We start from the raw sequence: 115,343 nt of genomic DNA on the forward strand, positions 1-115,343 counted from the left end.
TGAGCCAACAATAACACCTACAATTATACCTCTAACAATATATTTCATACGTGTATCCATTCATTTATTCCTCCTTAATTTAGTTTTTCTAAGATACGGTTGATTTTATATAGCGCATACTCTAAATCGCCCTGATCCTCATCACTCAATTGATCGAGTTTCTCACAAAACAAATGGTAAAGTTCTGTCCATCTAGCAGTAATAGTTTCTTTCCCGGCTTCGGATAACATGATTTTAAAAGATCGTTTGTCGTTCACATCTCGTACTTTAACGATATATCCTTTTTCTTCAAGCTTCTGAACGATAGGCGTCATCTGTTGCTTTGATATATTAATCTTTTTAGCGAGATCTGATATTGATACTCCTTCATTAACGTGAATTAAGCTTTCTAATATATGAGATTGAAGATGCGTTAAATCCGACTGTTTCGAAGGTACTTTATTCACTTCCTCTTGATTTAAACTGCTATATATAAGAGGTAGAAGTTGAACAAAACTTTGAGCTATCTTATCTTTTCTTGTATTCAAAAAATCACTATCCTTTCAGAACAACAATAAATTAGTAAATATTTTTTTACTATAAACAATTAAAAACAATTACAATACACAAATATGATAAACATTATATTTACTATATGTCAACTTTCATCTTTCTTTCAACTAAAAAACGCACAAAAAAGCAGAGAAAATTAATTCCCTGCTTTTCGGTTTGGCTTATTACCTGATTGTAAGAAGAATGATAACACCCAAGCAATACCCGCTAATATTGTTGCAATTAAGAATGCGTCATTAATACCATTAATCGCAGATAGCTTCGAAATTTGTCCGAATAATAGTTGCGAGCTCATCGCATCTCCAGCTTGTGCTGATCCTAGGGCCGCTGCTAAACTTTGCCCCATTCCATGTACTTTATCAACTAAAATTGGATTTGCCTGCGTTAACATATTTCCGTAATCTGCTACGTGTGCTGTTGTTTGCTGCGTCATAATTGTGATTAAGATCGCTGTACCAATCGAACCAGCTACTTGTCTTGACGTATTTTGCGTTGCTGTACCGTGAGAAATTAATCTCATCGGCAACGCGTTCATACCAGCTGTCATAATTGGCATCATAATGAATGACATTCCAAATGAACGTATAATATAATCTGTCATAATTACACTATATGGTGTATCCATTGATAGCTTTGTAAATTCATACGTTGCATACGTTGTAATTGCTAATCCAACTACTGCTAACGGACGAATGCCATACTTATCAAATAACTTCCCTGCAATTGGTCCCATCATCCCCATAATTAATGAGCCTGGAAGAAGCAGAAGACCTGATTCAATTGGCGTAAAGCCGCGAATATTTTGCAGATATACAGGAAGTAATAACATCCCGCCAAATAGTGCCATCGTTACAATCGCGTTAATCAATAATGTAAAAGTAAACGTTGGATATTTAAACACATGTAAATCAAGCATTTTGTTATCCGTTGTCATCTCTCTCCAAATGAATAACGCTAAACCAATTATACCGATGATAAGTGAAATAACAACTTCGGCACTGCTCCAGCTATTATTCCCAGCCTCGCTAAATCCGTACAGTAAGCTTCCAAGCCCAATACTTGAACTAATAACGCCAAACATATCCAGCTTTGTTTTAGAAACAGGCTGAGCTAATGTAAAGAACTTTAAAGCTAATAATGTAATGATTAAACCAATGGCGAACATCGCGTAGAACATTAAGTTCCAGTTATAATTTTCAATGACCCAGCCTGTAACGGTTGGTCCAATAGCTGGTGCTAAAATCATCGCAACTCCGAGTAATCCCATCGCAGCTCCGCGCTTATGCGGCGGGAAAAGAGTCATAAAAATATTCATCCCAACCGGCATTAAAATACCAGCACCAACCGCTTGAATCACGCGTCCTGTCATCATCATTGTGAAGTTCCCAGAGACGGCACAAACAATAGATCCTACAGTGAAAAATAGCATAGCCGCTACAAACAATTTACGATATGTAAAACGGGAAACTAAGAAGGCACTAATCGGCACTAAAATCCCGTTCACAAGCATAAACCCTGTAATTAACCATTGTGCTGTTGAAGTTGATACGTTGAACTCATTCATTAATGGAGGCAATGCAACATTAATGATTGTTTGGTTTAAAATCGAAACGAACATACCGAGAATTAATACCGCTACAACTGCTTTAACATTGACATCAGCTACCGGTAATTGTTTTTTTGGTGTTTCTTTTTCAAGCTTCTGTGTTTCTTGCTTTGATGTTTCTAATTCGACTACATTTGAAGCCTCTTGTTCTGGCTGCTTTACTTCTATCTTACTTACCGCTGGGACTTGTTCTTCTCCCGCGTTCGTTTTTTTCTTTCGTAAAAGACGATTTACAAGGAAGAAGACGATTATACAAAATAGTGCATACCCTGCAATTATAATTGAGGACATTTCATCTTCCCTCCTTACTTATGAATCCGAACTGTCACATTCATTCCAGGAACAATATTTACTGATTTGCTATGATCTAAAGAAACTTTAACAGGTACAACTTGTGTTACTTTCGTATAGTTTGCTGTTGCATTGCTTGATGGTAGCATAGAGAACGTATTTGCTGTTGTTAATCCAACTTGTTCTACTTTTCCTGTTAACGTTGTGTCAGGATATGCATCTACATAAACGTCTACTTCTTGGCCTTTTTGTACAGCATCAATGTCTGTTTCTTCAATGTTTGCCGTTACCCATAAATCGTTCATATCGTACGCATACGCAATCGGGTTACCTGCTCCAACAAACGCATTTGTTGTTGCATTTGATTGAACAACTGTTGCATTTTGCGGGATTGTCACATCCATTGTTTGCTCACCATTTGGACCTGTTACAGAAACAGCACCTAATTTATCATTTTCATTGTAATTCTTCCCTACTTCAGCTTTCCATTCTGTTAATTTCCCTGCTACTGGTGATGCAATCGGGATGACTTTCCCATCGATTTTTGCATTATCTGTTTTTAAATAGTTTTCCGCTTGGTTGTAGTAGTAATAACCGCCGATACCGCCGACAACTAATACAATCAATGTGATAATGTTGATAATCACCATTCTTCGAAACTGATTCATTGCATTCCTCTCCTTATATCGCATATAATTTTTTTCTAAACTATTCTACCCCTTTTGTTTATACTCTTTAATTGTTAATTATATTAACAATTAACTAAAAAAAGCACACCTTTCGCTATGCAAACAACTCTTTTCTTGCATGCTGGCGGTGCTGTTTTCTAAAGGAATATCGTTTATAATTATAAATAATTATTTTGAATCTACAACCGACAATTTCCCTGCATATGTTGGTTATCCAACACGAAGCCCTATGCATGTTGCTTAAATAGAAAAAATTCAGCAAGGAGACAGAAAATGTCTATTAAAAATACAAACGATCCACGTGTAAAACGAACGAGACAGTTAATACAAGATGCTTTTGTCGCTTTAGTAGGCGAAAAAGGCTTTGAAAATGTCACAGTGCAGCACATCGCTGAACGCGCTCCTGTTAATCGCGCTACCTTTTATAGTCATTATCATGATAAGTACGATTTATTGAATAAAAGCATAGAGGAAATGTTAGCAAAGTTAACTGAAGTGATTGCGCCAAAGAGGCCAAAAAAAGAAGATTTCCAACTTACATTTGATGCCCCTCCCCCAACTACTCTAGCCTTGTTTGAACACATCGCTGAGAACGCTACCTTTTATAACGTAATGCTTGGAGACAACGCAGCAGGAAACTTCTCATTTAAAATGATGAAAGCAATTCAAACACATTTAACATTAAGCCTGTCTATTTCACAACCAAACGAAGAAGAACTCATGGTTCCGCGGGATATTCTCATTAGTTATGTAACAGGTGCACATATTGGAATAATTAGGTCCTGGTTAAGAAAAGGTATGATCTATACACCCTACTTTATGGCGATGCAGCTATCACGTTTAATTGTTTTAGGAGCCCATAATGCAGCTGGATTAGAAAGACCTTTTTAAAATAAAAAAAGCAAAGGGGACATCCCTTCGCTTTTTCTATTAATTAAATGTAATGTTATGTACAGTCTCTTTATCAAGACGTTTAATAACTTCTACAATTAGTTTTACTGCATTTTCATAGTCATCACGATGTAACATTGCAGCATGAGAATGAATATAACGCGTTGCAATCGTAATTGCCATCGACGGAATACCGTTTACAGAAACGTGGATTGCCCCTGCGTCTGTTCCACCGCCAGCTACAGAATCATATTGATATGGAATATGCAATTCATCTGCAACATCAACAACGAAGTCACGAAGACCTGTATGGCCAATCACAGATGCATCATATAAAATGATTTGTGGTCCATCGCCCATTTTACTTTGCGCTTCTTTTTCAGTAACTCCTGGTGTATCACCAGCAATGCCAACATCTACTGCAAAAGCGATGTCCGGTTTAATATAGTGAGCAGATGTTTTCGCACCGCGAAGACCTACTTCTTCTTGCACAGTTCCAACGCCATATACAACGTTTGGATGTTTTTCATCCTTCAATTGTTTTAACACATCAATTGCAATCGCACAGCCAATACGGTTATCCCATGCTTTTGCAAGCAACATTTTTTCATTGTTCATCACTTGGAATTCAAAGTATGGTACAACTTGATCCCCTGGTCGTATGCCCCATTCCATTGCTTCTTCTTTGCTAGAAGCACCAATATCAATGAACATATCCTTAATTTCAACTGGTTTTTTACGAGCTTCTGCTGGCAAAATATGCGGTGGTTTTGAACCAATTATACCCGTTACGTCGCCTTTACGTGTCACGATTGTTACGCGCTGCGCGAGCATAACTTGTGACCACCAACCGCCAACCGTTTGAAAACGAAGGAAACCTTTATCATCAATTTGTGTAATCATAAAACCGACTTCATCTAAATGACCAGCTACCATGATTTTCGGACCGTTTTCTTCCCCTACTTTTTTCGCAACTAAGCTTCCTAAGTTATCTGTAGAAAGTTCATCTGCAAACGGTTCAATATACTTTTTCATCACTTCACGAGGTTCGCGTTCGTTACCTGCAATACCTCGTGCATCCGTTAATTCTTTTAGCATCGTCAATGTCGCATCTAATTTTTTCATTTCCAATACCCTCCTTTTTCTTCATTCACTTCATGGTACAAAGTAAACCGGAATGGTCAAAATTATATTAATACCCTTGTGTTTGACGCTCATGATTCACCTGATTTTTATCTAAATATGCTTTTTCAATTTCTTCTTGTTCAAACTCAAGAGCTTGTCCCAAACGAAGATAACTCGTAAATAATTCAATGTAATTTGTAATAGACGGCTGATCAGTAAAACGAATCACTTTCGTATATGTGTCTAAGAAAATTTCAACCTGTGTTTTGTTTGTTTGGGCACATTTATAAAACAAGAAGTTTTTATCAATTCCTAAATCAATTCCAATTGATAGAATAAAATGTAGGCCATCTACATATTCTTCTAGCACAACTGAACGCTCAGCTGCTGGTTTTTTGCTCCAATATTTAAAGCAACGTGTTTCATTTGCAAGTTCTCCAATTTCAACAAGCAGCGCTAACATTTTTTCTTTTAATAATTTCTTCGGTTGTAAGTCATGTTCTTTTATAATACGATCATCTAATTCTTTTTGTAACTTAAATAGTTGTAGTAAATCCATTCTATCTTCCTCCTCCAACATCGTATCAAAAATTATACAATGTTGTTCTACCTCATGGTAATTATAAAAAAACAACAAATTGGGCAATTTCATCTCGTATTAACGAATAATAAAACACCAATTCGTTCTACTAAATCATCAGTGAAGTATGAAAAAAACCGCTGATGAAATTTTTACTTGATTCTTCCATTATAACAGTGTCGTTTACACTAGAAAAGGTTATAGAACGGTAAGAAAAAAGCCAGAGGAACTTCCTCCGACTTTTTCACTGTATATTCTTCTGTATTGTTACATTTTTTATACTTATTTTGTCATATCTAATACAACGCGTCCGTTAATTTTTCCCTCTTCCATCTCTGCAAAGATGTCATTAATTTCGTGAAGATGTCGCGTTTCAATAATTGCTTTTACTTTGCCTTCTTCTGCAAATTGCAACGCTTCCTGTAAATCTTTACGCGTTCCAACGATAGAACCAACAATTTTTACTGCATTTAACACAGTATCAAAGATTGGAACTTCCATCATTTCCGGCGGTAAACCAACCGCTACACATGAGCCGCCGCGGCGAACCGCACGATAAGCTTGGTCAAATGCTGGTTTTGAAACAGCTGTACAAATAGAAGCGTGAACACCATTTACCTTTTCATGAATCCAAAGGGCAGCATCTTCTTTAAGTGGATTCACAACTAAATCTGCACCGAGTTCTTTTGCGAGTTCGAGTTTTTCATCAACTGTATCAACTGCTACTACGTGTAATCCCATTGCTTTTGCATATTGAACAGCTAAATGACCAAGACCACCAATTCCAAAAACAGCCACCCAGTTACCTGGTTTTGCTTCTGACACTTTTAATGCTTTATAAGTTGTCACACCTGCACAAAATAGCGGAGCAGCTTCCACAAAATTTAGGTTTTCTGGCACTTTCACGACATAGTCAGCTGCAGCTATGCAATATTCTGCATAACCACCATCTACAGAGTAACCAGCGTTATGTTGATCTAAACAAAGTGTTTCACGTCCTGATAAACAATATTCACAATGACCACATGCTGAATAGAGCCATGGAATTCCAACACGATCACCCACTTTGAGATGTGTGACGCCCTCACCAACTTCTTGAACAATTCCAACACCTTCATGCCCTGGAATAAGAGGAAGCTTCGGTTTTACCGGCCAATCTCCATGTGCGGCATGTAGATCAGTATGACAAACACCACAAGCTTGAATATGTACGAGTACCTCCCGCAATCCCGCTTTCGGTTTCGGTACATCTTTCACCTCTAATTGCTCTTTGAATTGATTCACAACAGCTGCTTTCAAATGAACTCCTCCTTCACTCACTTTTTTTGAAAAGGTTTTCATTAATATATTAATGCATATATTCTTATAAAAGAGGAGTTGATTTGGTTAATATTTGAATTTTTTGTGAATTTTAGTAATTATTCTTTGTTTAAAAAAATTTCAAATAAAAAAACCTTAGAAGAAAAATCTTCTAAGGTTTTTAAACAATTAGTTTAAGTTGTTTTTTGCAACTGTTGCTAATTCAGCGAAAGCTTTTTCGTCATGAACAGCTAAGTCAGCAAGCATCTTGCGGTTAACTTCGATACCAGCAACTTTTAAACCGTGCATTAAACGGCTGTAAGAAAGACCGTTAATACGAGCAGCTGCGTTGATACGAGTGATCCATAATTTACGGAAGTCACGTTTCTTTTGACGACGGTCACGGAATGCATATAGTAAAGATTTCATAACCTGTTGGTTAGCAACCTTAAATAATGTATTTTTAGAACCGTAGTAACCTTTTGCTAATTTTATAACTTTTTTACGACGTTTACGAGTAACCGTACCACCTTTTACTCTTGGCATAATATTACCTCCTATTTGTTCTATATATCAGCCGAACTTATTTTAAGTTGTCAAGCATTTGACGAATGCGTTTGAAGTCACCAGCGCTTACTACACCAGCTTTACGTAGTTTACGTTTAGCTTTTGTAGATTTGTTAGCGAATAAATGGCTTGTGTAAGCGTGTGAACGCTTAAGTTTACCAGATCCAGTTTTTTTGAAACGCTTTGCAGCGCCGCGATGAGTTTTTTGTTTAGGCATAGGTATTTCCTCCTCTATCTATTACTTATCGTTTTTCGGTGCTAAAACTAAGAACATACTACGTCCTTCCATTTTAGGCTTAGATTCAATTGTACTAACTTCAGCACAAGCTTCTGAGAAGCGATCTAAAACACGTTGACCGATTTCTTTATGAGTAATGGCACGTCCTTTAAAGCGAATTGATGCTTTAACCTTGTCGCCTTTCTCTAAAAACTTGATAGCATTACGAAGTTTTGTGTTAAAGTCATGTTCATCAATTGTTGGACTTAAACGAACTTCTTTCATGCTGATTACTTTTTGATTTTTACGCTGCTCTTTTTCTTTCTTTTGTTGCTCAAAGCGGAATTTACCGTAGTCCATAATGCGGCATACTGGTGGTTTCGCTGTTGGAGCAACCAATACTAAATCAAGATTAAGATTTGCAGCTAAGTCTAAAGCGTCATTACGAGACTTGATGCCAAGCTGATCACCATTTGCACCAACCAAACGTACTTCACGTGCACGAATTTGCTCGTTAATCATCATATCCTTGCTAATAGTAAGCCACCTCCAAGATTTTATCAGAACACGTTTTGCGACCATAGAACCCGAACAAAAAAAGTGCGGGCACACGGCACCCACACTTGTAAGATCTTTAGTAAGAAATACATTTACCTGCTAACTGCATATGCGTCAATCAGGTGAGAAGCGGGTGCTTCTACTTGTTTCACAAAACAATATTCTATTATCCTTGATGAGTTTACCATAGGACATAACGTCTGTCAAGATGACGTGTTTTACTAACAACAAGAAATATTGTAACAAACAACACGAATACATGCAATAGTTTTTTATGATAAGTATAGTTTGGTTATTATTTCTAGTTTCGATAACCATACTTTCTTCTTACAAGAAGAAAGCAAAAGTCGCGGCATGCCGCGACTTTTTATTAGCGTTTTCCTTCTACTTTAATCATATCAACAAAGGCATCTAATGCGATTGTTTCTGATTTTTGTTCACCATATTTACGTACGTTTACGCCGTTTTCAGTAACTTCATTGTCACCTACTACAAGCATATACGGAATTTTTTGCATTTGTGCTTCACGGATTTTGTAACCGATTTTCTCTTCACGAGTATCCACTTCAACACGGATACCAGCACGTTGCAAGTCTTCCTGTACTTTCTTCGCATAGTCTAAATGTACTTGCGGAGAAACTGGAATTACTTGTACTTGAACTGGCGCTAACCATGTTGGGAATGCACCTTTGTACTCTTCGATTAAGAAGGCAACGAAACGTTCCATAGTTGATACAACACCACGGTGAATAACAACTGGACGATGAGGTTTACCATCTTCACCAACATAAGTTAATTCAAAGCGTTCTGGAAGTAAGAAGTCTAATTGTACAGTTGAAAGTGTTTCGTCTTTTCCAAGTGCAGTACGAACTTGAACGTCAAGTTTCGGACCATAGAATGCTGCTTCATCTTCAGCTTCATAGTACGCAAGACCCATTTCATCCATCGCTTCTTTTAACATTGATTGTGCTTTTTCCCACATTTCATCGTCATCATAATACTTTTCAGTATTTTCTGGATCACGATAAGATAAACGGAATGAATAATCTTCTAAACCGAAGTCTTTATATACTTCGAGTGTTAAGTTTACAACACGTTTTAACTCTTCTTTAATTTGGTCTGGACGAACGAAAATATGCGCATCATTTAAAGTCATTCCGCGTACACGTTGTAATCCAGATAGTGCACCAGACATTTCATAACGGTGCATTGTTCCAAGCTCCGCAATACGAATTGGTAATTCACGATAGCTGTGGATATCGTTTTTATAAACCATCATATGGTGCGGGCAGTTCATCGGACGAAGTACTAATTCCTCATTATCCATTTGCATTGATGGGAACATACCATCTCGGTAGTGATTCCAGTGACCAGAAGTTTCATAAAGCGCTCGGCTTCCTAATACTGGAGTATATACGTGGTCATATCCTAAGCTTGCTTCTTTATCAACAATGTAACGCTCGATAATACGACGAATTGTTGCACCTTTTGGTAACCAAAGTGGTAATCCTTGTCCTACTTTTTGGCTATTTGTAAATAATTTTAGCTCTTTTCCTAATTTACGGTGGTCGCGCTCTTTCGCTTCTTCAAGCATACGTAGGTGCTCATCTAATTCTGCTTTTTTCACGAATGCAGTACCGTAAATACGTTGTAACATTTTATTGTCACTATCACCGCGCCAGTAAGCACCTGCAACGCTTAACAATTTAAATGTTTTTAGTTTCCCTGTAGATGGAAGGTGAACACCGCGGCAAAGATCGAAGAATTCGCCTTGTTCGTAAATTGAAATAACTGCATCTTCTGGAAGATCGTTAATCAATTCTAATTTCAGCTCATCACCGATTTCTTCGTAACGACGAAGTGCTTCTGCACGCGGTACTTCATGACGAACGATTTCTAAGTTCTCGTTCACAATTTTTTGCATTTCTTTTTCAATTTTTGGGAAGTCCTCAACTGTAATTGCTTCTTCCATATCGATATCGTAGTAGAAGCCATTTTCGATAACTGGACCAATACCAAGTTTTACATCTTTATATAAACGTTTTAACGCTTGTGCTAAAAGATGGGCTGTTGAGTGGCGTAGAATGTATAAGCCGTCCTCAGAATCTAATGTAATGATAGAAACTGCACCGTCTTCTTCAATTGGTGTACAAAGATCTAGCATCTCATCATTTAATTTACCAGCCACAGCTTTTTTCTTTAAGCCTGGGCTAATAGAAGCTGCGATTTCTTCAGTTGTTGTTCCTTTTGGAAACTCCTTCACAGCTCCATCAGGGAAAGTAATTTTAACTACATCTGCCATCACTGGTCACTCCTTTTTTTTTCAAAATAAAAAACACTCATCCCGTAAAAAGGGACGAGTGTTGAATTCGTGGTTCCACCCTTGTTCCAGCTAACAATCCTGTTAACTGCTCAAGTTCAACATAACGGTGTTGGCCGTTAGCAATTACTAGAAAAAACGTTCACTGCTAAAGTTTAGAGGTGGTAAGTAATAAACCCGTACTAGGAAGCTCACACCCTAAGGCTTCCCTCTCTGAAAATCGTAGTAAATTACTCATGTCCTCATCGTGACATTTCAATATATTTCATTTATGTAGGTAATTATATGCTCAAAAACTTAGAAAATCAAGGGCGTTCCCCTTATTTTTAAATTTTTTCACGTTATGTTCGAATTCATGCAGCGCATATAATTGGACTCGTTCTTGAAATACATTTTGAAGGGTAACAATCATATTATGATCTTGCTCTTTTGTATACAAATAGATCATTCCCGGTGCGATGGACAAAAGCGGCGCAATGACATTTGTATCAATGTGAACATCTTTTTGTATTAATAATTCTTCATCTATATATCGGACCAACTTCTCTTGTTTTAAACGTACCCCTTTTTCATTATAAAAAATAAAACTATCGTCAAAAACGAGATGAAGACAGGATAAACGTGGCTTTCGACTATTCACTTGTTGCCGAAGTACTTCCACGAACATTTGATACTCTTGTTCTAATTTATATTCATCAATTGCAACCTCTGCAAGACGATGCACCACCTCCCTATATTTCTGCAAACGAAAACGAATATAAGATGAAAAAGAAAATGAGAGCGGATCGCCTAACCACCCTTTTAAAGAAGACGTAATCCCAGATTCTACCACGTTACGCGTCAAATCATATGTGACGCCTTTTCGTTTTCCATTTAAAATGCAGTCTGCCATATGTAGAATTTGATTACATTCTTCTTCCTCATCATAAAAAAACTTTTCTTTCAAAATCGCATACAGCCATTCATTTTGTTTTACATTTATAATAAATTGAACAAGTACTGGTATTAACACTTTCTCGATATAGTATGATTCACGTATCGGTATATGAACAATCACCATTTGTTCATATACATAGACGCTCGTTTCTTTATATACTTCTTCCGTTCGCTTAATAAGTTCTTGATATACGTGCACAGCATCATTTTTTTCTTCGAAGCAGATTTCAATCACTTTTGTCCCCCCTTTTATCCCGCTCTAACGGGCAGTAAGACTCCCACCTGAAGATTGTGAGGAAGCAACGGAGATTGGTAGGAGATAATTGCCAATAAGAGCCCGATTCGTTCAACTAAGCACCAGAGGGGATGAATCCTCCCCTCTGATGGAAGTTTCACTTTATATTCCTTGCTAATTTTATATATATTAAGGGAGTGGATAAAAAATGATACAAGCTACTATGAATTTTCAGATTCATAGTAGCTTGTATCATTTTATTGTATAATTTAATCATTAAGTTATATAAATGCAAATTAAAAAACCGACATAAAACCCTTCTTTTTAGGTGGGAGAGAGCATCCGGCCATGCATAGAAGCAGTCAGTTCCTTTTCCTGCCCAGACATAGTGAAAACAAAGAGAGAAAACGAGTGCAGGTCACCTTTTGTTATCCATAGCCGCGGCTTATATGTCGAAAAATCAAAATGGATTGATATATAAGAGGTAAAGATACAATATACGAATATGAGTTCATCCCGCATTAACGGGCAGTAATACCCCCACCTCAAAGTTCTGCAAGGAGCAAAGAAGTTAGGTGGGGGATAAACTGCCCGTAAAAGCCCGATTCGTTCAACTAATGATCAGTGGGGGATGAAAAAAACCCCCACTGATCAAAGTTTCACTTTATCAGAATCAAGTTAAAATCAGGTTTTGTGAATTCTAAGCCCGAAGAGGAATATCAAGAAGTCATCAAAAAGTACGCAAAAGAAGGATGGTGATTCGTACAAATCTTCGCCCCAGTAACACAAGCATACGGAGTAGCTGAATATTTCGAACTAATCTTTGAAAGAAAACAAACGCTATAACAAAAAAAGAGCAAGCTCTCAGCTTGCTCTTTATCCCGCTATTCGCGAGCAGTAAAAGCCCGATTAGCTTTACTTTATGTATGACGACGATTTTTCCCTGTAATTGGAACAGGTTTCGCCATATATCTAATTCGCTCCATAATCCGGGCCGCTTTCATTTCTTCCTCTTCACCGCGCTGTGTATATGTTAAATGATGCTCCAATTGTTTAAAGTCAAAATTAGATGTGAAAAACGTCGGTAAATTTTCAAGCATACGGAATTGTAAAATGGCTCCAAGCACATCATCACGTACAAAGCTTGACATCGCTTCCGCTCCAATATCATCTAACATTAAAACTGGTACATACTTCACCGCATCAATCTTCTCACTAATCGTATTATTTTGCAGAGAACTTTTAATTTCACGCAAAAATTCTGGTAAGTATACAATCATAGAACTTACCTTACGCTGCGCCAATTCGTTCGCGATCGCTCCTAAAATAAACGTTTTCCCAACCCCAAATGGTCCGTGGAAATATAATGCCTGTACTTTTTTACCTGGCTCATATGCACCTAAAAATTCAGTAGCAGCACGAATAGCTTCAAAACGATCTCCATCTGATAAATCAAGCGAAGACATAGAAGCTTGCAGTATATCTTTTGGCATATATACACTTTGAATTAACTTCTCTTGTTTTTTTCTTTCCTCATAAGCTACTTTACGAACACAACGATCGTACTGAATATCAATCATCTTTCCTTGAATAACAAGTTTCGGCTCGTATCCTTGAATCATATTTTTACAGGTCTCTAAGTTCGGACAATCTTTACATCCAACACTTTGTCCAATGTATTCATACAATTTTACAAGGCTGCGTTCTACCATAGAAGTCGTCACTTCACCTTTATGTTCCTCTATAAACTCTTTTACACGAGGGTGTGCCATCACTTCCGCCTTTAACACTTCATATCTGTTCTTAAAATTTTCATTTTGCATCAACTTTGTAAATGTATTTTGCATACGTTCCATTCTTTCACCTCAAAGAGAGTTCATTCTCCTTTATTAATCATGCTTATACTTTTTCAATTCTTCTTCTAATTTTTTTCGCTCTTCCTCTAACTTGCTTGGCTTGTCTTTTGGCGCTTCATTTTCTTGTGCTTGTTCTTGCGCTTGCTCCTTCAGCCAATCTGGTACCATTTCTTTCCGCACTGTTTTCTTCGATGTGCGCCCTTTTTTCTTCGTCTCTGCCCATTCTTGATATTGACGATTTTCTTCTTTCGCTAATGCCATTGCTTCTGCTACAGTACCAACCTTTTTTCTCGCCCAGTGTCCAGCAATTTTCTCAACATATGTTTTGGCTAACTTCATATCAGAACGTAACATCACATAATAAATAAGTACGTTGACAACACCTGGTGTAAGCTTTTGATTGATCATGACTTCTTCAACGATTTGTAAATCCGCTTTTGTTGCTTCTGCACCGCCTGAAATTTCTTTTAACAGTTGTTTCGGCGAAATTTCTTCCAGCTGTTTAATTAACATTTCTTCTTGTGTAGACGGCTCTTTCTCTTTCATCGTGCGTGTAGAAAGAGGCTGTGTCCGTTCACTTAGCACCGGAAGCGCTTGTCCGTTTTCAAATTGATACCAATCACGCGCTCCTTTTCGCAGCCGCTCCATATCAATCGTTTGCCCCTCTGTCATTGCACCAAGTACAATATTTTGCATCGACATAGAATCGACACCATACACATAAGAAAGCGTAATTACACATTCACGAACTTGGTCCGTGATCGCTTTGCGTGGTACAAGAGCCGATAGCCCTTCTGCAAACAGAGAAAAATCAAAGAAATCATTCCAAAGTTTCGGTGCGGTCCCTTCTTCATTTCCAGGCATAGCTGTTGTATTCGGAATACGAAGCTCCTCTTGTGCATGTTCAAATTGTCCTGGATTAAAAGAACCAAATACATCATTAAAGGAATGTGTAACATTTTCATAGGAAGCAAAATCAAATTCTTCTTCTAAAAAATATCGCTTTACTTGATTGTATTTCGTACGACTCAAGCGGTTATATAAAAAGATACTCATAACAATATCATCAAAAAATTGTTTGGGTGATAACGGTGGCTGCAATTCATATATAAACATTCGAATATCTTTTTCTTTTTTAATATACACGTTTAAAAGCCCAATTGCTTCTAACTTTACCCGTTCTTCATACACTTCAGGAAGCTGCATTTGCATCGTCACCATAAGAGAGTGATGCGTATTCTCTTTTCCAAATACACGATCCTGTTCAAGCTCTCCCCAGAGCGTCATGTATAAGCTAAAAGATTTGCTACCTATTAACGGTTGGTATAACATCGTTAATACTTTTCGATCATAACTATGCAGCAATCCTTTTGTACTTACTTTATAACGGTCAATTGGCAATAGCTCCATCCATGACTGTTTTTCCATCCTTACAATTCCTTTCTTTCTTCCATTCTATCCAGTTCCCCATCCGGGTCTACTTTTCATTGTGAAGGATTTGTACATCACATTCAACTTATAAACCATTAGTGAAAAAGAGCTAATAGCTTACGCTTCTAGCTCTTTTACCCCGCTATTCGTGGGCAGTAATCTCCCCACTGATCAAAGTTTCACTTTATTTTCGCTCTTTTTGCAATATATCTTTTAATTCTTCAATAAATACATTTAAATCTTTAAATTGTCGATACACTGAAGCAAAACGTACATAAGCAACATCATCAATAGTACGAAGTGCTTCCATTACCATTTCACCAATCATATCGCTTTGCACTTCTGACATCCCTAAATTTCTCAGTTCACGCTCTACATTTTGTGTTACTTCTTCTAATTGTTTTAGCGATACAGGTCTTTTTTCACACGCCTTAATTAAGCCGCGTAAAATTTTCTCTTTATTAAATTCTTCTCGCGTTCCCTCTTTTTTAACCACAATCAGAGGCGGCTCTTCTACTCTTTCAAATGTTGTAAATCGATTTAAACAACTTTCGCATTCTCTTCTTCTTCGAATGGAGCGTCCTTCATCTACCGGACGTGAATCCAATACTCTTGTACCATTATGAAAACAGGATGGACAACGCAACTCATTCACTCCTTTGCAATTTAATCTCTACTCGCTTCACCTACACATAAATATATATATACTATTATATAGCCTATTTGTATTTGCTTACCACTTTATAGCGAGTGACAAGCCTTCAAAAACAGTCTATCCATTCTACCAGCTCATTTTTTTATAAACTAAAAAGAGGTGCATTATACACCTCTTTACATTTTAAATCAATTATGTTCTTTTTTAAAGAGCTTTTGTCTCTCTATGCTTAATTTCGAAGCTACCTGTGCCTCGAGGAAGCTCGATGCTCTCGCGCGTTTTCGCATTTAAACCTTCTGCAATATACTCTGCAGCGACATTAGGATCAATACGATCCCCGCAAGTATACACATCAATACTCGCATAACCGTGTTCTGGAAAGCTGTGAATTGTTAAGTGAGATTCAGAAATAATAACAACTCCACTTACACCCTGCGGAGCAAACTTATGAAAAGCAACCTCACGCACTTCAGCACCTGCTCTTAGTGCTGCATCCACAAATAATTGTTCAATAAACGGCATATCATTAAGCTTGTCGAAATCGCAATCCCAAAGTTCGGCAATTACGTGACGACCCATAGTGTCCATAGTATCCATTCTACAGTTCCCCCTTGTAAATTTAATCTAACTGTTCGAATTGAAAACTAATTTGCAATTTGGCTTGCTCCACTACCACGGGGGAAAGTTAGTCCGGAGAGGTCCTAACCCTTTAAGTAGTGACTACCTACCTCAGCTCTTAAGTTTACGAGTGTTAGTATACTTTGTTTATTTTCATTTTGCAACAACAGTTTTTTCAATTTTTCATGATGTTTTCTTCTTTACTTTTCTCGGAAAAAAATAAAAGATTCAAAAATGCAGTATCCACAATACTTCTAAGTATGTACGATTCAAAAATTTATACTTATATAACTTTTCCCTTTTCAGAAAAAAATAAAAAAAGACAAGCAATCGCTTGCCTTTTTTCTTATTATCATTAAATGTGTTGTACGTTTTCTTGTTTTGCTAATTCACCAACAACTAACGTCACAAGATCCACAACACGGCGAGAATAACCCCACTCGTTATCATACCAAGCAAGTACTTTCACTTTACGCTCACCCATTACCATTGTAGATAAACCATCAATGATAGCAGAATGAGGATTTGTATTAAAGTCGATAGACACAAGAGGTTCTTCGCTAAATTCCACAATCCCCTTCATTGCACCGTTCGCAACTGTTTTAAACGCTTCATTAATTTCTTCAACTGTTACATCACGTTTCACATCTACTACTAAGTCAACAAGAGACACGTTTGGTGTTGGAACGCGAAGTGCCATACCGTGAAGTTTTCCATCTAAATGCGGAAGAACTTTTGCTAACGCTTTCGCAGCACCCGTTGTTGTTGGAATAATAGACTGTCCGCACGCACGTGCTCTGCGTAAATCTTTATGTGGGTTATCAATATTTTTTTGGTCATTTGTATAAGCATGAACAGTCGTCATTAAACCGTTTTCAATTCCAAACTGCTCATCTAACACCTTAACAACAGGCGCTAAACAGTTTGTTGTACAAGATGCATTTGAAATAACAATGTGCTTTGTAACGTCTAATTGTTTTTCATTTACACCAACTACAACTGTTATGTCTTCATTCTTACCAGGTGCAGTTAAAATAACTTTCTTCGCCCCAGCTTCTACATGAAGAATTGCTTTTTCTTTAGAGTTAAATTTACCTGTTGCTTCAATTACAACCTCTACTCCTAATTCTTTCCAAGGCAATTCTTTTGGATCGCGGTTATTTAGAAGGCGAATCATTTTCCCATCCACTAATAAATGATCCTCAAATGCTTCCACTGTTCCATCAAATTTGCCGTGAACTGTATCATACTTGATTAAATGTGCTAGTGTTTCTGATGGATAGCTCGCATTAATGGCTACAATTTCGAATGCGCTTTCTTTTATTGCCTGACGAAATACCATTCTTCCAATACGTCCAAACCCATTAATTGCCACACGAATCATAATATGTTATCCCCCTTGAATGCGTTATACTATTTATCTCCAATCCCAATAATAGTATAACACAAAAAGAAGATATGTCACTAAACAATTTCATTAATTTCTCAATTTTTTATTTAATAATGTTCCATTCCATTAAAATATTGTGTAATTGGACTTTCGTCTCTGCAATTGTGCCATCATTATGAATGACCTTATTAGCTAATTTTACTTTTTCCGCCAAAGGCATTTGTGAATCTATACGCGCTCTTGCTTCCTCTTCTGAGAATCCGTTACGCTTCATCAAACGCTCCAATTGTGTATTCGGATTAATAGATACAAGCAAAATTTGATCAACAAGAGTAGTTAACTTACTTTCAAACAAAAGCGGAATATCTAACACAACCGCTTGCATTCCTTCCCTTATGTACATATCCTTTTGGGCGTTCATTTCTTTTCGTACAGCGGGATGAACAATTTGATTTAACTGCAATCGTTTTTCTTTATTATAAAATACAATGCTTCCTAACTTTTGACGATCCAGCTCTCCATCCGCTTGCAAAATTTCTTCCCCAAATACCTTTATAATTTCTTTATATGCTTCTTTTCCTTGTTCTACAACTTCTCTTGCAATAATATCCGCATCAATTACAGGTATGTGCAGCTCACGAAACATTTGTGAAACGGTACTTTTCCCGCTTGCAATACCTCCCGTTAATCCAATCACAACTGTCATTAAACTTCCTCCTCACAAATAAAGACGTGAAACTGATGTTCCACGCCTCCACTTACATTTTCCAAATTCCAATAATAATGAGTAAAATTCCAGGCAGGAACGTAAATTTTTGTAACCACCGCATATTTGATAAAACAGTTCCTAGTCTCATTCCGATAAACAAAAACAAAGAGCTCATAATTGCAACTAACACTGCCATCATCGCTGGCGCATATCCGAGTAAGGATGCACCAATCCCAGCTCCAAACGAATCCACCGAAAGAGCAATACCAAGGAGCAGAGCTTCTCCACCAGAAATTGTACCTGATTTATCAAAATCAGCAACAGTCGGTTTCCGTAAAATTTGAATAACCAATCCAAGCGAAGCAATTTCTAGTTTCCAAACTTTCTCTTCTTGCTGCGGATCATCTTTTTTATCACTTCGAAAAAATTGGTATACTACCCATGCACCAATGGCTATGAGAACAAACCCACCAATGCGCGTCGCAATAACTGGAGAAAAAACTTTGGCAATCATATGCCCAATCCCCATGGATATGAGCATCACTGCCGCCGAACAAACCCCAATGATCAATATCGACTTTAATGGAATTCGCACATTCCTTAGTCCATAAGTAAGCCCTACACTACAGCTATCTAAACTTAATGTAAAAGCTAATAAAATAAGTGAGAAATAATGATACATCGGTAAGCTCCTTCCCTATACATAGCTTTGCTGTATGTATATGACAAATGCCTATCCGATGTTATTAGAAAAAATATCTTTCTTAGTCCTCAGGCTGACAATTAGGACAATAATGAGTCCCACGTCCACCAACAACTGTTTTTTCAATTACAGTGCCACAAGTTACACATGGCTCACCTTTTCTTCCATATACATTCAGAAGCTCTTGGAACGAACCAATTTGCCCTTGCGAATTGATATACGTTCGAATTGTACTTCCGCCGCGCTTCACTGCCTCTGTTAAGGTTGCAACTGTTGCCGCATGAACCTTTTCTATTTCAGCTTCCGTTAAAGATGAAGCTTCTCGTTCTGGATGAATTCCAGAACGGAACAATACTTCATCTACATATATATTACCAAGCCCTACTAAAAGACGTTGATCTAGCAATACAACTTTTATTTTACGGTTTGTTTTTTGCAATCTTTCTTGTAAATATCCTGGTGTCAGTTCAGCATCAAATGGCTCTGGCCCTAAATCTGCAAGTGGCATTTGATCAAACTCTTCACCTTTTTTAAAGAGATGCATCGTACCAAACTTTCTTACATCCTTATAATGTAGCTCTGTACCGTCTGTAAACTGAAAACGCACATGCGTATGTTTATCTATTTGCTCATCCTCTTGATGAAGCAAATATTTCCCTTCCATACGCAAGTGTGAAACAATTACATACTTTGTTACATAAAGAAGTAAAAATTTCCCTCTTCTTTCAATCCGTTCAATCTTTTCGCCTCGTAACATTTCTTTAAAAATTTCTACATCATCCGGCCTTTTCACTAATTTCGGATACGTTACAATTACATCTTGTATCGTCTTTCCGGATACAAGGTTTTCGAGTGTTCTTCTTACATTTTCAACCTCTGGTAGTTCAGGCATTTCATCACTTCCTTATTTTGCGTCATACCAAGTGGGACCGGAAGAATAATCAACTTTCAACGGAACAGAAAGTTCAACTGCATGTTCCATCACTTCAGGTACAAGCTTCTCTAGTTTCTCTATTTCTTCTTTTGGCACTTCAAAAATCAATTCATCGTGTACCTGCAGAAGAAGACGTGCTTGTAATCCTTCTTCTCGCAGTCGATCATCCATAATAATCATCGCTTTTTTAATAATGTCTGCTGCGCTTCCTTGAATTGGTGTATTCATTGCAGTACGTTCTGCAAAGCCACGTAGGTTAAAATTACGGCTCGTAATTTCCGGAATATAGCGGCGGCGTTTTAATAAAGTAGAAACATATCCTTGCTGTTTCGCTTCTTGGACAATGTCATCCATATATTCCTTTACCCCAGGGAAGCTTTCCAAATACTTCTCAATAAACTCCCCTGCCGCTTTTCGTGTAATACCTAAGTTTTGGGACAGTCCATAATCACTAATGCCATATACAATTCCGAAGTTAACCGCTTTTGCTTGGCGTCTCATGTTTGCTGTTACTTCTTCTTTTGTTACACCAAAAACATCCATTGCTGTTTTCGTATGAATATCCATATCGCGTTGGAACGCTTCAATTAACCCTGAATCTTTTGCGATATGTGCTAATACACGCAGCTCAATTTGCGAGTAGTCCGCTGCATACATTACCCAATCTTTTTTGGACGGAATGAACGCTTGACGAATTTTTCTTCCTTCCTCTAAACGAATCGGGATATTTTGCAAATTAGGTTCTGTAGAACTCAATCGACCTGTTTGCGTTAATACTTGATTAAAGCGTGTATGAATCTTAGACGAATCTTCATGAACAACTTTTAATAACCCTTCAATATACGTAGAATTCAATTTGCCAAGTTGACGATAATGTAAAATCTTAGGGATAATTTCATGATGCTCCATTAGCTTATCAAGCACATCAGCGGATGTAGAATAACCTGTTTTTGTCTTTTTAATAACTGGTAAATTTAAGTTCTCAAATAGAACAACACCGAGCTGTTTTGGTGAATTAATATTAAATTCTGTTCCAGCAAGCTCATAAATTTCTTGTTCCATTCCCTTCAATCGTCCGACTAGTTCATCTCCCATACTGCGCAAACGATCCGTATCAACAGTCACACCTTTTACTTCCATTTCTGCTAGTACACGGCAAAGTGGCATTTCTAGCTCTGTAAGCAATTCATACTGTTCATTTTTTTGCAGTTCTTCGACAAACGTTTGCTGTACATCATATAATACATGCACCTTTCGCGCCACATGCTCCGCTACCACATCAAGTTCAGGAACAGCACGTTTCGCTCCTTTTCCGTACACTTCCTCATCTGACTTAACAGCATGTGTCTCTTTCATTTTCGCAACAGCACGAAAATCTTTATCTGTATCCGCAGGATCAAGTAAATAGGCAGCAATTAATAAATCAAAATCAATTCCTTGAACTTCATAACCTTTCCACTTTAATGCAACGATGGCACGCTTTGCATCAAACGTGTACTTTTTCATCTCTTCATTTGCTAGCCAGTTCGTAAAGGCTTCAGATTGCAGTGCAACATCGGCCTGAATAAAGTAGCAGCCATTTTCATTTTGAATACCAAACCCTTGAATATCCGCTCTATGATAATTATCTTCTTGCACTTCTACAAGTAATGCACTATCTTGCTGAAGAATTTCTTCAGTTACTTCTTCCACAATTTCAAATGAAATATCATTTAATTCAGCTGAAGGGGTTTCTTCAGCAGTCACACCAAGCTTATTTAAAAGAGACGTAAATCCTAAGTTCTCAAACATCGGGATAACGTCGTTCGCCTCATATCCTTTATATTCGATATCATCTAAGTGCACCGTAATCGGCGCATCTGTAATAATTGTCGCTAACTCTTTACTCATTAACGCTTGCTCTTTATTCGCTTCTAATTTTTCTTTTAATTTCTTCCCACTCACTTGATTTAAATTTTCATACACAGCTTCTACCGTTTCAAATTGTGTTAACAATTTGATCGCCGTCTTCTCACCGACACCTGGAACACCAGGAATATTATCTGATTGATCTCCCATAAGCCCTTTCATATCGATAATTTGCTTTGGAGATAAACTATATTTCTCAAACAGGGCCTCTTTCGTATATTCATCTACTTCAGTAATCCCTTTACGCGGAATACACACAAGTGTATTGTCAGAAACAAGCTGTAGCAAATCTTTATCTCCGGAAATGACTTTTACATGAACACCTTGTTCACTTGCTTCTGTCGCTAATGTTCCCATAATATCATCCGCTTCATAGTTCTCTAACTCATAACGCGGAACGTGAAATGCATCTAGCAATTCACGAATAAACGGGAATTGTTCAGAAAGCTCAGGTGGCGTTTTTTGACGTCCTCCTTTATAATCACTAAAAGTTTTATGACGAAATGTTGTTTTACCCGCATCAAATGCAACAAGCATATGAGTTGGTTTTTCTTCTTCTAATATTCTCATCAGCATCATCGTAAAACCATAAATTGCGTTCGTATGTATACCTTTGTCGTTATTTAAAAGCGGCAGTGCAAAAAAAGCACGATACGCGATATTATTTCCATCGACTAAAACGACCTTTTTTTTCAAATTAGAAACCTCCCCAGGCAAAATTAAAACGATTTTTTACATATAGTATGTGTTCAAAAAGGAGGATACGGAGTGTAGATTGTACTACACGAGTACCAGAGTGGCCACGTAACGAAGAAATACGACAGCTATCTTTACCGGACTTTTTGAACATCTTCATATAGAAAAAGACCATTTTTTCCTTCTCTCTATATTAACATGACTAAGAGAGAGAAGAAAAATAACGGTCTTTTCTAGCGTATATATTTAAACGCATAAAGGGAGACGCTTTCATAATAGTGCATGCATTTGAAATATCCTCATACTATTTTTGACATAAGTTACATGGAGATACTTCAAAAGCAAAGATACTACTTGTTACAAAAAGGGAAGTGACGAGAATAGAGCATCTATTCTCGTCCAAAATTACTCCTTGGATGAAGGGGTTTTCACTTATTATATTAACAGAACTTTATTAATATTAAGTGAAGCTATTGTTAATATAATGTAAATATATAAATACAAATTAAAAAACCGACATAAAACCCTTCTTTTTAGACGGGAGAGAGCATCCGGCCATGCATAGAAGCGGTCAGGTCCTTTTCCTGCCCCATGCCAAGTGAAAACAAAGGGAGAAAGCGACTTTTTGTTATCCATAGCCGCGGCTTATATGTCGAAATATCAAAATGGATTTATATACCGATGAATCCCTCTCTAACAAACCATCCAACCTATGAGCGATTTACTGAATCCGATTTCGGTAAAACAACTGTAAATGTTGTGCCCTCCCCTACTTCACTATCAACAGTAATAGTTCCTTGATGCGCCTCCACTAAATGTTTCACAATCGATAACCCAAGGCCTGTTCCGCCAGTATTCCTACTTCTTGCCTTATCTACGCGATAAAAACGTTCAAAGATACGTGGGATTTCCTCTTTACTAATTCCAATGCCTGTATCAGATACTTTTATATATGCACTATTTTCATCTTGTAACATTTGCACAGACACAGTACCTCCTGCTGGCGTATACAAAATCGCATTATTAATTAAATTGATAAAAATTTGCTTCAAACGACTTGGATCTCCTATAACTGAAACATTTCTTGGTACATCAACATGTAAATAAATTTCTTTATCTTGCGATTTATTTTCCATTACCATTTGAATTTCTTCCAGTAATCCTTTTACCTCAACAGTACCCATGATTAATTTAAAACCTTGTTGTTCAATCTTAGACAAATCTAATAAATCCTCAATTAGGCCTTGCATACGCTCACTTTCTTTTAAAATAATGTGTAAGAAATGCTCGCAAAACTGCTGATTTTCCATCGCCCCATCAAGTAACGTTTCAGAAAAACCTTTAATAGAAGTAATCGGTGTTTTTAGTTCATGTGAAACATTCGCTAAAAAGTCTTTACGCATTTGTTCCAGTTTCTTTAGCTCTGTTATATCATGAAATACGAGAACAATCCCTTTCCATTCATGGTTTGTCCCGATAATCGGCGCACCGTACACTTCAAAATGCTTCCGTTCTATTCCAAGCGGTAAGAGCATTTGTTTACGCACTTTCACCTCAGTCATGAAAATTTCTTCTACAAGTTCAATAATTTCCGCATGTAGAAAAGCTTCATAATAAAGGCGATCCATATATTCTTCATCCGTTACATGGAATATTTCTTTATACGAACGATTTACAAGACTTATATAGCCGCGGCTATCAATTAAAATCATACCGCTCCCCATATTTTCAATCAGTGTATGCAAACGATCTTGCTGCATCTCTTGTTCTAGCGTCATCTCTTGTAAATTACGTGCTAAAATATTAATCGCCTTGCTTAACATCCCTGTCTCATCTGAATGGTTTTCATACGCACGAGCCTTATAATTCCCCTTCGCTAATTCAATCGCTACTTTCGTAACGGACTCAATCGGCCGAATATACTGCCCCGTAATTTTCACACCAAGAAACACAACAACAAGACAAGCAATAACAAAACCGATAATTAATAGGCCCCACGTTTTTTGATGAATATCCTTCAAAGGAGCAATTGTACTTTTTATAATGATGTATCCTTGCTTTCCATGTTCATCTTGAACAAACGTCGCATGGTAAAATACATTTTTTTCATTTGTTTCCTTCGTAATGACTCTATTCTTTTGTTTTGCTATTTCAGAAGAAAGATCTTCAATCACCGCTTTATCTAATTTAGATTGCTTACTTCTATTATATTGAACTTTCTTTGCTTCATCGGCAAACGTAATTGAAACAGAAATTTGTTCTTCTAATTTTTCAAAAATATTCGGTTTTTTTAGAACGTTATCAATTCCTTCTGCTTCTACTAATTCAGCAACATATCTTGTCTCTTTGACCATTCTCTCTTGCGTACGGTCAATATAATAGTTCTCAAACACCGTTTCCAGCAATACTCCTAGTCCGACTAAAATAAGAATAATAAGAGAAACAAATGTAAAGAGAAGCCTCGAGCGAAACTTATTCATCCCCCTTTGGCTCCTCTAATTTATAACCTAATCCACGAATTGTTTTAATATACGTTGGTTTTTTCGTATTCTTTTCAATTTTATCTCGTAAGTGACTAATATGAACATCGACAATTCTTGTATCTCCTGCAAAATCATAATTCCATACCGCACTTAATAACTGATCACGCGTTAATACACGTCCTTTATGCTTTGCAAGATATGCAAGCAATTCAAACTCTTTTGGCGTTAATTCTAATTTTTCTCCTTTGAAATACGCCTCATAAAATTCAGGTAAAATTTTCAGGTCGACAATAGTAATACTATTTTCATCCTGCACTTCTGAAACTTGCTCATCTTGCAATTTTGTACGACGTAAAATTGCCTTCACACGTGCAACAACTTCCCTCGGGCTAAACGGCTTCGTCATGTAATCATCAGCCCCAAGTTCAAGACCTAACACTTTATCAAACTCGTCATCTTTTGCTGTTAACATTAAAATTGGCGTCATAATGCGCTGCAATCGCAATTCTTTACATACTTCCATACCATCCATTTTCGGAAGCATTAAATCTAATATAATCAGATCTGGACGCTCAGTTATCGCTTTATGGAGTGCCACTTCTCCGTCCATCGCTGTTATGACTTCGAATCCTGCTTGCTGTAAATTAAATTCAATTAAAGTTAAAATAAACTCCTCGTCATCAACGACTAAAATTCGATTGTTCATTCTCTTCCTCCAAGTTATAGACTTGAAACCTTCTTCATCCTAGTATTTTCCCCACTATTCCCATCATACTAGAAAACAATTGCCCTCTCAATAGAATTGTCCATCACCCTCATACGATTGTGCTATAGTTATACAAGAAGATAAAGTAAAACTTTAATCAATGGGGGTTTCTTCATCCCTCGCTGATTATTAGCCCTGATCAATTACAGGCAGTAATACATAAAGTGAAACTTTGATCAGTGGGGGTTTTCTTCATCCCCCACTGATCATTAGTTGAACGAATCGGGCTTTTACGGACAGTTTATCCCCCACCTAACTCCTTTGCTCCTTGCAGAACTTTGAGGTGGGGGTATTACTGCCCGTTAATGCGGGATAAAGTTAAATCCATTCGCCTCTTTCAGACGACAACGATAGAGAAAGGAAGTTTTTATGTTTAAAGCAGGTATTATTTTTATTGTCGCAGGATTAGCTGAAATTGGTGGCGGCTATCTCATATGGAAATGGCTGCGAGAAGGCAGTTCCATCGGAGTTGGTCTCATCGGTGGCATTATTTTATGCTTATATGGTGTTATTGCTACCTTTCAAGTATTCTCTAGCTTCGGCCGCGTATACGCAGCTTATGGCGGTGTATTTATTATCATGAGTTTACTTTGGGGATGGATGGTAGATAAAAAAGCACCCGATGTATTTGACTGGGCCGGTGCAGCCGTTTGTCTGATTGGTGTGTTTATCATACTCTGGCCTCGTGGATGAAGTGAAAATTTTCCAAGTGTAGACATTACTATTTATTAGTCCGTGATAAGAAAAACAGGTGATTTCTCACCTGTTTTTTTAAAAATTATCTAATGTTCTTTCCAAAATCGACGTTAAATGATGTGGCGGTGTTACCGTCAATACACCTTTCACAACCACTTCTTCTTTTTCATCATAAGCGAATACACGCATATCAATCGTGTGCTCCTCTTGAGAAACTGCCATAACTTCAAAATGAATTTGCAATGTTTCATAATGGTGTACAGGTTTCACAAAAGTAAGATCTTTCTTGACAACATGACTACCTGGACCTGGTAAATATTTCGTGACTGCTGTTGTAATCATACCCGTTAACATAATGCTTGGTACAATCGGTTTTTCATACGGAGTTTGGGATGCGTAATCATGCTGAATATATAATGGATTTGAATCATTTGTTAATCCTAAGTACAATAACAAATCCTTATCCTCAATTTTCTCAGTGATGGATAACTTCTCTCCTACTGTAATTTCATCCATTCGACGACCAATTTGTACTTTTTTCTTTAACATGTTACAACCCCCTCCGAATTTTACTTTATCTCCCTATTTGCGGATATACCCCAACCTTACTATTCCAAGAGATTCAAAGAAAATAGCAAGGGAATAGGATCCCCATACTGAGAAAAGTTTTATTTTATTATCCTACCAAAGGCGATATATTATTCGAGTCACTACTATAATGAAGCAAAGTATATTGCAAATATAGGTTCTTATCATAGGATATAAAAAATGATAGCGTTTTCATATTATTTTAAAAAAACAATCCGCCAAATAGAGGAAAAAGATTCGGGGCCCCGAATCTTTTTCCTTACTTATATTCTATTAAACAAGAACCTTCATGACATTACGCACAGATTCTACAGAACGATCTAATCCTGCTTTTTCTTCAGGAAGAAGATCTAATTCAATAATTTTTTCAATTCCGTTACCACCTAAAATAACTGGTACACCTAAATACAAATCGCTATAACCATATTCACCTTCAAGGTATGCGATAGCTGGCAATACACGACGTTGATCTTTTAAGATCGCCTCAGTCATCTCAACTAAAGAAGCAGCTGGTGCGTAATATGCACTACCGTTTCCTAGTAAGCTTACAATTTCGCCGCCACCTTTACGTGTACGTTCTACAATTGCTTCTAAGCGTTCTTTCGAAATTAATGTTTCTAATGGAATACCACCCGCATAAGAATAACGAACAAGTGGTACCATGTCATCACCATGTCCACCAAGAACAAATCCTGTAATATCTTTTACAGAAAAGTTTAATTCTTGTGCGATGAATGTACGGAAACGAGCTGTATCTAATACTCCCGATTGACCAATAACGCGTTCTTTCGGGAAGCCTGCTTCTTTAAATACAGAATATGTCATTGCATCAACTGGATTTGTTAATACAACAATAATTGCGTTTGGTGAATGTTTTGCAATATCACGCGTAATACTTTTCATAATTTTTGAGTTTGTCGCTACTAAATCATCGCGGCTCATACCTGGTTTACGTGCGATACCTGCTGTAATAACAACAACGTCAGAATCAGCAGTATCTGCGTAATCAGATGTGCCGATAATGTTAGCATCAAAACCTTGTACAGGGCTTGCCTCTAACATATCTAACGCTTTCCCTTTTGTTGGATTTTCCAGCTGTGGAATGTCCACTAATACAACATCTGCAAGCTCTTTTTGAGCTAATAAAAATGCTGTTGTTGCTCCTGTAAATCCTGCACCGATGACTGAAACTTTTTTGCGTTTGATTGTCATAACTTCTCCCCCACCTTGAATTATGCGTTTTTGATTGCCGCTACATCCATATTGTTGATAAGTGCATCAGCAAACTCGGAACATTTCACTTCTGTTGCACCATCCATTAGACGTGCAAAGTCATATGTTACCACTTTTGAAGCAATTGTTTTTTCTACTGAAGCAGTTACTAATTTCGCCGCTTCATTCCAACCTAGATGTTCTAATAATAATACTCCTGAAAGAAGAACAGAAGATGGATTTACTTTATCTAAACCTGCATATTTTGGAGCTGTACCATGTGTCGCTTCAAAAATAGCATGTCCAGTAACATAGTTAATATTTGCACCAGGTGCAATACCAATGCCACCTACTTGTGCTGCAAGTGCATCAGAAATATAATCGCCATTTAAGTTCATTGTTGCAACAACATCAAACTCACGTGGACGTGTTAAAATTTGTTGTAAGAAGATATCTGCAATAGAATCTTTTACGATGATTTTACCAGCTTCTTCAGCTACTGCCATCGCTGTATTCGCTGCATCTTTACCATCTTTTTCAACAATACGGTCATATTCAGCCCAAGTAAATACTTTATCGCCAAATTCTTGTTCCGCTACTTCATAACCCCAGTTTTTGAAAGCACCTTCTGTAAATTTCATAATGTTACCTTTATGAACAATAGTAACAGAAGAACGATTTTCGTTAATTGCATATTGAATTGCGGCACGAACAAGACGCTTTGTCCCTTCTTCTGAAATTGGTTTAATACCAATTCCTGATGTTTCTGGGAAGCGAATTTTGTTTACACCCATTGTTTCTTTTAAGAACTCAAGCACTTTCTGTGCTTCTGGAGACCCTTGCGCATATTCAATACCAGCATAAATGTCTTCTGTATTTTCACGGAAAATAACCATATCAGTATCTTCCGGACGTTTTACAGGTGAAGGAACACCTTCAAAGTAACGAACTGGACGTAGGCATACGTATAAATCTAATTCTTGACGAAGCGCTACGTTTAAAGAACGAATACCACCACCAACAGGAGTTGTAAGCGGGCCTTTAATTGCAATTAAATATTCGCGAATTTCATTTAAAGTCTCTTCTGGTAACCACTCGCCTGTTTTATTAAATGCTTTTTCTCCAGCAAGCACTTCTTTCCAAACGATTTTCTTCTCACCATCATAAGCTTTTTCAACAGCCGCTTCTAGTACACGAGATGCAGCCGTCCAAATATCTGGTCCAATGCCATCCCCTTCAATAAAAGGAATAATCGGATTGTTTGGTACATTCATAACACCATTCGTTACAGTAATTTTTTCTCCTGTCGTCACTGTGATAACCCCCATGTGTGAAATTTCATATGTATGAAACTGAGGGATTAAACCCTCAGTTCAAACCGTTAGTCAAATTAAAATATTCCAATCATTATATCTTTGCGAAAAAATCAGACTTTTGAAAGCGTATTTACACTATCCAAATAGTGTTTTTACTTATCGTTGTGCTAATGGAACGTATCGTTGATGCGTTGGTCCATTATAATCAGCACGTGGACGGATTAAGCGGTTATTTTCATATTGTTCTAGAATATGAGCTAACCAGCCTGACATACGACTAATTGCAAAGATTGGTGTAAATAAATCATGATCAATTCCTAAACAATGGTAAACGGAAGCAGAATAGAAATCGACATTTGGTGGAAGACCTTTTTCTTTTGTTACAATGTCTTCGATTTTGATAGACATATTATACCATTTTTCTTCCCCTAATAGCACGCATAATCTCTTAGACATTTCTCGTAAATGTTTCGCGCGTGGATCACCATGCTCATATACGCGGTGACCAAATCCCATAATCTTAACTTTATTTTGAAGCGCATTATGAATATAGGATTCTACATTTTCTTCTTCGTCAATTTCTTTCAACATCTTCATTACATTTTCATTTGCCCCGCCGTGAAGAGGACCTTTCAGTGCACCAATTGCTGCAGTAATACCAGAGTATACATCTGAAAGTGTAGCAACACAAACACGCGCTGTAAATGTAGAAGCATTTAATTCATGATCCGCATGAAGCACAAGCGCTTTATCGAAAGCCTCAATTTCTACTTCATTTGGTTCGCGGTTATTTAACATGTAAACAAAGTTTGCAGCTAGCGATAAATCTTTTCGTGGCTCAACTACTTCTAAACCTTTGCGAATTCTTGCATAAGCTGCAACAAGAGTTCCTACTTGAGCCTGCAATTTAACCGCTTTCAAATAGTTGGACTTCTCATCCATTAATTCAGCGCTCTCATCGTATAATGATAACATGGAAATCGCTGTTCGTAAAACAGTCATTGGATGCGCAACCTTTAAATCTACTTGTTTTAAATATGTTAAAATCTCACTCGGAACTTTAGAATTTTCAGATAACATCTTTTTTAACTCCGTTAGCTCCTCTTCGTTTGGAAGCTTGCGGTGCCATAATAAATATATTACTTCTTCAAACGTAGCATTTTCCGCTAAATCATCAATATTATACCCAACATAAGTTAATGTATCATCAATAATAGAACTCACGGATGATGTTGTTGCTACTACCCCTTCTAAACCTCGAATAACAGTCATAACACTCTCTCCTTTTCCTAAAAATTCTCCCAACCCTGCTCCTTTGTATCTGTTTGCTCTCCTTATAAATTATGAACGCCCGTTCACTCTTTAGGCAAGCAAAATGCACGATCATGCAAATTTGTTGTGATGTTCCCATCATGTAGTTCCATTGCTTTTCGCAAAGCATGAGCGTGAGTTTCTCCCCGAATCCTCACGCTTAGAACAACAGATGGTGAGGAAAACTAGTTTCGAAGAGTCTATGATAAAAACAACATAAAACAATATCAATAAAAAATTGTTTTATGTTGTTTTTATTTTATCTGGTGTAAATCTTTGCTGCTATGTAGCCTTTAAAAAGTTTTCTAACTCTATTATAAACAATTATCTGACTTTTGTGAATGGAAAGAATTCAAAAAATTTATATTACAATAAAATTTTTTATTTAAACATCTGTATAATGTTCATCACTGCATAGGCAATTCCCGCTCCGATTAACGGTCCTACAGCGACTCCATTAAATAATGCCACCGCTATAATTGTCCCAAATACAAGCGCTGTCGTAATGTGAGGATCGCTTGTTAACAGTTGTACGCCACCCTTTGCAAGAAGAGCAACTGCTATCCCTGAGGCCAGCGCGATCCACGCATAATACGATTTAGTTGCTTCAACCAATTGCTTAAATCCAATTTCACCAGTAGCGATCGGGACAAGAACAGCAATAGTAATAACTGTTACTCCAAGATTAATCCCCTTCGTTTGCATATACGGAAGAAGCTTATCTCCTAAAAACGTCCATTTTAATAAGAATAAAACCCCTACAGCTACAGTTAGTGATTGATTTTTCGCAACAAGTCCAATAATAAGTAATATGAATAAAAATAACGTTGATTGACTAATCATGATTGCACTTCCTTTCTGAAAATAATGAAAGCATTCACAAATGAAATTACTGTTAAACACATCGTTATACATAATTTACACTGATTTTGTCGTTAATGGGTGCTGATGATAAAGTGAAACCTTTATCAGTGGGGTTTTCTTCATCCCCCACTGATCATTAACCCTCACCAATCGGGATTTTACGGGCAGTTTACCCTTCACCTAACTTCTTTGCTTTTTGCTGAATTTTGAGGCGGGGGTATTACCGCCCGCGAATAGTGGGATAAACGAAACCCACCGATGAGCTATGATCAGATATTTTTATACCAATAAAACCTTTTCTCCTAGCGGAAAAGGGACGTTGCTCTCCTTTCTTTTCTTAGAAAAAACAGGTAAAATAAAGGTAGATACAACGAAACTTTTATCAGTGGAAGTCTCCATTCCCACTAATAATTAGCCCTCACCAATCGGGCTTTTAGGGGCAGTTATCTTCTGCATTTCTTCGCATCTTGAGGTAGGGTTGTTACGGCCTGCGAATAGCGGGATAAATCCATCATTCCAATATAACACAATACAATTCGGAATGGGAGGTAAGCACTTTTGAATCGAAATTTACTGTATATTATATTACGACTTTTATTTGTCATTGCAGTAGCAATAATTGGGTTTTATGTACTATTGTATGTTTCCGGTCTTATATACCCATTTATCATTGCCTTAGCCTTTGCTTATTTGATAAATCCAGTCGTGAATTTTCTCAATCAAAAACTTCAATTCCCCCGTGCCTTAGCAGTACTCGTCGGCTTAATTCTTGTTTTCGGTGCCATTGTGGGTCTCGTTACGTACATTGTGACAGAAGTTATTTCCGCTACAACCTACTTACTACAAGTTGTCACAGATAAACTTCCAGCCATTATACAATATGCACAACAATTTGCGCTCAACAATATTATGCCTTTATATGATGATTTAATTTCTAAATTTAATCATCTTGGCGAATCGCAGCAGTATACGATTACACAAAATATTCAAAATCTAGGAACAGAAGCAACAAAGCAAATGAAAGATCTGTTAACCGCTATTATAAGTGGATTAACATACTTTATTAGCGCACTTCCAACAACGTTAACAGTCCTTGTCTTCGTTTTATTAGCAACTTTCTTTATTAGTTTCGATTGGCACACACTTGCCCATAGAGTTAAAAAATCGCTTCCAAATCGTATACATGGATATGGAAAGACCATTTTTTTCGATTTACGAAAAGCTTTATTTGGATTTGTAAAAGCACAACTTACACTTGTCTCCATGACGACAATTATCGTATTAATCGGGCTATTAATTTTACGCGTACCATACGCAATTACAATTGCTCTCATTACAGGTATTGTGGATTTACTTCCTTATTTAGGAACTGGAGCTATTTTTGTTCCTTGGATTATTTATATATTTTTCACAGGAGATACAGCGTTCGCAATCGGTTTACTCATTTTATATATCGTCGTTATTGTCCAAAGACAATTAATGGAGCCAAAAGTATTATCCTCTAATATCGGACTCGATCCATTGCCAACACTTATCGCATTATTTGTTGGATTTAAATTATATGGATTTTTAGGTTTAATTATCGGTCCAGTCACTTTAGTGCTATTAAATACATTACACAAAGCTCGTGTGTTTCATGATTTGTGGAAGTTTATTAAAGGATAGCAAAGATGAAATTAGTGAGACCGTCGAGAAACATCTGCTTTAAATGATCAAATAGCATCCCTCTTTTCATACAGACAAAAAAAGAAGGTGATCGTCCATATATAGTGGATAATCACCTTCTTTTTTATTGAAATAGACTGTTTTTATACCTCCGAAACCGATTTTTGGTTTTTTATTCTTCATAACGTATAAAGATTCTTCCCTTTTCTTCCTTTTTATTCAAGTGAATAAATATACATTTTAGTTTTGAAAAAAAATAACACTTGAAGTAACTTCCACTTCAAGTGTTATTTTTGAACGATAATTGTTGTATTTCTACTTAATTTCCACTGTAGCCACTTTATCATCATTAGTTTAAACGGCTTTCGCGTTACAGGGAATATAAGAATAATCCCTATTACATCCGTCACATATCCAGGTACCAATAGGAGGATCCCGCCTATAAAAACAAAAATACCATCTAATACAGCATCTCCTGGCAATTCACCTCTATTTAATCGGTATTGAATCTCTCTTAATACCGCAAAACCTTGTCGCTTTGCCAAATAAACACCTATAACACCGGTGAACACAATCATAGCAAATGTTGGCCACATTCCTATAAAATGACTCGATCCGATTAATACAGTTACTTCAATAGCCGGAATTAAAATCAAGAGAAAAAGAAACCATTTCATTTACTCACCCCTTTATCTCATTTTAACAGTCAATAAAGTAAAACTTTTATCAGTGTTTTTTTCTTCTTCTCCCACTGATTATCAGCCCTCACCAATTGGGCTTTTACGGGTAGTTTATCCCCCACCTAAGTTCTTTGCTTCCTGTCGAACTTTGAGGTGGGGGATTACCGTCCGCGAATAACGGGGTAAAACCTTCAATTTAAAACTATATAAATACAAATTAAAAACCCGACATAAACCCCTTCTTTTTAGGTGAGAGAGAGCATCCGGCCATGCATAGAAGCGGTCAGATACTTTTTCTGCCCAGACACAGTGAAAACAAAGAGAGGAGTACAGGTCACCTTTTGTTATCCATAGCCGTGGCTTATATGTCGAAAAATCAAAATGGATTTATATAACAACCTAGTATACAAGCTTTCCATCAATAAGGAAAGGAGGAACAACCCTCATACCATTCTCTCTCACTCTAGCAGGCCGTAAAAGCCCCATCGATGATAGTTTCACTTTATCAGAATATTTTTGTTTTCAAATTGTAAAAAAAAGAGAAGGATTCCCATCCTTCTCTCCATATTACTTCTTATAGCACTTCCGCATGTCCATTATAAACAATTCCACGCGCTGCATCAACTGTTACTTCTTGGCCAGAGATTAAAGTTGTTGTTACACCTTCAACACCAACGATAACTGGAATACCGATTGATACACCTACAACTGCTGCATGGCTTGTTAAGCCACCTTCTTCTACCACTAGAGCTGCAGCTTTTTCGATTGCAGGAATCATATCTTTATCAGTACTTGTTGTAACAAGGATAGAACCTTCTGTTACGTTCGCTACAGCTTCTTCAGCTGTTTTCGCTACAACTACTTTACCTTTTGCTGATTTACGGCCAATTCCTTGTCCTTTAGCAATTTGCTCACCAACAACATGGATTTTCATTAAGTTTGTTGTGCCAGTTTCCGCAACTGGTACACCAGCAGTGATTACAACCGTATCACCAACACCGATTAGATTTGCATCCATACCTGTTTGAATCGCAGTATCTAACATTTCATCAGTAGATGCTGCACGTTTTCCAGCCATAAACGCTTGTACACCCCAAACAAGTGCAAGACGACGACATACTTGCTCGTCAGATGTTACAGCTAAGATTGGAGATTTCGGACGGTATTTAGAGATCATTTTCGCAGTATGGCCACTTTCTGTTGGCGCAACGATTGCAGCTACTTCAAGAGCGATCGCTGTGTGTGCAACAGATTGACTAATTGCATCTGTAATTGTTGCAGTTTGTTCTTTAATGCGTTTTTTGAACATATCTTCATATTGTAAAGATTTTTCAACACGTGTTGCAATATTTGCCATCATTGTTACCGCTTCTACTGGGTATAGACCCGCTGCAGTTTCACCAGAAAGCATGATTGCATCTGTACCATCAAAGATAGCATTCGCTACGTCACTCGCCTCCGCACGCGTTGGACGAGGGTTACGTTGCATAGAATCTAACATTTGTGTTGCAGTAATAACTGGCTTGCCTAATACGTTACATTTTTTGATTAGACGTTTTTGTACTAATGGTACTTCTTCAGGCGGAATTTCTACACCCATATCACCACGAGCTACCATTAAACCGTCAGAAACTTCTAAGATAGAATCGATGTTATCGATACCTTCTTGGTTTTCAATTTTTGGTACGATTTGAATGTACTGCGCATTATGACCTTCTAGTAATTCACGAATTTCTAATACGTCAGACGCTTTACGAACGAAAGAAGCTGCGATGAAGTCAACTTTTTGCTCAATACCGAAGATGATGTCTTTTACGTCTTTTTCAGTGATACCAGGAAGCTTAATGCTTACGTTTGGTACGTTTACACCTTTTTTATTTTTTACAGTGCCGCTGTTTAATACTTTTGTACGGATATCACCGTCTTCTTTTTCTAGTACCTCTAACTCGATAAGGCCGTCATCGATTAGAATGCGAGATCCTGGGTGTACATCATCATAAAGACCTGCATAAGATACAGAGAACTTTTCAGCTGTTCCTAATACTTGTTCTGTAGAAATAACAACTTCTGCACCTGTTACTAATTCAGCTTGTCCGTCTACGAAATCGTGCGTACGAATTTCTGGGCCTTTTGTATCAAGTAAGATCCCTACTGTTTTACCAGTTTTCTTTGATGCTTTACGAATATTCTCGATACGTGCTCCGTGCTCTTCATGGCTACCATGAGAGAAGTTTAAACGAGCAACGTTCATCCCCGCTTCAATTAATTGCTCTAATTTTTCAATATTTTCACTAGCAGGACCTATAGTACATACAATTTTTGTTTTACGCATATTGCACCTCCGAAAATTATGAAACCGTTCCCAAATATCCGACATTAATTCGATTAGATGGATAATTCTTTTGACAATTGATACATATCTTGATCAATTGTATGTTTTTGCGCTAACGCTTCGATAATATCATGATCAACAAGTTGATTATTTTGAATACCTACACAACGTCCACCTTGTCCTGCAAGTAACAGTTCAACTGCTCTTGCACCAAGACGACTTGCCAATACACGGTCTTGTGCACTTGGTGATCCACCACGTTGTACGTGACCTAACACAGTAACACGAGTATCAAATTGTGTTGCCTCTTCAATTTGTTTACCAATTTCAATCGCACTACCAACACCTTCAGCTACCACAATAATACTATGTTTTTTCCCACGCTCACTACCGCGTTTTAGACGAGCAATAACATCTTCCATATCATACTCTTCTTCTGGGATTAAGATTGTTTCCGCACCATCAGCTAAACCAGCCCATAATGCGATATCGCCAGCGTGACGACCCATTACTTCAATAACATATGTACGTTCATGAGATGTAGCTGTATCACGAATTTTATCAATCGCATCAATTACAGTATTTAACGCTGTATCAAAACCGATTGTGAAATCTGTGCCAGGAATGTCATTATCAATTGTACCTGGTACACCGACACAAGGGAAGCCATGCTCTGTTAATTTTTTAGCACCTTGGTAAGAACCATCGCCACCAATAACAACAAGTCCTTCAATACCAAGTTTCTTTAATTGCTCAATACCTTGTAGTTGTACTTCTGGTTGTTTAAACTCTGGACATCTTGCTGTATATAATTTTGTTCCACCACGGTGGATAATATCGCCAACAGAACCAAGTTCTAATTTTTCAATATGACCAGAAATTAATCCTGCGTATCCATGATAGATACCATATACTTCCAGGTCATGGAACATTGCTTTACGAACAACCGCACGAATGGCAGCATTCATACCAGGTGAATCTCCACCACTTGTTAATACACCAATACGTTTCATTTGTACTCACCTCATAAAGATTATTTACCTTATAATAAAATAACACGAAAAAATATAAAAACACAATGGAGAAGATGTGTCTTTTCACAAGAAAAACGTGCATTCGCGAAGTGGAACGCACGCTTTTCTTATTTTACCCAAATGGAAGCGTTTGAAAACGAAACTTGCCCAATTTTCATATATTTTTCATAACGATTTTCGATCAGTTCATCTTTTGAAACACCTTTTAATTGTTGGAATGTTTTTTTCAGCATAAGGTCAATATTTTCTGCCTGCCTCAAAATATTGCGATGCGCACCGCCTCGCGCTTCCGGAATAATTTCATCAATTACACCCAATTCTTTCAAATTAGCTGCTGTAATTTTCATCGCTTCAGCAGCTTCTTTCGCTTTTCCTGCATCTTTCCAAAGGATTGCCGCTGCTCCTTCTGGGGTAATTACAGAATAAGTGGAATTTTCTAGCATATGAATGTAATCTCCTACTCCAAGACCTAACGCACCGCCACTTCCACCTTCACCAATTACAATACAAATAACAGGCACTGTCAGTCCTGCCATTTCAAATAAATTACGCGCAATCGCTTCACTTTGTCCACGTTCTTCAGCAGCTTTACCAGGATAAGCACCTTTCGTATCAATAAAGCAAATGATTGGACGATTAAATTTCTCAGCCTGTTTCATTAAACGCAGTGCTTTTCGATATCCTTCTGGATGAGGCATCCCAAAATTACGACGAATATTTTCTTTCGTATCTTTCCCGCGCTGGTGCCCAATGACTGTTACAGGCATTCCATGATATTTCGCAATGCCGCCGACGATCGCCGCATCATCGCCAAATAGACGATCTCCATGACATTCAAAAAAATCAGTAAATAAGTGCTCAATATAATCGAGCGTCGTCGGTCGTTCAGCATGACGAGCAATTTGAACGCGGTCCCATACTTTCATATTGCCGTATATTTCTTCCTCTAAATTTTCTAGCTTGTCTTCCAAAATACGAATCTCCTCACTGAAGTCCATCTGGGTGTTTTTCGTATATTCTTTCAGCTCATAGATTTTATTTCTTAGCTCAACAACTGGTTTTTCAAATTCTAGTTCTGCCATACAGCCGCTTCCCCTCCCTGATGAACTTCTAAAACCTTACGGAGCGTATCTTTCATATCATCACGATGCACAACCGCATCCAATTGACCGTGCGCTAGTAAAAACTCTGCCGTTTGGAAATCCTCCGGCAATTTCTCACGCACCGTTTGTTCAATCACACGTCTACCAGCAAAACCGATAAGTGCACCTGGTTCTGCTAAATTATAATCACCAAGTGAAGCGAAACTTGCTGAAACACCACCCGTTGTCGGATGCGTCATAACAGAAATAAATAATCCTCCGGCATTGCTATGCTTTTTCAAAGCTACGCTCGTTTTTGCCATTTGCATTAGGCTTAAAATGCCTTCTTGCATGCGTGCACCGCCCGATGCAGTAAAGATAATGAACGGCACTTGTAGCTCGTATGCTTTTTCAACTGCACGTGCAATTTTTTCACCTACGACAGAGCCCATGCTGCCCATTCGAAATCTAGAATCCATCACTGCAATAACAACAAGCATCTCATCAATTGTTCCTTCGCCTGTCACAACTGCCTCGTTTAATTCTGTTTTCTTACGATCACTCTCTAATTTCTCCTCATAGTTTGGAAATTGGAGTGGATTTAACGAAACCATCTCTTTGTCATACTCACGAAATGAACCTTCGTCCAATACACTGTCAAGACGTTCCCATGCATTCATCGGATGATGATAGCCACAGTTCACGCATACTTTTAAGTTTTTAAGAAGCTCTTTTGTATACATGATTTTCTTACATTTCGGGCATTTTGTCATAACGCCATCCGGTACATCTCTTCGTACTTGTTCTGAAGGAATTGCAGCATATTTTTTCTTTTTTACGAATAAATCTCTTAGCACAATTTGACCCCCTTTGTTGAGAGCTAAGGTTAGGGTAGGAAGAAAACGGGGCTAACACCGAAGTTTGATGTTAGCCTTGTCTTCTCAATCTGTCTACTAGAGGATATTCAAAAAGTCCGGTAAAGATAGCTGTCGCATTTCTTTATTCTCCTTTTTGAACACGCACTAATAACCTTTCTCTTTACGTTTAACTTTAACCGCTATGCGCTAAATTGTTTGTCATAACGTGTCATGGTCATTTCGACAAATTTTATACACTACGAGTGAAACTGTATGTTTTCTACTAATTCATCATAGATTTTCAACGCTTCTTCTTCATTTTTCGCTTCTAATACTTCATACAGCTTTCTATAGATTTCTATAGATTCTAGCGAAATATGACAAGAAAGAGTTGCAACATAATCATTTACAATCATCCAAATACGATACAATAAATAATTGTCCACTTGTTCAATAAGTGTTTTAAAAAACGTTTGATGAAACACATCAATAGAGCTTTCGTTGTCCTTAAGCACTTGGTGTAACATCCTAAGCACCACAGAAAACGTTTCCTTCGGTAAATCACATACGATGCGAAGAACATCTTTTTCAAGCAATCGTTTCGTCTGTAACAAATCACGAATTGTTTTCTCATCCTGTAGTAAAAACGGTGCAATTAATTGTACAAGGCCATTATCATAAAAGTTTCGAATAAACGTCCCTTCTCCTCGCCTTGTTTCAATTAACCCTACGAGCTCTAATGCTCGCAATGCTTCTCGTACAGAAGAACGTCCCACATTTAAACGTGAGCTTAACTCTCGTTCAGACGGCAAGCGATCTCCTGCCACTAATCCATCCTCTTCCATAATCGAACGGATTTTTTTTACAATTTCAAGATAGACTTTTGTATTTGATGATGTCAATTGAATTTCCTCGCTTATTCTTTACCAATCATCGCTAATTTTTTTGTTTTCTCAGCTACTTCATTTGGATCTACTTGACGACGTGCTACACCAGTCTCCATCGCAGCTTTCGCAACGTAAGCCGCCACTTGCGGCGCTACACGCGCATCAAACGGAGCTGGAATGATATAGTCTGCGTTTAGTTCATCAGCTGTTATAAGCTCTGATATAGCTTGTACAGCCGCTACTTTCATTTCTTCATTAATTTGTGTTGCATGTACATCAAGTGCACCGCGGAAAATACCAGGGAACGCTAGTACATTGTTTACTTGGTTTGGAAAATCAGAGCGTCCAGTTCCAACAACAGCTGCTCCTGCGGCTTTTGCAATTTCCGGCATAATTTCTGGAACCGGATTTGCCATTGCAAAAATAATTGCATCTTCGTTCATTGTACGAACCATTTCCTCAGTCAACGCACCCGCTGCAGATACACCGATAAATACGTCTGCCCCTTGAATAACTTCCGCTAAAGAACCTTCTTCACGATTTTTGTTTGTATATTTCGCAACCTCGTCTTTTACAGGGTTCATGCCGACAGGACGACCTTCGTAAATCGCGCCTTTTCTGTCACACATAATAATGTCGCGTACACCATAACGATATAAAAGTTTAATAATCGCAATCCCCGCTGCTCCTGCACCGCTTGCTACAACTTTAATATTAGACATTTTCTTTCCAACTAACTTAAGTGCGTTTACAAGACCCGCTACTGTTACGATAGCTGTTCCATGTTGATCATCATGGAATACAGGAATGTTTGTTTCTTTTTTCAAGCGCTCTTCAATGATAAAGCAGTTTGGTGCTGCAATATCCTCTAAGTTTACGCCACCAAAAGTTGGCTCCATTAATTTTACAGTTTCAACAATTTTATCTACATCGTTTGTATTTAGGGCAATTGGGAATGCATCTACGCCAGCAAAGCTCTTGAATAATACTGCCTTACCTTCCATTACTGGAAGAGATGCTTCTGGTCCGATGTTTCCAAGACCAAGCACAGCTGTTCCGTCAGTTACAACTGCTACCATGTTACCCTTCATCGTATATTCATATACCTTACTTTTATCGTCATAGATATCTTTACAAGGTTCTGCAACCCCTGGAGAATACGCAAGACTTAAATCTTTTGCATTTTCTACTTTTACTTTTGATACAGTTTCTAATTTTCCTTGATGCACTTTATGCATGTGAAGTGCTTCTTCACGAAGTGTTGACAAACTATCCACTCTCCTCAATTTGTTCTTGCTGCATATCATTCTCTCCAAGTGGTCTGACCACGAACGCTACTACTATAATAATCGAAAAACAGGGAAATTGTCCATTATATTTTCACAACAACATTTTCCTCACCGACGATTTCGCGAAGCGCTTGTAAACATTCTTCACTTGGATGGATTGACAAACTACGAGACAATTGTACCATTTTATGTTCTTTTTCATAATAAATTAGTACTTTCGCAAAACCTGAATAATGAAATAATATTTTCGTGACATTGTTAAATACTCTTTTTTCATACTGAGATGGTATTTTCACATAAATAGATGCTTCTTCCATTTCATCGTAAACATCCATCTGTTCTAACTGATAAATACCATTCACAATCCATTGCAACTTATGGTTTCGCTGTTCAATAGTCCCTTCTAGTAGAACAACCGCTCCTTCTTGTAGCCTCTCAGCAAAATGAACATACGTCTCTGGAAATACAACCGCTTCCATTTCATCATTTTGATCACAAAACGTTAAAAATGCCATTTTTTGCATTTTTTTCGTCCGAATGACTTTTATACTTGTCAAATATACAATTGTTCGCTGCACTTTCCGCTGCTGCTTCATCGCTTGGGCAAGCGTCGGAATCTCCAGTTGCTTAATTAATTTTGCATACTGCGCAGTGGGATAACTTGATAAATAAAAGCCAAGTGCCTCTTTCTCTTTATCTAATTGCTCAATGAAAGATAGATCTATCTCTTGCGCATACTCTGACTTCGGTACAAGGTCTTCACCGATTTCACGAGCTAAACTCGCATATTCTAACGCGCCCTTAATACTGCCAAAAAGGGATGCACGTGACACTTGAAAATCATCGAAGCAGCCAGCCCAAATCAGCGTCTCCAAATTGCGCTCAGTCACAAACTTTGCCGGCATACGTACGCAGAACTCAAATAAATCTTGAAACGGCTTTTTCTGTCTCTCCTCAATCACCGCGTTCACTGTCGCCATCCCTATATTACGAATTGCAAGCAAACTATATAGAATTGCATTTCCTTCCACCTGAAAATGATCACTACTTCTATGAAGGGACGGAGATAAAACACGAAAACCTTTTCGCTTTGTTTCACGGATATACTGAACAATCTTATCTTCATTTCCAATTGCACTTGATAATAGTGCTGTCATAAATTGCAATGGATAGTTTGCTTTCAAATAAGCAAGCTGATAGCCAATCATACTGTACGCCACAGCGTGACTTCGGTTAAAACCATAATTCGCAAAGCGAACAATTAAGTCATACATTTGCTGTGCCGATGTTTCATCGTGTCCATTTCGTAAACAGCCTTGTACAAAATGCGTCCGTTCCTGATCCAAAATGTCCCGATTTTTCTTACTAACAGCACGTCGTAATAAATCTGCTTCTCCAAGTGAAAATCCCGCTAAGCGCGAGGCGATTTGCATAATTTGTTCTTGATATACAATAACGCCATACGTACTTTCTAAAATTGGTTTCAAATCCGGATGTAAATAATGAATTTGTCGCTTCCCGTGCTTTGATTCAATAAAAACTGGGATTTGCTCCATCGGTCCTGGACGATATAAAGCGTTGACAGCCACAATATCTTCAAACTCATTTGGCCTTAGTGTACGTAATACACCCCGCATTCCCGCTGACTCAAGCTGAAAAACGCCTGTCGTATCTCCTCTTCCAAGCAACTGAAATGTTTTTTCATCCTGAAGAGGTAAACGTCGTATATCCACTTGTTTCCCCGTTGTTTCAACAATGAAATTACAAATATTCTCAAGTAGCGTTAAATTGCGGAGACCGAGAAAATCCATTTTTAACAATCCGAGTTCTTCTAATGCTTCTGCTGGATACTGCGTTACATATACATCGTTATGTCCTTCCTGAATCGCGACACTTCCCGTCAGAGGTTCCTGACTCATAATAACCCCAGCTGCATGAATAGAAGTGTGGCGCGGCAAGCCTTCTACACGTTTTGCAATTTCAAAAACGCGTTCATATAACAAATTACTTTGCACATACTCACGAAGTCCCTGTGACTCTTCATATGCCTCTTCTAGTGTAATACCAATGCGAGACGGAATGAGTTTTGAAAATAAATCTGTATCTTTCGGCTGAAGCCCCATTACACGCGCAATATCTCGAATCGCTGCTTTAGCAGCAAGTGTTCCAAACGTAACAATTTGAGCAACGCGAAGCTGACCATATTTATCCTTTACATAACGAATCATTTCCTCACGTCTGATATCCGGAAAATCAATATCAATATCTGGAAGCGTAACGCGCTCAGGATTTAAAAATCGTTCAAATAATAAATCATACTGAATCGGATCAATATCTGTAATCTCTAATACGTAAGAAACGAGTGAACCCGCCGCTGAACCACGACCTGGCCCCGTTAAAATGCCATTCTCATGAGCATACTTCATAAAATCCCAAACAATGAGGAAATAATCGCTAAATCCCATGCGAGAAATAACCCCGAGTTCATGATCCAAACGATTCTTATGTACCGCTTCTACCACTTGATATCGTTTCTGTAAGCCCTCTTCACAAATACGGCGTAAATATGCACCAGATGTCCCGTTAGCAGGGACCGGAAATTTCGGCAATTGATTGACATGAAACGGAATCTCCACATGACAACGATCCGCAATAACAGCTGTATTATGAAGCGCTTCTTCCATGGAAGAAAATAGGGCTTCCATTTCAGCAGATGACTTAAAATAATACTGATCCGTCTGCAATCTTGGCCTGTCTGGATCGGTCATTTTCGTTCCGCTATGTACCGATAATAAACACTCCTGTACAAGCGCATCGCTCTGTTTTACATAACGAACATCATTTGTAGCAACGACTGGAAGTTTCATAGAGCTTACAAATTGCAGTAATTTCTCTTGCAGCAATAACTCATCTTGAATCGCATGATGCTGCAAACTCATATAAAAGCTCCCAAACATATTTTTATACGTACTAGCTACTTCTTCAGCAGCCTCGTCTTTTCCTTGTAATAACAGCTGTTCAATTTCCCCATCTTTTCCCGGAGAAATGGCAAGTACTCCTTCCGCATAATGAGCAAGCCACTTTTTCAGAATTCCATCTTTTGACTTTGTCATAATCGTACTAGAAATTTTCAATAAGTTCTCGTAACCAGCTTCATTTTCCGCAAGTAAAACGAGCGGATATGACTGGTCTTCCTCTTCATTAAAAACAGATGCCGTTAATCCAATAATGGGCTGAATACCAGCTTTCTTACATGCTTTATAAAATGGAATCACACCGTACATCACATTTTCATCTGTAATTGCTAACGATGAAAAACCAAGCTCTTTTGCTCGACTTACAAGCTCATCAATTTTACAAGCACTTTTTAACAAACTATAAACGGTTTGACATTGTAAATGCACAAACTTCACTTTTGTACCCTCTCTTTACCTGTATGACTACTTTCATTATAGGTGATGACGAAAGCGGAAATCAAAACATACTTCTTATACTTTGTCCATATACATGAAGAAGAAAGGGGAATAATGATGGAGATAAGACAAACTTTTTTCGCTCTTCTCATCACAAGCTACTTTATTGCCTTTGGGGTAATGATTGGTGGTTCTTTAATCGGAGGCATTGGAGCATTCCTTGTTGGAAAACCTCCTCTTACGATGATTAATCAATTCTCACAAAATTTACGAATTTGGGCACTCGTTGCGGCAATCGGCGGAACTTTTGATACATTTTATAGTTTTGAAAGAAGTTTTTTCGAAGGAGATATGAAAGATATTGTTAAACAAGTTTTACTTATTTTATTTGCAACAGGCGGGATGCAAACAGGACTTATTATTATTAAATGGATTACACAGGAGCATGTATGAAAGTTCCAAGTGCTTCTATCGCCAAACGGTGGTATTTGTTCTTGGGCGGCGCTGCTGTTGGAGGGATTTTAAGCTGGATTATTTTCTTGTACATATATGGCGTTTTTCAGGAAGATCAAGCACGTACAATTGGGAAACAAGAAAAAATAATTAATGAACAAGAACAGAGGCTACATGTCCTCCTAGAAGATCGTAATAAATTAAACGAAGAAAATAAGAGCCTTTTAACCATTCAAGAAATTAAAATTGAAATTTCAAATCACGATAAATATGATTTAGACAGTGTTACACTCGAAAATATCATCACTTCTATTCAAGACGACCTCCAGCATCTCGTGACAAAAAATGTGCAGAGCGTAGCAAAAAATAAAGAACTACTAAAGAAAACAATTGAAAATAAAGTATATAAACATTATGACCGAAGCTACCGTTTCAAAATTGAAACGATAGCTTTTGATACTGTACTCGAAATTGGCATCAATATAAAACAAGAAAGGTAGAGCGATGCTCTACCTTTCTTGTCATTTACATATTTCACGTAAGTCAGCAAAAATACGATCCGCTTCTTCCCAAGAAAATGCTTTTGCACCAGAAGCCATCGGATGACCTCCGCCGTTATATTGCATTGCTAACTTATTGATTACTGGCCCTTTTGAACGAAGACGTACACGGATCACATCTTCTTCCTCTAAAAATAGAACCCAAGCTTGTAACCCTTCAATATTTCCAAGCGCTCCAACAACACCAGATGCCTCAGAAGGAAGTACATCAAACTGCTCTAGTACTTCTTTTGTAAGCTTTATATACGCAGCCCCTTCTTCTGTCATCGTAAAGTTTTGTAAAATATATCCATTTAAACGAGCAATTCGTTCTTTCGTCCTATACATTTCATTATATAATGCAGGAAACTCCACACCCATTTCAACAAGCTCAGATGCAAAACGAAGCGTCCTTGCAGATGTGTTTGGGAATAAAAAACGCCCTGTATCTCCAACGATACCTGCTAAAATAAGACGAGCTGATTCTTTCGTTAATGTTAAACCTTTATCTTTTCCGTAAGAATAAAACTCATAAATGAGCTCACTTGTAGAGCTTGATGTCGTATCAACCCACGTAATATCTCCATACGGATCTTCATTTGGATGATGATCGATTTTAATGAGCATCTTCCCTTTCGTATAACGCTGATCACAAACACGTTCTTGATTGGCTGTATCACAAACGATAACAAGAGCATCTTCATACACTTCATCATCGATTTCATCCATCACGCGTAAATAGGATAAAGATGGTTCACTGTATCCAACCATATAAATCTTCTTCTCTGGAAACGATTGCTGTAGCATCGTTCCAAGACCACATTGAGATCCTAACGCATCCGGGTCTGGACGTACGTGACGGTGAATAATAATAGTATCAAACTGTTTAATCGCTGCTAAAATTGGTTCATGCATATGTAATAGTCTCCTTTTAATCGATTTCCACACAATTTATTATTAAAGTCTCACTTTATCCTTCATTATAACGTAAAACGATTTATACAAGGAGACAATTGCTTTATAATAATAGTGTGAAACTTCCGATAATAACTTTTTTCTCTTATCTCCATTCACTTCCTTGCCAACACATAAAACACATTTGGAGATACATTCTATACAAAACGATGGAGGATTATATCATGCCAGTATTAGTCTTTTGTATTATCGTCTCATTTATGTTGTATCTCTTCTATAAAACAAAATATTTTCGTACAAACCGTCCAATGGAAAAAGGATGGCTTTCGGGAAAATCAGCAATGGCACTCGGCCTATTCGTTACATTGTTTGGCGTAAATCAATTTTTCTTAGACCTCTCGACCGCACGTATCATCGTCGGCGTTTTATTTATCTTATTTGGCGGTGCGAGTAGTTTTAATGGATTCCGTCAGTATAAACATTTCTTGCCGCTTGCGGTGAAAGAAGCCGAATCTTACAAAGCAATGTGAGCCATATAAAAAGCATCAGAAATTTATTCTGATGCTTTTTTACGTTCCTTCATTTTCAAAATCATATATGCAACAAATGCAGGAGGGATATTACAAGGGTTTCCCTGCACATGAAAATGTAATTGCTCTTCTTCAAAAGACATATTTTTATAAAGCTCTTTTTGTGAACGTCTCGTTCTTTGCCTTTGTTCATTTAACCCTTCAATATAAAAATATTGAATAGGTATCATAATAAGAAAATAAAACAATGCAATACTACCAAAAAAGAGCCAAGCTGATGACATATTGAACACCATCCTTTTTCTTTTTACACATCAATTATCTGACAATTAAATTATACTATAAATTACCAAACAGAGGGAAGCTTTATAATTTTGATTAATCAAATCAATCCTTTTCTTATGCAACTATTCATTGTCACTCTTGTCGTCATTTGCTTAAGTATATTGATTTCCATATTTACGAAGAAAACTTTCGTAGCCCCTATTATAACCCTCATTTTAAATGGTTTATATGAAATTTGGCATATGAGACATTACGATCCCGACTCCAATATTACCTTCACTTCATGGAATATAATCTTTCCCACAATCTCATTATCATTAGTTGTATTCATGCATTTCTACAAAAAAAGAGCTGAATCAAACTCCCGCTAAAATGGAATTCTACATTCAGCTCTTTCTTATGCTTAACGATCAATTAATTGCACCATTAACAATGCTCTCCCAACAACGTTTCCTTCGTGTTGTACTTCAACATCGACTTTACCAAATTTACGTCCAATTTCTAATACTTTCGGATGCACGGATACAATATTATCAATTTGAACTGGCTTTACAAAATAAATTGTTAAGTTTTCAACAATTAAATCGCTTTTTTTCTGTGCACGAATCACGCGGTTCGTCGCTTCCGTTACAATCGTTGTAAACACACCGTATGATAATGTTCCAATTGAATTCGTCATTTGCGGTGTCACAGAAAATTGATAACTCTGTTCTTGTTTTGCTTCTTTCGGATTTACAAATTGATTCGTCACAATATCATCAATCGTTTCTCCTACTTGTGGTTGACGTTGAATCATTTGCAATGCTTGTAATACGTCTTGACGACTAATAATCCCCTGAAGTTTATTTCCATCTTCGACAACAGGAAGAAGTTCAATCCCTTCCCACACCATCATACGTGCCGCAGCTGCAACTGACATTTTTCCATTTACCGTAATTGGCTGCTTTGTCATTACCTTTTCAATCGGCATTTCTTTTGCTACACCAATCATATCTTTTGAGGTTACAATACCTAGCACCTTATTCGTTTCATCAACAATTGGATAACGCCCATGCATCGTCTCTTCATTATACGCATGCCATTGCGCTACTGTATCGCTAGGCTTTAAACATAAAGTCTCTTCAATCGGTGTTAAAATATCTTCAACGAGTACAATTTCTTTTTTTATAAGTTGATCATAAATTGCACGGTTAATAAGCGTCGCCACCGTGAACGTATCATAGCTACTCGAAATAATCGGCAACTTTAACTCATCTGCTAACCTTTTCACATGTTCCTCTGTATCAAATCCACCTGTAATTAATACAGCAGCTCCTTCTTCTAACGCCAATTGATGTGCTTGCGTACGATTCCCAATGATAAGCAAGTTCCCTGCTTCTGTATAACGCATCATCGCTTCTAACTTCATCGCCCCGATGACAAATTTATTTAGTGTCTTATGTAATCCTTCTCTTCCGCCAAGTACTTGACCGTCAACAATATTGACAACTTCTGCAAAAGTCAGTTTTTCAATATTCTCTTTTTTCTTCTGCTCAATACGTATTGTACCAACCCGTTCAATTGTACTAACATACCCTTTATTCTCCGCATCTTTAATCGCACGGTAAGCTGTCCCTTCACTTACACTCAATTCTTTTGCGATTTGACGCACAGAAATTTTATGCCCTACCGGCAGACTATTGATATATTCTAAAATTTGATTATGTTTGGTAGCCAAATGGTTTCACCATACTTTCTTTTCCCTAAATTCTTCGTGTGTTGTATTTCAGTATACTATATTTTCCAAACTGTTACACTGTATCTTTATATACCTGTACTATTTTTTTTATAACAAAATGACTCTTACAACAGGGTAATGCTATTGTCATCTCATTCGATAGTTTGCCCCTAACTTCAGAGGTACAATAAAGACAAGAAATCAAACAAAGGAGCGATGCGATATGAAAAAGTTTTTAGAAGTTGTAGGTGCAGTATTCTTAGCATTCGTAGACGGAAAAAGAGTTGCAATGGAGTTAAATGAAACACCGGAACAAGAACTACCAAAAACGAAAGAAACACCAAAACAAACACAGACTTTCAAACCTGTACTACACACATAAAAAACCCTTCACTTTGTATCCAAATGAAGGGTTTCTTTTTTATAATGTAATAGCCTCCCCGGCTTCTAACACTTTTCCGGTACTACCTATTAATTTCCCTACAAAAAGATGTGGATCTTGTTCAATAACAGGGAACGTATTATAGTGCATTGGGACAACGACTTTCGCCCCAATCCATTCTGCTGCAAGCACAGCATCTTCTGGTCCCATTGTAAAATTATCACCAATTGGTAAAAATGCCACATCGATTTGATTGAGAGAGCCAATCAGTTTCATATCAGAAAATAACGCCGTATCCCCTGCATGGTACACTGTTTTGTCTTCTGCCGTGAATAAGATTCCTGCTGGCATCCCTGTATATGTAATCGTTTTGTTATCTTCATCAATATAACTAGAACCATGGAATGCTTGTGTAAATTTCACCTTTCCAAAATCAAATACATGTGAACCACCAATGTGCATTGGATGCGTATTTACACCTTGCCATCCTAAAAATGTCGCAAGTTCAAACGGTGCAACAACAACTGCATTATTTTTCTTTGCAAGTGCTACTGTATCGCCGACATGATCGCCATGACCGTGCGATAAAATAATTACATCCACTTTTACCTCTTCAGCTTTTAAATCGGTTTTCGGATTACCTGTCAGAAACGGATCAATTAAAATAACTTTTCCATTCGTTTCAATTTTCACAACTGAATGGCCGTGATAAGATATTTTCATTCTTTACATTCCTCCCTCATTTACATTCACACCTTTTATTCTACATGATTTCATAATTTCCTGTCTTTTCAAATAGCGATTCACTTGTCATAACGCTTTCATCCGATGTAAAGTTATACATGTAACGGAAATCTCGGAGGTGCAAATATATGAATACTAGATTAGAAAAATTAATGCAATGGCTACAAGAAAAAAATGTGGAAGCTGCATTCTTAACTTCTACACCGAACGTCTTCTACATGACGAACTTCCATTGTGAACCACACGAAAGACTACTCGGTCTATTTGTATTCCAAGAAAAAGAACCAATTTTAATCTGCCCTAAAATGGAAGAAGGCCAAGCTCGAAACGCTGGCTGGGCACACGAAATCATTGGATTTACTGATACAGACAAGCCATGGGACATGATTGCGAAAGCAATCGCAGATCGCGGCATTGATGCAAATGCAATTGCAATTGAAAAAGAACATTTAAATGTAGAACGCTATGAAGAATTAACAAAACTATTCCCAAAAGCAGCTTTCAAATCTGCTGAAGAAAAAGTACGCGAACTTCGTTTAATTAAAGATGAAAAAGAACTTTCTATTTTACGTCAGGCCGCTTACATGGCAGACTTTGCTGTTGAAATTGGTGTAAATGCCATCGAGGAAAACCGCAGTGAATTAGAAGTTTTAGCAATTATCGAGCATGAGTTAAAGAAAAAAGGCATACATAAAATGTCCTTTGACACAATGGTATTAACAGGCGCAAATTCTGCACTACCACACGGTATACCAGGTGGAAACAAAATGCAGCGCGGCGACTTTGTACTGTTTGACTTAGGGGTAATTATTGATGGTTACTGTTCTGACATTACACGTACAGTTGCGTTTGGCGATATTTCAGAAGAACAAACTCGCATTTATAACACTGTACTCGCAGGACAATTACAAGCAATTGAAACATGTAAACCAGGCGTTACATTTGGTGAAATCGACCGTGCTGCTCGCTCTGTTATCGCAGATGCAGGTTACGGCGAATTCTTCCCACACCGCCTTGGTCATGGACTCGGCATTAGCGTACACGAATATCCAGATGTAAAAGAAGGCAACCAATCTCCATTAAAAGAAGGAATGGTCTTCACAATCGAACCAGGCATTTACGTACCAAATGTCGGTGGTGTTCGTATTGAAGATGATATTTACGTAACAAAAGACGGCGTGGAAATTTTAACAAAATTCCCGAAAGAATTACAATTTGTGAAATAAGAAAGAAGGTAGCTTTATCGCTACCTTTCTGTTTTTAAATAACTGAATTTTCTTATACCTTATCAAAAGGAGGCAGACTATGAAACAACTCCAGCAACAATTAGAAGAATTACGCGCGAATCATTACGCTATAGATTCCGCTATAGACATTGATAATTTAAGTTCGAACATGCTACAACATATCGGTGCATCCGATGGTTATTTACGAGACAAATTAATCTATACGACCTTTTGGCATCTAATAGCAAACGACCATATTGCACACATGCAATTACAGCAATTATTATCCCAAAGTGTAAGCAAACAATATTTATTTTACAAAATTCACACAGACGATACGGACGCTGTATTTACTCGATCATTTACAACACTATTAATTGCTTTAATTCTAAATGCTGATACAAAGCATAACTTCTTAGCACAGTCTGACATATTAGAAGTGAAAGACAAATTAGTTTTATACATGAACCAAGAACATGATTTCCGTGGATATGTTAACGATCGAGGCTGGGCTCATAGCATCGCTCATGTCTCCGATACATTCGATGAACTAGTGAAAAATCCGAAACTTGAAGCCTCCTATTATCCTGAAATACTACAAACCTTGTTAGCAAAAGTAAATGTACATACAATCTATTACAAATATGAAGAAGATGAACGAATTGTCTATCCTATCGTCGCTATGTTACAAAATGGTTTAGATGAAAAAGAACTCATTACATCGCTTCATTCCTTAGTACATCAAATGCAAGTTCAAAAAACAGAATTATCTATTGTGCCTTATGAAACGTTATATGGAAATGTAAAATCGTTCTTACGAAGCTTGTTCTTTAGATTAAGAGCCTTATCCATATGTGAAGAAGCGGAGAAACAAATTGAAATATTATTAAAAGAGTTAAACAGATACTACTAAAAAAGAAGGCCACTCAAAAAGTGCCTTCTTCCATCTCACTAATACTCAATTGAAACTTTACAATCCAAACTGAGAAAAGGTGTACAAAAATCGCAATTGCCATACAAGCCCCATTCAAAAAGGTTAAAATCGGGTGCGAGTATGAATGTCCTAAACAATAAGATGCTCCAACAAAAAACATCGTTATGTATATGTAGACTGCCCCATGTATTTGCTTCATATTGGCCCCCTTTCTCCATATTATAACATGAATTATCTAACTATTCTCATTAATCAGTGATAGTCACTGTTTCTCAACCGTTACACCTCTTACAGCTGCCTTTATATATGGAGCCCCTTGCAACTGTTGTAATTCCTCTGTCTTTCCTGTTACGACTACGCCGTAGATTGGTAGGTCTTTTGGTGGAGTATTCTTTATTTCTTTATAGTATTTATCAAAATAATCATTTGGTATGCCCTCACTATTCTCCGCTAAATACTTCATTTGATACAGAAATTCTTTTGAGTTTCTTGTTAGATCATTTTTAATATTTTCTTGTACTTTTGCATAACTTCCTTCAAACCCAAATACATTTATAGCCATTTCGGCATTTAATACTGCACCACTCTTAGGATCTTTTAATCCTACATAAGTATCAGCCTTTTTGTCATTATATGTATCAGCCCAAAACCAAACAGGTTGTATATCTTTTGGCAACATCTCCACAACTTGCTCAGCTGTATATGCTTTATCAAAAGATAACCCTACTTCCGCAACTTTATTTTGTAACTCTCCAATGTTATTTAAATCATTCACATAATTTTTATATGTAACAAACGGTAAATAAAATCTCATTTCCCTTTGCATTGTTTGGACATTATAATCTGGTAACGTAACAGCCTCTCCCTCTTTATTGACTTCTTCCTCATCTAATCTAACAAGATCGCCATTATAGTGCTTCATCCTATAATTCCATAAACCTGATTCATACATCTCATCTACCCATTTTACTGGCTGTCCCTCTATATTTTTATAAGAACTATACATAACTGTTCGCCCTGACATACCATTACTTAAAGAAAGTGTACCACTAAAACGTATATTAGGCCCTTGAACCATATGTAATGCATTCACTTCTCTTTCCATTCTTTCAAAAGTTTGTTGAGAAAAATATGTTGTTCCTAAAAATAGGCCTACTATAACTACAACAGAGGAACAAATAGAGATAATCCAGTTTCGCAAAAGCTGTTTCCGCTTCGCTCTCTTCATCAAAGCCTTCATCTGCTTCTTATCCATATCAAGCTCAAAGTCCTTCCGACTCATCATTTTTCCTCCTATACAATTTCTTAAATTGATTTCGTGCTCGGTACAAACTTGTTTTCACTGTTTCTTCTTTCATACTTAACAAAACGGCGATTTCTTTATAAGAGAGCTCATACTCATATTTCAGCAATAACATATGCCGATAATCTTCTGTCATCGTCTCTAATATTTCTTGTACTTCTCCTTGAAACTCGCTTGTCAAAAGGACTTCTTCTAATGATTTTTGACCGATCAAGACCACCGATTCAATTGCAACTGGATTTAATCGTTTTTCTTTTCGATATAAATCGCGGTGTAGATTAATCGCAACGCGGAATAACCACGGTGTTAATCGCTCTAACGGTATTTCCTCCATGAGCAGAAGAGCTTTATACAACGTATCTTGTACAATATCTTCTGCTTCTTTTTTTCCGACGCCAATCTTAATTAAGTATCTATACACAGCTTTTGACTTTTCTATTAATAATGATTCAAACGTATCATGGCTCATTCTGCTCTCCCTTCTATATACTCAACGTTTGAGAGCTTGAAATGTATACAACTTTTCCAAAAAAATTTCCGCAAACAAAAAAGCCCATCCATTTTGATGCGCTCTGTTCATTACATGTAAAGAATACTATTCTATTATTTCATCGCTTCTTTAACAACATCTTGAATCATTACAACCTCTGTTTTCATATCAACAGCAGGTGTTTCCCCATCAATACATTCATACCAAAACTCTAAATGCTTCTTATCAATTTCATGCTGAGAATTTTCGACATCCATCCCGCCTTCTCCTTGAACAGAGTACCAATATAGATACTCTTCTCCATCTTTTATTTCCCGGAAAATTGTCTCTACATACATTTTCTCGTCGTTTAGTGTCAAAAGTACTTCTTTCATATGATCATTTAGAAGCTTCATCCATTCATCAACACGGTGACTTTTTCCTGGCTTCACTTTGAATCTTGTTAATTCCACATTCATATTTTATCCCTCTACCTTCTTACGTACATATAAAACGTATTCCACTGGATGATCAAACCCTAGTTTACTAGCCAATTTTTGCGAAGGAATGTTATCCATATTACAATCCCAGCATGGCGTAATATTATTTTGTATGCAATGTTCTATGAAATAAGTTGCAACTAACCGCGCTAGCCCTTTTCCTTGATGGTCTGGATGTGTTGCGATATCAATTTCAGCAAAATGATTACTTTTAAAAATAGAGGCACATTCAGCCACTACCTTTTGATCTTGCACAATACAAAATCCAAAACCATGATTCAAAAATTCCTCTTTTCCCCCCCAATATTCTTTATAATACTGATCCGTAAATTCAGTACTTATTTCTATTACGTTCTTATCCATACTCATTACCTTGTATGTAGAATCATCTAATTCTCTTTTTCTATCTTCAAAGATATCCCTCTGAAACAGGAATGTTTTTCGAGGGATTTTCCTAAAAGAATCATTGAAATGATTTTCAATAATAGTCTCCCAATCTATGCTAGAAACAAATAATGTGAATCGTTTCTCTTTTGTTAACACGGCCTTTTGGATATACAAAAACAAAGCGTGCTGAAAATCCTGATCATGAGTATCTCCAAACAAATAATAAATCCCATTAGCAGTCGCAATCATTCCTGCTGTTACTCTCTCATTTACAAAAATCTCACCATCTATCATTTGATCGCATACCGCATAGGCAAAAGTGGTTGTCTGTTTGTTCTCTTCTAAAACCGGAAGAATCGTATAATATTCTGCTAAAGCTAACCTTCTCATACATTCTCCACAATAACCGTATCTGCCTCTAAGTCTTCAAAACAAAGATTCACAGTGCGCTTAATTGCCCTTGTTCGGTGAATGGTACCTGCCGGAATTAAAATTGAATCATTCGGTTTTAATACAGCTGGATCTCGGTCTCGAAAATCGATAAGTAATTCTCCCTCTAATACGATAAATAATTCATCCGAATTAGAATGAAAGTGCCAATCATATTCCCCTGTAAAAACCGCAATCCGTAAACAATGGCTATTCACATTTGATACAACAAAATTTTTATGTTGTTCTGTAATATCTTTTGTGAGTTCTAATAGGTTTACTTTTTCCATCTTTATCCCCACCCCTTAATTCATTTACTACTTCCGTGCACTCTTTCAGCGACGTTCTATTCCATTCTAATGCTCTCGTTTTTTACAAATCTATTTTTATTGGTGACAGCTTCCATCATTCTGAATAATGGAATATTTCAAAATAAATCACTTTCAGTTTTAATCTCCACCACCTCCACAATCTCCTCCATCACTTGAACTACTACAGTCGTTACTGCTGTAGTCCATAAATCCGCTTGAAGAATAAGAAGAACCTTTTTTTCTCTTTGAACTCCCTTCATCCCTTCCTGACGACAGTAATTCTACAAACACTAGAACATATAAGGCAATTGCTATTAATATAAAAACAACGATCATCATTATATGTAAAGAAACAGATGGAACCTCCAAATTCCCTAAATAAACAAAGATACAGATCCCAGTAACAAAATAAATAATGCTCGCTGCATCTATAAGACCATTTACAAGTTTAGATCTGGGCTTCTTTTTTACTACAATGTTGCCATTTTTATCGGAACCCGTATAACCTTGTTTCTTTCGCTTTTTCCGGTTACTCTTTCTCCCCATCAAATCCCCCCTTCTAATACACATATTTTCTATATAATTCCAAACTATCATAAAAAGAATCGCATTAACAAGAGAAAATATGCACACCAAATGATAAGATTCCAGTAATATATCCCCGCTACCTATAATTTCTTTCATTTAAACTGCACAATATGTTTTCTAATATTTAAATAACAAAAAAGACCCTCCTTATACAAGGAAGGTCTCATAATCATTTCTATTATGATAAAGCAGGAGCTTTTTCAAGAAGCTCTTTCGCATCAGCGTATTGTAATCCGTGTGCTTCTGCAACTGCTTCGAATGTTACATAGCCGTCTAATGTATTAATACCTTTTAATAATGCAGAGTTGCTTAAGCAAGCTTGTTTGTAGCCTTTGTTTGCAATTTGTACTGCATACGGCACTGTTACGTTCGTTAATGCAAGAGTTGATGTACGTGGAACTGCACCAGGCATGTTTGCAACTGCATAATGAACAACGCCATGTTTTTCATAAGTTGGGTTATCATGAGTTGTAATGCGATCAGTTGTTTCAAAGATACCACCTTGGTCAATCGCAATATCTACTACAACAGAACCCGGTTCCATCGATTGAATCATTTCTGTTGTTACCAGTTTTGGCGCTTTTGCACCTGGAATTAATACTGCACCAATGACAAGATCAGATTCTTTTACAGCTTGTGCAATGTTGTATGGATTAGACATTAACGTTTTTACTTGGTTGCCAAAAATGTCATCTAATTGACGAAGACGTTCTGCACTTAAGTCGATAATCGTTACGTCAGCACCTAAACCTACTGCGATTTTCGCTGCATTTGTACCAGCTTGGCCACCGCCGATAATTGTTACTTTTCCGCGTTTTACCCCTGGAACACCTGCAAGTAAAATACCTTTGCCGCCTTTATTTTTTTCAAGGAATTGTGCACCAATTTGCGCAGACATACGACCAGCTACTTCACTCATAGGTGCAAGTAGTGGTAAAGAACGATTGTCTAATTGTACCGTTTCATAAGCGATTGATACTACTTTATTATCAATTAATGCTTTTGTTAATTCTGGTTCTGGAGCTAAATGTAAGTATGTGAATAAAATTAAACCTTCACGGAAATAACCATATTCGCTTTCTACTGGCTCTTTTACCTTCATAACCATATCTTGATTCCATGCTTCTTCAGCAGTTTCAACAAGTTTTGCTCCAGCTTGTACGTATTCTTCATCTGTAAAGCCAGATCCTAAACCTGCACCCTTTTGAACAAAAACTTCATGACCATTGTGTACTAAATGTACAGCACCGGCTGGCGTCATTGCCACACGGTTTTCATTGTTTTTAATTTCTGTTGGAATACCGATACGCATTACTAATTCCCCCTTGAGTTATAAAATGACCCCTGAATCATAGTTTTTAAAGCGCTTTCGCTACTCTTATATTTTAACATAAAATTTCAATATTTGACAAAAATAATGCAAGTTTTCCGATAGAATTTACCTCGCATTAACGAACAATAATATCCCCCTCTCAAGATGAAAAAAAGAAAAGAAACTAGATGGGGGATACACTGTCCGTAGAAACCCAATTGGTTCGCCCCACTCACTTTATCTATATAAATCCATTTTGATTTTTGACATATAAGCTGCGGCTATGGATAACAAAAGGTGACCTGCACTCGTTTTCTCTCTTTGTTTTCACTGTGTCTAGGCAGGAAAAGGATCTGACCGCTTCTATGCATGAACGGATGCTCTCTCCCACCTAAAAAGAAGGGTTTTATGTCGTTTTTTTAATTTGTATTTATCTATTTTTGTCGATAACGATGAATAACATCAACTGCCCCTGTTACTTCTATAATTGTGCCTGTAATCATATCCGAATCTTCTTCGCATAGAAACGAAATTGTTCGCGCAATATCTTCACCTGTTCCAGACCTACCAATCGGCGTTTTGTCATCTTTTATCATCCGGGCCGTTTGAATAGTAGCTTCTTTCATTTCACCAATAATATCTCCTGGACAAACCATATTCACTGTAATACCATTTTCCGCTTCTTCATAAGCAACTGTCTTTGTTAACGAAACAAGTCCTACCTTCGCGGCTGCAAATGCTGATCGATACATCCATCCAGGCGCACTATCTGCCCCTTGAAATCCATAATTGATAATACGGCCAAAATGCTGTCTCCTCATAACAGGAACGACGAGCTTTAATAAACGGAATACGGCTGTTAGGTTTCCTTGTATCATTTCATCCCATTCATCTTCTTCGTAATCAATTAACTTTTTTCGTTCAAATACATAAGGCCCTGCATTATTAATTAAAAAATCGATTTTGCCAAATCGGCCGATTGCTTCTTCTACTATTTTATGTAAATCTTCTTTTTTCGTGACATCCGCTTGGACAAATTGCAGCCGTTCTTCTATATGTTTATATTTTTCTCGCATTTTTTCTACAGCTTTTACATCGCTGTGATATGTTACGGTCACTGAATATCCTTTAGCCAATAATTTCTCTGTTACTTGCTTTCCTAAACCTTTCGTACCGGCTGTAATGAGCGCGTGTCTCACAAACATGCCTCCTTTTAAATTGCTATACTTCATATGTAACAAGTTCTTACTACAATTACAACTAAAAAGAATTGAAACAGACTTTTCAAAATTCTGTAACGTTTCTGGTAAGCACGTTACCATATTTTGTTTTATAATTAAGTTGTAAAGGGTTATAAAAACAAATTGGGAGGAATCTACAATGAATAATACATATACAAATATTTTAATTGCAGTGGACGGTTCCAAAGAAGCAGAAAAAGCATTTAAAAAAGCCATTCAAGTTGCAAAGCGTAACGATGCAACACTAACAATCGCTCATATCGTTGATGTAAAAGCATACTCTGCAGTAGAGGCATACAGCCGTGCGATTGCTGAGCGTGCAAATCTATTCGCAGAAGATTTATTAGAAGACTACAAAAAAACTGCAACTGAAGCTGGTCTTGAAAAAGTAGAAACTGTATTAGAATTTGGTAATCCAAAATCTAAAATCTCAAAAGAAATTGCTCCAAATCATAAAGTGGATTTAATTATGTGTGGTGCGACTGGTTTAAATGCTGTAGAACGTTTCTTAATCGGTAGCGTCTCTGAGCATATTATTCGCTATGCGAAATGCGATGTCCTTGTTGTACGCGGTGAAGAAGAACAAGGTAATCTTTAATAGATAACGAAAACACCAAGTCCGTATAAGATTTGGTGTTTTTTTATTTTACATATTTCCCAATAAACATAAGACATGCTATGACGACTATGACAATCGCATACAAATATGGAGGTAGAAACTTGAGCGACCAGAATCCCATCATAAGCGTAGCTACCACCAAATATGTCTACTTAGCATCCTCCGTCATTTTCTTTCGAAGCAAAAGCACATAGATGTAGCCAATTGGCAGAGTTATAAAATGAATATGCCTCACCATTCCCCCTTCCCTTTTATTCCAACAATTACATCAACATACATAATTTAGAATACTAAGGGTAGAATATATCTGTTTGGTTACATTAATAAAAAAGAAACGAGGGATAATGTATGGGAGATCATGAACGTATTATTTTGGATGTAAGTGAAAAAGAAATCGAAATGCTCGATACAATTTGCTCGCACTTCAAAGAAAGACATGGTGTTGAAGTAAGTCATGGGGCTCTTTTGCGTGATTTAATGGATATTGAGTATATTCGTATTACAGAGGATAGGCACAAGTATGAATAATGAAAAAGTGTACAGTTGCAGTTTATTAAGACCGAACTGTTAATAACACGTGAATGACCCCCTCTTAACACTCTTACGAGTTGTTTGAAGAAGGGGCTTCCTGTTTCATAGAGCGTTGCTGCTTGGGAGTAACCCAAGCACAGTCTTACATACTCTCCACAGGCGTCGTTTATACTGTTTGGACACAACCTTGCCCTACAGTTTCAGTTGTTCTCACAAGTAATTGTTCTAACCCTTTCCCCAAAATATTTAGACTCACATTATGATCCCTGTCTAATACCGTTCCACACTTTGCACAAATATGTTCCAGGCTTTTATTTTACCCCGTATTAACGGGCAGTAAGACCCCAAGCCTATCAAACTTAGATTTTCAAGCATACTATCTTATATGAACTAGAGTTGTTCCAACATATATCCCTCTTCCGAAACACGGAATAGTTACAATAATGATATAATTAGGAAAAATAAAACGAATACATAAATTCACCTCATCACTAGAACGTCACTTGTCACATGCTTGAAGATTTAGTGTGTAATAGAATGGAGGATTCTGATAAATGAAATCTGAAAGTATATCAAAACATTTTCACGCATTACATCAGCAAAGATGTCAATTTCTCCCTAAAATACAATTGCTGTCACAAGAAAAGCTATGGTATCGAAAAGAAGATGGAAAATGGTCTATTGGAGAGCATTTATATCACTTATATTTAATTTTAAGAATGCTTAAAGTCGCGACTAAATTTTCTTTAGTCCTTATTCCATATGCCAAAATGAAAAGAAATACGCTCTTTACAACTGAAATACATGACATTTATGCAGAATTTAAAGAAAAAAACGGAAGAGGGATGAAAGCCCCTTGGATTTTAGTACCCTCAAAAAAGATACGCCATTCTATGGATGGGAAAGAATTAGAGCGTTTGCTGTTGAACGAGACAAATGAAATAAAAGCATTAGTTAAAAATATAGAAGAAGATATTGCGGGACACATTGTGTTTTTAGATCCGATAGCCAAGTATCCTAACCTAATTCAGGCAATTCAACTTTTAGCGATACATGAGAAACATCATTTTATAATCATTGAAAATAATTATAAAATGATGCATGAATATAGTATAGAAATCTAAAAGTACTGCCATACATTTTATAATAAACTGTTCTCTCTAAAATATTTTATACATAGTAGATAAGAAGTCTATTATGCATAAAAAAAGAGGATACATGCTCTTGGATTGAACATAATATCCTCTAATAATTATTAAGTATATATAAATACAAATTAAAAAACCGACATAAAACCCTTCTTTTTAGGTGGGAGAGAGCATCCGGCCATGAATAGAAGCGGTCAGATCCTTTTCCTGCCCCATGCCAAGTGAAAACAAAGAGAGAAAACGAGCGCAGGTCACCTTTTGTTATCCATAGCCGCGGCTATATGTCGAAAAATCAAAATGAATTTATATAGATTTAGCTCTTTACAGTTTCTCCTACTATCATTTTCGCTTTTTCCAAAGCTTTTTCTATTTGAGAAAATCCTGTTCCCCCTGCACTATTACGACGCTTCACAGCTGCATAAGGCGAAAGAACTTCATATAAATCTTCTTCAAATAATGGGCTCATATCTTGATACGTTGCTAATGGTAAGTCTAGTAAATAGATTCCTTTTTCAATACAATGAAGAACAAGTTTCCCTACAATTTCATGCGCTTGTCGAAACGGCAGTCCCTTGCTTGCTAAATAATCAGCAATTTCCGTTGCATTTGAAAAGTCTTGCTTCACGGCTTGACCCATTTTTTCTTTATTTACGGTCATTGTTTCCAGCATACCAGCCATAATGTGTAAGCAGCCTTCTACCGTCTTCACCGTATCAAACATTCCTTCTTTATCCTCTTGTAAATCTTTATTATAAGCGAGTGGCAATCCTTTCATTACCGTTAACAAACTAAATAAATTGCCGTATACTCTCCCTGTTTTACCACGGATGAGTTCTGCCATATCAGGATTTTTCTTTTGTGGCATAATGCTACTTCCAGTCGCATAGCGATCGCTCATTTCAATAAACTGAAACTCTTGACTACTCCATAAAATAAGTTCTTCACAAAAGCGAGATAAGTGCATCATTAATATAGAAGAATTACTAAGAAATTCCAATATGAAATCACGATCACTAACCGCATCTAAACTATTTTCATAGATTCCCTCAAAATCAAGAAGCTCTGCACTATATGCACGGTCAATCGGAAAGGTTGTCCCTGCCAGTGCCCCTGCACCAAGTGGAGAAATATTGATTCGTTTCAATGAATCTTCATAACGATTCACATCTCGCTCTAGCATCCAAAAGTATGCCAACAAATGATGGCCAAAAGAGATTGGCTGTGCACGCTGCAAATGTGTATATCCTGGCATAATGGTTTCAATATGCTCCTCAGCCTGGTGGACAAAGACCACTTGCAATTGTTTGGCAGCTTTTATGATATCCTGCACTTTATTGCGCAAGTATAAATGCATATCCGTCGCAACTTGATCGTTACGACTTCTTCCCGTATGAAGTTTACCACCTACTTCACCAATTTGTTCAATTAACATTTTTTCAATGTTTAAATGAATGTCCTCAGCTTCCACAGAAAAAGTTAACTTATTGTCTTTTGCTTTTGCCAGCAAATGTTGTAAACCTTCTTTAATTTTTTCCGCCTCTTCAGTTGTAACAATACCGCATTTCGCAAGCATCGTTACATGCGCAATACTTCCTCGTATATCTTCAAGTACTAATTGTTGGTCAAAGGAGATGGATGCCCCAAACTCCTCGACCCACTCCTCTGCTTTTTCTGTAAAACGGCCGCCCCAAAGCTTGCTCACACTTCCACCTTCTTTTGATTCACTTGACTATATACTTTTGTCGGAAGACCAAATAAAGAAATAAAGCCAACTGCCGCATCGTGGTTAAATTCATCATCTACTGTATATGTTGCTAATTTTTCATCGTATAGAGAGTATTCTGATTTACGACCTTCTACGATTGCATGACCTTTAAACAATTTCACACGTACTGTACCTGTTACGGATTTTTGTGTTTCTTGTAAAAAAGCAACAAGTGCTGGTTTTAAAGGTGAGAACCATAAACCGTTATAAATTAACTCTGTTAATTTTTGCCCAATCATTGGTTTAAAGTGAGCTACTTCTTTTACAAGCGTTAAATCTTCTAACTCTTTATGTGCTGTAAGTAACGTCATTGCCGCTGGGCATTCATATACTTCACGTGATTTAATACCGACAAGACGGTTTTCTACATGGTCAATACGTCCTACGCCATGTTTTCCAGCAAGAGAATTTAACGTTTTAATTAATTCTGAAAATGAATAAGTAGTACCATTTAATGTTGTTGGTACGCCTGCTTCAAATCCAATCTCCACAAACTCTGGTTTATTTGGTGTATCTTCTAATGCTAATGTCATTTCATATGCTTCTTCTGGCGGCGCTGCCCACGGATCTTCTAAAATACCACATTCATTGCTGCGTCCCCATAAGTTTTGGTCGATGGAAAACGGGCTATCTAAATTGATTGGGATTGGTATATCATTTTCTTTTGCATACGCAATCTCTTCTTCACGAGACCACTTCCACTCACGTACCGGAGCAATCACTTCTAAATACGGATTTAATGCTTGAATTGACACTTCAAAACGAACTTGATCATTTCCTTTTCCCGTACATCCATGTGCTACCGCACTTGCTCCTTCGAGTTCTGCAATTTCTACTAGTTTTTTCGCAATTAACGGGCGAGATAATGCAGAAACAAGTGGATATTTACCTTCATATAACGTGTGGCCTTGTAACGCCATCAATGCATATTCATTCGCAAACTCTTCTTGAACATCAATCATATAAGATTTGCTAGCACCTACTGAAAGTGCTTTTTCTTTAACAAACCCTAAATCTTTTCCTTCCCCTAAATCCAAACAAAGTGCAATAACATCGTATTCTTTCTCTTGTAACCATTTAATTGCAACGGAAGTATCAAGACCTCCGGAATAAGCTAACACAACTTTTTTCTTCTCCATTTTATATCCCCCTAAAGAATAAATATTCATTGTTATTAATATTAATTCAAACTTTACCATCTTTTACAAAATGAATCAAGGGATATTAGCAAATATTTTTTTAAATAATTCCGTCGAACTTCTTTCTTTTTTTCGGTACAATGGAAAAAGGAAATGGAGGTATGTATATGGAACACTATTTCACATATGATGCACATCTAGAGATTGAAGTCCCTGAATTACAAGAAGACTGGGAAGAAATCCCTAAAAATACACAACATGCCATTTTATTAAAGTGGGAACAAATTCGTGGAAAAATACCTGATCGTATAAAAGATCTTGAGCATAGTATTAATCAAAAACAATATAAATTAAATAACGAAGAAAACTTTGAAATTTCCTGTAGACTCAATTCAGAAATTGCTGACCTCGCCTCCATTATTAACGATTTATGGCTTTGGTATCGTCTCACTCAAAATATATCTGATGGGAAGGCACATCAATAAGGTGAAACCTTGATTAGTGAGGCATTACTGACCGTTAATGCAGGATAAAATACATCATATTCGCTTTCTTTATTGAAAAAAAGTCAAACAAAAAGCATCTACATATAGATGCTTTTTTGATAATAATTCCAGCCTTTTTCATATAGATCTAATAAATTCGGTTCATTCAAACGGTTATCAGGTAATTCAATGGTTTTCTCATCCATTGTAATTGTTTCATCTTCACCTTTCCCAAATTAAAATAAGGATGGAATTATTTCTTCTGATAAAGTGAAACTTTTATCAGTGGGGGTTTTCTTCATCCCCCACTGATAATTAGTTGAACCAATCGGGCTTTTACGGGCAGTTATCCCCCACCTATCTTCTTTGTTTCTCTCTGAATCTTGAGGTGGGGGTCTTACTGCCCGTTAATGCGGGATAAATATTCGGTATCTACAGATAGCTTTATATTGTTCATTTCTACACGAGATTTTCATCTATTTTCACCAAGCCTTCACGTATATTTTTATTTATTTCATATAATAAATAAAAGAGCTTTAACTACAAAATCCTATTTTGAAGGGAACATATATAGCATGAAACCTTTGTTCATTATTATCCTAACTTTTCTTAGTGTCATTAGCTGGGATGCCTTTTTTAAAGACAAAACGAAAAAGAACGAAAATCATCATCAAAAGGATTAATTCGGTCCTGATATCCCTTAAAATTCGACCTTCCTTTCACTTCTGTTGTTTATAAACGGTTATCGTCCAACTATTAGATGAGGTCCTATCGCCCCTTAAATTGTGATAAATAAGGTTATATTACAAAAGTAAAAGAAACTAAAAACCACACCCTATCAAACTGCAAATTATGTAGGTTTTTCTTCAGTTATTGTCGACTTCCATCAACATACATTTTCAGAAAGTATGATATAATAGTATAAAATCTTTATAGAAAGGATTTAGATATCATGATCGCTCGAAGGAGCATGTGGCATCGAATTGACGAATCTTACACGTAGCGTGTTTTTCAGCTTAGATACTTTTGTCTAGCGAAAAAAATACGAGAGTGGGGAAATTATGATTGCCCGAAGGATAATTTGGCAAAAAAAAGACTCTTCTTACACATAGCGTTTTGTTTAGGTTGTTATATACTCGCTAAGCTAAGCAAAACAAGGAAGAGAGCAGGATTGCTAAATGACAAATCCTACTCCAAGTTTTGTTTAGTCTACTTTAAGCCTAAACTAAAACGAAAGTAGGGAGAATTGATGGACGAGAGGATAATTCGTTATTTCTTCAGTGATATATAGCGTAGTTAGGCGTATATGAACTAACTAGCTGCTATGTAGGCGTAGTTAGTTTATAAAAGAGCAATGAGCTACTAACTACGGAAAGAAGGAATAACGATGAGGAACATCCAAAGTCGACAATTTATTAAAGAAATTTTTATGGTTTTAATCGGTTCATTTATTTTATCTGCAACGCTATATCACATTCATTTTCAAAACCACTTAACAGAAGGTGGCTTTGTAGGAATCGCGTTATTTATACAAAACTTTTTTGATATTTCACCGTCCATTTCAACTGTTTTAATGGATATTCCAGTCATTTTACTATGTGCTACATTTTTAGGTAAAAAAATGGTCGGTTATTCATTTATGGGTTCGATTTCATTTGGAGTATTTTATTCTTTAATGGAAAACTATTCTCCTTTCACGGTGGATTTATCCAATAATTTATTTGTAGCCGCAGTAGTAGGCGGAGCGTTAGCTGGTATTGGACTCGGTTTTATATTGCGATTCGGTGGTGCAACTGGCGGAGACGACATTTTAACGATTGTGTTGAGTAACAAAACACGATTTACAGTTGGTCAAATTTTCTTCGCCCTTGACGCGATTGTCATTGCACTTTCATTATATTATTTAACATGGACAGAAATTGCCTTTACAATTCTTTCAATTGCCATTCAAGCAAAAGCGTTGGATTTGATCTATTATCCAAGAGCAGAAAAAGAAACAGTATCTATTCCAATGTCCAAAAAACATGCAACAAACTAAAAAAAGCGAAAGGCTCCGGCCTCTCGCTTTTTTCATGCTTTTTCCTTTTCTAATATGTAACGTACTTGATAAAATCGATTTGCAAATTCCGTTACATTACGTGTTAAGCGGTAATTCACCGTGGATCCAATCGCGATCCCCAATACTGGAATCCCTTGAAATAACTTACGACGCAGTGCATAAATTGAAAATGTCTTCATAATTTGTTTTAACACAACTTGTACAGAAGCTGGGTTTAATACTTCTTCGTCTCCTTCATAAAAGAACGGTGCTGCCTCTTCTTGTTCTAGCTCCTGAAGCAAATTATACCAAGCATATTGCTGTAACCGTGCCGGCAATAACGCTGCATGGAATACCTTTAATGCAAGCATCATTTCATACGGCTTATTTACATCATGACCAAATGATGTCGCAATGAGCTGAACGGCTTTCACATTTAGCCCGATCATCACTGGGAAATCTGCGGTTAATAATAACATGCCACCGACTCCTGTTGCACCGCCCTGTACAAAGGAATAAAGACGATGTCGTGCTGTCTGCTGCTCTGCTATGTATGTTAATTGGTCGATTGATAATGAATTCATATCCTCCATTTGCTCAATGGAGTCATCAAATAACCGTGCCGTTCCTAAAATACGATTGCGTGCATCAAGCTGTGACTGCGAGCTTTGAATAAATGCATGGAGATGGAATAACCATCCATCTGCTTTCATCATAAAATCGCTGCGCTTTTTCTCCGGCAATTTGGCAAATGTAACATGTAACCATTTATCAAACATCTTTTGAAAATCGGTAGACTCTTGCTCCAACAATTGCTGTTCCCAATATTTAATATCTTGTAAAATGGCTTGTTCTCGCTTCGATAGCATCGTAACAACCACCTCGCTCAATTTTTTCATATTGTAACATATTTCCGCTATTTCTTCACAAATATGCTAATCTAAATAGATATTTATCCAATGTATAAGGGGAATCATGTATCCACGTACAAAGGCATTTGAAGTCATAATGGATTACTGTTAAAGTATTTCTGCATCAGGAAAAAATATTATACCTAAACAGACTCACCGAATTACTTACAACTAAAATTAAAAGCGGAATCCTATAGGATTCCGCTTTTTCAGACGAATTAACCAATATCTCCAAGACGTAATACGTCACGAGCAATCATAACTTCTTCGTCAGTTGGAATTACGATAATTTTTACTGGAGAGTGAGGGAAACTGATAAATGCTTCTTCACCGAATACATTGTTGCGTTTTGCATCAAAGTATACGCCCATAAATTCAAGGCCTTCTAATACGCGCTCACGTACAACTGCACTGTTTTCACCGATACCAGCAGTAAAGATGATTGCGTCAACGCCTTTCATACGAGCTGCATAAGAACCAATATATTTATGAATACGGCTTACGAATACGTCAAGTGCTACTTTCGCACGCTCATCGCCTTCTTCTTCTTTCGCAATAATGTCACGTAGGTCACTAGAGTATCCAGTAAGACCTAACATACCACTTTTCTTGTTTAATACGTTCAGAACTTCTTCTACAGATTGTCCTGTTTTTTGCATGATGTATGGAATTAACGCAGGATCAAGGTTACCAGAACGTGTACCCATTGTTACACCAGCAAGTGGAGTGAAGCCCATAGAAGTATCAATAGATTTTCCACCTTCTACAGCTGCAATACTTGCACCGTTACCTAAGTGGCAAGAAAGTAAACGTAAGCTTTCAAGTGGACGACCTAATAATTCAGCTGCACGCTGTGTTACATATTTATGAGAAGTTCCGTGGAAACCGTATTTACGGATGCCGTATTTCTCATAGTATTCATATGGTAAGCTGTATAAGAAAGATTCTTCCGGCATTGTTTGATGGAATGCTGTATCGAATACTGCAACTGCTGGTATGTTCGGAAGTACTGCTTGGAACGCTTTAATACCAACAACGTGTGCTGGATTATGAAGTGGTGCTAATTCGCTTAAATTTTCAATTTCCGCTAATACTTCGTCAGTAATTAAAGCAGAATCATCAAATTTTTCACCGCCGTGTACAACGCGGTGACCGATACCACTAATCTCATCAAGAGATTTTACGATTCCGTTTTCAGTTAATTTGTTAAGTAATATATTAACTGCTACTCCATGATCTGGTATACTTGTTACTTCTGTTTGTTTTTCGCCGTTCACAGTAATTGTAAAGATACTATCTTCTAAACCGATACGTTCTACTAAACCTTTTGTTAATACTGTTTCACTTGGCATTTCGAATAATTGGAATTTCAAGGAAGAGCTTCCTGCATTAATCGCGATGATTTTTGACATCTAGTCTTTCGCCCCTTTTTCTCTTGGTAGTTGTGTGGATGAGACCACAAACCGCTCTGTTTTATCTGATTAAAGTCAACAGAAATGAAAACGTTTCATTTCTAGTAACTTTTATACTCACGAGTTTAATTTAAACATCGTACGACATATATTTCAAGTGAAAAAATTGTAACACCAAGAAAAAATATATATTACAGATTCAAAAAAAATTCACTTTTATCGTGTATATATTCAGAGTTGTTGTACAAAATATAAAACTGTACTATATAAGCAGCTAATACTGTTGCACACATAACTATTTATGTGTTGCAAACCAGTTGTTCATTTGTGACATCATATTCTCCATAGCTTTCATATTGGAAAACTTAGGTAATTCCACTAACAACGCTTGTTTTGGCATCGTTACATTCGGACCTTTCTTTTGGAGAACAAATATACTTTTTGCATTTTTTTCGTTTTTAAACATGGAAACAGGAAGCTGCAATAGTCCTTGAATAAAACATGTTTCTTTGAAAAATGCATGAAGTTTCGGCGCTTGGTCACTTTCAAAAATGAAGTTTGGTACTAGGAAAAATAAATAGCCACCTTCTTTTGTATGCCTTACACTTTGCTCAATAAAAAGATGATGTGCATAAGACATACCTTCATCTGCTTTTAAAGTATATTCACTTGCACCAATTTCGTTTGGATAATAACCGATTGGTAAATCACAAACAACTGCATCAACTGGATCAATGTAAAGCGGCGCTAGTCCATCCTGATTGAAAAACTCGATGGATTGTTTTTGTAAATTCGCATTAACTAGGGCAAGTTTAACGAGCAAGTCATCTACATCTACCCCAAATCCACTTATCGTTGTACCTTCTTGAGAACTGTTAAAGATCGTTGTCATTAAGTTTCCTGTTCCAATTGCAGGATCTAAAACCGTGATTTCTTTTTGATCCTTCATAAATTTATGGAACAAGTAGCTCATAAACATACCAACTGCATCAGGCGTCATTTCATGATTGGCTTGTATGCCCTCTTTCATTCCCTTTAAAATGGCAAGCTGAAATGCTTTGCGAATTTCCTCGCTTTTATATGTTTCTTCATTAAACTTACTATATTCACGATTTAATCGTTCAATTGTTGATTCAGATAATTCTTCTTGCAGAATTGCTCCTTCAAACAGGTTATCTCCCGTTTCCACAAGCGCTTCTAAATATGTTACATCCAATTCTTTACGTAAAATTACGGTAGAAGAATCAAAAATAGAAAATAATGTTTCTACTGTCTGACTCACAAATATTCCTCCTTCTATCAAATACACATAACTTATATCATACCACAATCTAATTTTTTCCCAAAAGAAAAAGCGACCTCTTTTTTAAGAGGCCGCTTTTCGCTCTTCACTTTATTTTGCAGCTTTTGCTGCTTCTAATGCCGCTTCATAGTTTGGATGGCTTGTGCCCTCGCTTACGTATTCTACGTAAACAATTTTATCGTTGCTGTCTACTACGAATACCGCACGAGCAAGTAAACGAAGCTCTTTCATTACAACGCCATAAGCTTCACCGAAAGAAAGGTCACGGTGGTCAGAAAGTGTTGCTACGTTTTCTAAACCGTTTGCTGCACACCAACGTTTTTGAGCGAATGGTAAGTCAACGCTAATTGTTAATACTTTTGCGTTTTCAATGCCAGCTGCATCTTGATTAAAACGACGAGTTTGTGCATCACATACACCTGTGTCGATTGATGGTACAACGCTAATTAATTTCACTTCACCTTTGTATGTTTCTAAACTTACCGGAGATAAGTCGTTTGCTAGCACTTGGAAGTTTGGCGCTTGATCGCCTACTTTAACTTCTGTTCCAACTAAAGTGATTGGGTTACCTTTAAAAGTTACATTTGCCACTTAAAAATCCTCCCTTATTTAAACAAAATATGTACACTGTAAATGATAGTTTGTCCCTATGCAGAATGCAAACAAAATCGCTTTATTTACAAAAAAATAAGGAAGCTAACCAATCGATTAGCTTCTTTTCACTACTAAATTTGAAATTCTGGTTCGTCACCTTTACGTTTCTCCATCATTTCTTTTACCTTATCAACAGCTTGCGGTGCTAATTCAATTATTTTATCAATAACATGCGTTTGCTTGTCTAAATGAAGGACTTTCACACCTTCTCCATTTACAACTAAAAATGCAACTGGATTAATGGAAACACCGCCGCCGCTTCCTCCGCCAAATGGATGACGGCCAATGCTTTCAATTTTTCCAAACTCACTCCCGCCAGCTGCAAAGCCAAAGCTAACTTTCGAAACCGTTAAAATAACACTTCCGTCTGCTGCTTTAATGGGATCTCCAATAATTGTATTTACATCAGTCATTTGTTTTAAATGCTGCATTGCTGTTGTCATCAATCCTTGAATTGGGTGTTCCATTATATCCCCCCTATGTTTGAACAGATTTTTCTGTCATGCTTGATCGTTGTTTTCTCATAAATATGAGCAGTTTAAGTGCAGCTTTCACTGTACGATAAATATGAAAGGATGCTGTTAATTCACATTTCGATGCGAATCCCTTTCCTTGAAAAACAGGTGTAATTTCAAACTCTGGTATATCAATAATATGCATATATTGTCCTATAATTCCAGCCGCCATTCCTTTTGTCGACCATGCATATCCTGTTACGATTCCAGTGCTAGCTGCATCCCCTGTTCCAATTTGCGAATGCCATCTCCACCCTTTGATTTTCACTTTTTTTAGAAAATCTTTAGTAATAGTATGGATCTCTTGCAACCTTTTTATCAATTCTCCGATCGTATCAAGCTGCGCCATTATTTTATTTTCAATACCGCCATCTTCTTCCGCTTTTTCAATTTTTTGTTCAGTCTTTTTGTCCATTTTCTCCATTCTTTCTAAAACATCAAACGTATAGTGAATCATCCATATTTTCACTTGAAGTAAACATTGTTTTTCCATTTCTGAATATAAGAACGTCGCTTTCAACGAGATTTTCGACAACAATATAACTAAAATAAGCAATATAACAATCCCAATTCCGATTGCAAGCCACTTCATCCGTACCATCCTTTCATTCCATATCCATTATCGACATGTTTAAATAAGATTAAACAAATTAAAACAAAATTGAATATAGAAATTTTTCTAAAAATAAAGAGGTATTTTGGCATTTTATATCGAAATATACTATTTGAACATATCATCAGGATGTATTTTCCTCACTGATGATTGCTCTAATGAATACCTATCGAAATCATTAGGACCAGAAAATTTTACTGCAATGGAGGGATACATAATGGCAGATCGTCGCAATTTATTTTTCTTTTATGGTGATGATAAAGCAACACTTATCGAAAAAATGAAGCCAATATATCGTACTTTAGAGGAGAATGGATTTACCATATTAGATCATCCAAAAACTGCAAACGCTATCGTCAGCGTTGGAGATGACGGGACCTTCTTACAAGCCGTTCGTAAAACCGGTTTCCGAGAAGATTGCTTATACGCAGGCGTTTCCACAAAAGATGAAATTTCTTTCTACTGTGATTTCCATATTGACCATGTTGATAATGCCCTTCAAGAAATTACAAAAAATGAAATTGAAGTGCGCAAATATCCAACAATTCAAGTAGATGTTGATCATACTACATCTTTCTATTGTTTGAATGAGTTTTCTTTACGCTCAAGTATCATTAAAACATTTGTAGTCGATGTACACGTGGATGATCTATATTTTGAAACGTTTAGAGGCGATGGTTTAGTCATTTCTACACCGACAGGAAGTACCGCATATAACAAATCATTGCATGGTGCAGTTGTCGATCCATTAATTCCATGTTTCCAAGTAAGCGAACTTGCATCTTTAAACAACAACACATACCGCACACTTGGATCACCATTCATTTTAAATCACGATCGAACATTAACATTGAAACTCGCTCCAGATGGTAACGATTATCCTGTTATCGGAATGGATAACGAAGCACTTAGCATTAAACAAGTCGAAAAAGCCGTTGTTCGCTTAAGTGATAAAGAAATTAAAACAGTAAAACTAAAAAATAATTCGTTCTGGGAAAAAGTACAAAGAACGTTTTTATAAGAACAAAATAAAGCTTGCCGGAGAATCCCCCGGCAAGCTTTATTTTTTGTATACAACTTGACCATTTATCACAGTCATCTCCGCTTGTACATCCTTTATTTCGTCTGCTTCAATTTCAAATATATCCCGGTCCAATATGGTAAAATCCGCTTCATATCCTTTTACAATTTTACCACGCTTGTTTTCTTTTCCAATTGCATATGCACTTCCAGTCGTAAATAAGGAAACAGCTTCAAATACCGATAGTCGTTCTTCTTGTATGTAACATGTTCCATCAATAAAACTTTTCCGCGTTACCGCACTATAGATTCCTAAAAGCGGATTTACTTGTTCAATTGGTGCATCTGATCCACCGCTGCAATGTAGTCCTGCACTGAGCAGTGTTTTCCATGCATATGCATACCGAAGACGACGCTCCCCTAATTTTTCAATTACTGATGGAAAATCAGAAGAGACAAATACAGGCTGAATATCGACAATAGCTTGCAAAGGTTTCATACGCTGTATTAACTCTTCACGAGCAAGCTGGCAATGGATAATGCGGTCACGCAATCCTTCTGCAGGTGGATATAACTCCAGCGCATCAATTACATACTCAAGCGACAGATCACCAATCGTATGAATCGCAACTGGCATATGTAAGGTACGTGCTTTCTTTACTAGCTCCGCAAGCTCTTCACGAGAAAAAATTGCTACGCCATTTGTTTCCTTCGCATCTTCATACGGTTCACTTAATAGCGCTGTTCGTCCGCCAAAAGAACCATCTGAAAAAATCTTCATCGCTCCAAATTCAATATAATGCTGGCTCTCATATTCTTTTCGTTCATCTGCTACCTCATGGTGTACAAGTAAATGAGCTTTAAATGGCATTTCCTTAATCACATCTGTAAACGCGTTATACGTTTTTCGAAAACCACCATAATAATTTAAATCTTCCGTATGCCCGCCTACTAGGCCATATTTCCAACAATCTTGAACCGCTGTTTGCAATGCTCTTTGTAAATAAGCTTCATTTATTTCAGGCTGAACGTGCTTAATTAAATCTTGTGCTTGTTCATATAAAAGCCCAGTGAGTTCACCTGATAGCCCACGGCCAATCTTCCCGCCTTTTGGATCTAACATTTCTGATGTTAGATTCGCTTTTTGTAGTATGTAAGAGTTCACCCATGTAACGTGGCGACAAACACGTTTTAATAAAATGGGATGCTCTTTAGAAATAGCATCTAAATCACGCACATGGACACTTTTTGTATCCGTGAAGTTATTTTCGTTCCAGCCCTCGCCAATAATCCATGTATCCTTTGTCGTTTCTTTCACCCGCTCTGCGACGAGCGCAAGCATTTCCTGATAAGATATACAAGAGGAGACATCTAGCCGAAGCAGTCTCTCTCCATGTCCAATGAGGTGCATATGACTATCAACAAAACCTGGAATCATCGTTTTCCCCTCTAAACGCTGTATCTTCTCTGGTCGATAACGACTCTCTAAATCTTCTTTATCACCTGTATCAATAATCATACCGTTTTCTATATAAACCGCTTCTACCTTTTCTTCCTCTTCATTCATTGTGTAAATATTTCCATCGTGCCAAATCTCCCCCATACCCTCATCTCCTTTTCTTTTTAGTTTACGAAATTGAAGCGAAGAAAAAAAGCAGACAATTCTCCTATAAATCGAAACTTTAATTAGTAGGAATTTTCTTCATTCCTCATGAAATATATTTGCCTTTACTGCATTTTGAGGTGAAGCCATTACTGCTCTCAATTTGACTTATAAAACACTCGACACCTGGTTAATTGAAGAAGAACGATAACTTTACATACAAAAAAAGCACCACTTTGAGTAACATGGTGCTTTTTAAAAAGAAAGTTAATTATTATCAGCAACAAGTGTTGAAATTTGCCATTCTATGCCAAATTTATCTTTCACTTGTCCATATGATGGGCTCCAGAAAGTTTCCTGAAGTGGCATTACTACTTGACCACCATCTTGTAATTTTCCAAATACTTCTTTGGCTTTTTCTACATCGCTGATTCTGATTGCTATCGTTACTTGTGATCCAGTTTCGTATGGTTGACCTGGGAATGTATCAGAAATCATAAGATCAGTGTTACCAACTTTTAAATGCGCATGTAAAATACGGTCTTTCGCTTCATCTGAGATAGGGTATTCTGGATTTTCAGGAATTTCTCCAAAAGTTTGAATGATTTCAACTTTTGCATCCAATGCATTTTCATAAAATTTAACTGCTTCTTGTCCATTACCATTCAAAACTAAATACGGGTTAATACCTAAAATCATAAAAGACACCTCTTTTTTTAATTTTTTGGGTAGCTGTTAAACAATCATATTTAACCACAAAAAACGGAACATACGTTCCGTTTTTTGATGATATCATATATTACATACGTATACAACAACTTAATACAACTATCCTGCCTTTTTAAGCGTAAAAATGAAATATTCCTTATTTCCCAATAATTAGTAACCCTCTGCATTAACACCATCTTTCTTACTTTGATGCTAACTCCATTTCTTGTTTTCTCAATTCAATACGGCGAATTTTTCCAGAAATTGTTTTTGGTAGTTCGTCTACAAATTCAATTTTACGAGGATATTTATACGGCGCTGTTAACTCTTTAACATGTTCTTGAAGTAAAGGGATTAATATTTCTTCGTTTTCTTGTACGTTTTCTCTTAAGACGATAAATGCCTTCACGACGCTCCCTCGTATTTCATCTGGACTTCCGACAACGGCACACTCTCTTACATACGGATGTTTAACAAGCGCATCTTCCACTTCAAACGGCCCAATTGTATAACCAGAGCTAATAATAATATCATCTCCGCGGCCTTCAAACCAAAAATAGCCGTCTTCATCTTTTTTCGCTTTATCACCCGTAATATAATAATCACCGCGGAATTGCATCGCTGTCCGCTCATCATCTTTATAATATTGCTTAAAGAGTGCTGGTGTTTCAATATGAACAGCAATATCTCCAACTTCGCCTGAAAGTACAGGCTGTCCCTCTTCATTTACGATATCTACATGATTACCTGGCGTTGGTTTTCCCATCGAACCCGGTTTGATTTCCATTCCTTTCATGATGCCAACTAACAACGTATTTTCCGTCTGTCCATACCCGTCGCGAACCGTAAGATTGAAATGGTTTTGGAATGTTTCAATCACCTCTCGATTTAGCGGTTCTCCTGCCGATACAGCACTATGTAAAGCCGATAAATGATATCGCTGTAAATCCTCCACCTTCGCCATTAAGCGATATTCTGTCGGCGTACAGCAAAGTACATTTACTTTATTATCATCTAATAACTGTAAATATGTTTTTGGTTCAAATTTACCGTGGTATACAAATCCTGTTGCCCCTGAACCAAGCGTCGCTAGAAACGGACTCCAGATCCATTTTTGCCAGCCTGGACTAGCCGTTGCCCATACAACATCATTCTCTTCAATTCCAAGCCAATTTGGAGCGCTTGTACGCAAATGCGCATATGCCCATGCATGTGTATGGACGACCCCCTTTGGATTCCCTGTTGTTCCTGATGTATAAGACAAAAAGACCATATCTTCTCGGTCCGTTTTTGCGATTTCTAATTCATCACTTTCTGTTTCTAATGCCTCTTGTAAATTGATCCATCCCTCTACTGACCGCTCGCTCAATACGAATTTTTGAAGTGAGTCCATCATCTCGACACCTTCAAATTGTTCGATATAAGGCTCGTAACTAACGATCGCTTTTACTTCCCCATGACGAATACGATATTCAATATCTTTTTTTCGGAGCATCTCTGAACTTGGAATGACCACAAACCCCGCTTTAATCGCCGCAATATATGTCATATAGGCTTCAATAAGACGGGGCATCATAATGAGAAGCTTGTCCCCTTTTTGCAATCCGCTCTTTATAAAAGCGTTTCCAATTTTATTCGCACCTTTTATTAATTCCAAATACGTAACCTCTCGTCTATTCCCTTCTTCATCTTGCCAAATTAAAGCAAGCTTCTGCTTTTCATTCGTATATTTCTCAATCTCTGCAACTAAGTTATACGACGGTGGCGCTAACAATTCTTCTCTATTCATAAACATCCTCCTTTTTCTCTATGCCTCCCTTCTATAATAAAGAATTTTCAGTAAATTTTGAACCTTCTTTTTTTGACAAATTTTTCATCACATGTCGACAAGGTGAAACTTTTCTCAGTGTGAACAAAAAGAAGGAGCGGGAAACCCGCTCCTTCTAAGCCATCGTATATGGGATTATTTTTGGAAACCACCTAATTGTTGTTCAGCTAGTGAAACTAGACGTTTTGTAATTTCGCCACCAACAGATCCGTTAGCGCGAGATGTTGCATCTGCTCCAAGTTGAACACCAAACTCTTGTGCAATTTCATATTTCATTTGGTCTAATGCTGCTTGAGCACCAGACACTGCTAATTTGTTTGTGCTTCTTGCCATATGGTATCACCTCCTTGTGAGTATAGAGTGTGATAAACCATATAGCTTCATACATATCTATTGATGGTAATTTATGGTTTTAAAGGGTGTTCAAAAAGTCCAGTAAAGATAGCCGCCCTATTTCTTCGTTACGTCGCCAGTCCGATACTCATGTAGTTTACTCTACACTCCGTATCCTCCTGGCTTCCGCGCCTCGAACCGCTCTGCTCTCCTTATCCTCCTTTTTGAACAAGCACTTTTAGAATAAATCTTCAAACTTCTCTTCTTCAGCCACTTCTACTGTTTGTAATACCATTTTTTCTGTATTCGCTACAGCTTCCTCAATAAGTGGTGTAAAGTCATAATACGATTCAAAACGATTTGCTTTTTCACGCTTTGGTTTTGTTGTCGGACTTGCTGGTGTAAATACTGTACAGCAGTCTTCGTATGGGCGAATTGAAATGTCATACGTTCCAATTTCATTTGCAATTTTAATGATTTCTAACTTATCCATTGTAACAAGTGGACGGATAACTGGATAGTTTGTCACTTCATTAATTGTATGCATACTATCTAAGGTTTGACTTGCTACTTGTCCAAGACTTTCCCCAGTTGTTAAAGCCAGCGCATTACGCTCTTCTGCAATACGTTCTGTAATACGCATCATCATACGGCGCATAATCGTCATTGAATAACTAGATGGAATTTCTTTATTAATCGTTTTTTGCACTTCTGTAAACGGAACAAGGTGAAGCGTCACACGTTTACAATACTTTGTTAGCTCTTGTGCTAAATCAATTACTTTTTGCTTTGCGCGCTCACTTGTAAACGGCGGACTATGGAAGTGAACTGCTTCTACTGATACACCACGCTTCATCGTTAAGTAAGCTGCAACCGGGCTATCAATTCCGCCAGAAAGTAGCACCATTACTTTTCCGCCGACACCAACTGGAAGTCCACCTGCTCCCATGCGCTCATCACACATGATGTAGCTATAACCACTACGAATTTCTACACGAACATTTACATCTGGATTATGAACATCCACTGTAATGTCTTCTGTATTTTCTAAAATATAACCACCAATCTCCGGCAGTAATTCCATCGTTTGCATTGGGAATCGCTTATAAGAACGGTGAACCGTCATTTTAAATGTTTTCACATCACCTTTTACTTGCAAGAAAGCAGCGAGTGAACCTTTTTTAATCTCTTCTAAATCCGTTGGTACCTTCATCGCTAAGTTAAACTTATGAATACCAAATACATCTTGTAATTTATCTGCAACAGCTTCATGATCTTCTCCATTTAGCTCAATATACATACGGTCATGTGTTGCATCGATTTTTAAGTTTTTAAATTTCTTTAACTTAAATTTAACATTATCCTTTAACGTACTAACAAACTTGGAGCGGTTTTTTCCTTTTGTCGTCATCTCTCCATAACGAACTAAAATATATTCATATGTCATCATGTTTCTTTACCTCATCACTTCATATAATTTTGGCAATGTTTCTTTTATAATTTCTTGAAATTGTGTTACTTCTTCCATCGTATTTTCCGGTGCTAAACTAATACGAATCGCACTTGCTGCTGCTGCATGCGGCACTCCCATTGACAATAACACCCGGCTCACTTCATTTGCTTTTGAAGAACAAGCTGATTTTGTCGATACATATACGTCACGTTCTTCTAAAGCATGTACGACTACTTCCGGTTTTAAGCCAACAAACGACACATTTAAAATGTGTGGTGCCGTGCATGCAAGCGGCGTATTAATCGTAACATGATCCATCTCCTCAAAGAAGCGAACCAATTCTGTTTGTAAACTTTGTAAATGTGCTATTTTTTCTTGCCCATGTTCCATGGTCATTCGCAACGCTTTTATCATCGCAACGATTCCTGGTAAATTCTCAGTTCCCGAACGATAACGCAACTCTTGTTGACCGCCTGATAAAATAGGATCTAACCTTACACCATCACGCACATATAACAGTCCTGTTCCTTTTACACTATGAAATTTATGTCCTGACACAGAACAAAGATCAATACGAGAATCGTAAAGGTCTAATGGTACTTTTCCAATTCCTTGTACATGATCAACATGAAAGCGTACTTTCGGATAATCAGTTAACAATTCACCAATTTCAGAAACAGGTTGAATCGCCCCTGTTTCGTTATTGACATGAATAACGGAAACAAGGATTGTATCCTCACGAAGTGCTCGTTTCACATCTTCTACAGACACAATACCATGCTCATTTACAGGTAAATAGGTAACCTCAAAACCGAGTCCTTCTAATTGTTTATATGCTTCAAACACAGACGCGTGTTCAATATTTGTTGTAATGACATGTTTGCCACGAGAACGATTCTTCATCGCTATTCCTTTAATCGCAAGGTTATTTCCTTCCGTTCCGCCCGATGTAAAGATAATCTCTGAAGGCTTAACACGAAGAAGCTGTGCTGCAATCGTTCGAGATTGCGTTAATAAGCGCTCTGCTTCTCCTCCAAGCGAATGAATAGAAGAAGGATTTCCAAAATATTTTCCGGCAACCGTTACGTAAGATTGAAGGACTTCTGGATATGGTTTCGTCGTCGCACTATTATCAAAATAGATCATCGTTCTTCCCCTTTCAGCGATATCGCATCGTACAATCATATCACAAGTACATGCAGTTACGCTAAAGATACTCCTAGGTTCCATTCTTTAAATACAGAAGCATACGTTTGTATTTTGAAACGAAAAACCGTCCGGTATTCCGCTATTTATTATAGCAACATCATCTCAAAATTTACACAATATGATAAAAAAACAAACCCCTTTTTCATTAAGGGGTTTGTTCACCATCAACAAATTCAGCAATTTTTTGTACAACTCCAGGCTCAAGTTGTTCTAGAACCGAAGCTGCTTGCTCTAAAGCTGCATCATATTCATATTCACGGAACAATCTCTCTGCCTCATTTAAGCTATGTGCAAGCTCCAGATCATGACTACGATAACGGTTACCGTATTGAATTAATTTTTCTACTAAATGTGCCTGTCCAATTAACTCTTGTGTCATTTCATACACACCATTTACCATGGTAAATGCTTCTTCTAACATGCTATTTACAACATTCATATTCAGTGGTTTTAATTCTAACTGTTCATAAACACCTTGCATCGCTTGCTGTCCTCTTTGCAAATCATCCATAATACTATCTGGAAGACCAGGCAAGTTAGACTTTTGCATAAAGCGTTTTGCTTCCACAATCATTTGGCGCATTTCATGTAATGTTTCACGCGCTTCAAACTCTTCCTTACGCATCATTTGTAACATGTCCTTATATTCAACATGAAGTACCTTCAATGTTTCACATTGCTCATAAATTTCTTCTAGCTCTTCGCGAATAACAGAGAACGCAATATCTTGCTCAGCAATACGTAATTGCAACACTTCAAAACGTTTCATTAAAATGTGCATTTGTTTTTCAATGATTTTTTGTGATTCAATATCTTTATCTTGCAATTGATAACTTTGCTTAACAAATTGTGTTTCCGATTTTGTTTCAATTGTTTGTTCGCGCATTTGCTCTAAATCTTCGTATACAGTAACAGTTTTTTGTTCCACGTAATACTTCGCATGCACTTCTTGTTCTAACTGATCATACAGCGTATCTAAATTCGTTTTTAAAGCTTCTATTTTCTCTTTTGCTTCTGCTATATGTAACTCTTGTAAATCCATCAGACATGTTTGTAGTTGTTTATTCATATCTCTTACTTCTTTAGGGATTTCCAAATGATTTAATACATACGCTTGCTTCTTCATATCGTCATGACCTTGTAATAAATCATCTAATTGTACCGGTAATGTCGCTTGACACTCTACTAACAAATCAGGAATTTCATGAATGATGATTTCTAAATTTGATAATCCATCTTCTAAGCTTATTACAATGTCGCGCGCTTTTAAATAATCACCATTTTCTGTTGCTTCTTCAAACGCTTGGAACTTGTTTGACTCTGCATCAAGCAGCTCTTCAATTTTCTTTTCTGCTTCGCCAAACATATGACGATGAGCGAGGACACTCTTTTTCATACTGCGATATGTATCACGTAAGCCGTCAATTTCCGAACTATTTTTCTCATAGCTCTCTAACAATTGTTGCAACTCGTTTAAAATATCTGTAATGCGGTTATCCGCTTCATCTAAACCACTAATGGATTCATTCATCGCATGTTTTGCTTTTCGGAAGGAAAATTGTGAGGCTGATTTTTGTGCACTTTCCAATGCTTTCTCAGCTTTTGGAAGAAGGTTTGCAACAATTTCATCCCATTCTTCGCGCCATTTTTCAAATAGTTCTTCAGTTTGCCCTGTCATATTTAACTCTTTAACCCGTTTCAATTCATCTGCCACAGGTTTATCTTTTATTTCTTGTTTCCACTGCTCTAGTGCTTCAAGATCTTTATATAAACGATTTCTTATCACGAGCTCTATCATGAGCAGTAATAGAATAGAGCTTACTACGATGATAACGATCGTCAGGATAGAATCCATGCAAAAAAGCCTCCTATTATACCTCTTTTTTTGTCCGTTCCGTTTATGAAATGGAAGGCATTATGTATAAAAAGGGAAATCCCCTATATTTAACAACTAACAATGTTCTAATCATATCATGTAATGACGTGTTTTTGACCTAATTTTTTTAAAATTTCATGTTTCTTTTCTTGCTTTTGTAATATCACCTTCTAGGAATTTCTGTATCTTTCTTTTTCACATCTATTTTCGTCTTACACAATTTGATCATCATCTCGGTTATACATACCTTTATCCCACTATTCGCGGGCAGTAATACCCTCACCCAAAAATTCAGCAAAAAGCACACAAAGTACCTCCCGCTTGGATTTCACCCTACTGTGGCACTCAAAATATACCCTTCTACCTCCTGACTTTTCGCGAAGCGAACGAGTCCAAGTTTCGGTAATCTGATTTTGTTACCAACAACCGCAATATTACCATTGACGTGCTTTGTCATGTATGACAACACAAGCTTCTTAAGCTCTCATAAAAGATACGTTCTAGAACAATACCCCCACCTCAAGTCCATTAGGTGGGGGTATTTCAAATATGAACAGCTCTTGGCAAAGGATAATACACTTGTTCTAAACAAAGTGCTAGTTCCATCCACTGCTCAACTTCCTTCGTATACATTTCCAAAAAGAATGTTTCTGACGGAAATGAATGTAGCACTTCCGTTATATATTGCGGATACAAATATGGCATGTTCATCATGCCCTTTAGCTGTGTCATAAACATTGTAAAAGATACTTTTTGAAACTCTTTCTTCACTTGCCCTTGTCTAATTACTTGCTCTATATAATATCTTTCTTTAGAAAAATAAATCGTCATCACTTCTCGAATTAATGTTGTATCCAATGAAAGTTCCCGATAGAAGAAACGAGTGAGCTCTCGATTTTCAAATTGATAGCGTAAAATCCCTCGTACAATTTGTAACATAACTTCCTTTGACGACAAATACTCCCGTTGTTCAAATGACCGTTCAATCACTTTGAGATATCCCTCTAAAAAGTCCGTTATAAGCTGTTCTAATAACCCTTGCTTTCCAGAAAAATAATACGAAATATTAGCCACATTTGCATCCGCTCGCTTTGCGATATCACGCACCGACGTTCCATCATATCCTTTCGCATAAAACAAAGAAATTGCCGCATCGATAATCTTTTGTTTCGTCTGCTTCATGTGCTCACTTCCTTTCATGGAACAGCTATAGATTAAATTTCTTGACTTTTAAGACAAATTCCTTTAATTTTCTATCGACAAAGTCATATGAAATACAGCGTATTTCGCTATGACTTTACATTTCTCGATAGAAAGGGTGACGTTTCCATGTTTACAAAAGAAAGCTATGCAGGTTCACGTGAACAGCAGTATGAAACTGTAATTAAACAAATTGATGCACTACTTACAGGCGAATCAAATGTAGTCGCAAATTTAGCAAATGCTTCTGCACTGCTCAATCAGTTTTTAGAGCGGATTAACTGGGTTGGTTTTTATGTAACCGAAGGAAATCAATTAGTGCTCGGGCCATTTCAAGGAATGCCCGCATGCGTTCGCATCCCATTCGGACGCGGTGTTTGCGGAGTAGCAGCTGAAACAAAAACAACACAGCTCATTGCAGATGTTCATCAATTCCCAGGTCATATCGCTTGCGATAGCGCCTCTAATTCCGAAATTGTTGTACCGCTTATTAGGAACGGTGAAGTCATCGGTGTACTAGATATTGATAGTCCCGAAAAAAATCGTTTCGACAAAGTTGACCAACATTATTTGGAGAAATTTGTGGAAACGCTCCTAAAACATATGTAGTAAAGTTTAATGAATAAGATAAAGTGAAACTTTGATCAGCGGGGGAGCTTCATCCCCACTGATTATTAGCCCGCACGAATCCCGCGAATAGCGGAATAAAAAAGCCATCAGTTCGCGCGCACCGTTTACTGATGGCTTTTTTACTTTCACTGCCCACTTACATTAGAAAACGCAGCCTCTCTCTTTTGCAACGCTTGCGCTAGATCACCAATAATATCCTCCCATGCTTCTAAGCCGATAGACAATCGTAATAAGTTATCGTAAATATCCATCTTATGACGAACTTCTGCTGGAATGACAGCATGTGTCATTGTTGCTGGATGTTGAATCAATGTTTCTGTATCCCCTAGACTGACTGCAATCGTAATAAATTGCAATTCATTCATCAAAGCCTGAGCCTCATCTTTTCCACCTTTCACTGCAAATGAAATAACACCGCCCCCACGTTTCATTTGTTGAGCTGCTAGGTCTCCCTCTGGATACCACACCGCTTCTACACTTTCATGATTTTGTAAAAACTTCACGACTTTTTCAGCGTTATCACAGTGTCGATCCATTCTTACCGCTAGCGTCTTTAATCCTCGTAGTAAGAGCCATGCATCAAACGGTGCCATAATTCCACCAATGTCTTTTCGAATCGGGCGAATCTTTTCAGCTAAGTCTTTCGTTTTACAAACCGTAACACCGGCAACAACATCTCCATGTCCACCAATATATTTTGTAGCGCTATGGAGAACGACATCGCACCCCAGCTCAAGAGGCATTTGTAAGTATGGCGAGCAAAATGTATTATCTACAATAACAAGTAAGCCATTTTGTTTTGCCACTTTGATAACCTTCTCTAAATCAATAAGCTTCATCGTGGGATTAATCGGTGTTTCTACAAAAATCAATTTTGTATTTGGAAGAATTTTCGTTTGAATATCCTCTTCCGTTTCCATATCGCATAATGAATGAGTAATCATGAATTTATCTTCTAATACCCCCAAAAATCCATACGTACATCCATACAATCCATTTGAACAAATAATATGATCTCCAGCACGTAAAAACGCAAGCAGTGTAGCAGAAATAGATGCCATTCCAGATCCAAACGCCAGAGCAGCTTCTCCCCTTTCTAAAGCTGCCATTCGGTCTTCAAACAATTCAACAGTCGGATTTCCAAGCCTCGAGTAAATATAAGATGCGTCCTGCCCAGCAAAACTTGCTTCTCCTTGCTGCGCTGTTTCAAATGTATACGTTGAAGTTTGAAATAGCGGAGGCGTTAAACTCCCCTTATGCAAAGTAGGATTATAACCATGATGAATGAGCTCCGTTTCCATATGCTTCTTTTTCATACAAACATCCCCCTTATACTTTTTATTTCATGTAAGCGTTTTCTCTTTGTTGCTACTCTTTCCATAGCGTTGTTTTGAATTCCTCCTTGCATTTTCCCAAAATTTAGATGTACAAAACAAAAAACAACTCCCTTGACGAAAGTTCATCAAAAAGATATAATAGCGTTTGTGTAAAATAAAAAGGCAGCCTTGTAATATGAGTTTATCGTTTGTATTTTGTTCCTCTACTTGAGGTGTATCTCGTAACTCCCTGCTGCTGGAGCGAAGGTACATGAAAACAAAATGCGCATAAATGTCGATTACGTCTGTTTTTATTTTACGAAAATAAAAACACTAAAGGAGGAGTCAATTATGGCTCGTTATACAGGTCCAGCTTGGAAACTCTCTCGTCGTCTTGGAATTTCTCTAAGCGGCACAGGTAAAGAATTAGAAAAACGCCCTTACGCACCAGGTCCACACGGTCCGAACCAACGTAAGAAACTTTCAGAATACGGTTTACAATTACAAGAAAAACAAAAACTTCGTCACATGTACGGCATGACTGAGCGTCAATTCCGTCGCACATTTGATCAAGCAGGTAAAATGCCAGGTAAACACGGCGAAAACTTCATGATCCTTCTTGAAGCTCGTCTTGACAACCTAGTTTACCGTATGGGATTAGCTCGCACTCGTCGCGCTTCTCGTCAATTAGTAAACCACGGTCACATCATGGTAGATGGCGCTCGCGTTGATATCCCATCTTTCCGTGTAAAACCAGGTCAAACTATCAGCGTTCGCGAAAAATCTAACAACCTTGTTGTTGTTAAAGAAGCGATCGAAGTTAACAATTTCGTACCTGAATACTTAACTTTCGATGCTGATAAATTAGAAGCTACTTTCAATCGCTTACCAGAGCGCGCTGAATTAGCTGCTGAAATCAACGAAGCGTTAATCGTAGAGTACTACTCTCGTTAATTCAATCGCTTAGTAGATGACAGTATTAAAAACCCTAGAAAAAGCGTTATTACAACGTTTCTAGGGTTTTTTCTATTTTTATGGTTTGTAAAATAACTTAAATAAAATTAATGATCTGGGGGAGGTTTTTGGGGGACTTTTTGGATAAAATAAGCGTGGGCAAATGCTATTTCCCCTAATAAATTTAAATACAAAAACTGCTGCCATTCACACATGTTCGACAATACAATTCATTTTTACTTTTCACTGTTCTTTTATCCACATAAGAAGAAACTTTTCTGCTTCTAATGCTGGAAAATACCACTTTCCACCTATTTTATATTTCGGAAAGCGTTCATCATAAAAGAAATTTTCTCTGATGGTATTTCCACTCATACTTGTTTGTCTGCATAGTTCTTTCATATCCCAAAATGTTTTTCTTTGTTCAATTTGATTTAGACGTTTTCGCAACTCTTCTAAGAAAAGTTCTTCAATCTTCTGCTCGTCTATCTTAATATCAAGAATGTTATTCATCTTCTTTTTTTGAAGTTTCTTCTATTTCAATCTTCTTTTTAAAATTAACTCTCTTGCAGCTGATATTAAAGATGTAAAAAAACGTTCTCCATTGTTCTATTGTTAGATTTACCTTAACTATATATCCTTTTTCATTATCAACATAAACCCTAATGGAGAAACCTAGGAATATAGTATAATTTTCCATAAACATAATAGAAAGGATTTAAACAATGGGACAATTTCAAAGTAATTTTCAAGCGGCAAAACAAATCGCTACGCAGATGAGAGCAGCTTCGGATACCATCCAAAGTGCAACAAATCGTTCCATAAAAAAGGCGACGCGTACAACACTATCTGTTAACTCCAAAGCACAAGAAGCGAACCAACAAGTTTTAGATTTGACGAAACAATTTTCCGCCGCCTTTCAACAAGCGGTCGATAATATTCATTCGGTAGCTAACGAGTTTGAAAGAATGGATAACGAACTTCAAAATACCTTTCGCTAATGTGACAACCTACGTAAAGTAAAACGGTAGGAGGAAAAAGATGAAAATTTGGGAATTAAAGAGTTCATTTGATGACTATGAATCCTTTCAACTATTGAATTTAGAAGAAGATTCGAAAAAGTATTTTGAAGGAAAAATTGACTCAGCAGTAAAAGCATCTGATTTATGGGGAGAAATACGCATTAAATGTGTAGAAGAAGGACATCACAGTGATTTTCCTCATTTTTGGGGAGAGATTGGCACACCAATGGTTAGTGAGAAAGCTAAACAATTCTTAGGGCCTACGCTTGGCAACAATGTGGAATTTCTTCCACTAATTCATAATGTGACGGGAGAAGTGTATTATATAATTAACGTTTTAAATGCAATAGATGCAATTGACTACGAAAAAGCTATATTAAAGAAACTACGTTCTGGCTTAGTAATAGATTTCAAAAAATACGTATTTTTACCTAATATGGTTAAAAACCAAACAATTTTTAAAGTTTACTTAAATGAAATATTATACATTCCTTCTGTTTTTGTATCAGATGAATTTAGAAATACAATTTTAAAAAGTGATTTAAAAGGTTTTGAGTTTGTTGAAGTATGGGATTCAGAAGCAACCTTGTAAAAGAAACTCCTAAAATTGAGGAATAATAAAAAGGGAAAATGTTTAGTGTAAGAGCTAATGTCCCTTCTTTTTTCAGCTGGAAAATTTACTGATACAATAAATCAACAAATACTAAAAAAAGAACACTGAATAATTTTAATCAATCATTCAGTGTTCTTTAAAAATTACAGCTATGTTAGCATAATCCATTTATATTGTCTTATTCGATCTAATTATAGAAAAGTATAAAGAAATAGCTGAAGAATACGGTGTAACATTAAGATTTAGGGAGGAATAATTATGAGCTTAAAATTAAAACCTGAAATAGAAACAGCACTAAAAAAAATTGACTTTGTTAATAGATACACAGAACTTTCTTCTTTTTCAAGAGAAAATTATGATGCCGAAGAAATCATTCCTAATCCCAATATTGAAGAAATTCAACAAATACTTGAAAAGCTAGGTTATAAATCAGTTTATGATAAAAAAGAAAAATTTTTAAAAGTTGGAGAAATAGGTGATAAAAAAGAAAATTTATTTTATTTTAATATTGGTATTAAAGTAAACGTTTTGGATTTTACTTGGGTAGTTTATCATAATGATGAACTAAGATTAGGTAGTCCATGGAGTCTATATTCAAGACTTTTAATTTCTCCAGATACTAGAATTAAGCCAGTACTATTTAGCGATTATGACAGCTTAGAAAAAATTTTTAAAATTGCTTTAGGTATGTATGAAGATTTTAAACAAGAATTAATTCCTATCTATTCATAATTTTATATTTAAGAAAGGCAATTTTATCTTAAATGTAAAAAAAAGAAAATCCGACTCACAAGAGCCGGATTTCTTCATTTATCTAAACTTTATACTGTCTTATTCGATATAATATTAGTATTTCTTTTCAATGCTAATACAACATTAGAACTATCGTTTCTAAATTTAGCAAGTGTCCCTTCTTCTAAACCAGTCAATGCTTCAAACATATCTTCACGTAGGCTTAATTGATACTCGTTTGAAAGTTCTTCTAAAATGCTAAAATGCTATTACCATCAAAAACATCATTTTCAAGCAATGTAAGAATTGATTTTTTAATTAAAACTGGGCTTGTAGGCTTAGATTGTCCATCTAGTGGTTCTTTTTTTCTCCAACCATTTTTACTCATTTGTCTTTGCAAATACGAATATTGATTGAAAGTGATTACCCCTAAATTGTATGCCCTTCTAATCATTACTCCCACAGAAACATGCCATTTTTTCTTCATAAAAACATAATGATCTAGATCAATTGGATCGGCTTTTTTCGTTATTATATATAAAATAGTCTTATTTACCATCGTCTTGTTTTTCTATATACACATATTCATCCTTTGGGTTCTGTTGAACTTCACCTTGAGTGTTCCCTGCTAACTGACCTGCGTTCAGCAAAGAAAAGATAATTAACGCTTCTAGTGACATAATTTTTTATCACACCCTTCTATCAATTGGAATACATACATCATACCTCTTTCTTATGAATTCCATATGAACATACAGAAAATTTTAAAACAAAAGACTTTGCAGATTCTCTCTACAAAGCCTTCTCTTTAAATTGTTACGCGATAATATTTTTCTAATCGTTTATTCAATAACGGAATTAAAACTGGAGCTAACACAAAATAAAATCCGAAATTCCCCCCTGCATGATATAGATCAAACGGTATTCCAGCAAGCCAATACGCCCAAAAATATTTAAAACCGTAAATTGGCGCTTGCCAAAGTGCCATAATGAAACCATATAATAACCCCATACATGCAGCATATAAACTCATTACAATATGTGGGATACGTTCAAATAAAGAACGCATTATGCTACCAGTTAACAATGCAATAATTGAATATCCAATAATTTGCGAAATGGTCCACCATCCCATTCCTAATACTAAATTAGATAAAATCATTGATAGTATAGCTATAATGACCCCATATTTTCTCCCCATTATAAGTGATATAATAATTATAATCGCTGTCATTGGTTGCACATTTGGAATAAATGCAAATATAAGGCGTCCCGCAACTGTTAAACTAGCTAACATTGCTACTAATACAATACTTCTCACATTAGTTAATGGGATATACTGAAACTTATTACTTAGCTTCATGCAAATCCCAAGTAATCACATCACCATCTTTTAATTCGATGTCTTTTGCACCTTTCATTGCGGGTTCTTTATTCACGTCAAACATCCAATATTTCTTTGCACTCACATCTTGTTTTTTTCCTTCAATAGATGTAATCATGCCATCTTGGTCTTCAACCTTAAAGTTTTCTTTCATTGCGTCGTATAACTTCTCACCATTTTTCACTTTTACTTTTTCTTTCGCAACAGTTTCTTTCCCGTTGTCCATTGTTACTTCAATTGTTACTTGAGGCGCTTTCGTATCTGTTTTCTTTGCCTCATCTTGTTTACCTTGACATCCCGCAAAAACAAACATCGTTATAATCATTAATAAGGATGTAATGAATAATTTACTTTTTCTCATTTTTCTTGCTCCTCTCTTTGCACTGATAATGAATCGATATAGCTTGTGCCACCGACTTATTCAATCGTCATTATAACATAGCACCCTCCATCCCCTAGCATAAACAGCTTATATAAAGGGAAACTTTGATCCGTAGAGGTTTACCTCATTCACCACTTAGAATTTTGAGGTAGGGATATTACTATCTGCAAATAGCGGGATAAAAACACCTCTTATTTTTTTCTTTTATTTTAATTGATTTTCATTCTCAATCCCCTTGATCTATATCAAGAAAAGTAAAGAATTGCTGTACATCACACCAATGAATTTTTAAAGAGAATAAAAAAACGTGTACACTTTCTTGTACACGTTTCTTTTCACATTACCGCTTTTTTTCACCTAATAGGTAGTTCGCTACTCTCGAGTTTAGCAAATTGATTTACAGACTGGCAATCAATATCGTAATGAAAGAAAGAAAGGGAACACTTGCTAATAGAGATATATGAAAAACGATTGATAGATCGTTGCCAATCGTCGCTTCAATCGGGTCTTTCGCAGGCGATGCTAAAAAACGTAAAAATCGATCTCCGAAATTAGCCTTCCTTGGAAATTCAGGAACTTCAACATGATCGCTATCTAAATGCTGCTGCAATGTATACTCTTTATCAAAGGGATTTTCGTTCAATTTCATCCACCTCCAGCAGCTGTTTTAATTTTTTGATACCATTATGCAGTCTCGATTTAACTGTTCCCACTGGGATATCAAGTACGGCTGCAATTTCTTTATGAGGCATATCATGGTAATAAGAAAGAATAATAACGGCGCGCTGTTCTTCAGGAACTTTCAAAACCGCTTCCCGAACAGTAAGACGATCTTCATTTGAAAATTCCTTCTCTTGAATCGGAACAAAAAACGGGAGAAGAGACCGCCATTTTTTTCTGCGATTCAATTTATTAATCATGAGCCGGTATGCAATTTGAAACAAATATGTTTTGATCTTTCCTTTGTTAAGCTCATACATATGTTTCTTCCGTTCTAATGTAAGAAACGTATCTTGAACGAGATCTATGCTTAATTGCTCATCACGATTAAAACGATATAAAAAAATATATAACGCTGGTTTGATTAAGACATATAGTTTTTCTCCCGCCTGCTTATCTCCATTTTGATATGCAAGCATGAGTTCTTCCTCAATCCCAATCTGCGCCATGTTTTTTAATCTCCTTTATTCCCTTTAACGTTAAAGAGACTCGGCTAATTAAATAAATACTTGCGACTAATGTCCAAATTTGTGATTGATTCGTAAAAAACTGTACATATGGGTTTTGAATTGTAAATCCACTTGAAACTAATAAATTGAGCACCTGAACACATATACAAGCATACACCGCAACACAGACGGAAATTGTATCAAATACATTCCAGCGAAAATACACTTTTGTTTTTGTAAAATCGATTTTAAATCCATTTTTTCGAACGATGTACTTTCTATCAAATGGTATGATAATAGAAAATATGATAATCATTATAATCCCTACTGCAATCATTGAAACCTTAAATCCAATCGCAATAGGTAACAACATACCACAAGTAACTACCACTACAATGCCTAATAAAGCCAAAGTAAACATCCATTTATTCGCCATATAAATTGCCCCCCTATGTAAAGAAACAATAAAGTCGTTTAATTTTATCTTGAAAAATACCGTAGTCTACCAATCATTTGAATAATATAAGGCTTTTAAAGCTGGTTAAAAGTTAATACTTGTGTGAACTATTCTCTAAAGAACGATTAATAAAGTTGTTTAATTCGAGAGTCGAAAATTGAATAATAGCCCCCTACATTTATCATTTTCTTTCTAAGTTCTTAGATTTTGACGCTTTTACAACAAAAATTGTTGAAACAACCACACTAACTAATCCACACAGTGCTGAAATAAAAACCACTATGAACATAAAGCATCACCCCATTAATTTTATTTGTTAGTTAACCTACTCAATTCTTAAATTAATAAATACCGAAATATTCTAACTTTAATTACACATGAAATGGAAATAGGCAGTATGAATAATTGCATACCACCTATGTCTTTAAACAACTATTTTATTTTTTCAATAACTTTATTGTAAATTAAACAACTTTATTATCACTTAACACCCTAATCTATCATGTCATAAACTTATACAACCGACAGAGGCAAACGGTTCAAAAGAAATTATTTTATTTTTTTAATCACTTGCGCAGGATTTCCTCCTACTATCACATTATCAGGCACATCCTTTGTTACGACAGCACCTGAGGCAATAACTGCATTATGTCCAATCGTTACACCAGGATTAATAACAGCCCTTCCACCAATCCATACGTTATCACCCATTATGACCGGCTTTCCAAATTCAGTACCACTAGCTCGTTCAATCGGATCAAGCGGATGTGTTGCTGTATAAATATGGACACCCGGAGCTAACATACAATTCTTACCTATCGTAACAGGACATACATCTAGAATCACACAATCAAAATTCGCATAAAAGTTTTCTCCAACATGAATGTTATAGCCATAGTCACATTTAAAAGCAGACTCGACATGAATATTCTCCCCACTTGATCCAAATAACTCTTTTACGATTAAACGACGTTCTTCGTATTTCGTTTCTACCGTTTCGTTTAGTTTTCTTGTTAATATACGAGCATGCTCTCGCTCTTGTACTAGCACTGAATCAGCAGCCACATACATTTCACCTTGTATCATTTTTTCTTTTTCAGTTCTCACAATAACATCCCCTTATTAAACACGTATATATAAGTTCCTCGTTATTATGATAGCATTTCCCAATAACTGAAACAAGAAAGGTCTGAATCATATATGATTCAGACCTTTCTTGCTTAATCTTCCATCGTAGATAAGTCGCCTGTTGGTAAGTTTAACTCCCACGCTTTTAAAACACGTCTCATAATTTTACCACTTCTCGTTTTCGGTAATTTATCTCGGAATTCAATTTGTCTCGGCGCCGCATGAGCTGCAAGGCCTTTTTTCACAAATTGACGAATCTCTTCTTTCAACTCATCAGATGCTTCGTATCCTGCGCGTAGTGCAATAAACGCTTTAATAATTTCTCCGCGTACCGGGTCTGGAATACCAATTACACCAGCCTCCGCTATAGCAGGGTGTTCAATTAATTTACTTTCTACTTCAAATGGACCAACGCGCTCACCAGATGTCATAATTACATCATCAATACGTCCTTGGAACCAGAAGTAACCATCTTCATCCATATATGCAGAGTCACCTGATACATACCAATCACCTGGCATAAAGTAAGACTCATATTTTTGCGGGTTGTTCCAAACTGCGCGCATCATCGATGGCCAGCCTTTCGCAATCGCTAGATTCCCCATTGTATATGGCGGTACTTCATTGCCTTCATTATCAACAATCGCTGCCTTCACACCTGGAATTGGTTTCCCCATTGATCCAGGGCGAATTTCCATACAAGGATAGTTACAAATAACTTGTCCACCTGTCTCTGTCATCCACCATGTATCGTGAATACGAAGGCCGAATGCGCTCATTCCCCAGCGAATTACTTCTGGGTTTAACGGTTCACCAACACTTAACACGTGGCGCAGCGCTGATAAGTCGTATTTCTTAATCGCTCCTTCTCCTGCTCCCATCAACATGCGGAATGCTGTTGGTGCACTATACCAAACGGTTACACCGTAATCTTGCAACGCTTCATACCATGTCTCTGGGCTAAAACGTCCTCCTAAAACAACATTTGAGCCGCCTACTAACCATGGTGCAAAAATACCATAAGCAGTTCCTGTCACCCAGCCTGGGTCAGCAGTGCACCAATATACATCGTCTTCTTTTAAATCAAGCACCCATTTTGCCGTTTGATAATGCTGCACCATTGCATTTTGTGCATGAAGAACACCTTTTGGCTTTCCTGTAGAACCAGATGTATAATGAAGAATTAATCCATCCTCTCGGTCCAGCCATTCGATTTGCAGCTTATTAGAAGCTTGTTCAAATAATGAGTTAAAAGCAACAAGCTTTCCGCCTTCTTCTACATTATCACCAACAAGAAAGACTGTTTTTAACGCTGGTAAATCATTCAGTGGTACACGTTCTAACAATTCAGGTGTTGTAATTAAAACCTTTGCTCCACTATCTTCTAAGCGATCACGCACTGCGCCTTCCATAAATGCTTCAAATAACGGACCAACAATTGCCCCTAATTTTACTGCACCAAGAAGTGCAAAATATAATTCTGGTGAACGCGGCATGAAAATAAAAACGCGATCTCCTTTTTCCACATCACCATAGTTTTTCAGGACATTACCCGCTTTGTTAGAGAATTCCTTCATTTCTTTAAATGTATATTTTTCTTTACGCGAACCATCTTGATAATAAAGCGCCACTTTATTTTTTCGATCAGATTTCGCATGTTTATCAATTGCCTCATATGCCATATTTACTCGGCCTGTTTCATACCAAGAAAAATTTTTATTAACCTCTTCCCAGTTAAAGTTTGCATATGTTTCTTCATAATTCAACAAATTATTTTCTCCTTTAATGACCGGAAGCGTTTCTACTTTCATACTTTACATCCCCCTCCTATGTATTCTATTATCTATTATAATAACATTATTTAAAATTTTCAGTATATTTGTTGATTTTTAGACAAATTTTTACTGACAAAATTCGATTCACATCGCATATATTATAAAGTACGATATATAGTAGATTCACAAACCCTCAAGGTGGTGAGTAAAACGTTGATTCATAAAAAAATATATAATGCAAGAAACTTAAAAACAGCAAAAGGAACCTTAGTGATTGAAGGACCTGTGTCTACACATAATCTCAAAATGTATGAATTTCATTCAGACTTAGTTGCGTTTCGTCCTGCTGATCAACAATATAAAGCAATTGTCGAAATTTCTAAATTACCAGAAGCTCGTCTCATTATTGCGAGACACGAACAAACAATTGTTGGCTATGTTACATACCTATATCCCGATCCGCTAGAACGATGGTCGGAAGGAAACATGGAGAATTTAATTGAGCTTGGGGCAATCGAAGTCATTCCAGCATTTCGTGGGTGCTCTGTCGGAAAAAATCTATTAGAAGTTTCCATGATGGATGACCATATGGAAGATTATATTATATTAACGACTGAATATTATTGGCACTGGGATTTAAAACAAACTGGTTTAAATGTTTGGGAATACCGCAAAGTAATGGAAAAAATGATGAATGCCGGCGGCTTAGAATGGATGGCAACAGATGATCCAGAAATTTGTTCGCATCCAGCCAACTGTTTAATGGTTCGCATCGGCAATCGGGTAGACACAAATTCCATCCAAGCATTTGACCGCTTACGCTTTCAAAATCGTTTTATGTATTAAGAAGGGAGGCATATAGAATGATTGTAGAAGAAATTATGAATCATGATGTAATAGCACTGCACCCAGATGATACGATAGAAACAGCAATACGGACAATACGCACAAATAACATTCGGCACATTCCCATTGTCAATCATGACAACAACGTAGTCGGCATTATTTCCGACCGCGACGTACGAGATGCAAGTCCGTCCATTCTTGATGAACAGGTTTCACTAGATATGCTAAAACAACCCATCCAATTAATTATGAAACAACCTGTGATGACATGCCATCCTCTTGATTTTGTTGAAGAAATTGCAACTTTATTTTTCGAAAACAAAATCGGGTGCCTTCCTGTTACAAAGGGCGGAAAGCTCGTTGGAATCATTTCAGAATCCACAGTGCTGCACACACTTGTCAAGCTAACAGGTGCTCATCAGCCAAGTTCACAAATTGAAATTCAAGTAAAAAATGAACCTGGTATTCTTGGAAAAGTAGTCGCTATTTTTAGTGAGCTCCATATTAATATCGTGAGCGTTCTCGTCTATCCAGCAAAAGACGAGAGCGCTAAAGTACTCGTTTTCCGCATCCAAACGATGAATCCTCTAAGGGTAATTGAAGAGTTAGAGAAAAAAGGCTACCATGTTTTATGGCCAAATATAATGGGGATGCAGGCATGAAGAGCGCCTTCATTTATTCAGATGATTTTCGGGGCTATTCCTTTAGCCCTGAACATCCTTTTAATCAGCTTCGCGTTACACTTACCTATGATTTATTAGTAAAGAGTGGATTCATTCATCCTTCTCAAGTCATTCCACCACGAATGGCAACAGATGAGGAAATTGCTTTCATTCATACAGAGGAATACATAAATGCGGTAAAACGTGCTGGAGAAGGAAAATTAGAAAAGTCGATAGCGATGTCCTACGGGCTTGGAACAGAAGATACACCAATGTTCCTTCACATGCACGAAGCTAGCGCCCTGCTTGTTGGTGGAACATTAACCGCGGTCGATACAGTACTTTCAGGGAAAGCAAAACATGCTTTAAACTTAGGTGGTGGTTTACACCACGGTTTTCGCGGCAAAGCATCCGGCTTTTGCATATACAATGATAGTTCTATCGCAATTAAATATATGCAGAAAAAATACGGTCTTCGTGTTTTATATATTGATACAGATGCGCACCACGGTGATGGTGTACAATGGTCCTTTTATGATGATCCCAACGTTTGTACGATTTCACTACATGAAACAGGACGCTATTTATTCCCTGGAACAGGCGCCGTAAACGAACGTGGTCAAGGTGTTGGCTACAGTTACTCGTTTAACGTTCCGCTGGATGCCTTTACAGAAGATGAATCCTTTTTACAATCCTATCGCACCGTTGTAAGAGAAGTAGCAGCTTACTTTAAACCGGATATTATTTTAACGCAAAACGGAGCTGATGCTCACTATTATGATCCTCTTACTCATCTTTGTTCAACTATACAAATTTATCGTGAGATTCCAAAGCTTGCACGCGAAATTGCTAATGAATACTGCGGCGGTCGCTGGATTGCTGTTGGCGGTGGTGGCTACGACATATGGCGCGTCGTCCCAAGAGCCTGGGCACTCATTTGGTTAGAAATGAACAACATCCAAAACATCTCAGGTTATCTCCCACCAGAATGGATCGAAGCTTGGAAAGGACAAGCACCAGTTGAACTTCCCCTCACATGGGAAGATCCGAACAACATGTATAACCCCATCCCTCGAAAGCAAGAAATTGAAGAGAAGAATGCATTAACAGTGGCAAAATCTCTTGAGATTATTCGGAATAATACAAAAAAAGCTTTGTATTAAACCATTAGAATAGGAGATCTCTCCTATTCTAATTTCATGAAGGATGATATTTATGTGGAAACAGCAATTGATACACACGAAACGCGGTATTTTTGAAATCTTTATAAGAGGAGATGGCGAACCACGCTGTGTTACACATCATTACTCACAATTTAATAAAACGGGTGATTATTTTGCTGAGAGTTTTATTCATACCCACCAAGTATTTCTTATCAATTTAAGGGACGCTGGACACTCTGTAAAATCTGGAACTGAAAAAGAATTAAGTATGAGAGAAACGATTGAAGATTTAGAAGTAGTAAAAGAAGCACTACAACTTACCAAGCTCTATATTTATTTCATTTAAAAATAGCAATCATTATCCATTCTTAGAAGAAAAAACTAACTTTTTATCTGTTATAAAAAGCTTTTATTATTCTATTACACAAAAAAATGCTTGAACTTCACATACAGAAGCTCAAGCATTTTCCATTTCTATATGAGTAAACTCACGCAACACTAAATTTTTGTTTCTATTCACTAGCTATGCTACATTAAATTTGTCACACATAACTACAAGATTAGACAACAGATATAAATTCATTATAGGGTGGGAAAACACATGAACAAACCTCGTATTGGTATGGTTGGACTTGGGAGCATTGCTCAAAAAGCATACCTTCCAACACTTACAAAGGAAACAGATTGGACATTTGTAGGAGCGTTTACACCAAATCCTGATAAACGTAAGCTCATTTGCCAGCAATATCGTATTCAAGAATTCTCTAACCTACAAACACTCGCTTCAGAATGCGACGCAATGTTTGTACATAGTTCCACTGCGACTCATTATGAAATCGTTTCTGAACTTCTTCAAAAAGGAATCGATGTTTATGTCGATAAACCACTAGCCGCTACTGTGGAACAAGCTGAGAAACTAGTAGAACTTAGTGAAAAGTATAATCGAAAACTTATGGTTGGCTTCAATCGTCGCTTCGTTCCTATGTATGTTGCAGCAAAAGAACACGCAAATGATCTATCATGGATTCGTATTGAAAAACATCGTACAAACAAAGTGGGACCATATACATATGACTTTACAATGCTTGATGATTATTTACATATCGTCGATACAGCTCGCTGGTTAGCAAATGGTGACCTTCACCTCGTACACGATATGATACAAGTAAATGAGAAAAATGAACTCCTTTATGGACATCATACCTATACAAGTACGAACGGTACATTACTATCTACCGCTATGCATCGCCATGCTGGTACGAATTTAGAACAAATCGAGCTTGTTACAACTGGTAAAATTATTCGTGTGAAAAATATGAATACATTAGAAGTAGAACAAGATAATAGCGTTACACAAAATGGGTCACCTTCATGGGAAACAACGTTAAAACAGCGTGGTTTTGAAGGTGCTGTATACCATTTCATCGATTGTGTACAAGGTAATACAAAACCAATGGTTGATGGATTAGAAGGGTTAAAATCACAGCAGATGCTTCAATCACTATTACAATCTCATATAGAAAGATAAAGTGAAACTTTAATCAGTGGGGGTTTTCTTCATCCCCCACTGATCATCAGCCCTCACCAATTGGGCTTTTAAAGAATAAAGCGCATGCAGTTTTCTGAATTTACTTTCATTCCCATTTCCCCTTTATTTCTAGCACAAATTTCTATAGAATATGTTGATAGAAATTATAAATTTCATACTGAATCGTGGAAAGGATGGGAATCACAAATGTGGAACGAGTTTAAAAAGTTCGCCTTAAAAGGGAATGTTGTTGATTTAGCTGTCGGGGTTGTAATCGGTGGTGCATTTGGTAAAATTGTTTCTTCATTAGTAAATGATGTTATTACGCCATTGATCGGAATTTTATTAGGTGGCGTTGATTTCAAAGGTCTATCCTACCCTGTGGGGAAAGCAACATTAAAATACGGCGCGTTCATTCAAACCGTTTTTGACTTCTTTATTATCGCCTTCTCTATCTTCATGTTCATTAAGCTCTTCAACAAGCTATCATTCAAAAAAGAAGAAGAAAAAGCAGAAGAAATTCCAGAACCAACAAAAGAAGAAGTACTTCTTGGCGAAATTCGCGACCTATTGAAGCAACAAAATGCATCAAAAGACAACGCATAATTGAACGGACAAAAGACATGAACATCAAGGATGTTCATGCCTTTCTTTATTTATATACTCTGAAGTAGACCCCTCAGATGCAATTTTCATCTTATAATGTTTCCGAATTCATATGAATAAACAAAATAATACCAGCAACCATTAAAACCACTATTGCACCTGCAAACAATGTAATCGAAAAAAATACAAAACTTGCGCTCCAGCCTACTGAAATATTTTCAATAAAAATAGAAGTTACATATGTGATAAGGGCAATTCCTGCAAGAATACTTCCTGGAATAAAGCGCTTTAGGCCTCTTTGTATTAACGTCATATATGCAAAAAAAGCTGTCGTACAAAGCGTAATCATCCAAAGAACGATCATCTCTTTTCCCCCCTCACATACCTTTTATCATTATTATACATGACATACCACAAGAATAGTGAAATTCTATTCTTGAGAAGGTAGTGTCCCAAAAAAATGTTGTAACTAAACTTGATCGGTACAACCACTTTCTTCCTTCTATCCTCATCCTATCTAATAAAGTATTAGACAAGATTGTAATTACATAATTTACATAAGGGAAATACGAGATGAACCTTTTTTTATTGATACCGATAAGCAAGGTTATAGTAACTCGTGCGATATTATATATAAATACAAATTAAAAAACCGACATAAAACCCTTCTTTTTAGGTGTGAGAGAGCATCCGGCCATGCATAGAAGCGATCAGATCCTTTTCCTGCCCCAGACATAGTGAAAACAAAGAGAGAAAACGAGTGCAGGTCACCTTTTGTTATCCATAGCCGCGGCTTACATGTCGAAAAATCAAAATGGATTTATATAGTTAACATTTTTTTATTTTATCAAAATATGAATGGTACACTATATACAAATGTTGGTGTTTTGTTATAAAATTGGAAAGGGATTAAAGATAATATATTAAAGTATTTTAGGGAAAAAGGTGGAGACATAATATGCAAATGAAAAAGTTCATAGGTATTTGTCTTGCAACTCTTCTTACAGTAGGTTTTGTAAGCGGGTGCAATTCATCAAAAAGTTCGACAGAAGTAAAAGAATCAAAAGAATCAAAAGAGAAAAAAGTATATGAAGTAGGTGACACTGCAAAATCAAAAAATGTTGAACTTGAATTAGAAAGTGCAGCGTTTGTGTTACCAGAACAATATTCGAAACCAACAAATGAAAAAATTCTAAAAGTTGAAGTGAGTTTAAAAAATACAGGTGATAAGACAATTCAAATAATGCCAACTGATTTTTCACTGTATGAAAATGATGAAAAAATGAAACCTCTTTATACGAGTGATCAAGATTTCTTAAAATCAGGTGATGTGGATAAAGGGAAAAAAGTATCAGGATCGATTTATTATTATGTGAACGAAGCTTCTTCTTATGAATTAGTTTACAAAAAATACATTATTGATCCGCAAAAAGATAAAGAAGAGAAGGTTTCCTTTAAAATTCAAGGAAAAGAATTAGTGAAAAAATCAAAAGAGTTACAAAAACCTGCTGAGGCTCTAACTGCATATTTAAATGCTGCCTATTATAATAAAGACGTTGAAAAAATTAATGATTTGACAGGCGAAGAAGGTGCTCAATTTGTTCGTGATGTAGAAGATGGTTTTAAAGAATCAACTGTACGAACATATAGCAATCGAATTAATGAACAAGCACTTATAAATTACTTTAATGTTTTAAAAGTAGCATTTCAGCAAAATGTAAAATTTGAAACGAAAGTATTATCTACAAGAGATGATAAAGCACAGGTGGAATTAAAAGCTAAACCACTTATGCTAAGTGAGTTGAAACCTAAAATTGAAAGCGAAGGTAGAATGATTGCAAGCCAGAATCCAAATATTACCCAAGATGAATTAGAAAACCGTTTATTTGATTATTTAATAAAAATAATACCAGAAGCAAAAACTTCAGGTACCGAAGAAATAGTAACGATTAACATGATCAAATTCGGGAAAAATCAATGGCGTTTGGATACAAATTCAGCAAATGAGATAATGAAAGTATTTGTTAAATAGTTATAATATATGATGATGGATTAAGTTATTTATGTGAAAATAAAAACTCACAGTGCAATACTGTGAGTTTTTCCTATTCCTACTTTGTTGAACTTCTAAATTGAATACGGTGAGGTAAAATAACCGTATGATCTTCTACTTTTTCTTTGTTCATATATTTTGTTAATAAACGCATTGCTACCGCTCCGATATCATACATTGGTTGTACAACTGTAGAAAGCTGCGGACGAACCATGATTGCAAGGCGAGTATTGTCAAAGCCCAGTACTTCTATATCTTCCGGTACATTTAAGCCAGCATCTTGTGCAGCATGGATGACACCTAATGCCATTTCATCTGAAGATACAAAGATTGCTGTTGGTTTTTGATCAAGTTCCCATAGCTTTTCAAATGCTTCTATACCTGAATCATATGTGTAATCTCCATCGATTACAAGAGATTCATCATATGCGATGCCAACTTCTTCCAACGCTTTTTTGTAGCCTTGTAATTTTTTTGCACTTCCTGCTTTATCCACATAAGGACCTGAAACGAAACCAATACGTGTTTGACCTTGATCTAAGAAATGCTTCATTGCATCGTATGCAGCTTGCGCATAATCAATATTTACAGACGATGTTTCATTTTTCTCATCAAATGATGCTGCAAGTACGATTGGTACAGGAGACTTTTTAAACTCTTCTACATGAATATCTGTAATATCTTCTCCCATAAACACAATACCGTCCACTTGTTTACCAAGCATTGTATTTAATAAGTGAAATTCTTTTTCTTTGTTTTGATCAGAGTTACTTAAAATGATGTTATATTTGTACATTGTTGCAATATCTTCAATCCCACGTGCAAGTTCTGCATAAAACGTATTAGAGATATCTGGAATAATAACACCCACTGTTGTTGTCTTTTTACTTGCAAGTCCACGTGCAACTGCATTTGGACGATAGCCTAGTTGTTCAATTGCTTCTAATACTTTCTTTCTTGTTGTAGGCTTTACGTTTGGGTTACCGTTTACAACACGTGATACGGTTGCCATTGAGACATTTGCTTCGCGCGCTACATCATAGATTGTTACGTTCATCTCTTCGCACACTCCTTATATATATGTTATCTATATTTATGTATCGGTTCACTTGAATGAAAAAAAGACATCAACTCTACCTGAAGATGTCACCAATCGTCCCGAGTCCTTTTACTAATGATACGATATAAATACGGGCTCATACAATATGTTCCCGCAAAGTTTCGAAAAAATTCGCTTTTTTTCTTATATTTTCGTATTTTTTATGTAAAAAAGGGCATTTTTTGAAAAAAGTCTATGCAACAAGTGCCGCATAGACCTTGTATGCACTTTAGATTATCTGCCGCGAAATGCTTTTAATTCTTTCATAAACTCATTGAACTCTGGAATATCCATTTGTTGTGCTGAATCAGATAATGCGACAGCTGGGTCTGGATGTACTTCAGCCATAACCGCATCAGCCCCGATTGCCATCGCTGCTTTCGCAGTTGGTAATAAGAGGTCGCGTCGGCCCGTAGAATGCGTTACATCCACAATGACAGGTAAATGTGTTTCCTTCTTCAAAATCGGCACAGCGGAAATGTCTAGCGTGTTACGCGTTGCTCTCTCATAAGTACGAATGCCGCGTTCACATAAAATAATGTCGCTGTTTCCTTGGGCAATAATATATTCTGCCGCATACATAAACTCTTCAATTGTTGCTGATAAACCGCGTTTTAATAATACTGGTTTCTTCACAGATCCAGCAGCTTTCAACAGCTCGAAGTTTTGCATATTACGAGCACCGATTTGAATCACATCGACATAATCCAGTGCCATCTCAATATCATTTGGATTTAAAATTTCACTAATAACCGCTAAATCATATTCATCAGCGACTCGACGTAAAATTTTCAGACCTTCTAATCCAAGGCCTTGGAAATCATATGGTGATGTACGAGGTTTAAACGCACCGCCGCGCATCAGCTTCAAACCTTGTGCTTTCATCGCTTCTGCAACTTGGCGCACCTGTTCGTAACTTTCTACGGCACATGGACCCATAATAAAGTGTGGATTACCATCACCGATTTTTTCACCTTTAATATCAACAATCGTATCTTCTGACTTTTTCTTACGTGAAACAAGAAGCGCTTTACGATGATCATCTTCTTGTAATTCTAAGCCAGTTTTAAAAATTTGCTTAAAAATATGTTGAAGTGTAGATGTTTCAAATGGTCCGTTATTCTTTTCCGCAATTAAATCCAGCATTTTACGCTCGCGTACAGGATCAAATCGTTTTACACCTTGTACTTCTTTTAATTTACCGACCTCTTGCACAAGACGTCCTCGTTCATTTAGTAATTCTAACATTTTCATGTTAATCTCATCAATTTGAGAACGTAAGCGATCTAGCTCTTGTGATGCCATAGAAAAGCCACCTCTTTCAAAGTTATATATATGTGAAAATACGTAATTATCATTCGTAAGATAAAGTGAAACTTTTCTCAGTGGGGCTTCATCCCCCAGCAAAAATTAGTTGAACCAATCGGGCTCTTATGCCCGTTAGTGCGGGATAACTCATTATATACAATACATATGCAGTTGTCACATGATATACTCCGCCATGCATTGCATATGGAATCGTTTCTCTCCCTTACTTTAATTCGAAATAATAGCAATCGTCAATGCCATTTTCGAAAGTAAAAAAAGCAAGCGAATTCGCTTGCTTTTTTTACTTCACATTCTCTTCCAACGATTGCTTTTTAATCTTCCAATGGGACGTATGCCATGCGACTGTTCCATCTTTTATATACAATACTTGCGGTGATTCATGTTTAATTCCAAAGTGCTCTGCAATACGATTCGAAATAGCTCTCGCATCTTGTACGTATAAATAATACGCAGGAGTTATTTGTCCGTCCTGACAATATGCTTGAAACTCTGTAAAAGCACCTTGGCTAATTGGACATGTCGTACTATGTTTAAAAAGAATATAAGGCTCTTTCGTTTCTAATAACGCTTCAAATTGTTCAATCGTTTCTACTTTTGTCATGCTCATTTTACTCACCTCTCATACGAATTGGAAGCCTAGATCGCTTCTCTTTTTTCTCTGCTTTCTCCAACTTTTTCTCAGCTTTTTCTATTTTCTTCTCTTGCCTATTGGCCCGAAAATGATTATACACTTCAATCGCTGCACTGCTCCACTGCACAACTTGTGCAACTTTGTCCGCATTGTTCTCAATTTCATTTGTAACAGAATCTGATACATTACGAAGTTTCGTATTTAAAGAATGAATTGTCGTTCCGATTCCATCTACGCCTTCTACCACTTTATTTAACGACTGAGATTTCTGTTGAATATCGTCAGCTAATGCGTTCGTCTTATGTAATAATTGCTCTGTTTCTACGCTTATCCCTTGCATTTGTTTTTCTAATCCTTCCAGTGTGCTTGCAACGTTTTCAAGCGTCCCCTGAACGGATAGTAACGTTCTACATACATACACCACCAATACAGCAAAAGCAATTGCAATTATGGCTGCACTTACGTATAAAAGAACTTGCATTTCATCACTTCCTTTATCTTTTTCATACTTTCTCCTATTATACAATCATTTTCCGTTTCGTTCTAATCCTTACAGTTTCGCGAGAATTTTCATATTTGTTTGTCAAATGTAACACAAACCATTAAACAAATTCCAGCAAGTAGGTTACAATATAGGAGGATACATAAAACGAAACTTCTATTAGTAGGAATTTTCTTCATCTCCTACTGATAGAGAGCTTTCACCAACCGTACTCTAATGTGCAACTATATCCCTTCCCTGAATTTTGAAGTGGGGGTTTTACTGTCCATTAGAACGGGATAACTAGTAGGGAGGCTTTATACATGAAAGACCCACGTATTGAAACATTAGCGAAAAATTTAATTAACTACTCAATCCGCTTACAAAAAGGCGAAAAAGTATTAATCGAAAACTTCGGTTTACAAAAAGAACTCGTAACAGCACTTGTAAAAGAAACATATGCCGCTGGTGGTTTCCCATTCGTTTCATTAAAAGATCATCAAGTAGACCGCTCTTTATTGATGGGTGCAACAGAAGAACACTTCGAGCAAATCGCTGCCTATGAAGCAAGCGTAATGAAAGACATGGATGCTTATATCGGTCTTCGCTCTGGCGATAACATTAACGAACAAGCTGATGTTCCAAGTGAACGCATGAAGATTCACGGTCAAACAGTTGGTAAAAAAGTACATAGAGACATCCGCGTTCCAAAGACTCGCTGGGTTGTTCTTCGCTACCCAAATGCATCTATGGCACAGCTTGCAAAAATGAGCACAGAAGCGTTTGAAGACTTCTACTTCGAAGTATGTAACTTAGATTACGGTAAAATGGATAAAGCAATGGATAACCTTGTTGAACTTATGAACAAAACAGATAAAGTTCGCCTTGCTGGACCTGGAACTGATTTAACTTTCTCTATTAAAGATATTCCAGCTATTAAATGCTCCGGTCATTTAAACATTCCAGATGGCGAAGTATACTCTGCACCAGTTCGCGATTCTGTTAACGGTACAGTATCTTACAACACACCATCTCCTTACAACGGCTATACATTTGAAAACGTACAGCTTACATTTAAAAATGGACAAATCGTTGAAGCAACTGCAAACGATACAGAACGTATTAACAAAATTTTCGATACAGACGAAGGTGCACGCTACATTGGAGAATTTGCAATCGGCGTAAATCCATACATCTTACATCCAATGGGCGACATCCTATTTGATGAAAAAATCGACGGTAGCTTCCACTTTACACCTGGACAAGCTTATGACGATGCATGGAACGGTAACAACTCTAACATCCACTGGGATTTAGTATGCATCCAACGTCCTGAATACGGCGGCGGCGAAATTTACTTCGACGACGTATTAATCCGTAAAGATGGCCGTTTTGTTGTACCTGAATTAGAAGCATTAAATCCTGAGAACTTAAAATAAAATGAAGAAGAGCTCTCCTTCTAAAAAGAGGGCTCTTTTACTTATTTCACTTTTCAATTTTATGTTCTTTCCTTCGGGTTTGACGAGAATGATAATAAAACAAAATTACAACTGCTAAAATGCCTACTGCTATCGACAAATATAAAGGCCAGCCCCAGCGTACATGCCCTCTGACACAAACGACCAGTACCATCAACAATTCAAAACAAAATAACAGCCTTATCTGTTTCATCACTCGCCTCCCGTTATGCTTTCACATCTATTTTCACATGTGGATTTGCATTTTGAATAAGTGACAACAGCTTTTCTGTCTCTTTCGGTATTGCAATCATATGCACCTTATATTGATTCGTTGTAATTTCAAGTGATTTACCAACTTGGCGTACAATTCTTATATCAAATAATACAATGTCATCATTCAATATGCCATATCTCAATACACCGTTTTCCACTGTATGTTTCTGAATAAAAACATCCCAAACAAGCGGCACATTTACAATGAGACAAATTGTGCCCCCTATCAGAGCTGATCCCCAACTTCCTTTGTTTGTAATAAGCATTCCGATTGGTAAAACAATCATAAGAATCAGCATTACACTCACAACAGTCATAATTGGTGTGCTTCTTTGAATAGAAAAGTTCATATCATCACCTCTTATCCAAATTATACCACAATTTTCGAATACATCTTTGATTACAAAATAGATATCATTCATAATTTGAATGATATCTATTTTTCACACATTGTACTTATAAAATTTCTTATCTACCTGAAGCACCGGAAAACTCTCTGGTAACTCTTCCATCCTAATACTCTGAAACCCATTCTTTTCATAGAAGCGATGTGCCGCTAAAAATTGTACTGTTGTTCCCAGATAGATTCCTTCTAATCCTTTTTCTTTTGCCAAGGCAATCGCTGTTTGCAGTAACATACTCGCCGTATTCCACACTTTACCCCGAAATTCTTTTTTCACAAACATTTTCCTCAAGGCCACTTGCTTATTTCCAATATCCAATAAGGCTACAGTTCCAACTACTTTCCCATCATACGTTGCCACCCAAAAATTCCCGTTATCTCTTTGATAAAACTGTTCGATTTCTAGTAAATCTGGTTGCTCTTCCTTTGTAATGGGGACATTATATTCTTTTTGTTGAATGTGAATAATTAACTCCACTACTTCAGATTGATGCTTACTTTCATATTGTGTAATACAAATTTTATTACTCATCCAATCTCCTTCCATTCCGAAACTAATAAGCTATACACTGCAATATCATGAAAATGATCATATAACCATTCTCCATCTCGCATAATACCATCTAATTTGAAACCAAGTCGCTCTGGAATTCCCCGGCTTTTCTGATTATCTACACCGCAGTGAATTTCTACTTTATTTAATTTTAATTCTTCAAACGCATAACGAAGCACTGCTTTTACACTTCGCGTCATAATGCCTTTTCCACCCGCTTCTTCTGCAAGATAGTACCCAAGACTTGTTGCTTTCTTACCCCAATTCACTTCATGGATACCAACCATTCCAACAAGTTTCCCTTTATACCGTATACCTGCTTCAAAGCCGTTTCCGTCAGCAAAACGATGTAACCACATTGGAAAGATTTCGTTATATCCTTCAGCAGATTTTGTGAAATCCACCCATGGTAACCATTCTCTTAAATGCTCTCGGTTTTGATCTACTAATTGATACAGCTCTTCTTTATGATGTGTTTCTAGTAATTGAAGTTCGATTTCATCATCGACTCGAAGTGTGAACATTCCTCTATCCCCTTTTTTCTTATTATTCTAACATTTAAGGATATAGATTGTTAAGGATTATATATTCACACTTTCTTTTTTCGTTCTTAAAGTAAGAAATCCAGAAGAGAAAAGAACTCCTACAATGACTAAAACCATTCCTAAGCATTGCACAGCTGTTATATTTACTCCTTCTGCAAAAGAGATGAGCATTGTAACAACAGGAACTAAGTTAAAAAACAATGATGTTTTTGCCGCTCCAACTTGCGCTATCCCTTTGTTCCACCACAAGTAACCGAGTACACTCATTCCGATTGCCATAAATAAGATAGACAGCCATGCTAATAGCGGAACTTCTATGATTGATACTACATTGTCCTGCATAAAGTGAAACTTTAATCAGTGGGAGTTTTCTTCATCTCCCACTGATTATTAGTTGAACCAATCGGGCTTTTACGGGCAGTTATCCCCCACCTATCTTCTTTGTTTCTCTCTGAATCTTGAGGTGGGGGTCTTACTGCCCGTTAATGCGGGATAAAAGAAATCGTAATGAAAGCAAACGCTTCGACACAAAAAAAGACGTGCAGCAATAGCTGCACGTCTTCTCCTTATTACTTCTCCGCAACTTTCACTTCTTCCACGTAAGCAGCTTCGAATTTTTGAATATCACCAGCGCCCATGAAAATAAGAACGCCGTTTTTATGTTTCTTTAATACATCTGTTGTTGTATCTGTAATCAATTCTGCACCATCAATGCGCTGCTGCAGGTCTTGAATTGTTAATTCACCTTTATTTTCACGTGCTGATCCGAAGATATCACATAAATATACTTGGTCTGCTTTGCTTAGGCTTTCTGCAAACTCATCTAGGAATTTTTGTGTACGTGAGAATGTATGTGGCTGGAATACCGCAACAACTTCACGCTCTGGATGTTTTTGACGAGCAGCTTCAATCGTTGCATTAATTTCTGTTGGATGGTGTGCATAATCATCAATGATGACTTGTTCTCCCATCGGTTTCTCATTAAAGCGACGCTTTACGCCTCCAAAGGTTGTTAACTGATATTTTACTGCTTCAACATCAATGTGTTCATAATGACAAAGGGCAATAACCGCTAATGCATTTAGTACGCTATGATTGCCGTAGCCTGTAATTTTAAATGTTTCATAATACGTGTTACGAACGAATACATCAAACACAGTGCCATCTGTTCTCTTTTGAATGTTACGTGCTTGGAAATCGTTATCTTCACCAAAACCATAGAAAATAACAGGTACTTTCGCTTGAATTTTTTGAAGTTCTTCATCATCACCACATGCAATAATTCCCTTTTTCACTTGCAATGCCATCTCTTGGAACGCATTAAATACATCATTAATGTCTGCAAAGTAATCTGGGTGATCAAAATCAATATTTGTCATAATTGCATAGTCTGGATAGTACGACAAGAAATGACGGCGGTACTCACATGCTTCAAACACAAAATACTTACTATTTTCTACCCCATGCCCTGTTCCATCTCCAATAAGATAGGATGTTGGGTGTGCACCTTGCATCACATGAGCTAATAAACCTGTTGTTGATGTTTTCCCATGTGCACCTGTTACGGCAACACTTGTATACTTACTCATAAGTTCCCCTAAAAAATGATGGTAACGATGTACAGGGATATTTAATTCTTTTGCTGCTACAATCTCTTCATGCGTATCAGGGAACGCGTTTCCTGCGATAACCACTTGTCCTTCTTCAATATTATTTTTGTCAAAAGGAAGAATGGAAATTCCACGTTTTTCCAACGCTGTTTGTGTAAAGAAACGCTTTTCAAAATCAGAACCTTGAACAGTATGCTTCATGTCATGAAGAATTTGTGCTAATGAACTCATTCCTGTTCCTTTAATTCCTACAAAATGGTAAACTGTCATCTTAAAGAACCTCCAACATTTCGAACTAATACAACGGTCTATCTATAAGACAGTATATGAATCTTTTCTTATTTTGGTAATCAACTTACATTTTTAATCAAACATGTACGTACTTCTTATACGTCCATAACAAACCTATTATAGCAAAAAACAATCCGTTATACTATGATAACAGAAAAACTGATAGGGTCAATTCCCTATCAGTTTTTCCTTTTTATTCTACATTCTCATTTTTCTGTAATTGAACGCGTTCTAAACGTGGATTTGGACGATACTTACGGCCAGCTTTCGCTTCTGGTTTCCCATTTAACTCCACATTATCGCCAGTAAAACCAATATTCATTTTTAATAAGCTGCTTCCTACTCCATATATATCTACAGGAACATTTTGCGCTTCAAAATCACGAATACGTTTTTCATCAAATCCGCCACTTACAACAATATTCACATGCTGGTATCCTTCTTCATCAAGCGCCTTGCGAAGTGCAAAAATTAATGATGGGTTTACACCGCGTGGATCAAATGTTCCAAGCACTTCTGGATGACGAATAAAGTGTTGGTCTATCATTGTACGGGACGTATCGACACGCACACCCTTTAATTCCGATCCAAATTCGCGTGCAACTCGAAGCGCGTCCGTAATGACATCATTGTTATAATCAATGAGTACAACTAAATCATCTTCTGGGAACTTTTCATAGTATGCTTTTGCAGCTTCTACAACGTCCCCATTAAACATTTGAATTAGTGCGTGAGGCATTGTCCCCATTCCACTTCTGCCCCACCATTCATTCATCGCATGCGTTGCTTGTGCACTCATACCACCAATATAAGCCGCATAGCCATCGCCAGCTTGCTGTGTATAATGATCATCACGGTCACCCATGAAAATAACTGGTTTTTCTTTTTCCCCGCTACGTGCTGCTTGTACAACATTATATACATTCGTTGCAACAGATGTACGACGACCTAAAATCCCATCAATTACACCTTCTAAAAATCCGAAATATTCATACGGTCCTTGAATTGTTAAAACCGTTTCAAACGGATTGACTTTATCGCCATCCTTTAAAGAGTGAATTTCCAACTCTTCCGGATGCTCCGCAAATGTTTGTAAGAGTGCTAATACTTCATCTGTTCCACAAAGTACTGCATGCTCTTTCTGGAAAAATTGCATCGTCACAAAGCTGTTTGGGCGAAATTCTTGAATAATATCACGAGTTTTTAAAAAGTAAACGGCAGAAAACCAGCCTTCTCCCACTCGTTCATCAAATTTAAATGTTTTATTTGTTAGTCGATTGATTTCACCTTGTAATTTTAATTCTATTTCTTTCATGTCGTTTTACTCCCTACCTTACTATCCAACATTTTCTCTTAGTATACAGCAAAACCTTTCCTTATACATTCGTATCCTGCATAGCAGCAAATTCATCTTCTGTAATAAGGACATCCCTCGGTTTTGTTCCGCGTGCTTCTGAAATAATCCCTTGCGCTTCCATCTCTTCAATAAGACGTGCCGCACGATTATAGCCGATGCGGAATCTTCTCTGCACAGAAGATGTGGACGCTCCCCCTTGGTCTACAACAAATTGACAAGCATCAAAAAACAGTTCATCTTCCGCTTCATGTTGTTCTGTTTTTGCCAACAAATCGTCTTGCTTAAATAAATAGTTTGGTTTCATTTGGCTTTTCACATGAGCGACCGATCTTTCAATTTCTTCATCTGAAACGTATACCCCTTGCACACGAACTGGTTTTGACGTACCGTTTCCTAAAAATAGCATATCACCACGGCCAAGTAATTTTTCGGCTCCACCAATATCAATGATCGTACGTGAGTCTACTTGCGATGATACCGTAAATGCAATACGAGTTGGAATGTTTGACTTAATTAAGCCTGTAATAACATCCACAGAAGGACGCTGCGTTGCAACTACTAAATGAATTCCACAAGCACGTGCTTTTTGAGCGATGCGGCAGATTGCTTCTTCTACATCACCAGGAGCGACCATCATTAAATCTGCTAACTCATCAATGACAATCACAATATACGGTAGTGTCTCACCTGGAATCTCCTGTTCACTCATAATCGTGTTATAACGAGTTAAATCACGTGCACCTGCATGTGCAAATAATTCATAGCGACGTTCCATTTCCTCTACAGCCCATTTTAACGCTGCTGTTGCTGCCTTCACATCAGTAATAACCGGTGCAACGAGATGTGGTATAGAGTTATATGGTGCCAGTTCAACCATTTTCGGATCAATAAGCATCAACTTCACTTCATGCGGTTTCGCCTTATATAAAATGCTCGTTAATATCGCGTTAATACATACACTTTTTCCTGATCCAGTCGCACCAGCAATCAATCCGTGCGGCATCTTACGAAGATCCGTTACGATTGGTGCTCCAGAAATATCAAGTCCAAGCGCAACTGTGAGCGGTGATTCACTCTTTGTAAACACAGGACTTCTCAAAATTTCTCGTAGAAATACTGGTTTACTTTCTTTATTTGGCACTTCAATTCCGACTGCACTCTTCCCTGGAATTGGTGCTTCAATTCGGATGTCTCGCGCCGCTAAATTTAATTTAATATCATCACTTAAGTTTGTAATCTTATTTACTTTCACGCCAGGTTCCGGTTGCACTTCAAAACGAGTTACAGCGGGTCCTTGTGTTACATTTATAACATTAGCCCCCACATGAAAATTATTAAATGTTGTATTTAATAATTCCTTTTGTTCTTCTAACCATTCCGTATTATTCGTTGTCGACTGACTTGGAATTGTCAAAAGTGTTAACGATGGGAATTCATATTTTGGCGGCGTTTGTAAAACATTACGTATATCATGATGCTCTTGTTTTTTTACAACGTACTCTTTTTCTTGCCCTTGTGTAGCTTGTATTTCTGCTACTTCTTGTTGTACTGGCTGCTCTTTCGCAAACGTTTCTACTACCACTTGTTGTACTGGCTGCTCTTTCACAAACGTTTCTACTACCACTTGCTGTACTGGCTGCTCTTTCACAAACGTTTCCGCTTCCACTTGTTGTACTGGTTGCTCTTTCACAAACGTTTCTGCTTCCACTTGTTGTACTGGTTGCTCTTTCACAAACGTTTCTGCTTCCACTTGTTGTACTGGTTGCTCTTTCACATATGTTTGCTCAGCAAAAGTATTGGATTCCTGCTTCACAATTTGTTGCGTAGGAGCTTGTGATACTTTCATTCCTGCTACATTTTTCTCTATGAGTTTACGTTTATCTTGTTTTAACATCACAACATTAAATGGTACATGACGCTTTTTCTCACGCTTCGGTTCTTCTATTTGCTTCACAGACTGCTCCAAAACAACTTCTTGTTTCTCTTCTGCTTCTTCTATTAATACATCTGCAAAATTTTGAACAGCTTCTTTTGTTTGTTCATCTGCTACGGCAGACGGTTGTAACACATTTCTTTCTGTTTCAGAAACGATTGTCCCTTGTGCAGAAATCACCGCTTGTTCTGTGATAATTGTGCCTTCTAAAGACTCTTGCTCTGTTGATTCTTCCCTTGCTTGAACAGGCATCTCTTCTTCCGGTTCTTCGGCTGTTTCAACAGACGCTTCTTCCTCAGATTCTTCTACTGTTTCAACAGGCTCTTCTTCCTCGGATTCTTCTATCGCTTCAATAGATGCTTCTTCCTCGGATTCTTCTACTATTTCAACTAGCTCTTCTTCCTCGGATTCTTCGGCTGTTTCAACGGACGCTTCTTCCCCAGATTCTTCTACTATTTCAACTAGCTCTTCTTCCTCGGATTCTTCTATTGCTTCAACAGGTGCTTCTTCCTCGGATTCTTCTACTGTTTCAACTAGCTCTTCTTCCTCGGATTCTTCTACTGTTTCAACTAGCTCTTCTTCCTCGGATTCTTCTACTGTTTCAACTAGCTCTTCTTCCTCGGATTCTTCGGCTGTTTCAACGGACGCTTCTTCCCCAGATTCTTCTACTATTTCAACTAGCTCTTCTTCCTCGGATTCTTCTATTGCTTCAACAGGTGCTTCTTCCTCGGATTCTTCTACTGTTTCAACTAGCTCTTCTTCCTCGGATTCTTCTACTGTTTCAACTAGCTCTTCTTCCTCGGATTCTTCTACTGTTTCAACAGGCTCTTCTTCCTCGGATTCTTCTACTGTTTCAACTAGCTCTTCTTTGGATTCTTCTTTTATTTCTTTCTTACACTCATTTTCTTCTGTTAATACTGTATTCATACTTTCTACAGTAAGATCTATTACTTCATCTTGTAAAGATTCTTCCTCTACTTCGTCACCATGTTGTGATAACGCCACTACATCTGATTCATGCTCAACTGAATGTATGATTCCAACAGTATGCTCTTTTTTTCCTACCTCTGTGCTTTCGTGCTCTCCAAT

Annotated in this window: 115 protein-coding genes, 5 pseudogenes and 2 other annotated features (2 of these 122 only partly in view); of the genes and pseudogenes, 29 read left to right on the forward strand and 91 right to left on the reverse strand. The window is 37.0% G+C overall.

Going from position 1 to position 115,343, the window contains the following annotated elements:
- From QUF99_RS23760 to QUF99_RS23775, 4 genes are all read right to left on the reverse strand, one after another.
- A protein-coding gene (locus tag QUF99_RS23760; protein ID WP_289373363.1) for a hypothetical protein crosses the window boundary here: on the reverse strand, positions 1–60 show its start. It extends 96 nt beyond the left edge of the window; only the first 60 of its 156 coding nucleotides appear in the window; the start codon lies at positions 58–60; its stop codon lies beyond the left edge, outside the window.
- A gap of 14 nt (positions 61–74) precedes the next feature.
- Positions 75–527, reverse strand: coding sequence for a MarR family winged helix-turn-helix transcriptional regulator (locus QUF99_RS23765; protein WP_289373365.1), 453 nt, complete (start codon positions 525–527; stop codon positions 75–77).
- Between the two features lie 161 nt (positions 528–688).
- On the reverse strand, positions 689–2,449 hold the full coding sequence (locus QUF99_RS23770) for a DHA2 family efflux MFS transporter permease subunit (protein WP_289373366.1): 1,761 nt from the start codon (positions 2,447–2,449) through the stop codon (positions 689–691).
- Positions 2,450–2,463: 14 nt separating this feature from the next.
- Positions 2,464–3,117, reverse strand: a complete 654-nt coding sequence (locus tag QUF99_RS23775) for an HlyD family secretion protein (protein WP_289373368.1) — start codon at positions 3,115–3,117, stop codon at positions 2,464–2,466.
- Between the two features lie 294 nt (positions 3,118–3,411).
- Between QUF99_RS23775 and QUF99_RS23780 the strand changes: the two genes are divergently transcribed.
- Positions 3,412–4,029: a TetR/AcrR family transcriptional regulator gene (locus QUF99_RS23780; protein ID WP_289373370.1), complete on the forward strand. Its 618-nt coding sequence runs from the start codon at positions 3,412–3,414 to the stop codon at positions 4,027–4,029.
- A gap of 39 nt (positions 4,030–4,068) precedes the next feature.
- On the opposite strand, the gene QUF99_RS23785 is transcribed toward QUF99_RS23780, so the two are convergent.
- From QUF99_RS23785 to ytxC, 8 genes are all read right to left on the reverse strand, one after another.
- Positions 4,069–5,154, reverse strand: a complete 1,086-nt coding sequence (locus QUF99_RS23785) for a M42 family metallopeptidase (RefSeq protein WP_289373372.1) — start codon at positions 5,152–5,154, stop codon at positions 4,069–4,071.
- 67 nt (positions 5,155–5,221) lie between these two features.
- Positions 5,222–5,713 (reverse strand): dUTP diphosphatase, encoded by a 492-nt coding sequence (locus QUF99_RS23790; protein ID WP_289373374.1) that lies wholly within the window; start codon positions 5,711–5,713, stop codon positions 5,222–5,224.
- A 303-nt stretch (positions 5,714–6,016) separates the two neighbouring features.
- Positions 6,017–7,033 (reverse strand): alcohol dehydrogenase AdhP, encoded by a 1,017-nt coding sequence (gene adhP / locus QUF99_RS23795; protein ID WP_289373376.1) that lies wholly within the window; start codon positions 7,031–7,033, stop codon positions 6,017–6,019.
- A gap of 189 nt (positions 7,034–7,222) precedes the next feature.
- A complete protein-coding gene (rplT, locus tag QUF99_RS23800) occupies positions 7,223–7,579 on the reverse strand; it encodes a 50S ribosomal protein L20 (protein WP_033672858.1) in 357 nt (118 codons plus the stop codon).
- A gap of 37 nt (positions 7,580–7,616) precedes the next feature.
- On the reverse strand, positions 7,617–7,817 hold the full coding sequence (gene rpmI, locus QUF99_RS23805; RefSeq protein ID WP_001125945.1) for a 50S ribosomal protein L35: 201 nt from the start codon (positions 7,815–7,817) through the stop codon (positions 7,617–7,619).
- A gap of 21 nt (positions 7,818–7,838) precedes the next feature.
- Positions 7,839–8,342 carry a translation initiation factor IF-3 gene (gene infC / locus QUF99_RS23810; protein ID WP_286122198.1) on the reverse strand — a complete coding sequence of 168 codons (504 nt, stop codon included), beginning with the start codon at positions 8,340–8,342 and terminating at the stop codon, positions 7,839–7,841.
- A gap of 63 nt (positions 8,343–8,405) precedes the next feature.
- Positions 8,406–8,526, reverse strand: a sequence feature (ribosomal protein L20 leader region).
- A gap of 219 nt (positions 8,527–8,745) precedes the next feature.
- Positions 8,746–10,677: a threonine--tRNA ligase gene (gene thrS / locus QUF99_RS23815; RefSeq protein WP_289373379.1), complete on the reverse strand. Its 1,932-nt coding sequence runs from the start codon at positions 10,675–10,677 to the stop codon at positions 8,746–8,748.
- 47 nt (positions 10,678–10,724) lie between these two features.
- Positions 10,725–10,953, reverse strand: a binding site (T-box leader).
- A gap of 31 nt (positions 10,954–10,984) precedes the next feature.
- Positions 10,985–11,866: a putative sporulation protein YtxC gene (gene ytxC / locus QUF99_RS23820; RefSeq protein WP_289373381.1), complete on the reverse strand. Its 882-nt coding sequence runs from the start codon at positions 11,864–11,866 to the stop codon at positions 10,985–10,987.
- A 672-nt stretch (positions 11,867–12,538) separates the two neighbouring features.
- Here ytxC and QUF99_RS28775 point away from each other — a divergent pair.
- The gene (locus QUF99_RS28775; protein ID WP_483298641.1) at positions 12,539–12,625 is read left to right on the forward strand and encodes a hypothetical protein; all 87 of its coding nucleotides are present in this window, start codon (positions 12,539–12,541) and stop codon (positions 12,623–12,625) included.
- Between the two features lie 161 nt (positions 12,626–12,786).
- On the opposite strand, the gene dnaI is transcribed toward QUF99_RS28775, so the two are convergent.
- The 11 genes from dnaI to QUF99_RS23880 all read right to left on the reverse strand — a co-directional run bounded on the left by dnaI (position 12,787) and on the right by QUF99_RS23880 (position 25,955).
- Entirely contained in the window at positions 12,787–13,722 is a 936-nt protein-coding gene (gene dnaI, locus QUF99_RS23830) for a primosomal protein DnaI (protein WP_289373382.1), read from the reverse strand.
- A gap of 33 nt (positions 13,723–13,755) precedes the next feature.
- Positions 13,756–15,150, reverse strand: coding sequence for a replication initiation and membrane attachment family protein (locus QUF99_RS23835; RefSeq protein WP_289373383.1), 1,395 nt, complete (start codon positions 15,148–15,150; stop codon positions 13,756–13,758).
- A gap of 187 nt (positions 15,151–15,337) precedes the next feature.
- Complete coding sequence (gene nrdR / locus QUF99_RS23840; RefSeq protein WP_286122203.1) at positions 15,338–15,799, reverse strand: transcriptional regulator NrdR; 462 nt, start codon at positions 15,797–15,799, stop codon at positions 15,338–15,340.
- 213 nt (positions 15,800–16,012) lie between these two features.
- Entirely contained in the window at positions 16,013–16,396 is a 384-nt protein-coding gene (gene speD, locus QUF99_RS23845; protein WP_006096185.1) for an adenosylmethionine decarboxylase, read from the reverse strand.
- Positions 16,397–16,781: 385 nt separating this feature from the next.
- Positions 16,782–17,810 (reverse strand): glyceraldehyde-3-phosphate dehydrogenase, encoded by a 1,029-nt coding sequence (locus tag QUF99_RS23850; protein WP_289373387.1) that lies wholly within the window; start codon positions 17,808–17,810, stop codon positions 16,782–16,784.
- Positions 17,811–17,919: 109 nt separating this feature from the next.
- A complete protein-coding gene (gene coaE, locus QUF99_RS23855; RefSeq protein WP_289373388.1) occupies positions 17,920–18,522 on the reverse strand; it encodes a dephospho-CoA kinase in 603 nt (200 codons plus the stop codon).
- A gap of 52 nt (positions 18,523–18,574) precedes the next feature.
- Positions 18,575–19,207, reverse strand: a complete 633-nt coding sequence (ytaF, locus tag QUF99_RS23860) for a sporulation membrane protein YtaF (protein ID WP_289373390.1) — start codon at positions 19,205–19,207, stop codon at positions 18,575–18,577.
- A gap of 82 nt (positions 19,208–19,289) precedes the next feature.
- Positions 19,290–20,120, reverse strand: a complete 831-nt coding sequence (gene mutM, locus QUF99_RS23865; RefSeq protein WP_289373391.1) for a DNA-formamidopyrimidine glycosylase — start codon at positions 20,118–20,120, stop codon at positions 19,290–19,292.
- Between the two features lie 12 nt (positions 20,121–20,132).
- The gene (polA, locus tag QUF99_RS23870) at positions 20,133–22,766 is read right to left on the reverse strand and encodes a DNA polymerase I (RefSeq protein ID WP_289373392.1); all 2,634 of its coding nucleotides are present in this window, start codon (positions 22,764–22,766) and stop codon (positions 20,133–20,135) included.
- A gap of 710 nt (positions 22,767–23,476) precedes the next feature.
- Entirely contained in the window at positions 23,477–25,246 is a 1,770-nt protein-coding gene (gene pnpS, locus QUF99_RS23875; protein WP_289373394.1) for a two-component system histidine kinase PnpS, read from the reverse strand.
- Positions 25,239–25,955, reverse strand: a complete 717-nt coding sequence (locus QUF99_RS23880; protein WP_289373395.1) for a response regulator transcription factor — start codon at positions 25,953–25,955, stop codon at positions 25,239–25,241. Before QUF99_RS23880 ends, pnpS begins: the two co-directional genes overlap by 8 nt.
- Positions 25,956–26,384: 429 nt before the next feature.
- Here QUF99_RS23880 and QUF99_RS23885 point away from each other — a divergent pair, with 429 nt between their 5' ends.
- On the forward strand, positions 26,385–26,708 hold the full coding sequence (locus QUF99_RS23885) for a YnfA family protein (RefSeq protein WP_289373396.1): 324 nt from the start codon (positions 26,385–26,387) through the stop codon (positions 26,706–26,708).
- A gap of 78 nt (positions 26,709–26,786) precedes the next feature.
- Here the strand turns inward: QUF99_RS23885 and QUF99_RS23890 are convergent, their stop codons facing one another.
- The 5 genes from QUF99_RS23890 to QUF99_RS23910 form a co-directional block, all read right to left on the reverse strand.
- Entirely contained in the window at positions 26,787–27,260 is a 474-nt protein-coding gene (locus tag QUF99_RS23890) for a MaoC/PaaZ C-terminal domain-containing protein (RefSeq protein ID WP_289373397.1), read from the reverse strand.
- A 312-nt stretch (positions 27,261–27,572) separates the two neighbouring features.
- Positions 27,573–28,511, reverse strand: a complete 939-nt coding sequence (gene mdh, locus QUF99_RS23895) for a malate dehydrogenase (protein ID WP_289373398.1) — start codon at positions 28,509–28,511, stop codon at positions 27,573–27,575.
- 20 nt (positions 28,512–28,531) lie between these two features.
- Entirely contained in the window at positions 28,532–29,824 is a 1,293-nt protein-coding gene (gene icd / locus QUF99_RS23900; protein WP_289373399.1) for an NADP-dependent isocitrate dehydrogenase, read from the reverse strand.
- Positions 29,825–29,983: 159 nt separating this feature from the next.
- Complete coding sequence (citZ, locus tag QUF99_RS23905; protein WP_289373400.1) at positions 29,984–31,132, reverse strand: citrate synthase; 1,149 nt, start codon at positions 31,130–31,132, stop codon at positions 29,984–29,986.
- Between the two features lie 387 nt (positions 31,133–31,519).
- The gene (locus tag QUF99_RS23910; protein WP_289373401.1) at positions 31,520–31,981 is read right to left on the reverse strand and encodes a DUF441 domain-containing protein; all 462 of its coding nucleotides are present in this window, start codon (positions 31,979–31,981) and stop codon (positions 31,520–31,522) included.
- Positions 31,982–32,560: 579 nt separating this feature from the next.
- Between QUF99_RS23910 and ytvI the strand changes: the two genes are divergently transcribed.
- Complete coding sequence (gene ytvI / locus QUF99_RS23915; protein WP_289373402.1) at positions 32,561–33,667, forward strand: sporulation integral membrane protein YtvI; 1,107 nt, start codon at positions 32,561–32,563, stop codon at positions 33,665–33,667.
- A 287-nt stretch (positions 33,668–33,954) separates the two neighbouring features.
- Here the strand turns inward: ytvI and QUF99_RS23920 are convergent, their stop codons facing one another.
- From QUF99_RS23920 to dnaE, 8 genes are all read right to left on the reverse strand, one after another.
- Positions 33,955–34,344 (reverse strand): FxsA family protein, encoded by a 390-nt coding sequence (locus QUF99_RS23920; protein ID WP_289373403.1) that lies wholly within the window; start codon positions 34,342–34,344, stop codon positions 33,955–33,957.
- 577 nt (positions 34,345–34,921) lie between these two features.
- Positions 34,922–36,679 (reverse strand): pyruvate kinase, encoded by a 1,758-nt coding sequence (gene pyk, locus QUF99_RS23925; protein ID WP_289373405.1) that lies wholly within the window; start codon positions 36,677–36,679, stop codon positions 34,922–34,924.
- A gap of 53 nt (positions 36,680–36,732) precedes the next feature.
- Complete coding sequence (gene pfkA / locus QUF99_RS23930; RefSeq protein ID WP_289373406.1) at positions 36,733–37,692, reverse strand: 6-phosphofructokinase; 960 nt, start codon at positions 37,690–37,692, stop codon at positions 36,733–36,735.
- A gap of 128 nt (positions 37,693–37,820) precedes the next feature.
- Positions 37,821–38,795 carry an acetyl-CoA carboxylase carboxyl transferase subunit alpha gene (gene accA / locus QUF99_RS23935; protein ID WP_289373407.1) on the reverse strand — a complete coding sequence of 325 codons (975 nt, stop codon included), beginning with the start codon at positions 38,793–38,795 and terminating at the stop codon, positions 37,821–37,823.
- Positions 38,783–39,652 carry an acetyl-CoA carboxylase, carboxyltransferase subunit beta gene (gene accD / locus QUF99_RS23940; protein ID WP_289373408.1) on the reverse strand — a complete coding sequence of 290 codons (870 nt, stop codon included), beginning with the start codon at positions 39,650–39,652 and terminating at the stop codon, positions 38,783–38,785. The genes accA and accD overlap by 13 nt, the downstream gene beginning before the upstream one ends.
- A gap of 257 nt (positions 39,653–39,909) precedes the next feature.
- The gene (locus QUF99_RS23945; RefSeq protein WP_289373410.1) at positions 39,910–40,554 is read right to left on the reverse strand and encodes a FadR/GntR family transcriptional regulator; all 645 of its coding nucleotides are present in this window, start codon (positions 40,552–40,554) and stop codon (positions 39,910–39,912) included.
- 14 nt (positions 40,555–40,568) lie between these two features.
- Positions 40,569–41,846: an NADP-dependent malic enzyme gene (gene ystJ, locus QUF99_RS23950; RefSeq protein WP_289373412.1), complete on the reverse strand. Its 1,278-nt coding sequence runs from the start codon at positions 41,844–41,846 to the stop codon at positions 40,569–40,571.
- Between the two features lie 65 nt (positions 41,847–41,911).
- A complete protein-coding gene (gene dnaE, locus QUF99_RS23955; RefSeq protein ID WP_289373413.1) occupies positions 41,912–45,241 on the reverse strand; it encodes a DNA polymerase III subunit alpha in 3,330 nt (1,109 codons plus the stop codon).
- 117 nt (positions 45,242–45,358) lie between these two features.
- Between dnaE and ytrH the strand changes: the two genes are divergently transcribed.
- Both ytrH and ytrI read left to right on the forward strand, forming a co-directional pair.
- Positions 45,359–45,694, forward strand: a complete 336-nt coding sequence (ytrH, locus tag QUF99_RS23960; protein WP_289373414.1) for a sporulation membrane protein YtrH — start codon at positions 45,359–45,361, stop codon at positions 45,692–45,694.
- On the forward strand, positions 45,691–46,194 hold the full coding sequence (gene ytrI, locus QUF99_RS23965) for a sporulation membrane protein YtrI (RefSeq protein WP_289373416.1): 504 nt from the start codon (positions 45,691–45,693) through the stop codon (positions 46,192–46,194). Before ytrH ends, ytrI begins: the two co-directional genes overlap by 4 nt.
- Positions 46,195–46,215: 21 nt before the next feature.
- On the opposite strand, the gene QUF99_RS23970 is transcribed toward ytrI, so the two are convergent.
- The gene (locus QUF99_RS23970; protein WP_289373417.1) at positions 46,216–47,148 is read right to left on the reverse strand and encodes a DHH family phosphoesterase; all 933 of its coding nucleotides are present in this window, start codon (positions 47,146–47,148) and stop codon (positions 46,216–46,218) included.
- A gap of 224 nt (positions 47,149–47,372) precedes the next feature.
- Between QUF99_RS23970 and QUF99_RS23975 the strand changes: the two genes are divergently transcribed.
- Positions 47,373–47,678: a YtpI family protein gene (locus QUF99_RS23975; RefSeq protein WP_289373419.1), complete on the forward strand. Its 306-nt coding sequence runs from the start codon at positions 47,373–47,375 to the stop codon at positions 47,676–47,678.
- 23 nt (positions 47,679–47,701) lie between these two features.
- Here QUF99_RS23975 and QUF99_RS23980 read toward each other — a convergent pair whose 3' ends face one another.
- Both QUF99_RS23980 and QUF99_RS23985 read right to left on the reverse strand, forming a co-directional pair.
- A complete protein-coding gene (locus QUF99_RS23980) occupies positions 47,702–47,962 on the reverse strand; it encodes a DUF3949 domain-containing protein (RefSeq protein WP_289373420.1) in 261 nt (86 codons plus the stop codon).
- A gap of 404 nt (positions 47,963–48,366) precedes the next feature.
- Positions 48,367–49,680 (reverse strand): DRTGG domain-containing protein, encoded by a 1,314-nt coding sequence (locus tag QUF99_RS23985; protein ID WP_289373422.1) that lies wholly within the window; start codon positions 49,678–49,680, stop codon positions 48,367–48,369.
- 223 nt (positions 49,681–49,903) lie between these two features.
- Here QUF99_RS23985 and QUF99_RS23990 point away from each other — a divergent pair, with 223 nt between their 5' ends.
- Positions 49,904–50,062, forward strand: coding sequence for a hypothetical protein (locus tag QUF99_RS23990; protein WP_289373423.1), 159 nt, complete (start codon positions 49,904–49,906; stop codon positions 50,060–50,062).
- A gap of 39 nt (positions 50,063–50,101) precedes the next feature.
- On the opposite strand, the gene QUF99_RS23995 is transcribed toward QUF99_RS23990, so the two are convergent.
- Positions 50,102–50,785: a metal-dependent hydrolase gene (locus tag QUF99_RS23995; protein WP_289373424.1), complete on the reverse strand. Its 684-nt coding sequence runs from the start codon at positions 50,783–50,785 to the stop codon at positions 50,102–50,104.
- 149 nt (positions 50,786–50,934) lie between these two features.
- On the opposite strand from QUF99_RS23995, the gene pepQ reads away from it, so the two are divergent.
- Positions 50,935–52,032, forward strand: coding sequence for a Xaa-Pro dipeptidase (gene pepQ / locus QUF99_RS24000; RefSeq protein ID WP_289373425.1), 1,098 nt, complete (start codon positions 50,935–50,937; stop codon positions 52,030–52,032).
- A gap of 79 nt (positions 52,033–52,111) precedes the next feature.
- A complete protein-coding gene (locus QUF99_RS24005) occupies positions 52,112–52,945 on the forward strand; it encodes a DUF2785 domain-containing protein (protein ID WP_289373427.1) in 834 nt (277 codons plus the stop codon).
- 13 nt (positions 52,946–52,958) lie between these two features.
- Here the strand turns inward: QUF99_RS24005 and QUF99_RS24010 are convergent, their stop codons facing one another.
- The 9 genes from QUF99_RS24010 to QUF99_RS24050 form a co-directional block, all read right to left on the reverse strand.
- Positions 52,959–53,165 (reverse strand): hypothetical protein, encoded by a 207-nt coding sequence (locus QUF99_RS24010; protein WP_289373428.1) that lies wholly within the window; start codon positions 53,163–53,165, stop codon positions 52,959–52,961.
- A 63-nt stretch (positions 53,166–53,228) separates the two neighbouring features.
- Positions 53,229–54,248, reverse strand: a complete 1,020-nt coding sequence (locus QUF99_RS24015; protein ID WP_289373429.1) for an anti sigma factor C-terminal domain-containing protein — start codon at positions 54,246–54,248, stop codon at positions 53,229–53,231.
- Positions 54,229–54,738 (reverse strand): RNA polymerase sigma factor, encoded by a 510-nt coding sequence (locus QUF99_RS24020; protein ID WP_289373430.1) that lies wholly within the window; start codon positions 54,736–54,738, stop codon positions 54,229–54,231. The genes QUF99_RS24015 and QUF99_RS24020 overlap by 20 nt, the downstream gene beginning before the upstream one ends.
- 134 nt (positions 54,739–54,872) lie before the next feature.
- Positions 54,873–55,217, reverse strand: a complete 345-nt coding sequence (locus QUF99_RS24025; RefSeq protein ID WP_289373432.1) for a DUF6176 family protein — start codon at positions 55,215–55,217, stop codon at positions 54,873–54,875.
- A gap of 3 nt (positions 55,218–55,220) precedes the next feature.
- On the reverse strand, positions 55,221–56,015 hold the full coding sequence (locus QUF99_RS24030) for a GNAT family N-acetyltransferase (RefSeq protein ID WP_289373434.1): 795 nt from the start codon (positions 56,013–56,015) through the stop codon (positions 55,221–55,223).
- Positions 56,012–56,344, reverse strand: coding sequence for a cupin domain-containing protein (locus QUF99_RS24035; protein WP_289373436.1), 333 nt, complete (start codon positions 56,342–56,344; stop codon positions 56,012–56,014). The genes QUF99_RS24030 and QUF99_RS24035 overlap by 4 nt, the downstream gene beginning before the upstream one ends.
- A 159-nt stretch (positions 56,345–56,503) precedes the next feature.
- Positions 56,504–56,911, reverse strand: coding sequence for a hypothetical protein (locus QUF99_RS24040; RefSeq protein WP_289373437.1), 408 nt, complete (start codon positions 56,909–56,911; stop codon positions 56,504–56,506).
- 220 nt (positions 56,912–57,131) lie between these two features.
- Positions 57,132–58,265 (reverse strand): alanine dehydrogenase, encoded by a 1,134-nt coding sequence (gene ald, locus QUF99_RS24045; protein WP_289373439.1) that lies wholly within the window; start codon positions 58,263–58,265, stop codon positions 57,132–57,134.
- Between the two features lie 434 nt (positions 58,266–58,699).
- A complete protein-coding gene (locus tag QUF99_RS24050; RefSeq protein WP_289373441.1) occupies positions 58,700–59,497 on the reverse strand; it encodes an SDR family oxidoreductase in 798 nt (265 codons plus the stop codon).
- Between the two features lie 148 nt (positions 59,498–59,645).
- Between QUF99_RS24050 and QUF99_RS24055 the strand changes: the two genes are divergently transcribed.
- Positions 59,646–60,104 (forward strand): universal stress protein, encoded by a 459-nt coding sequence (locus QUF99_RS24055; RefSeq protein WP_289373443.1) that lies wholly within the window; start codon positions 59,646–59,648, stop codon positions 60,102–60,104.
- A gap of 43 nt (positions 60,105–60,147) precedes the next feature.
- Here QUF99_RS24055 and QUF99_RS24060 read toward each other — a convergent pair.
- A pseudogene (locus QUF99_RS24060) lies at positions 60,148–60,345 on the reverse strand (hypothetical protein); the annotation flags it as partial.
- 128 nt (positions 60,346–60,473) lie between these two features.
- Between QUF99_RS24060 and QUF99_RS24065 the strand changes: the two are divergent.
- On the forward strand, positions 60,474–60,653 hold the full coding sequence (locus QUF99_RS24065) for a ProA domain protein (RefSeq protein WP_289373445.1): 180 nt from the start codon (positions 60,474–60,476) through the stop codon (positions 60,651–60,653).
- Positions 60,654–61,210: 557 nt separating this feature from the next.
- On the forward strand, positions 61,211–61,780 hold the full coding sequence (locus QUF99_RS24070) for a DinB family protein (RefSeq protein ID WP_289373446.1): 570 nt from the start codon (positions 61,211–61,213) through the stop codon (positions 61,778–61,780).
- Positions 61,781–62,117: 337 nt separating this feature from the next.
- Here the strand turns inward: QUF99_RS24070 and argH are convergent, their stop codons facing one another.
- Together argH and QUF99_RS24080 are read right to left on the reverse strand one after the other, a co-directional pair.
- The gene (gene argH / locus QUF99_RS24075; RefSeq protein WP_289373448.1) at positions 62,118–63,506 is read right to left on the reverse strand and encodes an argininosuccinate lyase; all 1,389 of its coding nucleotides are present in this window, start codon (positions 63,504–63,506) and stop codon (positions 62,118–62,120) included.
- Positions 63,503–64,708 carry an argininosuccinate synthase gene (locus tag QUF99_RS24080; RefSeq protein WP_289373449.1) on the reverse strand — a complete coding sequence of 402 codons (1,206 nt, stop codon included), beginning with the start codon at positions 64,706–64,708 and terminating at the stop codon, positions 63,503–63,505. Before QUF99_RS24080 ends, argH begins: the two co-directional genes overlap by 4 nt.
- Positions 64,709–64,875: 167 nt before the next feature.
- On the opposite strand from QUF99_RS24080, the gene QUF99_RS24085 reads away from it, so the two are divergent.
- Positions 64,876–65,193, forward strand: coding sequence for a radical SAM protein (locus QUF99_RS24085; protein ID WP_289373450.1), 318 nt, complete (start codon positions 64,876–64,878; stop codon positions 65,191–65,193).
- Positions 65,194–66,580: 1,387 nt separating this feature from the next.
- Positions 66,581–67,231 (forward strand): YitT family protein, encoded by a 651-nt coding sequence (locus QUF99_RS24090; RefSeq protein ID WP_289373451.1) that lies wholly within the window; start codon positions 66,581–66,583, stop codon positions 67,229–67,231.
- Positions 67,232–67,263: 32 nt separating this feature from the next.
- On the opposite strand, the gene QUF99_RS24095 is transcribed toward QUF99_RS24090, so the two are convergent.
- The 6 genes from QUF99_RS24095 to QUF99_RS24120 form a co-directional block, all read right to left on the reverse strand.
- Positions 67,264–68,100: an EcsC family protein gene (locus QUF99_RS24095; protein ID WP_289373453.1), complete on the reverse strand. Its 837-nt coding sequence runs from the start codon at positions 68,098–68,100 to the stop codon at positions 67,264–67,266.
- Positions 68,101–68,360: 260 nt separating this feature from the next.
- Entirely contained in the window at positions 68,361–69,554 is a 1,194-nt protein-coding gene (locus QUF99_RS24100) for an acetate kinase (protein ID WP_289373456.1), read from the reverse strand.
- A 295-nt stretch (positions 69,555–69,849) separates the two neighbouring features.
- Entirely contained in the window at positions 69,850–70,836 is a 987-nt protein-coding gene (locus tag QUF99_RS24105; protein WP_289373457.1) for a class I SAM-dependent methyltransferase, read from the reverse strand.
- 111 nt (positions 70,837–70,947) lie between these two features.
- The gene (gene tpx, locus QUF99_RS24110) at positions 70,948–71,448 is read right to left on the reverse strand and encodes a thiol peroxidase (protein WP_286122260.1); all 501 of its coding nucleotides are present in this window, start codon (positions 71,446–71,448) and stop codon (positions 70,948–70,950) included.
- Positions 71,449–71,582: 134 nt separating this feature from the next.
- Positions 71,583–71,978: a GerW family sporulation protein gene (gene ytfJ, locus QUF99_RS24115; RefSeq protein ID WP_289373459.1), complete on the reverse strand. Its 396-nt coding sequence runs from the start codon at positions 71,976–71,978 to the stop codon at positions 71,583–71,585.
- Positions 71,979–71,988: 10 nt separating this feature from the next.
- Positions 71,989–72,627, reverse strand: a complete 639-nt coding sequence (locus QUF99_RS24120) for a DUF2953 domain-containing protein (protein ID WP_289373461.1) — start codon at positions 72,625–72,627, stop codon at positions 71,989–71,991.
- A gap of 229 nt (positions 72,628–72,856) precedes the next feature.
- Between QUF99_RS24120 and QUF99_RS24125 the strand changes: the two genes are divergently transcribed.
- Positions 72,857–73,660: an NAD kinase gene (locus tag QUF99_RS24125; RefSeq protein ID WP_289373463.1), complete on the forward strand. Its 804-nt coding sequence runs from the start codon at positions 72,857–72,859 to the stop codon at positions 73,658–73,660.
- A 39-nt stretch (positions 73,661–73,699) separates the two neighbouring features.
- On the opposite strand, the gene QUF99_RS24130 is transcribed toward QUF99_RS24125, so the two are convergent.
- The 9 genes and pseudogenes from QUF99_RS24130 to refZ all read right to left on the reverse strand — a co-directional run bounded on the left by QUF99_RS24130 (position 73,700) and on the right by refZ (position 83,851).
- On the reverse strand, positions 73,700–75,262 hold the full coding sequence (locus tag QUF99_RS24130; RefSeq protein WP_289373465.1) for an amidohydrolase: 1,563 nt from the start codon (positions 75,260–75,262) through the stop codon (positions 73,700–73,702).
- Between the two features lie 267 nt (positions 75,263–75,529).
- A complete protein-coding gene (locus tag QUF99_RS24135) occupies positions 75,530–75,961 on the reverse strand; it encodes a VOC family protein (RefSeq protein ID WP_289373466.1) in 432 nt (143 codons plus the stop codon).
- Between the two features lie 211 nt (positions 75,962–76,172).
- A complete protein-coding gene (gene mbcS, locus QUF99_RS24140) occupies positions 76,173–77,759 on the reverse strand; it encodes an acyl-CoA synthetase MbcS (protein WP_289373467.1) in 1,587 nt (528 codons plus the stop codon).
- A 174-nt stretch (positions 77,760–77,933) separates the two neighbouring features.
- A complete protein-coding gene (locus QUF99_RS24145) occupies positions 77,934–78,131 on the reverse strand; it encodes an alpha/beta-type small acid-soluble spore protein (RefSeq protein WP_097899570.1) in 198 nt (65 codons plus the stop codon).
- A gap of 238 nt (positions 78,132–78,369) precedes the next feature.
- A complete protein-coding gene (gene thiI / locus QUF99_RS24150; RefSeq protein WP_289373468.1) occupies positions 78,370–79,581 on the reverse strand; it encodes a tRNA uracil 4-sulfurtransferase ThiI in 1,212 nt (403 codons plus the stop codon).
- A 6-nt stretch (positions 79,582–79,587) separates the two neighbouring features.
- On the reverse strand, positions 79,588–80,730 hold the full coding sequence (locus QUF99_RS24155; RefSeq protein ID WP_289373470.1) for a cysteine desulfurase family protein: 1,143 nt from the start codon (positions 80,728–80,730) through the stop codon (positions 79,588–79,590).
- A 208-nt stretch (positions 80,731–80,938) separates the two neighbouring features.
- The gene (ezrA, locus tag QUF99_RS24160) at positions 80,939–82,648 is read right to left on the reverse strand and encodes a septation ring formation regulator EzrA (RefSeq protein ID WP_289373471.1); all 1,710 of its coding nucleotides are present in this window, start codon (positions 82,646–82,648) and stop codon (positions 80,939–80,941) included.
- Positions 82,649–83,000: 352 nt separating this feature from the next.
- A pseudogene (locus QUF99_RS24165) lies at positions 83,001–83,147 on the reverse strand (IS200/IS605 family element RNA-guided endonuclease TnpB); the annotation flags it as partial.
- Positions 83,148–83,212: 65 nt separating this feature from the next.
- Positions 83,213–83,851 carry a forespore capture DNA-binding protein RefZ gene (gene refZ / locus QUF99_RS24170; protein WP_289373472.1) on the reverse strand — a complete coding sequence of 213 codons (639 nt, stop codon included), beginning with the start codon at positions 83,849–83,851 and terminating at the stop codon, positions 83,213–83,215.
- A 147-nt stretch (positions 83,852–83,998) separates the two neighbouring features.
- On the opposite strand from refZ, the gene QUF99_RS24175 reads away from it, so the two are divergent.
- The gene (locus QUF99_RS24175; protein WP_289373474.1) at positions 83,999–84,478 is read left to right on the forward strand and encodes a GAF domain-containing protein; all 480 of its coding nucleotides are present in this window, start codon (positions 83,999–84,001) and stop codon (positions 84,476–84,478) included.
- Between the two features lie 146 nt (positions 84,479–84,624).
- On the opposite strand, the gene megL is transcribed toward QUF99_RS24175, so the two are convergent.
- On the reverse strand, positions 84,625–85,815 hold the full coding sequence (megL, locus tag QUF99_RS24180) for a methionine gamma-lyase (protein ID WP_289373476.1): 1,191 nt from the start codon (positions 85,813–85,815) through the stop codon (positions 84,625–84,627).
- 351 nt (positions 85,816–86,166) lie between these two features.
- On the opposite strand from megL, the gene rpsD reads away from it, so the two are divergent.
- Positions 86,167–86,769: a 30S ribosomal protein S4 gene (gene rpsD, locus QUF99_RS24185; protein ID WP_286122273.1), complete on the forward strand. Its 603-nt coding sequence runs from the start codon at positions 86,167–86,169 to the stop codon at positions 86,767–86,769.
- A gap of 243 nt (positions 86,770–87,012) precedes the next feature.
- Here the strand turns inward: rpsD and QUF99_RS24190 are convergent, their stop codons facing one another.
- Complete coding sequence (locus tag QUF99_RS24190) at positions 87,013–87,282, reverse strand: hypothetical protein (protein ID WP_289373478.1); 270 nt, start codon at positions 87,280–87,282, stop codon at positions 87,013–87,015.
- Between the two features lie 212 nt (positions 87,283–87,494).
- Between QUF99_RS24190 and QUF99_RS24195 the strand changes: the two genes are divergently transcribed.
- From QUF99_RS24195 to QUF99_RS24205, 3 genes are all read left to right on the forward strand, one after another.
- Positions 87,495–87,770: a TIGR04197 family type VII secretion effector gene (locus tag QUF99_RS24195; protein WP_289373480.1), complete on the forward strand. Its 276-nt coding sequence runs from the start codon at positions 87,495–87,497 to the stop codon at positions 87,768–87,770.
- A 40-nt stretch (positions 87,771–87,810) separates the two neighbouring features.
- A complete protein-coding gene (locus tag QUF99_RS24200; RefSeq protein ID WP_289373482.1) occupies positions 87,811–88,383 on the forward strand; it encodes an Imm43 family immunity protein in 573 nt (190 codons plus the stop codon).
- Between the two features lie 279 nt (positions 88,384–88,662).
- The gene (locus QUF99_RS24205; protein ID WP_289373483.1) at positions 88,663–89,136 is read left to right on the forward strand and encodes a hypothetical protein; all 474 of its coding nucleotides are present in this window, start codon (positions 88,663–88,665) and stop codon (positions 89,134–89,136) included.
- Positions 89,137–89,225: 89 nt separating this feature from the next.
- On the opposite strand, the pseudogene QUF99_RS28600 reads toward QUF99_RS24205, so the two are convergent.
- The 9 genes and pseudogenes from QUF99_RS28600 to acsA form a co-directional block, all read right to left on the reverse strand.
- A pseudogene (locus tag QUF99_RS28600) lies at positions 89,226–89,650 on the reverse strand (XRE family transcriptional regulator); the annotation flags it as partial.
- Positions 89,651–89,684: 34 nt separating this feature from the next.
- A complete protein-coding gene (locus tag QUF99_RS24215; RefSeq protein ID WP_289373487.1) occupies positions 89,685–89,816 on the reverse strand; it encodes a transporter in 132 nt (43 codons plus the stop codon).
- Positions 89,817–89,944: 128 nt separating this feature from the next.
- Entirely contained in the window at positions 89,945–90,499 is a 555-nt protein-coding gene (locus QUF99_RS24220) for an ECF transporter S component (RefSeq protein WP_289373489.1), read from the reverse strand.
- Positions 90,486–90,881 (reverse strand): DUF4430 domain-containing protein, encoded by a 396-nt coding sequence (locus QUF99_RS24225; RefSeq protein WP_289373490.1) that lies wholly within the window; start codon positions 90,879–90,881, stop codon positions 90,486–90,488. Before QUF99_RS24225 ends, QUF99_RS24220 begins: the two co-directional genes overlap by 14 nt.
- 418 nt (positions 90,882–91,299) lie before the next feature.
- Positions 91,300–91,545 carry a hypothetical protein gene (locus tag QUF99_RS24230; RefSeq protein ID WP_289373492.1) on the reverse strand — a complete coding sequence of 82 codons (246 nt, stop codon included), beginning with the start codon at positions 91,543–91,545 and terminating at the stop codon, positions 91,300–91,302.
- The gene (locus tag QUF99_RS24235; RefSeq protein WP_289373493.1) at positions 91,526–92,071 is read right to left on the reverse strand and encodes an RNA polymerase sigma factor; all 546 of its coding nucleotides are present in this window, start codon (positions 92,069–92,071) and stop codon (positions 91,526–91,528) included. Before QUF99_RS24235 ends, QUF99_RS24230 begins: the two co-directional genes overlap by 20 nt.
- Entirely contained in the window at positions 92,052–92,507 is a 456-nt protein-coding gene (locus QUF99_RS24240) for a hypothetical protein (protein ID WP_289373495.1), read from the reverse strand. The genes QUF99_RS24235 and QUF99_RS24240 overlap by 20 nt, the downstream gene beginning before the upstream one ends.
- Positions 92,508–93,077: 570 nt before the next feature.
- The gene (locus QUF99_RS24245; RefSeq protein ID WP_289374759.1) at positions 93,078–93,638 is read right to left on the reverse strand and encodes a maltose acetyltransferase domain-containing protein; all 561 of its coding nucleotides are present in this window, start codon (positions 93,636–93,638) and stop codon (positions 93,078–93,080) included.
- Between the two features lie 110 nt (positions 93,639–93,748).
- On the reverse strand, positions 93,749–95,467 hold the full coding sequence (acsA, locus tag QUF99_RS24250; RefSeq protein ID WP_289373497.1) for an acetate--CoA ligase: 1,719 nt from the start codon (positions 95,465–95,467) through the stop codon (positions 93,749–93,751).
- 177 nt (positions 95,468–95,644) lie between these two features.
- On the opposite strand from acsA, the gene QUF99_RS24255 reads away from it, so the two are divergent.
- From QUF99_RS24255 to mscL, 6 genes and pseudogenes are all read left to right on the forward strand, one after another.
- Positions 95,645–96,277, forward strand: a complete 633-nt coding sequence (locus QUF99_RS24255) for a GNAT family N-acetyltransferase (RefSeq protein WP_289373498.1) — start codon at positions 95,645–95,647, stop codon at positions 96,275–96,277.
- A gap of 17 nt (positions 96,278–96,294) precedes the next feature.
- Positions 96,295–96,939, forward strand: coding sequence for an acetoin utilization AcuB family protein (locus tag QUF99_RS24260; protein ID WP_289373499.1), 645 nt, complete (start codon positions 96,295–96,297; stop codon positions 96,937–96,939).
- Positions 96,936–98,102 carry an acetoin utilization protein AcuC gene (locus tag QUF99_RS24265; RefSeq protein WP_289373500.1) on the forward strand — a complete coding sequence of 389 codons (1,167 nt, stop codon included), beginning with the start codon at positions 96,936–96,938 and terminating at the stop codon, positions 98,100–98,102. The genes QUF99_RS24260 and QUF99_RS24265 overlap by 4 nt, the downstream gene beginning before the upstream one ends.
- Positions 98,103–98,154: 52 nt before the next feature.
- Positions 98,155–98,421 (forward strand): annotated as a pseudogene (locus QUF99_RS24270) (alpha/beta fold hydrolase); the annotation flags it as partial.
- A gap of 282 nt (positions 98,422–98,703) precedes the next feature.
- Positions 98,704–99,630 (forward strand): Gfo/Idh/MocA family protein, encoded by a 927-nt coding sequence (locus QUF99_RS24275; RefSeq protein ID WP_289373501.1) that lies wholly within the window; start codon positions 98,704–98,706, stop codon positions 99,628–99,630.
- Positions 99,631–99,837: 207 nt separating this feature from the next.
- Positions 99,838–100,236, forward strand: coding sequence for a large conductance mechanosensitive channel protein MscL (gene mscL, locus QUF99_RS24280; protein ID WP_289373502.1), 399 nt, complete (start codon positions 99,838–99,840; stop codon positions 100,234–100,236).
- A 91-nt stretch (positions 100,237–100,327) separates the two neighbouring features.
- Here mscL and QUF99_RS24285 read toward each other — a convergent pair whose 3' ends face one another.
- Positions 100,328–100,600 (reverse strand): DUF3917 domain-containing protein, encoded by a 273-nt coding sequence (locus QUF99_RS24285; RefSeq protein WP_289373504.1) that lies wholly within the window; start codon positions 100,598–100,600, stop codon positions 100,328–100,330.
- Positions 100,601–101,194: 594 nt separating this feature from the next.
- On the opposite strand from QUF99_RS24285, the gene QUF99_RS24290 reads away from it, so the two are divergent.
- Entirely contained in the window at positions 101,195–102,268 is a 1,074-nt protein-coding gene (locus QUF99_RS24290; RefSeq protein WP_289373505.1) for a DUF5105 domain-containing protein, read from the forward strand.
- A gap of 79 nt (positions 102,269–102,347) precedes the next feature.
- Here QUF99_RS24290 and ccpA read toward each other — a convergent pair whose 3' ends face one another.
- From ccpA to QUF99_RS24310, 4 genes are all read right to left on the reverse strand, one after another.
- On the reverse strand, positions 102,348–103,346 hold the full coding sequence (gene ccpA, locus QUF99_RS24295) for a catabolite control protein A (protein WP_289373507.1): 999 nt from the start codon (positions 103,344–103,346) through the stop codon (positions 102,348–102,350).
- A gap of 276 nt (positions 103,347–103,622) precedes the next feature.
- Positions 103,623–104,693, reverse strand: a complete 1,071-nt coding sequence (locus QUF99_RS24300) for a bifunctional 3-deoxy-7-phosphoheptulonate synthase/chorismate mutase (protein ID WP_289373509.1) — start codon at positions 104,691–104,693, stop codon at positions 103,623–103,625.
- Between the two features lie 304 nt (positions 104,694–104,997).
- Positions 104,998–105,324, reverse strand: a complete 327-nt coding sequence (gene ytxJ / locus QUF99_RS24305) for a bacillithiol system redox-active protein YtxJ (protein ID WP_289373511.1) — start codon at positions 105,322–105,324, stop codon at positions 104,998–105,000.
- A 1-nt stretch (position 105,325) separates the two neighbouring features.
- Positions 105,326–105,874: a DUF948 domain-containing protein gene (locus QUF99_RS24310; protein ID WP_289373512.1), complete on the reverse strand. Its 549-nt coding sequence runs from the start codon at positions 105,872–105,874 to the stop codon at positions 105,326–105,328.
- 278 nt (positions 105,875–106,152) lie between these two features.
- Between QUF99_RS24310 and QUF99_RS24315 the strand changes: the two genes are divergently transcribed.
- Complete coding sequence (locus tag QUF99_RS24315; protein ID WP_289373513.1) at positions 106,153–107,268, forward strand: aminopeptidase; 1,116 nt, start codon at positions 106,153–106,155, stop codon at positions 107,266–107,268.
- 46 nt (positions 107,269–107,314) lie between these two features.
- Here the strand turns inward: QUF99_RS24315 and QUF99_RS24320 are convergent, their stop codons facing one another.
- The 8 genes and pseudogenes from QUF99_RS24320 to QUF99_RS24355 form a co-directional block, all read right to left on the reverse strand.
- On the reverse strand, positions 107,315–107,500 hold the full coding sequence (locus QUF99_RS24320) for a hypothetical protein (protein ID WP_289373514.1): 186 nt from the start codon (positions 107,498–107,500) through the stop codon (positions 107,315–107,317).
- 13 nt (positions 107,501–107,513) lie between these two features.
- Positions 107,514–107,912: a PH domain-containing protein gene (locus QUF99_RS24325; protein WP_289373516.1), complete on the reverse strand. Its 399-nt coding sequence runs from the start codon at positions 107,910–107,912 to the stop codon at positions 107,514–107,516.
- Positions 107,913–108,005: 93 nt separating this feature from the next.
- Complete coding sequence (locus tag QUF99_RS24330; RefSeq protein WP_289373518.1) at positions 108,006–108,497, reverse strand: GNAT family N-acetyltransferase; 492 nt, start codon at positions 108,495–108,497, stop codon at positions 108,006–108,008.
- Positions 108,494–109,042 carry a GNAT family N-acetyltransferase gene (locus tag QUF99_RS24335; protein ID WP_289373520.1) on the reverse strand — a complete coding sequence of 183 codons (549 nt, stop codon included), beginning with the start codon at positions 109,040–109,042 and terminating at the stop codon, positions 108,494–108,496. The genes QUF99_RS24330 and QUF99_RS24335 overlap by 4 nt, the downstream gene beginning before the upstream one ends.
- A 57-nt stretch (positions 109,043–109,099) precedes the next feature.
- Positions 109,100–109,378: pseudogene (locus QUF99_RS24340) on the reverse strand (EamA family transporter); the annotation flags it as partial.
- 254 nt (positions 109,379–109,632) lie between these two features.
- Positions 109,633–110,943: a UDP-N-acetylmuramate--L-alanine ligase gene (gene murC / locus QUF99_RS24345; protein ID WP_289373522.1), complete on the reverse strand. Its 1,311-nt coding sequence runs from the start codon at positions 110,941–110,943 to the stop codon at positions 109,633–109,635.
- 214 nt (positions 110,944–111,157) lie between these two features.
- Positions 111,158–112,279: a nicotinate phosphoribosyltransferase gene (locus QUF99_RS24350; RefSeq protein WP_289373524.1), complete on the reverse strand. Its 1,122-nt coding sequence runs from the start codon at positions 112,277–112,279 to the stop codon at positions 111,158–111,160.
- A gap of 61 nt (positions 112,280–112,340) precedes the next feature.
- Positions 112,341–115,343: the 3' portion of a DNA translocase FtsK gene (locus QUF99_RS24355; RefSeq protein ID WP_289373525.1), read on the reverse strand. Its footprint extends 780 nt past the window's final position; 3,003 of the gene's 3,783 nt are visible here — the last part of the coding sequence; the start codon falls outside the window, past its right edge; it ends in the stop codon at positions 112,341–112,343.

It is taken from the genome of Bacillus sp. DX4.1 (genome assembly GCF_030348195.1).
Classification (GTDB): domain Bacteria; phylum Bacillota; class Bacilli; order Bacillales; family Bacillaceae_G; genus Bacillus_A.

What these genes read in the sequence shown, in the direction of transcription:
- QUF99_RS24285 (WP_289373504.1), bottom strand. Translation starts at nt 100,600, where the DNA reads ATGATCGTTCTTTGGATGATTACGCTTTGTACGACAGCTTTTTTTGCA.
- ald (WP_289373439.1), bottom strand. Translation starts at nt 58,265, where the DNA reads ATGCGTATCGGTATTCCAACAGAAATTAAAAACAATGAAAACCGTGTG.
- QUF99_RS24095 (WP_289373453.1), bottom strand. Translation starts at nt 68,100, where the DNA reads ATGCTATCGAAGCGAGAACAAGCCATTTTACAAGATATTAAATATTGG.
- mdh (WP_289373398.1), bottom strand. Translation starts at nt 28,511, where the DNA reads ATGACAATCAAACGCAAAAAAGTTTCAGTCATCGGTGCAGGATTTACA.
- QUF99_RS24025 (WP_289373432.1), bottom strand. Translation starts at nt 55,217, where the DNA reads ATGAATGTGGAATTAACAAGATTCAAAGTGAAGCCAGGAAAAAGTCAC.
- acsA (WP_289373497.1), bottom strand. Translation starts at nt 95,467, where the DNA reads ATGAAAGTAGAAACGCTTCCGGTCATTAAAGGAGAAAATAATTTGTTG.
- QUF99_RS24050 (WP_289373441.1), bottom strand. Translation starts at nt 59,497, where the DNA reads ATGAAGTATAGCAATTTAAAAGGAGGCATGTTTGTGAGACACGCGCTC.
- QUF99_RS23775 (WP_289373368.1), bottom strand. Translation starts at nt 3,117, where the DNA reads ATGAATCAGTTTCGAAGAATGGTGATTATCAACATTATCACATTGATT.
- QUF99_RS24215 (WP_289373487.1), bottom strand. Translation starts at nt 89,816, where the DNA reads ATGTCACTAGAAGCGTTAATTATCTTTTCTTTGCTGAACGCAGGTCAG.
- QUF99_RS24240 (WP_289373495.1), bottom strand. Translation starts at nt 92,507, where the DNA reads ATGGCGAATAAATGGATGTTTACTTTGGCTTTATTAGGCATTGTAGTG.
- QUF99_RS24220 (WP_289373489.1), bottom strand. Translation starts at nt 90,499, where the DNA reads ATGAAGCTAAGTAATAAGTTTCAGTATATCCCATTAACTAATGTGAGA.
- QUF99_RS24145 (WP_097899570.1), bottom strand. Translation starts at nt 78,131, where the DNA reads ATGGCAAGAAGCACAAACAAATTAGCAGTGTCTGGTGCTCAAGCAGCA.
- dnaI (WP_289373382.1), bottom strand. Translation starts at nt 13,722, where the DNA reads ATGGAACGTATGCAAAATACATTTACAAAGTTGATGCAAAATGAAAAT.
- ystJ (WP_289373412.1), bottom strand. Translation starts at nt 41,846, where the DNA reads ATGATATGCAGCAAGAACAAATTGAGGAGAGTGGATAGTTTGTCAACA.
- QUF99_RS24325 (WP_289373516.1), bottom strand. Translation starts at nt 107,912, where the DNA reads ATGAACTTTTCTATTCAAAGAAGCACACCAATTATGACTGTTGTGAGT.
- thiI (WP_289373468.1), bottom strand. Translation starts at nt 79,581, where the DNA reads ATGATGACATATGAATATATTTTAGTTCGTTATGGAGAGATGACGACA.
- QUF99_RS24055 (WP_289373443.1), top strand. Translation starts at nt 59,646, where the DNA reads ATGAATAATACATATACAAATATTTTAATTGCAGTGGACGGTTCCAAA.
- pepQ (WP_289373425.1), top strand. Translation starts at nt 50,935, where the DNA reads ATGAATACTAGATTAGAAAAATTAATGCAATGGCTACAAGAAAAAAAT.
- QUF99_RS24030 (WP_289373434.1), bottom strand. Translation starts at nt 56,015, where the DNA reads ATGAGAAGGTTAGCTTTAGCAGAATATTATACGATTCTTCCGGTTTTA.
- QUF99_RS24260 (WP_289373499.1), top strand. Translation starts at nt 96,295, where the DNA reads ATGATTGTAGAAGAAATTATGAATCATGATGTAATAGCACTGCACCCA.
- QUF99_RS23975 (WP_289373419.1), top strand. Translation starts at nt 47,373, where the DNA reads ATGCCAGTATTAGTCTTTTGTATTATCGTCTCATTTATGTTGTATCTC.
- ccpA (WP_289373507.1), bottom strand. Translation starts at nt 103,346, where the DNA reads ATGAACGTAACAATCTATGATGTAGCGCGCGAAGCAAATGTCTCAATG.
- QUF99_RS24265 (WP_289373500.1), top strand. Translation starts at nt 96,936, where the DNA reads ATGAAGAGCGCCTTCATTTATTCAGATGATTTTCGGGGCTATTCCTTT.
- murC (WP_289373522.1), bottom strand. Translation starts at nt 110,943, where the DNA reads ATGACAGTTTACCATTTTGTAGGAATTAAAGGAACAGGAATGAGTTCA.
- rpmI (WP_001125945.1), bottom strand. Translation starts at nt 7,817, where the DNA reads ATGCCTAAACAAAAAACTCATCGCGGCGCTGCAAAGCGTTTCAAAAAA.
- refZ (WP_289373472.1), bottom strand. Translation starts at nt 83,851, where the DNA reads ATGAAGCAGACGAAACAAAAGATTATCGATGCGGCAATTTCTTTGTTT.
- QUF99_RS23970 (WP_289373417.1), bottom strand. Translation starts at nt 47,148, where the DNA reads ATGCATGAACCAATTTTAGCAGCGATTAAACAGTTTGATACTATTATT.
- QUF99_RS24335 (WP_289373520.1), bottom strand. Translation starts at nt 109,042, where the DNA reads ATGTTCACACTTCGAGTCGATGATGAAATCGAACTTCAATTACTAGAA.
- QUF99_RS23980 (WP_289373420.1), bottom strand. Translation starts at nt 47,962, where the DNA reads ATGTCATCAGCTTGGCTCTTTTTTGGTAGTATTGCATTGTTTTATTTT.
- QUF99_RS24100 (WP_289373456.1), bottom strand. Translation starts at nt 69,554, where the DNA reads ATGTCAAAAATCATCGCGATTAATGCAGGAAGCTCTTCCTTGAAATTC.
- QUF99_RS24235 (WP_289373493.1), bottom strand. Translation starts at nt 92,071, where the DNA reads ATGGCGCAGATTGGGATTGAGGAAGAACTCATGCTTGCATATCAAAAT.
- QUF99_RS24040 (WP_289373437.1), bottom strand. Translation starts at nt 56,911, where the DNA reads ATGGGGAGAAAGAGTAACCGGAAAAAGCGAAAGAAACAAGGTTATACG.
- QUF99_RS24085 (WP_289373450.1), top strand. Translation starts at nt 64,876, where the DNA reads ATGGAACACTATTTCACATATGATGCACATCTAGAGATTGAAGTCCCT.
- QUF99_RS23990 (WP_289373423.1), top strand. Translation starts at nt 49,904, where the DNA reads ATGAAAAAGTTTTTAGAAGTTGTAGGTGCAGTATTCTTAGCATTCGTA.
- QUF99_RS23770 (WP_289373366.1), bottom strand. Translation starts at nt 2,449, where the DNA reads ATGTCCTCAATTATAATTGCAGGGTATGCACTATTTTGTATAATCGTC.
- QUF99_RS23785 (WP_289373372.1), bottom strand. Translation starts at nt 5,154, where the DNA reads ATGAAAAAATTAGATGCGACATTGACGATGCTAAAAGAATTAACGGAT.
- QUF99_RS24120 (WP_289373461.1), bottom strand. Translation starts at nt 72,627, where the DNA reads ATGGTACGGATGAAGTGGCTTGCAATCGGAATTGGGATTGTTATATTG.
- QUF99_RS23995 (WP_289373424.1), bottom strand. Translation starts at nt 50,785, where the DNA reads ATGAAAATATCTTATCACGGCCATTCAGTTGTGAAAATTGAAACGAAT.
- pnpS (WP_289373394.1), bottom strand. Translation starts at nt 25,246, where the DNA reads ATGAATAAGTTTCGCTCGAGGCTTCTCTTTACATTTGTTTCTCTTATT.
- accA (WP_289373407.1), bottom strand. Translation starts at nt 38,795, where the DNA reads ATGGCAGAACTAGAATTTGAAAAACCAGTTGTTGAGCTAAGAAATAAA.
- QUF99_RS24080 (WP_289373449.1), bottom strand. Translation starts at nt 64,708, where the DNA reads ATGGAGAAGAAAAAAGTTGTGTTAGCTTATTCCGGAGGTCTTGATACT.
- QUF99_RS24315 (WP_289373513.1), top strand. Translation starts at nt 106,153, where the DNA reads ATGAAAGACCCACGTATTGAAACATTAGCGAAAAATTTAATTAACTAC.
- QUF99_RS23780 (WP_289373370.1), top strand. Translation starts at nt 3,412, where the DNA reads ATGTCTATTAAAAATACAAACGATCCACGTGTAAAACGAACGAGACAG.
- QUF99_RS24005 (WP_289373427.1), top strand. Translation starts at nt 52,112, where the DNA reads ATGAAACAACTCCAGCAACAATTAGAAGAATTACGCGCGAATCATTAC.
- QUF99_RS23890 (WP_289373397.1), bottom strand. Translation starts at nt 27,260, where the DNA reads ATGTTAAAGAAAAAAGTACAAATTGGTCGTCGAATGGATGAAATTACA.
- ezrA (WP_289373471.1), bottom strand. Translation starts at nt 82,648, where the DNA reads ATGGATTCTATCCTGACGATCGTTATCATCGTAGTAAGCTCTATTCTA.
- rpsD (WP_286122273.1), top strand. Translation starts at nt 86,167, where the DNA reads ATGGCTCGTTATACAGGTCCAGCTTGGAAACTCTCTCGTCGTCTTGGA.
- QUF99_RS24010 (WP_289373428.1), bottom strand. Translation starts at nt 53,165, where the DNA reads ATGAAGCAAATACATGGGGCAGTCTACATATACATAACGATGTTTTTT.
- QUF99_RS24195 (WP_289373480.1), top strand. Translation starts at nt 87,495, where the DNA reads ATGGGACAATTTCAAAGTAATTTTCAAGCGGCAAAACAAATCGCTACG.
- thrS (WP_289373379.1), bottom strand. Translation starts at nt 10,677, where the DNA reads ATGGCAGATGTAGTTAAAATTACTTTCCCTGATGGAGCTGTGAAGGAG.
- QUF99_RS24125 (WP_289373463.1), top strand. Translation starts at nt 72,857, where the DNA reads ATGGCAGATCGTCGCAATTTATTTTTCTTTTATGGTGATGATAAAGCA.
- ytaF (WP_289373390.1), bottom strand. Translation starts at nt 19,207, where the DNA reads ATGTATCATTATTTCTCACTTATTTTATTAGCTTTTACATTAAGTTTA.
- QUF99_RS24320 (WP_289373514.1), bottom strand. Translation starts at nt 107,500, where the DNA reads ATGAAACAGATAAGGCTGTTATTTTGTTTTGAATTGTTGATGGTACTG.
- speD (WP_006096185.1), bottom strand. Translation starts at nt 16,396, where the DNA reads ATGGACACTATGGGTCGTCACGTAATTGCCGAACTTTGGGATTGCGAT.
- QUF99_RS24015 (WP_289373429.1), bottom strand. Translation starts at nt 54,248, where the DNA reads ATGAGTCGGAAGGACTTTGAGCTTGATATGGATAAGAAGCAGATGAAG.
- QUF99_RS24300 (WP_289373509.1), bottom strand. Translation starts at nt 104,693, where the DNA reads ATGGCATCACAAGAGCTAGATCGCTTACGTTCTCAAATTGATGAGATT.
- QUF99_RS23790 (WP_289373374.1), bottom strand. Translation starts at nt 5,713, where the DNA reads ATGGATTTACTACAACTATTTAAGTTACAAAAAGAATTAGATGATCGT.
- ytfJ (WP_289373459.1), bottom strand. Translation starts at nt 71,978, where the DNA reads ATGGAACACCCAATTCAAGGATTGATGACAACAGCAATGCAGCATTTA.
- QUF99_RS24070 (WP_289373446.1), top strand. Translation starts at nt 61,211, where the DNA reads ATGAAATCTGAAAGTATATCAAAACATTTTCACGCATTACATCAGCAA.
- QUF99_RS23880 (WP_289373395.1), bottom strand. Translation starts at nt 25,955, where the DNA reads ATGAACAATCGAATTTTAGTCGTTGATGACGAGGAGTTTATTTTAACT.
- QUF99_RS23885 (WP_289373396.1), top strand. Translation starts at nt 26,385, where the DNA reads ATGTTTAAAGCAGGTATTATTTTTATTGTCGCAGGATTAGCTGAAATT.
- pfkA (WP_289373406.1), bottom strand. Translation starts at nt 37,692, where the DNA reads ATGAAACGTATTGGTGTATTAACAAGTGGTGGAGATTCACCTGGTATG.
- QUF99_RS24155 (WP_289373470.1), bottom strand. Translation starts at nt 80,730, where the DNA reads ATGATCTATTTTGATAATAGTGCGACGACGAAACCATATCCAGAAGTC.
- QUF99_RS24290 (WP_289373505.1), top strand. Translation starts at nt 101,195, where the DNA reads ATGCAAATGAAAAAGTTCATAGGTATTTGTCTTGCAACTCTTCTTACA.
- QUF99_RS23920 (WP_289373403.1), bottom strand. Translation starts at nt 34,344, where the DNA reads ATGAAATGGTTTCTTTTTCTCTTGATTTTAATTCCGGCTATTGAAGTA.
- mutM (WP_289373391.1), bottom strand. Translation starts at nt 20,120, where the DNA reads ATGCCTGAACTACCAGAGGTTGAAAATGTAAGAAGAACACTCGAAAAC.
- QUF99_RS23910 (WP_289373401.1), bottom strand. Translation starts at nt 31,981, where the DNA reads ATGATTAGTCAATCAACGTTATTTTTATTCATATTACTTATTATTGGA.
- QUF99_RS24205 (WP_289373483.1), top strand. Translation starts at nt 88,663, where the DNA reads ATGAGCTTAAAATTAAAACCTGAAATAGAAACAGCACTAAAAAAAATT.
- QUF99_RS24035 (WP_289373436.1), bottom strand. Translation starts at nt 56,344, where the DNA reads ATGGAAAAAGTAAACCTATTAGAACTCACAAAAGATATTACAGAACAA.
- QUF99_RS24330 (WP_289373518.1), bottom strand. Translation starts at nt 108,497, where the DNA reads ATGAGTAATAAAATTTGTATTACACAATATGAAAGTAAGCATCAATCT.
- QUF99_RS24350 (WP_289373524.1), bottom strand. Translation starts at nt 112,279, where the DNA reads ATGAAAGAAATAGAATTAAAATTACAAGGTGAAATCAATCGACTAACA.
- ytrI (WP_289373416.1), top strand. Translation starts at nt 45,691, where the DNA reads ATGAAAGTTCCAAGTGCTTCTATCGCCAAACGGTGGTATTTGTTCTTG.
- QUF99_RS24275 (WP_289373501.1), top strand. Translation starts at nt 98,704, where the DNA reads ATGAACAAACCTCGTATTGGTATGGTTGGACTTGGGAGCATTGCTCAA.
- megL (WP_289373476.1), bottom strand. Translation starts at nt 85,815, where the DNA reads ATGAAAAAGAAGCATATGGAAACGGAGCTCATTCATCATGGTTATAAT.
- QUF99_RS23835 (WP_289373383.1), bottom strand. Translation starts at nt 15,150, where the DNA reads ATGGAAAAACAGTCATGGATGGAGCTATTGCCAATTGACCGTTATAAA.
- coaE (WP_289373388.1), bottom strand. Translation starts at nt 18,522, where the DNA reads ATGACAGTTGTGATTGGATTAACGGGAGGTATTGCAAGCGGGAAAAGT.
- infC (WP_286122198.1), bottom strand. Translation starts at nt 8,342, where the DNA reads ATGATGATTAACGAGCAAATTCGTGCACGTGAAGTACGTTTGGTTGGT.
- QUF99_RS24065 (WP_289373445.1), top strand. Translation starts at nt 60,474, where the DNA reads ATGGGAGATCATGAACGTATTATTTTGGATGTAAGTGAAAAAGAAATC.
- QUF99_RS24135 (WP_289373466.1), bottom strand. Translation starts at nt 75,961, where the DNA reads ATGATTTTAGGTATTAACCCGTATTTAGTTTTGAATGGTAATGGACAA.
- QUF99_RS24175 (WP_289373474.1), top strand. Translation starts at nt 83,999, where the DNA reads ATGTTTACAAAAGAAAGCTATGCAGGTTCACGTGAACAGCAGTATGAA.
- QUF99_RS23850 (WP_289373387.1), bottom strand. Translation starts at nt 17,810, where the DNA reads ATGATTCGTGTGGCAATTAATGGGTTTGGACGTATTGGAAGAATGGTA.
- QUF99_RS24190 (WP_289373478.1), bottom strand. Translation starts at nt 87,282, where the DNA reads ATGAATAACATTCTTGATATTAAGATAGACGAGCAGAAGATTGAAGAA.
- QUF99_RS24130 (WP_289373465.1), bottom strand. Translation starts at nt 75,262, where the DNA reads ATGGGGGAGATTTGGCACGATGGAAATATTTACACAATGAATGAAGAG.
- mbcS (WP_289373467.1), bottom strand. Translation starts at nt 77,759, where the DNA reads ATGAATAGAGAAGAATTGTTAGCGCCACCGTCGTATAACTTAGTTGCA.
- pyk (WP_289373405.1), bottom strand. Translation starts at nt 36,679, where the DNA reads ATGCGTAAAACAAAAATTGTATGTACTATAGGTCCTGCTAGTGAAAAT.
- QUF99_RS24020 (WP_289373430.1), bottom strand. Translation starts at nt 54,738, where the DNA reads ATGAGCCATGATACGTTTGAATCATTATTAATAGAAAAGTCAAAAGCT.
- ytxJ (WP_289373511.1), bottom strand. Translation starts at nt 105,324, where the DNA reads ATGAGCATGACAAAAGTAGAAACGATTGAACAATTTGAAGCGTTATTA.
- QUF99_RS24225 (WP_289373490.1), bottom strand. Translation starts at nt 90,881, where the DNA reads ATGAGAAAAAGTAAATTATTCATTACATCCTTATTAATGATTATAACG.
- ytrH (WP_289373414.1), top strand. Translation starts at nt 45,359, where the DNA reads ATGGAGATAAGACAAACTTTTTTCGCTCTTCTCATCACAAGCTACTTT.
- QUF99_RS24090 (WP_289373451.1), top strand. Translation starts at nt 66,581, where the DNA reads ATGAGGAACATCCAAAGTCGACAATTTATTAAAGAAATTTTTATGGTT.
- mscL (WP_289373502.1), top strand. Translation starts at nt 99,838, where the DNA reads ATGTGGAACGAGTTTAAAAAGTTCGCCTTAAAAGGGAATGTTGTTGAT.
- rplT (WP_033672858.1), bottom strand. Translation starts at nt 7,579, where the DNA reads ATGCCAAGAGTAAAAGGTGGTACGGTTACTCGTAAACGTCGTAAAAAA.
- QUF99_RS24200 (WP_289373482.1), top strand. Translation starts at nt 87,811, where the DNA reads ATGAAAATTTGGGAATTAAAGAGTTCATTTGATGACTATGAATCCTTT.